General features: G+C 35.7%; 104 protein-coding genes and 4 pseudogenes (1 of these 108 cut by a window edge). 37 read left to right on the forward strand and 71 right to left on the reverse strand.

Annotation, left to right across the window (positions count from 1 at the left end; translation table 11 throughout):
- Positions 1 to 205 precede the first annotated feature (205 nt).
- Entirely contained in the window at positions 206 to 3250 is a 3045-nt protein-coding gene (locus LMD38_RS22450; RefSeq protein ID WP_062821840.1) for an efflux RND transporter permease subunit, read from the forward strand.
- A gap of 42 nt (positions 3251 to 3292) precedes the next feature.
- Here LMD38_RS22450 and LMD38_RS22455 read toward each other — a convergent pair.
- From LMD38_RS22455 to LMD38_RS22475, 5 genes and pseudogenes are all read right to left on the reverse strand, one after another.
- A pseudogene (locus LMD38_RS22455) lies at positions 3293 to 3574 on the reverse strand (AAA family ATPase); the annotation flags it as partial.
- 151 nt (positions 3575 to 3725) lie between these two features.
- Positions 3726 to 3968, reverse strand: a pseudogene (locus LMD38_RS22460) (AAA family ATPase); the annotation flags it as partial.
- 185 nt (positions 3969 to 4153) lie between these two features.
- Complete coding sequence (pstA, locus tag LMD38_RS22465; RefSeq protein ID WP_000994138.1) at positions 4154 to 5074, reverse strand: phosphate ABC transporter permease PstA; 921 nt, start codon at positions 5072 to 5074, stop codon at positions 4154 to 4156.
- A gap of 2 nt (positions 5075 to 5076) precedes the next feature.
- Positions 5077 to 5967 (reverse strand): phosphate ABC transporter permease subunit PstC, encoded by an 891-nt coding sequence (gene pstC, locus LMD38_RS22470; RefSeq protein WP_011040013.1) that lies wholly within the window; start codon positions 5965 to 5967, stop codon positions 5077 to 5079.
- A gap of 70 nt (positions 5968 to 6037) precedes the next feature.
- Positions 6038 to 6937 (reverse strand): phosphate ABC transporter substrate-binding protein PstS, encoded by a 900-nt coding sequence (locus LMD38_RS22475; protein WP_000245119.1) that lies wholly within the window; start codon positions 6935 to 6937, stop codon positions 6038 to 6040.
- 512 nt (positions 6938 to 7449) lie between these two features.
- Here LMD38_RS22475 and LMD38_RS22480 point away from each other — a divergent pair.
- The 3 genes from LMD38_RS22480 to LMD38_RS22490 are packed head-to-tail and all read left to right on the forward strand — an operon-like array spanning position 7450 to position 9804.
- Positions 7450 to 7707, forward strand: a complete 258-nt coding sequence (locus LMD38_RS22480; protein ID WP_000252983.1) for a FeoA family protein — start codon at positions 7450 to 7452, stop codon at positions 7705 to 7707.
- Positions 7704 to 8426, forward strand: a complete 723-nt coding sequence (locus tag LMD38_RS22485) for a FeoB small GTPase domain-containing protein (protein WP_000033861.1) — start codon at positions 7704 to 7706, stop codon at positions 8424 to 8426. The genes LMD38_RS22480 and LMD38_RS22485 overlap by 4 nt, the downstream gene beginning before the upstream one ends.
- Positions 8404 to 9804: a nucleoside recognition domain-containing protein gene (locus LMD38_RS22490; RefSeq protein ID WP_000443586.1), complete on the forward strand. Its 1401-nt coding sequence runs from the start codon at positions 8404 to 8406 to the stop codon at positions 9802 to 9804. Before LMD38_RS22485 ends, LMD38_RS22490 begins: the two co-directional genes overlap by 23 nt.
- Before the next feature lie 62 nt (positions 9805 to 9866).
- Here the strand turns inward: LMD38_RS22490 and LMD38_RS22495 are convergent, their stop codons facing one another.
- The 8 genes from LMD38_RS22495 to LMD38_RS22530 form a co-directional block, all read right to left on the reverse strand.
- Positions 9867 to 10004 (reverse strand): hypothetical protein, encoded by a 138-nt coding sequence (locus tag LMD38_RS22495; RefSeq protein WP_000493992.1) that lies wholly within the window; start codon positions 10002 to 10004, stop codon positions 9867 to 9869.
- Between the two features lie 11 nt (positions 10005 to 10015).
- Positions 10016 to 11182, reverse strand: a complete 1167-nt coding sequence (gene gerLC, locus LMD38_RS22500; RefSeq protein WP_016716486.1) for a spore germination protein GerLC — start codon at positions 11180 to 11182, stop codon at positions 10016 to 10018.
- Entirely contained in the window at positions 11166 to 12290 is a 1125-nt protein-coding gene (gene gerLB / locus LMD38_RS22505) for a spore germination protein GerLB (RefSeq protein WP_061183009.1), read from the reverse strand. The genes gerLC and gerLB overlap by 17 nt, the downstream gene beginning before the upstream one ends.
- Entirely contained in the window at positions 12291 to 13769 is a 1479-nt protein-coding gene (gene gerLA / locus LMD38_RS22510; RefSeq protein WP_016716485.1) for a spore germination protein GerLA, read from the reverse strand.
- A 101-nt stretch (positions 13770 to 13870) separates the two neighbouring features.
- Positions 13871 to 15343 carry a sodium:solute symporter family protein gene (locus LMD38_RS22515; protein ID WP_000125907.1) on the reverse strand — a complete coding sequence of 491 codons (1473 nt, stop codon included), beginning with the start codon at positions 15341 to 15343 and terminating at the stop codon, positions 13871 to 13873.
- Positions 15340 to 15537, reverse strand: coding sequence for a DUF3311 domain-containing protein (locus tag LMD38_RS22520; protein ID WP_014893308.1), 198 nt, complete (start codon positions 15535 to 15537; stop codon positions 15340 to 15342). Before LMD38_RS22520 ends, LMD38_RS22515 begins: the two co-directional genes overlap by 4 nt.
- A gap of 1 nt (position 15538) precedes the next feature.
- Positions 15539 to 16714 (reverse strand): amidohydrolase, encoded by a 1176-nt coding sequence (locus tag LMD38_RS22525; protein WP_046197144.1) that lies wholly within the window; start codon positions 16712 to 16714, stop codon positions 15539 to 15541.
- Positions 16715 to 16845: 131 nt separating this feature from the next.
- On the reverse strand, positions 16846 to 17556 hold the full coding sequence (locus LMD38_RS22530) for a C39 family peptidase (protein ID WP_000734471.1): 711 nt from the start codon (positions 17554 to 17556) through the stop codon (positions 16846 to 16848).
- A 378-nt stretch (positions 17557 to 17934) separates the two neighbouring features.
- On the opposite strand from LMD38_RS22530, the gene LMD38_RS22535 reads away from it, so the two are divergent.
- From LMD38_RS22535 to LMD38_RS22570, 8 genes are all read left to right on the forward strand, one after another.
- Positions 17935 to 19350 (forward strand): amino acid permease, encoded by a 1416-nt coding sequence (locus LMD38_RS22535; protein WP_001076070.1) that lies wholly within the window; start codon positions 17935 to 17937, stop codon positions 19348 to 19350.
- Positions 19351 to 19632: 282 nt separating this feature from the next.
- The gene (locus LMD38_RS22540; RefSeq protein WP_001176167.1) at positions 19633 to 20508 is read left to right on the forward strand and encodes a cytochrome aa3 quinol oxidase subunit II; all 876 of its coding nucleotides are present in this window, start codon (positions 19633 to 19635) and stop codon (positions 20506 to 20508) included.
- Positions 20509 to 20541: 33 nt separating this feature from the next.
- On the forward strand, positions 20542 to 22476 hold the full coding sequence (qoxB, locus tag LMD38_RS22545; RefSeq protein ID WP_000762378.1) for a cytochrome aa3 quinol oxidase subunit I: 1935 nt from the start codon (positions 20542 to 20544) through the stop codon (positions 22474 to 22476).
- A 13-nt stretch (positions 22477 to 22489) separates the two neighbouring features.
- Entirely contained in the window at positions 22490 to 23092 is a 603-nt protein-coding gene (gene qoxC / locus LMD38_RS22550; RefSeq protein WP_000729317.1) for a cytochrome aa3 quinol oxidase subunit III, read from the forward strand.
- Positions 23093 to 23404: a cytochrome aa3 quinol oxidase subunit IV gene (gene qoxD / locus LMD38_RS22555; RefSeq protein ID WP_000531385.1), complete on the forward strand. Its 312-nt coding sequence runs from the start codon at positions 23093 to 23095 to the stop codon at positions 23402 to 23404.
- 221 nt (positions 23405 to 23625) lie between these two features.
- A complete protein-coding gene (locus LMD38_RS22560; protein WP_062821499.1) occupies positions 23626 to 25455 on the forward strand; it encodes a monovalent cation:proton antiporter family protein in 1830 nt (609 codons plus the stop codon).
- A gap of 53 nt (positions 25456 to 25508) precedes the next feature.
- Positions 25509 to 25766 (forward strand): DUF4022 family protein, encoded by a 258-nt coding sequence (locus LMD38_RS22565; protein WP_003296716.1) that lies wholly within the window; start codon positions 25509 to 25511, stop codon positions 25764 to 25766.
- A 14-nt stretch (positions 25767 to 25780) separates the two neighbouring features.
- Positions 25781 to 26218, forward strand: coding sequence for a GNAT family N-acetyltransferase (locus LMD38_RS22570; RefSeq protein ID WP_062821498.1), 438 nt, complete (start codon positions 25781 to 25783; stop codon positions 26216 to 26218).
- Positions 26219 to 26257: 39 nt separating this feature from the next.
- Here LMD38_RS22570 and LMD38_RS22575 read toward each other — a convergent pair whose 3' ends face one another.
- From LMD38_RS22575 to LMD38_RS22585, 3 genes are all read right to left on the reverse strand, one after another.
- Complete coding sequence (locus LMD38_RS22575) at positions 26258 to 26686, reverse strand: hypothetical protein (RefSeq protein WP_062821497.1); 429 nt, start codon at positions 26684 to 26686, stop codon at positions 26258 to 26260.
- Positions 26687 to 26690: 4 nt separating this feature from the next.
- The gene (locus LMD38_RS22580; protein ID WP_000301182.1) at positions 26691 to 26891 is read right to left on the reverse strand and encodes a helix-turn-helix transcriptional regulator; all 201 of its coding nucleotides are present in this window, start codon (positions 26889 to 26891) and stop codon (positions 26691 to 26693) included.
- 137 nt (positions 26892 to 27028) lie between these two features.
- Entirely contained in the window at positions 27029 to 28321 is a 1293-nt protein-coding gene (locus tag LMD38_RS22585; protein ID WP_062821496.1) for an NCS2 family permease, read from the reverse strand.
- Positions 28322 to 28601: 280 nt separating this feature from the next.
- Here LMD38_RS22585 and LMD38_RS22590 point away from each other — a divergent pair, with 280 nt between their 5' ends.
- Both LMD38_RS22590 and LMD38_RS22595 read left to right on the forward strand, forming a co-directional pair.
- Complete coding sequence (locus LMD38_RS22590) at positions 28602 to 29993, forward strand: amino acid permease (protein ID WP_001164906.1); 1392 nt, start codon at positions 28602 to 28604, stop codon at positions 29991 to 29993.
- 181 nt (positions 29994 to 30174) lie between these two features.
- The gene (locus tag LMD38_RS22595; RefSeq protein WP_016716479.1) at positions 30175 to 31722 is read left to right on the forward strand and encodes a DNA-binding protein; all 1548 of its coding nucleotides are present in this window, start codon (positions 30175 to 30177) and stop codon (positions 31720 to 31722) included.
- A 35-nt stretch (positions 31723 to 31757) separates the two neighbouring features.
- Here LMD38_RS22595 and LMD38_RS22600 read toward each other — a convergent pair whose 3' ends face one another.
- Positions 31758 to 33479, reverse strand: a complete 1722-nt coding sequence (locus LMD38_RS22600; RefSeq protein ID WP_016716478.1) for a DUF2339 domain-containing protein — start codon at positions 33477 to 33479, stop codon at positions 31758 to 31760.
- Positions 33480 to 33614: 135 nt separating this feature from the next.
- The gene (gene brnQ1, locus LMD38_RS22605; RefSeq protein WP_016716477.1) at positions 33615 to 34916 is read right to left on the reverse strand and encodes a branched-chain amino acid transport system II carrier protein BrnQ1; all 1302 of its coding nucleotides are present in this window, start codon (positions 34914 to 34916) and stop codon (positions 33615 to 33617) included.
- Positions 34917 to 35168: 252 nt separating this feature from the next.
- Here brnQ1 and LMD38_RS22610 point away from each other — a divergent pair, with 252 nt between their 5' ends.
- Positions 35169 to 36554 (forward strand): peptide MFS transporter, encoded by a 1386-nt coding sequence (locus LMD38_RS22610; RefSeq protein ID WP_000443132.1) that lies wholly within the window; start codon positions 35169 to 35171, stop codon positions 36552 to 36554.
- A 28-nt stretch (positions 36555 to 36582) separates the two neighbouring features.
- On the opposite strand, the gene LMD38_RS22615 is transcribed toward LMD38_RS22610, so the two are convergent.
- From LMD38_RS22615 to LMD38_RS22635, 5 genes are all read right to left on the reverse strand, one after another.
- Entirely contained in the window at positions 36583 to 37662 is a 1080-nt protein-coding gene (locus LMD38_RS22615; RefSeq protein ID WP_016716476.1) for a YHYH domain-containing protein, read from the reverse strand.
- 139 nt (positions 37663 to 37801) lie between these two features.
- Complete coding sequence (locus LMD38_RS22620; RefSeq protein ID WP_001041721.1) at positions 37802 to 38434, reverse strand: class A sortase; 633 nt, start codon at positions 38432 to 38434, stop codon at positions 37802 to 37804.
- 116 nt (positions 38435 to 38550) lie between these two features.
- Positions 38551 to 39024 (reverse strand): hypothetical protein, encoded by a 474-nt coding sequence (locus LMD38_RS22625; protein WP_001080035.1) that lies wholly within the window; start codon positions 39022 to 39024, stop codon positions 38551 to 38553.
- Positions 39017 to 39235, reverse strand: a complete 219-nt coding sequence (locus tag LMD38_RS22630; RefSeq protein ID WP_000154007.1) for a helix-turn-helix transcriptional regulator — start codon at positions 39233 to 39235, stop codon at positions 39017 to 39019. Before LMD38_RS22630 ends, LMD38_RS22625 begins: the two co-directional genes overlap by 8 nt.
- 112 nt (positions 39236 to 39347) lie before the next feature.
- A complete protein-coding gene (locus LMD38_RS22635) occupies positions 39348 to 40622 on the reverse strand; it encodes a 3D domain-containing protein (RefSeq protein ID WP_016716475.1) in 1275 nt (424 codons plus the stop codon).
- A 484-nt stretch (positions 40623 to 41106) separates the two neighbouring features.
- On the opposite strand from LMD38_RS22635, the gene LMD38_RS22640 reads away from it, so the two are divergent.
- Complete coding sequence (locus tag LMD38_RS22640) at positions 41107 to 41787, forward strand: methyl-accepting chemotaxis protein (protein ID WP_372465543.1); 681 nt, start codon at positions 41107 to 41109, stop codon at positions 41785 to 41787.
- Between the two features lie 132 nt (positions 41788 to 41919).
- Positions 41920 to 42732 (forward strand): undecaprenyl-diphosphate phosphatase, encoded by an 813-nt coding sequence (locus LMD38_RS22645; protein ID WP_000434782.1) that lies wholly within the window; start codon positions 41920 to 41922, stop codon positions 42730 to 42732.
- Between the two features lie 58 nt (positions 42733 to 42790).
- Here the strand turns inward: LMD38_RS22645 and LMD38_RS22650 are convergent, their stop codons facing one another.
- A complete protein-coding gene (locus tag LMD38_RS22650; RefSeq protein WP_001268330.1) occupies positions 42791 to 42994 on the reverse strand; it encodes a hypothetical protein in 204 nt (67 codons plus the stop codon).
- A 172-nt stretch (positions 42995 to 43166) separates the two neighbouring features.
- Here LMD38_RS22650 and LMD38_RS22655 point away from each other — a divergent pair, with 172 nt between their 5' ends.
- The gene (locus LMD38_RS22655) at positions 43167 to 44318 is read left to right on the forward strand and encodes a VanZ family protein (protein ID WP_000127966.1); all 1152 of its coding nucleotides are present in this window, start codon (positions 43167 to 43169) and stop codon (positions 44316 to 44318) included.
- A gap of 7 nt (positions 44319 to 44325) precedes the next feature.
- Here the strand turns inward: LMD38_RS22655 and LMD38_RS22660 are convergent, their stop codons facing one another.
- The 6 genes from LMD38_RS22660 to bdhA form a co-directional block, all read right to left on the reverse strand.
- Complete coding sequence (locus LMD38_RS22660) at positions 44326 to 45639, reverse strand: D-arabinono-1,4-lactone oxidase (RefSeq protein WP_000948934.1); 1314 nt, start codon at positions 45637 to 45639, stop codon at positions 44326 to 44328.
- Complete coding sequence (locus LMD38_RS22665; RefSeq protein WP_016716474.1) at positions 45627 to 46799, reverse strand: amino acid deaminase/aldolase; 1173 nt, start codon at positions 46797 to 46799, stop codon at positions 45627 to 45629. Before LMD38_RS22665 ends, LMD38_RS22660 begins: the two co-directional genes overlap by 13 nt.
- Positions 46800 to 46910: 111 nt before the next feature.
- On the reverse strand, positions 46911 to 47927 hold the full coding sequence (gene sph / locus LMD38_RS22670) for a sphingomyelinase C (RefSeq protein WP_155005229.1): 1017 nt from the start codon (positions 47925 to 47927) through the stop codon (positions 46911 to 46913).
- Positions 47928 to 47985: 58 nt separating this feature from the next.
- A complete protein-coding gene (cerA, locus tag LMD38_RS22675; protein WP_000731014.1) occupies positions 47986 to 48837 on the reverse strand; it encodes a phospholipase CerA in 852 nt (283 codons plus the stop codon).
- 253 nt (positions 48838 to 49090) lie between these two features.
- Positions 49091 to 49435 (reverse strand): potassium channel family protein, encoded by a 345-nt coding sequence (locus LMD38_RS22680; RefSeq protein WP_000948234.1) that lies wholly within the window; start codon positions 49433 to 49435, stop codon positions 49091 to 49093.
- Positions 49436 to 49553: 118 nt separating this feature from the next.
- Positions 49554 to 50606, reverse strand: a complete 1053-nt coding sequence (gene bdhA, locus LMD38_RS22685; protein ID WP_000645822.1) for a (R,R)-butanediol dehydrogenase — start codon at positions 50604 to 50606, stop codon at positions 49554 to 49556.
- Between the two features lie 225 nt (positions 50607 to 50831).
- Between bdhA and LMD38_RS22690 the strand changes: the two genes are divergently transcribed.
- A complete protein-coding gene (locus tag LMD38_RS22690) occupies positions 50832 to 52004 on the forward strand; it encodes an MFS transporter (RefSeq protein WP_000873248.1) in 1173 nt (390 codons plus the stop codon).
- A 37-nt stretch (positions 52005 to 52041) separates the two neighbouring features.
- Here the strand turns inward: LMD38_RS22690 and LMD38_RS22695 are convergent, their stop codons facing one another.
- The 6 genes and pseudogenes from LMD38_RS22695 to rbsA (LMD38_RS22720) form a co-directional block, all read right to left on the reverse strand.
- On the reverse strand, positions 52042 to 52383 hold the full coding sequence (locus LMD38_RS22695) for a hypothetical protein (RefSeq protein WP_016716473.1): 342 nt from the start codon (positions 52381 to 52383) through the stop codon (positions 52042 to 52044).
- Between the two features lie 318 nt (positions 52384 to 52701).
- A complete protein-coding gene (gene inhA2, locus LMD38_RS22700) occupies positions 52702 to 55101 on the reverse strand; it encodes a M6 family metalloprotease immune inhibitor InhA2 (protein ID WP_062821492.1) in 2400 nt (799 codons plus the stop codon).
- Between the two features lie 315 nt (positions 55102 to 55416).
- On the reverse strand, positions 55417 to 56064 hold the full coding sequence (gene fsa / locus LMD38_RS22705) for a fructose-6-phosphate aldolase (protein WP_000667661.1): 648 nt from the start codon (positions 56062 to 56064) through the stop codon (positions 55417 to 55419).
- A 34-nt stretch (positions 56065 to 56098) separates the two neighbouring features.
- Positions 56099 to 57025 carry a ribose ABC transporter substrate-binding protein RbsB gene (gene rbsB, locus LMD38_RS22710; RefSeq protein WP_000758975.1) on the reverse strand — a complete coding sequence of 309 codons (927 nt, stop codon included), beginning with the start codon at positions 57023 to 57025 and terminating at the stop codon, positions 56099 to 56101.
- Positions 57026 to 57039: 14 nt separating this feature from the next.
- Positions 57040 to 57975 carry an ABC transporter permease subunit gene (locus LMD38_RS22715; protein ID WP_016716471.1) on the reverse strand — a complete coding sequence of 312 codons (936 nt, stop codon included), beginning with the start codon at positions 57973 to 57975 and terminating at the stop codon, positions 57040 to 57042.
- 2 nt (positions 57976 to 57977) lie between these two features.
- Positions 57978 to 58814 (reverse strand): annotated as a pseudogene (rbsA, locus tag LMD38_RS22720) (ribose ABC transporter ATP-binding protein RbsA); the annotation flags it as partial.
- A gap of 92 nt (positions 58815 to 58906) precedes the next feature.
- Between rbsA (LMD38_RS22720) and LMD38_RS22725 the strand changes: the two are divergent.
- Positions 58907 to 60343 carry an IS4 family transposase gene (locus tag LMD38_RS22725; RefSeq protein WP_001053964.1) on the forward strand — a complete coding sequence of 479 codons (1437 nt, stop codon included), beginning with the start codon at positions 58907 to 58909 and terminating at the stop codon, positions 60341 to 60343.
- A 129-nt stretch (positions 60344 to 60472) separates the two neighbouring features.
- Here the strand turns inward: LMD38_RS22725 and rbsA (LMD38_RS22730) are convergent.
- The 6 genes and pseudogenes from rbsA (LMD38_RS22730) to LMD38_RS22755 form a co-directional block, all read right to left on the reverse strand.
- Positions 60473 to 61129: pseudogene (gene rbsA / locus LMD38_RS22730) on the reverse strand (ribose ABC transporter ATP-binding protein RbsA); the annotation flags it as partial.
- Positions 61130 to 61147: 18 nt separating this feature from the next.
- Positions 61148 to 61543 (reverse strand): D-ribose pyranase, encoded by a 396-nt coding sequence (rbsD, locus tag LMD38_RS22735; RefSeq protein WP_000716156.1) that lies wholly within the window; start codon positions 61541 to 61543, stop codon positions 61148 to 61150.
- Positions 61540 to 62436 (reverse strand): ribokinase, encoded by an 897-nt coding sequence (gene rbsK / locus LMD38_RS22740; protein ID WP_227585417.1) that lies wholly within the window; start codon positions 62434 to 62436, stop codon positions 61540 to 61542. The genes rbsD and rbsK overlap by 4 nt, the downstream gene beginning before the upstream one ends.
- 13 nt (positions 62437 to 62449) lie before the next feature.
- Positions 62450 to 63421: a ribose operon transcriptional repressor RbsR gene (rbsR, locus tag LMD38_RS22745; RefSeq protein WP_062821490.1), complete on the reverse strand. Its 972-nt coding sequence runs from the start codon at positions 63419 to 63421 to the stop codon at positions 62450 to 62452.
- Between the two features lie 137 nt (positions 63422 to 63558).
- Positions 63559 to 65172, reverse strand: a complete 1614-nt coding sequence (locus tag LMD38_RS22750) for an MDR family MFS transporter (RefSeq protein ID WP_061183806.1) — start codon at positions 65170 to 65172, stop codon at positions 63559 to 63561.
- Positions 65173 to 65191: 19 nt separating this feature from the next.
- Positions 65192 to 65650: a MarR family winged helix-turn-helix transcriptional regulator gene (locus LMD38_RS22755; RefSeq protein ID WP_016716466.1), complete on the reverse strand. Its 459-nt coding sequence runs from the start codon at positions 65648 to 65650 to the stop codon at positions 65192 to 65194.
- Positions 65651 to 65922: 272 nt separating this feature from the next.
- On the opposite strand from LMD38_RS22755, the gene glpT reads away from it, so the two are divergent.
- The 6 genes from glpT to opp4A all read left to right on the forward strand — a co-directional run bounded on the left by glpT (position 65923) and on the right by opp4A (position 73191).
- Entirely contained in the window at positions 65923 to 67272 is a 1350-nt protein-coding gene (gene glpT, locus LMD38_RS22760; RefSeq protein WP_016716465.1) for a glycerol-3-phosphate transporter, read from the forward strand.
- Between the two features lie 283 nt (positions 67273 to 67555).
- Complete coding sequence (locus LMD38_RS22765) at positions 67556 to 68575, forward strand: ABC transporter ATP-binding protein (protein ID WP_000795378.1); 1020 nt, start codon at positions 67556 to 67558, stop codon at positions 68573 to 68575.
- Positions 68562 to 69488 (forward strand): ABC transporter ATP-binding protein, encoded by a 927-nt coding sequence (locus LMD38_RS22770; protein ID WP_016716464.1) that lies wholly within the window; start codon positions 68562 to 68564, stop codon positions 69486 to 69488. Before LMD38_RS22765 ends, LMD38_RS22770 begins: the two co-directional genes overlap by 14 nt.
- Before the next feature lie 14 nt (positions 69489 to 69502).
- Positions 69503 to 70471 (forward strand): oligopeptide ABC transporter permease, encoded by a 969-nt coding sequence (gene opp4B, locus LMD38_RS22775; protein WP_000265445.1) that lies wholly within the window; start codon positions 69503 to 69505, stop codon positions 70469 to 70471.
- An 18-nt stretch (positions 70472 to 70489) separates the two neighbouring features.
- Complete coding sequence (locus LMD38_RS22780) at positions 70490 to 71395, forward strand: ABC transporter permease (RefSeq protein WP_000880731.1); 906 nt, start codon at positions 70490 to 70492, stop codon at positions 71393 to 71395.
- A gap of 14 nt (positions 71396 to 71409) precedes the next feature.
- Complete coding sequence (gene opp4A / locus LMD38_RS22785) at positions 71410 to 73191, forward strand: oligopeptide ABC transporter substrate-binding protein (protein WP_062821489.1); 1782 nt, start codon at positions 71410 to 71412, stop codon at positions 73189 to 73191.
- A 104-nt stretch (positions 73192 to 73295) separates the two neighbouring features.
- Here the strand turns inward: opp4A and LMD38_RS22790 are convergent, their stop codons facing one another.
- The 4 genes from LMD38_RS22790 to LMD38_RS22805 all read right to left on the reverse strand — a co-directional run bounded on the left by LMD38_RS22790 (position 73296) and on the right by LMD38_RS22805 (position 76974).
- Positions 73296 to 73421 carry a DUF4027 family protein gene (locus LMD38_RS22790; RefSeq protein ID WP_000738298.1) on the reverse strand — a complete coding sequence of 42 codons (126 nt, stop codon included), beginning with the start codon at positions 73419 to 73421 and terminating at the stop codon, positions 73296 to 73298.
- A gap of 208 nt (positions 73422 to 73629) precedes the next feature.
- Positions 73630 to 74052 (reverse strand): universal stress protein, encoded by a 423-nt coding sequence (locus LMD38_RS22795; RefSeq protein ID WP_000277994.1) that lies wholly within the window; start codon positions 74050 to 74052, stop codon positions 73630 to 73632.
- A gap of 65 nt (positions 74053 to 74117) precedes the next feature.
- Positions 74118 to 75569: a SulP family inorganic anion transporter gene (locus tag LMD38_RS22800; RefSeq protein WP_016716462.1), complete on the reverse strand. Its 1452-nt coding sequence runs from the start codon at positions 75567 to 75569 to the stop codon at positions 74118 to 74120.
- A gap of 157 nt (positions 75570 to 75726) precedes the next feature.
- Positions 75727 to 76974: a cell wall-binding repeat-containing protein gene (locus LMD38_RS22805; protein WP_062821488.1), complete on the reverse strand. Its 1248-nt coding sequence runs from the start codon at positions 76972 to 76974 to the stop codon at positions 75727 to 75729.
- Between the two features lie 173 nt (positions 76975 to 77147).
- Here LMD38_RS22805 and LMD38_RS22810 point away from each other — a divergent pair, with 173 nt between their 5' ends.
- Positions 77148 to 77825: a response regulator transcription factor gene (locus LMD38_RS22810; RefSeq protein WP_228919985.1), complete on the forward strand. Its 678-nt coding sequence runs from the start codon at positions 77148 to 77150 to the stop codon at positions 77823 to 77825.
- An 11-nt stretch (positions 77826 to 77836) separates the two neighbouring features.
- Entirely contained in the window at positions 77837 to 79228 is a 1392-nt protein-coding gene (locus LMD38_RS22815) for a sensor histidine kinase (RefSeq protein WP_062821487.1), read from the forward strand.
- Positions 79229 to 79241: 13 nt separating this feature from the next.
- On the opposite strand, the gene LMD38_RS22820 is transcribed toward LMD38_RS22815, so the two are convergent.
- Complete coding sequence (locus LMD38_RS22820; RefSeq protein ID WP_062821486.1) at positions 79242 to 79763, reverse strand: dihydrofolate reductase family protein; 522 nt, start codon at positions 79761 to 79763, stop codon at positions 79242 to 79244.
- Between the two features lie 105 nt (positions 79764 to 79868).
- Here LMD38_RS22820 and LMD38_RS22825 point away from each other — a divergent pair, with 105 nt between their 5' ends.
- Positions 79869 to 80822, forward strand: a complete 954-nt coding sequence (locus LMD38_RS22825; RefSeq protein WP_016716459.1) for a helix-turn-helix transcriptional regulator — start codon at positions 79869 to 79871, stop codon at positions 80820 to 80822.
- Between the two features lie 29 nt (positions 80823 to 80851).
- On the opposite strand, the gene LMD38_RS22830 is transcribed toward LMD38_RS22825, so the two are convergent.
- From LMD38_RS22830 to LMD38_RS22885, 12 genes are all read right to left on the reverse strand, one after another.
- Positions 80852 to 82270 (reverse strand): DUF4367 domain-containing protein, encoded by a 1419-nt coding sequence (locus LMD38_RS22830; RefSeq protein WP_016716458.1) that lies wholly within the window; start codon positions 82268 to 82270, stop codon positions 80852 to 80854.
- Entirely contained in the window at positions 82236 to 82793 is a 558-nt protein-coding gene (locus tag LMD38_RS22835) for an RNA polymerase sigma factor (protein WP_016716457.1), read from the reverse strand. The genes LMD38_RS22830 and LMD38_RS22835 overlap by 35 nt, the downstream gene beginning before the upstream one ends.
- 159 nt (positions 82794 to 82952) lie before the next feature.
- Positions 82953 to 83387, reverse strand: a complete 435-nt coding sequence (locus LMD38_RS22840; RefSeq protein ID WP_029141050.1) for an HIT family protein — start codon at positions 83385 to 83387, stop codon at positions 82953 to 82955.
- Between the two features lie 62 nt (positions 83388 to 83449).
- The gene (locus LMD38_RS22845; RefSeq protein ID WP_016716455.1) at positions 83450 to 83827 is read right to left on the reverse strand and encodes an OsmC family protein; all 378 of its coding nucleotides are present in this window, start codon (positions 83825 to 83827) and stop codon (positions 83450 to 83452) included.
- Entirely contained in the window at positions 83802 to 85223 is a 1422-nt protein-coding gene (locus LMD38_RS22850; RefSeq protein WP_016716454.1) for an amino acid permease, read from the reverse strand. Before LMD38_RS22850 ends, LMD38_RS22845 begins: the two co-directional genes overlap by 26 nt.
- A gap of 205 nt (positions 85224 to 85428) precedes the next feature.
- A complete protein-coding gene (locus tag LMD38_RS22855; RefSeq protein WP_000345968.1) occupies positions 85429 to 86073 on the reverse strand; it encodes an amino acid ABC transporter permease in 645 nt (214 codons plus the stop codon).
- Positions 86074 to 86730: an amino acid ABC transporter permease gene (locus tag LMD38_RS22860; protein WP_001112660.1), complete on the reverse strand. Its 657-nt coding sequence runs from the start codon at positions 86728 to 86730 to the stop codon at positions 86074 to 86076.
- Positions 86731 to 86800: 70 nt separating this feature from the next.
- Positions 86801 to 87631 (reverse strand): glutamine ABC transporter substrate-binding protein GlnH, encoded by an 831-nt coding sequence (glnH, locus tag LMD38_RS22865; RefSeq protein ID WP_228919986.1) that lies wholly within the window; start codon positions 87629 to 87631, stop codon positions 86801 to 86803.
- A gap of 12 nt (positions 87632 to 87643) precedes the next feature.
- Positions 87644 to 88372, reverse strand: coding sequence for an amino acid ABC transporter ATP-binding protein (locus LMD38_RS22870; protein WP_014893317.1), 729 nt, complete (start codon positions 88370 to 88372; stop codon positions 87644 to 87646).
- A gap of 136 nt (positions 88373 to 88508) precedes the next feature.
- Complete coding sequence (locus LMD38_RS22875) at positions 88509 to 89969, reverse strand: alanine/glycine:cation symporter family protein (RefSeq protein ID WP_000387151.1); 1461 nt, start codon at positions 89967 to 89969, stop codon at positions 88509 to 88511.
- A 156-nt stretch (positions 89970 to 90125) separates the two neighbouring features.
- A complete protein-coding gene (locus LMD38_RS22880; protein ID WP_061183795.1) occupies positions 90126 to 91097 on the reverse strand; it encodes a phosphotransferase enzyme family protein in 972 nt (323 codons plus the stop codon).
- 23 nt (positions 91098 to 91120) lie between these two features.
- Positions 91121 to 91807 (reverse strand): CPBP family intramembrane glutamic endopeptidase, encoded by a 687-nt coding sequence (locus LMD38_RS22885; RefSeq protein ID WP_062821500.1) that lies wholly within the window; start codon positions 91805 to 91807, stop codon positions 91121 to 91123.
- Positions 91808 to 91958: 151 nt separating this feature from the next.
- On the opposite strand from LMD38_RS22885, the gene gerKA reads away from it, so the two are divergent.
- From gerKA to gerKC, 3 genes are read left to right on the forward strand one after another with little or no spacing between them, the layout of a single operon-like run.
- Complete coding sequence (gene gerKA, locus LMD38_RS22890; protein WP_062821483.1) at positions 91959 to 93461, forward strand: spore germination protein GerKA; 1503 nt, start codon at positions 91959 to 91961, stop codon at positions 93459 to 93461.
- Positions 93442 to 94548, forward strand: coding sequence for a GerAB/ArcD/ProY family transporter (locus LMD38_RS22895; protein WP_227585415.1), 1107 nt, complete (start codon positions 93442 to 93444; stop codon positions 94546 to 94548). The genes gerKA and LMD38_RS22895 overlap by 20 nt, the downstream gene beginning before the upstream one ends.
- Positions 94529 to 95653, forward strand: a complete 1125-nt coding sequence (gene gerKC, locus LMD38_RS22900) for a Ger(x)C family spore germination protein (protein ID WP_033678277.1) — start codon at positions 94529 to 94531, stop codon at positions 95651 to 95653. Before LMD38_RS22895 ends, gerKC begins: the two co-directional genes overlap by 20 nt.
- Positions 95654 to 95684: 31 nt before the next feature.
- On the opposite strand, the gene treC is transcribed toward gerKC, so the two are convergent.
- From treC to treR, 3 genes are all read right to left on the reverse strand, one after another.
- The gene (gene treC / locus LMD38_RS22905) at positions 95685 to 97346 is read right to left on the reverse strand and encodes an alpha,alpha-phosphotrehalase (RefSeq protein ID WP_062821481.1); all 1662 of its coding nucleotides are present in this window, start codon (positions 97344 to 97346) and stop codon (positions 95685 to 95687) included.
- Positions 97347 to 97359: 13 nt separating this feature from the next.
- Positions 97360 to 98787 (reverse strand): PTS system trehalose-specific EIIBC component, encoded by a 1428-nt coding sequence (treP, locus tag LMD38_RS22910; RefSeq protein ID WP_000513952.1) that lies wholly within the window; start codon positions 98785 to 98787, stop codon positions 97360 to 97362.
- Positions 98788 to 98927: 140 nt separating this feature from the next.
- Positions 98928 to 99638: a trehalose operon repressor gene (treR, locus tag LMD38_RS22915; protein WP_000987251.1), complete on the reverse strand. Its 711-nt coding sequence runs from the start codon at positions 99636 to 99638 to the stop codon at positions 98928 to 98930.
- Between the two features lie 449 nt (positions 99639 to 100087).
- On the opposite strand from treR, the gene LMD38_RS22920 reads away from it, so the two are divergent.
- Entirely contained in the window at positions 100088 to 101485 is a 1398-nt protein-coding gene (locus LMD38_RS22920; protein WP_000448457.1) for an amino acid permease, read from the forward strand.
- Between the two features lie 25 nt (positions 101486 to 101510).
- Here the strand turns inward: LMD38_RS22920 and LMD38_RS22925 are convergent, their stop codons facing one another.
- From LMD38_RS22925 to LMD38_RS22935, 3 genes are all read right to left on the reverse strand, one after another.
- Positions 101511 to 103217, reverse strand: coding sequence for a putative bifunctional diguanylate cyclase/phosphodiesterase (locus LMD38_RS22925; protein WP_016716448.1), 1707 nt, complete (start codon positions 103215 to 103217; stop codon positions 101511 to 101513).
- Positions 103218 to 103674: 457 nt separating this feature from the next.
- A complete protein-coding gene (locus tag LMD38_RS22930; protein ID WP_153019362.1) occupies positions 103675 to 104022 on the reverse strand; it encodes a cobalt transporter in 348 nt (115 codons plus the stop codon).
- Between the two features lie 9 nt (positions 104023 to 104031).
- Entirely contained in the window at positions 104032 to 104250 is a 219-nt protein-coding gene (locus tag LMD38_RS22935) for a hypothetical protein (protein ID WP_000274348.1), read from the reverse strand.
- Between the two features lie 183 nt (positions 104251 to 104433).
- Here LMD38_RS22935 and LMD38_RS22940 point away from each other — a divergent pair, with 183 nt between their 5' ends.
- From LMD38_RS22940 to LMD38_RS22950, 3 genes are all read left to right on the forward strand, one after another.
- Positions 104434 to 105963 (forward strand): cardiolipin synthase, encoded by a 1530-nt coding sequence (locus LMD38_RS22940; protein ID WP_000743047.1) that lies wholly within the window; start codon positions 104434 to 104436, stop codon positions 105961 to 105963.
- A 127-nt stretch (positions 105964 to 106090) separates the two neighbouring features.
- Complete coding sequence (locus tag LMD38_RS22945) at positions 106091 to 106984, forward strand: ATP-binding protein (protein ID WP_000892969.1); 894 nt, start codon at positions 106091 to 106093, stop codon at positions 106982 to 106984.
- A gap of 3 nt (positions 106985 to 106987) precedes the next feature.
- Positions 106988 to 108868: a vWA domain-containing protein gene (locus tag LMD38_RS22950; protein WP_062821479.1), complete on the forward strand. Its 1881-nt coding sequence runs from the start codon at positions 106988 to 106990 to the stop codon at positions 108866 to 108868.
- Between the two features lie 50 nt (positions 108869 to 108918).
- Here the strand turns inward: LMD38_RS22950 and LMD38_RS22955 are convergent, their stop codons facing one another.
- The 5 genes from LMD38_RS22955 to LMD38_RS22975 all read right to left on the reverse strand — a co-directional run bounded on the left by LMD38_RS22955 (position 108919) and on the right by LMD38_RS22975 (position 113830).
- Complete coding sequence (locus LMD38_RS22955) at positions 108919 to 110388, reverse strand: RNA-guided endonuclease InsQ/TnpB family protein (protein ID WP_062821478.1); 1470 nt, start codon at positions 110386 to 110388, stop codon at positions 108919 to 108921.
- 177 nt (positions 110389 to 110565) lie between these two features.
- Positions 110566 to 110988, reverse strand: coding sequence for an NUDIX hydrolase (locus LMD38_RS22960; RefSeq protein ID WP_001189933.1), 423 nt, complete (start codon positions 110986 to 110988; stop codon positions 110566 to 110568).
- The gene (pyrE, locus tag LMD38_RS22965) at positions 110975 to 111517 is read right to left on the reverse strand and encodes an orotate phosphoribosyltransferase (RefSeq protein ID WP_000417034.1); all 543 of its coding nucleotides are present in this window, start codon (positions 111515 to 111517) and stop codon (positions 110975 to 110977) included. The genes LMD38_RS22960 and pyrE overlap by 14 nt, the downstream gene beginning before the upstream one ends.
- A gap of 112 nt (positions 111518 to 111629) precedes the next feature.
- Positions 111630 to 112595 (reverse strand): L-threonine 3-dehydrogenase, encoded by a 966-nt coding sequence (locus LMD38_RS22970; RefSeq protein WP_016716442.1) that lies wholly within the window; start codon positions 112593 to 112595, stop codon positions 111630 to 111632.
- 44 nt (positions 112596 to 112639) lie between these two features.
- Complete coding sequence (locus LMD38_RS22975; RefSeq protein WP_000095907.1) at positions 112640 to 113830, reverse strand: glycine C-acetyltransferase; 1191 nt, start codon at positions 113828 to 113830, stop codon at positions 112640 to 112642.
- Between the two features lie 213 nt (positions 113831 to 114043).
- Between LMD38_RS22975 and LMD38_RS22980 the strand changes: the two genes are divergently transcribed.
- Complete coding sequence (locus LMD38_RS22980) at positions 114044 to 114775, forward strand: class I SAM-dependent DNA methyltransferase (RefSeq protein ID WP_062821477.1); 732 nt, start codon at positions 114044 to 114046, stop codon at positions 114773 to 114775.
- Between the two features lie 32 nt (positions 114776 to 114807).
- Here LMD38_RS22980 and LMD38_RS22985 read toward each other — a convergent pair whose 3' ends face one another.
- A protein-coding gene (locus LMD38_RS22985; RefSeq protein ID WP_001167956.1) for an ABC transporter ATP-binding protein crosses the window boundary here: on the reverse strand, positions 114808 to 115343 show its 3' portion. The gene runs 286 nt beyond the window's last position; the window shows 536 of its 822 coding nt (coding positions 287-822); its start codon lies off the right edge, out of view; it ends in the stop codon at positions 114808 to 114810.

The raw sequence follows: 115343 nt of genomic DNA on the forward strand, positions 1-115343 counted from the left end.
CAGATAGCCCCACACCCACCGAATTCGAGGTGAGAATTTTATCGTCCGACCAACGGCGGGATAGATAACGAAATTCCAACGAAACATCAACTTAAGATTATTGTTAGAATTTTTTTACATTTAATTAATGAAAAATATCCATTTTTTGTTATATAGTAAGAAAGGACGTACTCAACTACAAATAACCCAATGGAGGAATTACTTTATGGATAGGTTAACGAAGTTTTCATTAAAAAACCGCGCCGCTGTTATCATCATGGTTTTTCTCATTTCCATACTCGGTGTTTATTCCGGCTCTAAATTACCTATGGAATTTTTACCCAGCATCGATAATCCCGCAGTCACCGTTACAACCTTATCTCCAGGACTCGACGCCGAAGCAATGACAAAAGAAGTAACCGCTCCCCTTGAAAAACAATTTCGCAACTTAGAACACATTGACAATATCACCTCTTCTACTCACGAAGGATTATCACGCATCGATATCGCGTATACATCCAAAGCAAATATGAAAGATGCCACACGTGAAGTTGAGAAGGCCCTTACTACAATTAAATTACCTAAAGATGCAACGAAACCGATAGTTAGCCAATTAAATACTTCTATGATTCCACTCGCTCAAATTGCAATCCAAAAGCAAAACGGATTTTCAAAAGCAGATGAAAAACAAATCGAAAAAGAAATCGTACCACAACTCGAAAGCATTGATGGTGTTGCCAACGTTATGTTTTTCGGAAAATCAACTTCTGAATTATCTATTATACTAGATCCAAACCAATTAAAAGATAAAAACGTAACACCGGAACAAATATTAAAAGTTTCACAAGGAAAAGAAACTTCCACTCCAGCTGGAGCTGTTACCGTTAATAAAGAAGAATATAACCTTCGTATCATCGGGGATATAAAAAATGTAGATGACATTAAAAACATCACCGTTGCACCTCAAGTAAAATTGCAAGATGTTGCTCAAATTGAACTTAAACAACACTACGATACAATCTCACATATAAATGGCGAAGAAGGCACTGGATTAATCATCATGAAAGAGCCAAGTAAAAATGCAGTTGCAATTGGAAAAGAAATCGATAAAAAAATTAAAGATATAAGTAAACAATATAAAGATCAATTTTCTATTAAACTTTTAGCGTCAACTCATGAACAAGTTGAAAATGCTGTTACTAGCATGGGAAAAGAAGTAATCCTTGGAGCAATTGCTGCAACTCTAATTATCTTAATCTTTTTACGTAACTTCCGAACGACACTCATTGCTGTTGTCAGTATTCCATTATCTATTTTATTAACACTCTTTTTACTACACCAATCTAACATCACACTTAATACTCTAACACTTGGTGGTTTAGCTGTTGCAGTTGGACGTCTCGTCGATGATAGCATCGTTGTCATTGAGAATATTTTCCGACGTTTACAAAAAGAATCTTTCTCTAAAGATATTATTCTCGATGCAACGAAAGAGGTCGCCGTCGCAATTACTTCTTCTACTTTAACAACGGTCGCTGTTTTTTTACCTATCGGCCTCGTATCAGGAGTAATCGGAAAATTAATGTTGCCTATGGTATTAGCAGTCGTATATTCTATACTATCATCCTTAATCGTTGCACTAACAATTGTTCCACTTATGGCTTTTTTACTACTCAAAAAAACAAAACACAAAAAGCCAAGTTCTTCACCACGATATGTCGCTACATTAAAGTGGGCTCTTTCGCATAAATTCATTATTCTACTTACTTCTTTTTTATTATTCGCAGGATCGATCGCCGCCTATGTATTACTACCGAAAGCGAATATAAAATCTGAAGACGACACAATGTTATCTATTAATATGACTTTTCCGGCTGATTACGCTCCTGAAACACAAAAACAAAAAGCTTTTGATTTCGAAAAGAAGCTACTTTCTAATTCAGATGTAACGGATGTTATTTTACGAATGGGATCTAGCGCAGAAGATGCACAATGGGGGCAAACGACGAAAAATAATCTCGCAAGTATATTGGTAGTCTTTAAAAAAGGTTCTGATATTGATCAGTATATTAAAGAGTTAAAGAAAGAACATAAAACTTTTGAGCCCGCGGAACTTGATTATATAAAAATGAGTTATTCAAGCTCTGGCAGCGGCAATAATTTGCAATTCAACGTAACAGCCACTAACGAAACGAATTTAAAAGAGGCTGCTACTATCGTCGAAACAAAACTAAAAGATATGGATGATCTTTCTAAAGTAAAAACGAATTTAGAAGACTCTAAGAAAGAATGGCAAATCCATGTTGATCAAACAAAGGCCGAACAACTAGGATTAACACCAGAATTAGCAGCTCAACAAGTAGCATTCCTTATGAAGAAATCACCTATTGGTGAAGTTTCAATCAATAACGAAAAAACTACTATTATGATAGAACATAAAAAAGAAAGTATTACTAAACAAGAAGACATTTTAAACACAAACATACTATCACCTATTAATGGACCAATTCCTTTAAAAGACATTGCAACTATTTCAGAAAAGCAACTTCAAACAGAAATTTTCCATAAAGATGGAAAAGAAACGATTCAAATTACCGCAGAAGCTTCAAATGAAGATTTAAGCAAGGTAAGCACTGAAGTGAACAAAGCGATAGCCGACTTAGATTTACCTAGCGGAGCAAAAGTAAATATCGCAGGCGCCACTGAATCTATGCAAGAGAACTTCACAGATTTATTCAAGATTATGGGGATTGCAATCGGGATTGTATATTTAATTATGGTTATTACCTTCGGGCAGGCGCGTGCTCCTTTTGCAATCTTGTTCTCCTTGCCATTAGCTGCTGTCGGCGGTATTTTAGGATTAATCATTTCAGGAACACCAGTTGATGTAAATTCCTTAATCGGTGCATTAATGTTAATCGGGATTGTCGTTACAAACGCTATCGTATTAATAGAAAGAGTACAACAAAACCGGGAACATGGTATGGAAACGAGAGAAGCCTTACTCGAAGCAGGTTCCACTAGACTACGTCCAATTATTATGACAGCTATTACAACAATTGTTGCTATGCTCCCACTCCTATTTAGCCAATCACAAGCAGGAAGTATGGTATCAAAAAGCCTAGCCGTTGTTGTTATCGGTGGTTTGGCAGTCTCAACTGTTCTTACATTAGTAGTCGTTCCAGTTATGTATGAACTATTAGATAAAATCGGGAGAAAAAGACGCTCTCGTAGAAAAATAAGCACTTCTACAGAAACACCTGATATTTAAAAGAAAAGCGTTATCTTCATGAATGAAGATAACGCTTTTTCTCTACCTGCTCATATAATCCATCACTTTTTCCACATACCGCTCTAGCGGTTCACTAGAGTCCACAATAAGATATTCACTATGTAAAGGTCTTTTACTACCATTTAACCACTTTTTAAAAGCTACTTCGGAATCCACTCGACCAACCTGACTGACCATACGCTTACGTGTTTGTAGCCTATTGTTAATCTCTTCCATATCATTAAGATAACATTCGATATATTTATATTTTACACCATGTTTATTAGACAGTTTCATTCCTTTTTCAACCATTCCTTCATATAAAGTGAAACTTTAATCAGTGGGGGTTGTTCATCCCCCACTGATTATTAGTTGAACCAATCGGGCTTTTACGGGCAGTTAATCCCCCACCTAACTTCTTTGCTTTCGCTGAATTTTGAGGTGGGGGTCTTACTGCCCGTTAAATGCGGGATAGACATGGACTATCCAATATCACACTATGCCCTTGGTCTAAATAAGAATCAATCAATGCCCACTCAACATCGTATGATACTCCTCCAACAACCGCTGATTCAATCCCTTTCATTTCCAATGACTGTAACAACGCTGATTTCAAAACGTCATGATCTACAATTACAGCACCTGTTAACTTCGCTATATACTTAGAAACTGTCGATTTTCCCGATCCAGGAAATCCTGACATTTGCAGAAAAAACAAATTAAACCCACTCCCTCATTTTCATCTTCTTATCCTAATATTCGCGAGCAGCAAGACCCCACTAATTAAAGTTTCACTTTATTTATATAACGAATTACAAATTCAACAATCGCTATACCTTTTCCTTCTATATTAAAACGCAAAAAGAACCCCCTACTTATAAGTAGAGAGTTCCCCTTTACAGCTTATGCAGCTTTTACCTTCTTCGTCGTTTTACTTTTTCTTTTCGCTCCTGTAAAACGTTTGTGCAATATAGATGCTACTAATCGTGAAATAACATTGAATAGTAATACCATAATAATTAATACAGCTGCAGATTTTGTCGCAATTAACTTCGCATCTGGGATAATCCCTTCAGAATTTAACTTCCAAATGTGAACCGCTAACGTTTCAGCTGGTCTAAATGGATTTAAAGGATGAGCAGGACTTGAGAAGTCCGCTGCTGAATTTAAAATTGGAGATGTTAAACCCGCTGTGTAAATTAATGCTGCTGCTTCACCAAATATACGACCTGCCGCTAAAATAACACCTGTAATAATTTGCGGTAATGACGACGGGATAATAATACGAGTGATCGTTTGCCACTTTGTTGCACCTAACCCAAGGCTCGCCTCTTTCACATTAGCAGGAACTTCTGAAATCGCATTTTCACAAACACGTGTTAAACCTGGCAAGTTTAAAATCGTTAAAGCAAGGGCACCACCCATTACTGTGTATCCCCATCCTGTCATTGTAACGAACACTAACAAACCGAATAAACCAACAACAATAGAAGGTAAAGATGCCATTGTCTCGATACATAAACGAACAAAGTTTAAAAAACGTCCTTGTTTTGCATACTCTGCTAAATATATTCCAGCGCCTAATCCAAGTGGAATAGATATAATAAGCGTTATAACAAGCATATAGAATGAATTGAATAACTGCGGACCAATCCCACCACCAGCTCTTGTATTGCTTGGTTCTCCAAACAGGAAATTAGGATCCCAAAAACCCCATCCCTTTTGTAAAATCTCAAATACTAAGAACACTAGTAAAGCTACGACTAAAGCCGCAACCGCATAAAAGATACCTGTCCAAACTTTATTTACCGTCCTTGCATTCATTATTATCGCTCACCTCTTTGCCCAATTGCTCGAATAACTAAAATAAACAGGAATGAAATAACAAGTAAAATCATTGCTAAAGTCCATAGCGCATTGTTCCAAGCAGTTCCGTTTAATGTATTTGTCATATCCATTGTCAAAATACCAGTTAACGTTGCTGTCGGACTATATATTCCTTCTGGTAATTTAACCGTATTCCCAATTACCATTTGAACCGCTAACGCTTCACCAAAAGCACGCGCTAAACCTAAAACAACACCTGTTAAGATCCCTTTTTTCGCAGCAGGAACAATTACTCGGCTAATCGCTTGCCATTTCGTTGATCCTAAACCATAAGAAGCTTCTAAATAATCAAATGGAACAGAGCGTATTGCATCAGAAGCGATACTAGCAATAGTAGGTAAAATCATAATACTCAGGACAATAATACCTGCAATTAAACTAAACCCTACTCCCCCAAACGAATCACGTAATAGCGGTACTAAAATTGTAACCCCTAATAATCCGTATACAACCGAAGGAATACCAACTAATAATTCTAAAACAGGCTTCAATACTTTATTTCCAAACTTCGGCGAAATTAAATTCATGAATATAGCAAGAGCTATAGCAATTGGTGCACTAATAATAACCGCACCTAACGAAACCACCGTTGAACCTACAATGAAAATTACAGCCCCGAAAGTTCCCTCATCAGCATTTGGACTCCATTTTGTCGATGTTAACATCTCAGTAAACGAGATACCACTTTGCGTAAAAGATTGAATTCCTTTACCGCAAATAAACGCAATAATAGCTAATGTAACTAAAACAATAAAAATACCACAAAACGTAACAAGTGATCTTCCTATATATTCACTTTTCACGTAATTAATTTGTTTTTTCCCCTTCATCACAGGACAGACCCCACTTCATAAATTGAAATGAACAGGACTGGCCTTGCAGCCAGCCCCATAAATTTTATTACTTATTTAATTTAGACATTGGAATATAACCCATATCTTCTACTTGCTTTTCAAAATCTTTACCTTTTACATAGTCAATGTAAGCTTTTGTTGCTTCTTTCGCTTCACCTTTCGTTACCATGTACTCGTAAGACCAGAATGGATATTTACCAGACGCAATGTTTTCAACTTTTGGTTCAGCACCATCAATTTTCACTGTTTGTAGCGCACCTTTTTTCTCGCCAACCATGTAAGACATTGCTAAATAACTTACTGAACCTGGAGTAGAATTAATCGCTTGCTCTACTGCACCGTTAGAATCTTGTGTAGTACCAGTTCCGTCATTAATTTTCGCATCTTTCATAATTGTTTTTTCAAATGTAGCACGTGTACCAGAAGAAGCTGGACGGTTAATTACGTTGATTTTTTCATCTTTCCCGCCTACCTCTTTCCAGTTTGTTACTTTTCCAGTGAAGATATCTTGTACTTGTTGTACTGTTAAGTTATCAACTTTTACATCTTTATTTACGACAAGTGCGAATGCAATACCCGCCACCTTGTTATCTACTAATTCTTTCGCCTTATCAGCATCTTTTATTTTATCTGCAGATGGAACATCTGAGTTACCAATTTGGACCGCACCAGAAGCTACTTGGTTAATTCCAGTTCCACTACCGCCACCTTGCACCTGAATAGAAACGTTTGAATTTTTCTCCATAAATTTCTTTCCAGCTTCCTCTGCAAGAGGTTGAAGTGCTGTAGAGCCTGCAGCTGCTATCGTACCTGACAATTCTTGTTTTGCATTATCGCTTCCTTTAGCATCTTTACCTGATGTCTCTTCTGCTTTTCCACATCCCACTAATGAACCCGCTACCACTAAAGCTGCTAAAGAAAATTTAATACCCTTTTTCATGACCATGTCTTGTACCCCCATTTGGATTATCACTTTTCACATTTATCTACTTCTTTCGAACACAAATTCATTGTAGGACAATAATATTATGTGAGTGTTAAGCAATTTTTAATTTTAAGTAAATGACGATAATAATCCTTAAAAACTAGGAATCCCAACATTTATAGTTAAAGAACCCAACAAAATCCACACTAATTAAGCTGTAATGTAAATTTACTCTTAACAATGTAAATTAAATGTAAATGTTTTTCGCTCTTTTTCCCTTTTAGTTAAAGTTACATTTACAATTCCGCTGTATTTTGTTACTTTTACACGCCTAATTTATGCACATTACACAGAATTTCAGTAATATTTTTTAGTACAACTAAATAAATTGGAACAATTCTAAAAATAAATGAATATTTTTAAAGTACCAATTGACAGCATCATCCAATGTAGTCTACTATATTACTAACAAAAAGTTTACCTAAGGAAACTTTTTAAACTTAAACTAACAATATAGAGATGAGGTAACTTTTATGGTATCGGCTAATATAAAACCACTTTCCGAATTTAAGACAGGAGAGTTTGTACAAATTGAGAAGATACAATTAGAAGGAACTATGAAACGACGTTTATTAGATTTAGGATTTATCCCTGGGGCAACAATTAAAGTATTACAACGCAGTCCACTTGGAGATCCGGTCGCTTATCAAGTAAGCAACACCACTATTGCACTACGTAAGGAAGAAAGCTCCCTTATTTTCGGGATATTAATAGGAGATGATTTCAGATGAGCAAACATCGCATTGCTTTAGCCGGCAACCCGAATACCGGGAAAAGTACATTATTTAATACTTTAACAGGCTTAAAACAACATACTGGAAACTGGACAGGAAAAACTGTTTTAAAAGCTGAAGGGGAATATGAACATAACGGTAGTAAATATACATTAATAGATTTACCTGGAACTTACTCACTATATTCAAATTCTGCAGATGAAGAAGTAGCAAGGGATTATATTATATTTGAAAAACCAGAAGTAACTGTAGTTGTTGTCGATGCAACTGCTATGGAGCGAAATTTAAATTTAGCACTCCAAGTGATGGAAATGACGAGCAACGTAGTCATTTGTATTAACTTAATTGATGAAGCTGAGAAAAAAGGCATCGTTATTGATGAAAAGAAATTAGCAAAATCACTCGGTGTACCTGTAGTTAAAATTTCCGCTCGTAACCGAGTAGGCATCGGTCATTTACTAAATGTTATTGCCAAAGTAGCAAATAAAAAGCTAATTCCAACACCAATTAAAATTTCTTACAGCGAAAAAATCGAGAATATGATTCAGGAATTAGAACCACAAATTTATAAAGTGTTCGGTGATACGTATCCAGCACGCTGGATTGCGTTACGTATATTAGATGGAGATAAAAATTTCTTAACTACACTTCAAAAACACCATAATGAACCACTTGTAAGGGAGGTCGTAATGAATGGAATCTCACTCAGCCAGTAAAGCTCTTCCATTAGATTATATTATTCAACATGCACAAGCACTATCAAAAGAGGATATACGAGATGATATTGTCGGAGATATTTACCGAACATCTGCAAGCATATGTAAAGAATCTGTTCAATATACAAATACGGATAAATTGTATCGTTCTGAAAAACTAGATAAAATTTTCACATCTCCAATCTGGGGATTCCCAATTATGCTTGGTATTTTATCTATCATTTTTTATCTTACAATTGCAGGGGCTAACGTACCATCTGATATGATTGCTGAGTTCTTCGGATGGGCCGAAGGATATTTAACATCTTGGTTTCAAGCAGCACATGCACCTGAATGGCTACATGGCATTTTAATACTTGGTTTATTCCGTGGTATCGGTGCTGTTATTAGCGTTATGTTACCACCTATGGCCATCTTTTTCCCCATGTTTGCACTGTTAGAAAACTACGGATACTTACCACGAGTTGCGTTTAATATGGACCGCTTATTCAAACGCTCTGGTGCACATGGTAAACAATCTTTAACAATGGCAATGGGCTTTGGTTGTAATGCAGCAGCCATTATGTCAACACGTATTATTGAATCACCACGTGAACGTATGCTTGCAATCTTAACAAACAACTTCGTTCCTTGTAACGGTCGCTGGCCTATGTTAATTTTAATGGCTTCATTATTTATGGCTGCCGGTTATACAGGTAGTATGCAAACATTGGTTACTGCTGGAGTTGTAGTTGGAATGGTTGTAATTGGTATCGTTATGACATTAACCGTTTCTTGGGTACTATCAAAAACAGCTTTAAAAGGCGTTCCAACTCACTACACACTCGAGTTACCACCATACCGTAAGCCAAAGGTTTGGAATACAATTGTGCGTGCAACACTCGATAAATCCGTCTATGTTTTAAAACGAGCTGTTGTTGTAGCTGCTCCTGCGGCTGCATTAACTTGGTTACTTGCTAATATTTTCATCGGTGACACAAGCCTACTTATGTATTTTGTAAACTTCCTAGATCCATTCGCTAAAATGTTAGGACTTGACGGATTTATTCTAGCTGCGTTCATTCTTGGACTACCAGCGAACGAAATTGTTATCCCGATTTTATTAATGTCTTACTTATCAACCGGAGCTTTAACTGAAATAGATGATTTTAATCAAATTAAAAATCTATTCTTAGAAAATGGTTGGACTTGGTTAACGGCGTTAAACACAATGTTGTTCTCACTTCTTCATTTCCCATGTGGAACGACACTGGTTAACATATATAAAGAAACAAAAAGTGCAAAATGGACATTCTTATCGTTTGCAATCCCTACCGTTATCGCTATTGTTGTGACATTCCTCTCTACACAATTGGTACATTGGTTAGGGCTTGTATAAAAACAAAGCATACATAGAAGGTATCCCCCTTCACATATGCTTTGTGCGAAAGAAACCTGAAATTATTCAGGTTTCTTTTTTTGCACATCATTATTCCAAGGCTGCGCTCCATACGTTGTAATTTTTTTATGAATGTAGTATATAGCTCCCGGAAGAACTGCCATTAATATTGTGCAACTAATCCCTAATCCAGTAAACAACCTCCATCACCTTACTTCACTTTCTTTGGTAATGCTGAACCTGAATGTTCAATTGTTGGATCAACGTGAACATTAATTTCAGCATTACTAAAATAATTCTGGCCTCGATCCCAATTCTTACTAATTTTCTTCCACTCTTTATAATTATGCTTCTTATATACCTCTCCTAATTCCAATACATCTACTTTATATTTTTTTTGAACAAGCTGTATAGATTTTTCAATACGCTTCTTCATTTCCTTTGAAATTTCTTTCTTTAAAAGCTTTTCATTCATCACTTGTTTCGGTTCATTAAAATGTAACTCAGCTAATATGCCTTCTGTGGACAAATGAATATCAAACTTCGGTTTTGTAGCATTTTCAGTAGACACTTGGATCTTTCGGCGCAACTTATGAATTTCATATGTAATGAGCTGATTCTTTTTACGAACAGTAAAGAAACCTCCAATTTTTTTACCTATTACATAGTTCATTCCTAATGTTTGCTCTCCACTCAAAGTTCCAACGCACTTATTATCCTTTCCACGAATCAATGCCGCTCCTTCCATTTGTACGCCTTGTTTAGTTAACCCTAAGAGAGGTAATGCAAAACTTCGATCTGCGATCATTTTCCCTTGTACTTCACCAATTCTCGCCGCCTCAATCATTTGAGCGTTTTTCGGAGGATGTTCAGCTAACATATCAATATACTGCGCCGGTAAGTTTTCAGGTTTTGCACTCTGTTTTAAAATAGATTCTGCATTTTTCTTGGAAACGAACAAACGAATATTTCTTCTCATTTCATGATCACGAAAATATACATCTAACGTATTTTGCAAAACATACGGATTTGCTAGTAATTCATCCGAAAAAATAATGACTTGTATATGCGGAAAAAATAATGTTCGACTAATTTTTTTAGCAATTATTCTTATTTGCTCAAAGACGCTATCTGCTTTCGCACTTACGTTAATATAATTTTCACTATCTCCATCGCCCTGTCCACTTTGTTGTGCTAACTTACTGGGAAGTACCATCTGATACGTCCCTTTCATAATCGGATTTGATTTCTTTTTCTTCACAATATCGTAAGCTGCGCCTACTACAAATCCTCTTTCTTCTATTTCTTCTAGTTCAGAGCACCCACTTATAGACCCAGCTAAAACCATAACCATTATAATTTTAAGAAGGTGTTTCATTTCTACCATTCCTTCTTTTTATTTTATATACAATAAAAACTAGCAAAGGCGCTAATACGACAAACCCCATATCTATCCACGCTAAATACGTTCCGTAACTTGATAACGTATTTAAATTACCCGGGAGCATATTCAGCATAAAAATTAGAGGCGCGCTTCCGAAAATAAAAATATGTTTCTTCACTTTCGGAAACATAGCACAAAACAATAGAGATGCGACGTCATAATACATGGCTGTAGTGTTATAAATAGTAATAATCCAAGTCGTAAAAAAAATTGCATCGAACCTTTCTAAAAAGCCTCCACCAATTTCAATTTCTTTCCCTAATTCAATTGTTGGGTATGTCAATCCACGAGTTGTCATATATGTAAAAACACTAATACACGTTACATAAATTAAAATGTATGAGAGCACATTTACTATCACTGCTTTCGCAACTGCCATTGGTGCCTTTTTCGCTGTCTTATCATTCAACAACACAGCATAAAACAGAGCTACCTCAAATCCAATAAATGTGAATATAGAATTTTTAACCCCAACAGCGTATTGACTTACTTCCGTTTGGAAAGCTGGAAACAAATTGTTTATTTCCATTAAATTTATATTTAATAAAGAAAGAAGCACTATTGCAATTAAAACAATAGGTAAGAACATAACATTTAATCGTAACAAAGCTGCTCTCGATCCTGCTATTCCATAGATAACAACCAATAAGAAGAAAAAAGATAGTAGCTGTACTGGTGTCTCACTAAATAAATACGTTTGCGAAATAATTGCAATCATTCTTGATTCATATGCTGTCAAAGCAGCAAACGTTAATACTAAAACCATACTAATCGTGTATGCTACCGGCTTTGTCAAATGCGTACTCGTATATTGAACAAAGTTTTGTTTTGGAAATAAAATAGCCACCCTCGTTACAAACCAGCCTAAAACTGCACATATCAATCCACCCAAAAGCAAAATAATCCAACCATCTGAAAATAAAGTTTGGTTAGCAATATCCCTTGGCATAGATAATGCGCCTATACCAATAATGGTCGATGATACCGCAAACCCAATTTCCCGAGATCCAATTTCTTCATCGCCATACTCAAATGGTTTCAATTATTCTCGCTCCTTTGGACGTACTGTAGAATCTTTTGTTTGTAAATATTCCGGTCTCTCTTTCAACATTGATTTTGGCATGCGAATAAACTCTTCTTTCCAATCTTTATAAAATGCAGGAGCAATTGGAGTCGTATACGGTACACCAACACTTGTTAAATTTGTAATATGAATAGCAAGCGCAATAAGAGCTAGAATGATTCCATACAACCCAAAAGCAGTTGCTGCTAATACAAAGACGAAAAGTAAAATTCGAAACGTAATTGTGATGCTATACACTGGAAGTGAAAATGTAGCAATAGCTGTAACCGCAATAATGATAACTAAAAATGGATTTACAATTCCTGCGTTCACCGCTGCTTCTCCAATTACAAGCCCACCTACAATCCCAATTGTTTGCCCCATCGGTTTCGGCAACCTAATTCCCGCTTCTCGTATTAATTCCATCGTTAATGCCATCATTAACGTTTCTATATAGGCAGGAAACGGAACACCTTCTCTTGCCCCGGCAATCGAATAAGCCAATTTAGAAGGAATAAGTCCTTGGTGATATGAGACAAGCGCTACATACATCGCCGGCATTAAAACTGCAACTATACCAGAACCCATTCGCAAAATTCTTAATAAAGTCCCTATTACCCAACGCTCATAATGATCTTCCACAGATTGAAAAATATCAACAAATACTAGCGGAGCTATAAGGGCAAACGGTGATCCATCCACCAAAATAGCTGCCTTTCCTTTTGCTAATGAGGCCACAATATTATCGGGCCTTTCCGTATTCAAAAACTGCGGAAACGGCGACAAATTATTATCTTGAATTAATTGCTCAATTGTACCCGTCTCAAAAACGACATCTGTCACTATGGATTGAAGACGCCGATCTAGCTCCTTTACAATGTAAGGATTAATAATGTCTTCTATATATACTAAAGTCACTTCTTTTTGGGATCTCTTCCCCATAATATAAGATTGAAATCTCAGCTTTGGGTCACGTAAACTACGGCGAATTAACATTTTATTCACGTTAATATCTTCATTTAATCCAACCCTCGGTCCACGTATTAAATCTTCTGTTACTGGCGGTTCTAAACTTCTTTTTTCCCAAGCTCTACTATTAATCACGATAGCTGTTTGAACATTATCAATTAATATAACTGTATCTCCCGCTAAAATCGCATTTATAATATCCGGAAATGTTGTCTTCTTACCGACTTCCGCAATAGAAATAAAACGATCCAATAAAGTTTGAACGATAGCTGCTTCTTTTTGTACTTCTTCATATTGAAGTGTACGAACTACATATTTATAAACATTATCCTTATCTGTTAACCCACACAGAAAAATAACAGCACAACGTGTAAAACTGCCAGCAAGGGCAACTTCCCTAATTGTTAAATCATTCGGTGAACCTAACTCATCCCTAATTTTTTTCATAACTTCAAATAAGTTACCTTTTAGCTCTAACAAGTCCCCCACCTAACTTCCTTTTCAACAAGTTTTTAGTTAGATTCCGCTAATCGAAGAAAATATATACAAAAAAGAGCTATCTCTTTTCAAAGATAGCTCTAGCATAAGAATTACTTTTCTACTATTATATTGTCTGTCTTTATAGACACATTTTTCGTGAACCCGCTAACGATAAACATCACCATTATATTCATTAACAACGCGACTATACCTACATTTAAATCTTTTATATATTGAGGGAAATTCGGAAACATCGTAGCTATAGTTGAACCCGATAAAGTAATATACGCAACCACTAACAACCCAATCCCCATCCCTGCAATCGCTCCTTGCTTCGTAATAACCTGACGTGGAAACAGACTACATACAAGTGCAGGGAAAAGCTGTGTCACTATACTATATCCCATTAAAAGAAGTGCTCCTATCGTTTCTCCACCTTTAAAAGTAAACAAAACAGCTACAAGCGTTACTACAGGAACAAATAATTTCGCTGTTTTTGCCACCTGTCGATCCGAAGCAGATGGGACCATTGTTCGGTAAATATTTTTCGCTAATAATGTAGAAGCAGCCATGACAAGCATAGAACCTGGAACTAATGCCGTTAAAACTCCGGCACTACCAATAATCCCAATAAACCAAGGATCAAAAGTTTGAAGAGCCAGACGGAATAACGAAAGGTCTACATCCCCTCCCTTTAATCCAGGAACTTGTAAGATAGCTGCAAACCCTGCAAAGAACACGAAAAGTAAAACTAAAGAATACAGTGGCATAATGGCCGCATTTTTACGAAATACTTTTTCATTTTTTGCAGAGAAAGCAGAGGCGAATGTATGGGGCCACATATAGAAACCGAGAGCTGTTAATACAATAGTAGAAACAAACCAAGAAATGCTCATTCCTTCATCAGGTAAAGATAAAAATCCTGGTTTTGCTGCCTCTACGGCTTCAAACATCGGCTGAAATCCTCCGTAATAATGGTGCGGTAAATATATACCTAAAAACATAACGATAAATAGGATCATAATATCCTTCAAAGCGGCCGTCCAAGCAGAGCCGTGTATACCTGAAACCATTACATATATCGTTATAACAATTGCGCCAATCCACACTGCTATAACTGGCGATACCCTTCCATAAGACGCTTCCGAAACAATAATTCCTAATCCTTTTAACTGTAAAACAAGGTATGGGATAATCGAAATAACCCCAATGATAGAAACGATAAGGCCAAGTGCCTGACTCTTATATTTCTTCACAAAAAAATCTGGCTGTGAAACTAGATTATGCTCTTTTGCATACTTCCAAACTGGTGGTAATAAAAAATAAGATAAAATATAAGCTAACGCACCATAACCTAAAATATAAAAAGTAGGTGCTCCTTTACTATACGCCCATCCACTCCCACCTAAAAATGTGAATGTCGTATAAATTTCACCTGCCATAAGAAGAAAAACAAAAATAGTACCAAATCCTCTTCCTCCAACTGACCATTGCTCTAAATTCATATCTTTTCCGTGTTGTGCCCGAATTCCTAAAAATAGTGCGAGAAACAAAAATAAAATAATGATAAGTAATGCGGTCATTTTACATCCCCCTTATTAGCAGGATCAAATACGTACACAATCCCCATACAAAAAGATGTAATAAGCACTGATAATAATACCCAAAATAATAAAAATGGCATCCCTAATATGTAAGGAGTAACTGAATTAGCAAATACGGGTCCAACAACTAAACAAAAAACTGGAATAAGCGCTAATACGTGTATTTTCTTCATCTCATTCTCCTTTACTTATGAAATTCATAATCGATGATACAAAGACTTGCACACCAATCGGTAATGCATCTTCATCAATCGTAAAACGAGGGTGATGATGAGGATATATAATTCCTTTCTCTTTATTTCCTGCACCGATAAAAAAGAATGTACCTGGTGCTTTTTGTAAAAACGCTGAAAAATCTTCCCCAGCCATCGTCGGCTGTAAACGAGTAACTCGTTCCCTTCCATAAAGCTGTAATGCTGTTTGCTCAATAATCTCTGTAACTTCATAATCATTTACGACTGGACGATATCCATATTCATACGAAAACGTATATTTCGCTCCGTAAGCTTCCGTCACATGCTTTACAATCTGTTCAATTCTTTTCTCTGTTTCTTCTCGCAACTCATGTCTTAAACTCCGCACTGTCCCTTCAATCTCCGCTTGTTCTGGAATCACATTATGAGTTGTCCCAGCGTGAAATTGCGTAACAGATACTACAAGAGAATCTAACGGATTCGTGAGGCGAGATACAATTTGCTGAAGTTGCGAAACCACTTGTGTACCGATTGCAATACTATCAACTGTTTCATGAGGGATTCCAGCATGTCCACCTTTTCCTTCTATTATAATTTTAAAAACATCTGGAGCAGCCATTGCGGGACCATAAATTACACCTACTTTTCCAACCTCTAACGATGCCCAAAGGTGAGCACCAATAATATAATCGACCCCTTCCATTACACCCGCTGCAACCATTTCCTCTGCACCACCAGGAAAATTTTCTTCAGCATGTTGGAATAGAAAACGAATCTCCCCTTTAATCTTCTCTCTTGCTTCTACTAACTTATGTACAACTCCAAGTAATATCGCTATATGTCCATCATGGCCACATGCATGCATTACACCCGGATATGTAGAAATAAAGTCAAACTCATTTTCTTCATGAATAGGAAGAGCATCCATGTCAGCTCGAACCGCAACTATTTTACCAGGCTGCTTTCCAATCAACCTTGCCATTACACTATATTTAGTAGGTCTTGATACTTCTAAACATGGAATTTCCCGAAGTATATCGAATACAAACTGCGATGTTTTCTCTTCTTGAAAAGATAACTCTGGATACTTATGAAAATGCCTTCTCCACTCAACCAACTGATCCTTTGACAAAACAAGTTCTTTTGCAACATCCATTTCTCTTCTCCCCTTCTTCACCAAGTTAAATGTTATTATAACGTGAATTATTAACTTTTAAAAGAATATTCTGAATTTTCTATTATGGTTACTTAAAAATAAAAAGCCATCAAAAGATGGCTTTTTCATTATTATAAAATAGTAATTGCTTGTTTCCCCATTTGCTCCCACGCTTTCTCAAACTCTGCTCGTGGAACAGCGAAACGTGGATTATTTTTTAGTGGATCATTTACATATACAAAGTTTTGATCGTATCCAACTACTACTACACTATGCTCAAAATATGTAATTTTCACTTCACCAGAACTTGTATTCCATGTTTCAAAACTACTTTCAGCTAGCGGCTGAAACGTTGTATTAATAATAACCCATACTGGAGAACCAGAACTAATTACCTTATATAGATCTTTCACGTCTCTATCTGTTAAATTAATTACTTTTTCAGAAACATATTTTTCTGCTAAATTAAAGATTGGTTTATTGTATACACCATATCCTGGTTCAGCTTTCGTATAAATATTTCCAACAAACCCCTCATAAGGATTTCCGCGCAAACCATTTTGTTCAAATGGAACTCGATGAATTTCACTAGCAAGTTGCATCTTATCTACTTGTACACCTTTATATTGTAGCAACATAGCTAAGCTTGTCACTTCACATCCACGAGGTAATTCTGGTAACTGCTTTATAAACGGAACATTTTCAATCATAGCCGCTTCTTTCATTTCAGATAGAAAATCTAAGCGTAGCACTTGTGCCTTTTGTATAATCTTATCTTTCCCTATAAAAAACGCTGCAGCAAATATAATTCCAAAAACAAAAAGATATTTTAACTTTTTCATTTTAAACAAAACTCCATTAATTATTATTTTACAGACATACCTCTTACCATTGTACCTTTCTTCTTACTAGTTTGCTAGAAAGATTCTGTGAATTATTGTTCACAACTACATCGTTATAAAATTCTAATTATTTTTAATAAAAAGAAAAAACAATATACTTTTCTGAATTTTTTTGCTAAAATCGAAATAATTAACATAGTGAAGATATCACCTTGTTAATAAAAACATTCTTAGGGTATTTAGTCATAGTTCGTTTTTTACATACTCCATTCATTTCATAGTAAATAAACCGAGTATGTGTCATATCCCCCACTAATGATTAAAGACTCAGAATGAAAACCAGTTAACACATATAAAAAATAACGGGGTGAGGGGCATATGAATCAACAAGTAGAACAAACAGATTTAAAACGTACAATGAAAAGTAGACACCTATTTATGATTGCACTTGGTGGTGTTATCGGAACTGGCCTATTTATGGGATCTGGTCAAATCGTCCATAACGCCGGCCCTGGTGGTGCTATTCTTGCATTTTTAGTCGGTGGATTTGTTATGTATTTAACGATGTTATGTCTTGGTGAATTATCTGTTGCTATGCCAGAAGCAGGTTCATTCCAAAGCTATGCAAGCAAATTTATTTCACCTGGTTTTGGTTTTGTTGTCGGTTGGATGTATTGGTTAAATTGGGCTGTTACAGTTGGAGTAGAGTTAACAACTGTAAGTATTTTAATGAAACGCTGGTTTCCAGATGTTTCTTCGTGGATTTGGTGTGTTACATTTGCAGCAGCACTCTTTCTTGTAAACGCTCTATCAGCAAAAGCATATGCAGAAGCAGAATTTTGGTTCGCTAGTGTAAAAGTCGCAACCATCGTTATTTTCATCGTACTCGGTGGTGCAGTTATGTTCGGTCTACTAGACTTTAACGGAAAACCAGCTCCAATGCTTCACAATTTCACTGAAAATGGCGGATTATTTCCGAATGGTGCATTGGCTGTTCTTCTTACGATGATTACAGTGAATTATTCTTTCCAAGGAACAGAATTAATCGGAATCGCTTCAGGAGAAAGTGAGAATCCTGAAAAAACAATTCCAAAAGCAATCAAAAATACCATTTGGCGAACGCTATTCTTCTTCGTCCTAGCCATATCAGTTGTTGTAGGTTTACTCCCGTGGCAAGAGGCTAATCTAGTCGAAAGTCCATTTGTACTTGTATTTGATGTAGCTGGTATTCCATATGCAGCAGACATTATGAACTTTGTTATTATTACAGCTGTATTATCCGTAGCCAATTCTGGTCTATACGCAAATTCACGTATGCTTTGGGCAATGGCAAAACAAGGAATGGCAAGTCCAGCATTTACGAAGTTAACGAAAAAAGGCGTACCATTAAACGCATTGATTTTCAGTCTAATCTTTGCAAGTCTATCCCTATTAACAAGTATATTTGCAGCAGATACTGTCTTTTTAGTTTTAACATCTATCGCAGCAATGGCTGCCGTTGTCGTTTGGATGTCAATTGCGGCTTCACAGTTTTTCTTCCGTAGAAACTTCGTGAAAAACGGTGGTGACATCAATGATTTAAAATATCGCACACCACTTTATCCGCTCGTTCCAATCGTAGCATTCTCACTCAATTTCATTACATTTGTAAGTTTAGCTTTCATTCCAGATCAGAGAATCGCTCTTTATTGCGGTATTCCATTTATGGTTATTTGTTACATTTTATATCAAGTGAAATATAAAAAAATTGTCACATTTGAACAACAAATAAGTCTAAAAAAAGAAGTAAACTAAATATACAAAATATTCAGCTATCTCTCTTATCATAAGATAGCTTTTTTCTATTTCTTGGGTATCCTGGTATAACTTTATTTATCTTAAAATTTTCACAATCGCATTTTTCTCTGGAAAATAGTTTACAATGTAATCAAGTTACAAATGATATTCACCTTAAAAAGTGTGCATTTGTGTCTATTTTTTAACAATATCTCAAAAACTATTGCCTTCTATAAATTAATAGGTTTATATTGTTTTATTGGCATAGTTTCAATCCAAGGAGAAAGGAGATTTTCAATCGTGCAACTAAAGAAAGCGTTTTGGAAGTTGGCTTCGCTTCTTCCGTTATCATTACTTCTGTTCCTCGGTGGCTGTGATAAAAAACTCGCAGTATTAAATCCGCAAGGACCTGTTGCAAAAGCACAGTATGATTTAATTGTTTGGTCATTCTTGCTTATGTCATTAATTATCGCAATTGTATTCATCTTGTTTACAGTCATCTTGATTCGTTATCGTGAAAAACCAGAGAATATGGACTATGAGCCACCTGAACAACACGGTAACACATTATTAGAAATCATTTGGACGCTTGTTCCTGTTATTATCGTTATCGCATTATCGATTCCAACAGTAAAAGCAACTTATGCTTCGGAAGAGGTTCCGAAAGAGTCCAAACATATTAAACCAGTGGAGATTTATGTTACATCTGCAAACTGGAAATGGTTATTCAGTTACCCAGAGGAAAAAATTGAAACCGTTAACTATTTAAACATCCCAGCTGGTGTACCAATTCAATTCAAACTGACTTCTGTCGGCCCAATGAATGCTTTCTGGGTACCAGAACTTGGTGGTATGAAGTACACAATGGATGGCATGATTATGGACCTTTATTTACAAGCTGATAAGCCAGGTTCTTACCTAGGACGTAGCGCGAACTTCTCTGGTGAAGGATTTACTCACATGGAGTTCGAAGTTGAAGCAAAAACTAAAGAGAAATATGACAAGTGGGTTAAAGAAGTACAACAAACTGCTCCTAAACTAACAGAAGATAAGTACAACGAAATTGTTAAACCTGGTGTAGTTGGTCGTATGACATTCTCTAGCCATCACTTAAGTTATGTAGATCCAAAATCACTTGAATATTGTGATTACAACTACTACAAAAACAAAAAATAATAGCTATAATTCCAACAGATTGGAGTGAACAAAGTGAAGCTTGATGAATTTTTTGTCACAGGTGACCCGATTATTTACGGTGCAGACGCTTCTATCGTTCTTGTGACATTAGCAATCATTTTCGTACTAACAAAGTATAAAAAATGGAAATGGCTTTGGGACGAATGGTTAACAACTGTTGACCATAAAAAAATTGGGGCCATGTATATTATCTCTGCGGTTATTATGTTATTCCGTGGTGGTATGGACGGTTTAATGATCCGTGCACAGTTAACATTCCCAGAAACAACTTATTTAAACGCTGAACACTATAACGGAATCTTCACAACACACGGTACAGTTATGATTCTTTTCATGGCGATGCCATTCGTTATGGGATTAATGAACCTTGTAGTACCATTACAAATTGGTGCTCGTGACGTTGCATATCCGTTCTTAAATGCTTTAAGTTTCTGGTTATTCTTTGTCGGAGCAATGTTATTCAACATCGCTTTCGTAATTGGTGGTTCTCCAGACGCTGGGTGGACTTCTTACTTCCCAATGGCAGGTACAGAGTTTACTTCTGGTGTAGGAAATAACTACTACGCAATTGCATTACAGATTTCAGGTCTCGGTACGTTAATGACAGGTATTAACTTCCTTGTTACTATCTTAAAAATGCGTACACCTGGTATGACTTTAATGAGAATGCCAATGTTTACTTGGTCAATCTTAATTACAACAATTATCATTATTTTCGCTTTCCCAGTATTAACAGTTGCTCTTGCATTAATGACATTTGACCGTCTATTCGATGCTCACTTCTTTACGATGGCGAGCGGCGGTATGCCAATGTTATGGGCCAACCTATTCTGGGTATGGGGTCACCCTGAAGTATATATCGTTATTTTACCGGCATTCGGTATTTTCTCTGAAATCATTAGTACATTCTCACGTAAGCGTCTATTCGGTTACAGTGCGATGGTATACTCAATGGTTGCAATTTCTTTACTAAGTTTCGTCGTATGGCTTCACCACTTCTTCACGATGGGTGCAGGTCCAGCGGTTAACTCATTCTTCTCGATTTCGACAATGGCGATTTCGATTCCAACCGGGGTTAAGATCTTTAACTGGTTGTTTACACTGTATAAAGGACGTATTCGTTTTACAGTTCCAATGCTTTGGTCATTGGCATTTATTCCAAACTTCGTAGTCGGTGGGGTTACAGGGGTTATGCTTGGTATGGCAGCAGCTGATTATCAGTACCATAACAGCTACTTCCTAATCGCTCACTTCCACTACGTATTAATCGCAGGTACAGTATTCGCTATGCTTGCTGGATTCACATTCTGGTATCCAAAAATGACTGGTCATATGTTAAATGAACGCCTAGGTAAATGGACATTCTGGATCTTTATGAGCGGATTCAACATCTGTTTCTTCCCAATGTACTTCTTAGGTTTAGACGGTATGACTCGTCGTATGTACACTTACTCTGAAAGCCTTGGATGGGGATGGCTAAACCAAATCGCATCTGTCGGTGCAGTAATGATGGGTATTGGTTTCGTACTTCTTTGTTACAACGTAATTTGGAGTGCTCGTCACGGAGAACGTGACACAACTGGAGATCCATGGGATGGCCGTACACTTGAATGGGCAACTCAATCTCCTGTACAACATTACAACTTCGCAAAACTTCCTGAAATCAAAGAAGCTGATGCTTTCTGGTACATGAAGAAACGCGGAGAAACAGTTACACCAGCAGCAGAAGATATTAAACCAATTCACATGCCAAGTAACTCTGGCGTGCCTATTATTGCGTCTGGATTCTTCGGTCTTGCAGGTTTCGCATTAGTATTTAGCTGGTTCTGGCTTGCAGCAATCGGCGGCATTGGTATTTTAGCTTGCTTAATCTATCGTTCATTCGATTACGATGAAGGTTACTATATTAGTGTTGATGAAATTAAAAAATCAGAACATGTAGCATGAGAGGTGAAATGATATGGCGGCTTTAGATAAAAGCTTACCCTTGGAATATCAATCCGAACAAAGCAGATTGAATATCCTAGGATTCTGGATTTTTCTTGGGGCTGAAATTATGCTGTTCGCAACACTTTTCGCCTCTTATCTAGTACTTGCTGGTCGTACGGCAGATGGCCCAACACCAGCACAACTGTTTGAACTTAAAACGCTTTTAATTCAAACATTACTACTTTTAACAAGTAGTTTCACATGTGGTATCGTGATTCACGAAATGCGTAAGCACAACCAAAAAGCAATGCTTGGATGGTTCGTCCTTACATTACTTTTAGGTGCAGGCTTCCTATTCTTCGAAATTGAAGAGTTCATTATGTATATTGGTGAAGGCGCAACAATTCAAACAAGTGCTTTCCTATCTGGATTCTTCGTTCTTCTTGGAACACACGGAGCCCACGTAACAGGCGGTATCATTTGGGCAATTTGTGTTATTATCCAAATTTTAAAACGAGGTTTAACACCAGTTACAGCTCGTAAAGTATTCATTATCAGCTTATACTGGCATTTCCTTGATCTAGTTTGGGTCTTTATTTACACACTAGTTTACTTGAACGGGATGGTGGCGTAAATGGGTCAAAATAACAACCAAGCAAACGGGCATGCGCATAGCGGATTCCCTTGGTCACACGTTTTCGGATTTATTTTATCGCTTGCACTAACGTTTCTAGCTTTATACGTGGCACTTTACACAACCCTGCCACTATCAACGATCTTAACTACCATTATCATAATGGCTGTTGCGCAAGCGTTGTTACAATTAATTATGTTCATGCATTTAAAAGAAGGAGAAGGAAGGGTTCAAATTCTTACTATGATCTACAGTTTCTTCGTTGCAACTGCAACAGTTGGTTTAACTGTATGGATCTTCTTCTCAATGTAATGTACATGAAAAGGACTGCTGAGATTGCTCAGCAGTCCTTTTTTTATTCCCTCCCCTATTACATCCACATTACGGAATTAACAACAGAATCATGAAAAATATACTTATTATGACAAATGTTAAGAAAACTCTTTCTTTATGAAATCGAATCCATATGCGTTGCTTTTCTACCTATTATATGGCTAAATAGGTACTATATTTATTTGAAGGGAGAGAACGCAATGGAACATCACACTTCTGTTCTATCACTTATGGTTGTCGTTGCAATCGCGTTTTTCGTTCCCCTTTTGTTACAACGCTTTAAATTAAAAGCACTTCCTGTCGTTGTTGCAGAAATCATCGCAGGAATCTTTGTAGGTAAAAGTGGGTTTAATATTATTGAGCCAGATATGTGGCTTCAAGTCTTATCGACACTAGGATTTATCTTTCTTATGTTTTTAAGCGGTTTAGAAATTGATTTTTCTATCTTTAAACAAAAAGGGAAAAAGAACACAACAAACGAACCAAACACATTCCAAGCAGCAAGCATTATCTTCTTCTTTATTTTCATCTTATCTTATGCCCTATCACTACTATTCGTATGGCTAGGATTTGTAGATAATGCAATGTTTATGACTTTAATCATTTCAACAATCTCTTTAGGTGTTGTCGTACCAACATTAAAAGAGAATAACTTAGGAAAAACAGCAATTGGGCAAATCATTTTATTAGTCGCTGTTATTGCGGATTTAGTTACAATGATTTTACTCGCTGTATTCGTCGGATTAAATTCCGAGAGCGGCCAAAGCATGTGGCTCCTTCTTCTTCTATTCGGCGCTGGTATTGTTATTTACTTCGTTGCAAAACGTTTTAAAAACATTCCATACTTGGATAGCTTAAAAGCTGGAAGTGTACAAATTGATACACGAGCTGTTTTTGCACTCATCTTAATATTAGTTGGGTTATCTGAATCCGTTGGAGCTGAAAATATTTTAGGTGCCTTCTTAGCAGGTGTACTCGTATCATTATTATCACCAAATGAAGATATGGTTGAAAAACTGGATTCTATCGGATACGGTTTCTTCATTCCTATTTTCTTCGTAATGGTTGGTGTAAATTTAGAGGTTTGGTCTATTTTTAAAGAGCCTTCTAGTATGCTCATGATTCCAATTCTAATTGTAGGACTCTTTATCTCAAAACTGTTACCATCCCTCGTTTTACGAAAATGGTATCCACGTAATATCGTACTGGGGAGTGCCATCTTATTAACATCAACACTTTCTTTAGTTATTGCAGCTGCACAAATTGGTGAAAAGTTAGGGATCATCAGTCCAAGTTTATCTGCTTCCCTTATTTTAAGCGCAGTTATTACTTGTATTTTTGCGCCTATATTATTTAAAAAGATGTTCCCAAAAGTGGAAACACCAAAACCAAAAGTTTCTATTATTGGTGCGAGCAGAATTACCCTTCCGTTATCACTTGATTTAAAACGAGAAGATTATGACGTAACACTATATATGATGCGTCAAAACAAAATAAATGATCAGGAAGCGAAATCACATGACTTCCCTATCGTGAAATTAGATGACATCACAATTGCATCGTTAACTGAACAAACAGCCTTTCATGCAGACCGAGTTGTTGTTGCAACAAGTGATGATGAGCAAAACTTATTATTAGCAGAACACGCAAAAGAACTAGGTGTTGAACATGTTATTGCAAGTGTAGAAGATCCACTTCTACAAGAAAAAGCAACGCAAGAACATATCGCTGTCTTCTCAACAATTAACTCTACACGTATTCTATTACGTGCGCTAATTGATAAGCCGAGTCTCGTTCGCTTAATTACAACAGCAAACGAAACAGTCCGTGAAGTTGAACTACGGAGCAATAAATATAATGGTGTTGCACTTCGTCGCCTTCCGTTTTTAGGTGATGTACTAGTCATTCAAATTTATCGTGGGAATAAAGCATTAATCCCACATGGTGATACAAGACTACAACACGGTGATACATTACTTGTAACAGGCTCAAAAGAACATATCGATACACTAAAAAGCATATTAGAATAGAAAAATGCCCCTCACATAATTGAGGGGCATTTTTTTCCATTTCATATGGTAAAATGTTACTATCACATATTATGAGGATGGATTACATTATGTCTATTATAACTTTAGCTCTCTTATTATTAGCCGAAATACTCGTGGCCATTATTCTCATCGGTGTTAGCATTGAAATTTGTAGTTACGGATGGAAAAAGTCGAATGGAATAAAATACTCTTGCCTCTTACTTTCACTCCTTCTCGGAACCGCTAGCATACTCGGACTTTTCGCCGCACCTGCCTATTTCTTTATACAATTAACAGAAAAAGCGTTATAAGAAAGGATGTTACTATGCTTACCGTGAAAAATATTGATGGATCTGAAACTTACGTATTACGTCAAAAAATTTTGCGCCCGAGTCAAACATTAGCAGATTGTAAATACCCTTCCGACTATGAAACAGACAGCTTTCACCTAGGGGCATTTATAAATGATAAACTAATTAGTATCGCTTCCTTCTCAAAAGAAATATATCCTGACCTACCTACAGGTATTCATTATCGTCTACGAGGAATGGCCACATTACCTGAATTTCGAAACAACCACGCTGGAAGCTCCTTAATTCAGAAAGCAGAACAAATCTTACAAGAGCGTCAAGCAAATATATTATGGTGTAATGGCCGAATTACTGTGTCTGACTATTACAAGCGCTTAGGCTTCCAAGAACATGGTGAAATCTTTGAAATTGAACCAATTGGCCTTCATAAAGTACTGTATAAAAGAATATAAAAAAAGCTTTCCGCAATACGGGAAAGCTTTTCTTATATTTCAATCTTCACTTTTTATTTTTTTCATATATATGTATATAAACAGACTAGGAACTAAAAAACAAACTAACATAATAAGTCCTGTCAAACTGATTTCCTTTATCGAAATATCTAGCGTTACAACGATACAAATAGCTAAAATACCAATAACAATACCTACAGGAATGAATAATAGCTTCATAAGATAACTGCGTGATACTCCGCCCGTATGCTCATACACTTCCACTGAATTTTTCAAGTTTAAAAAATTAATAACTACTATCCCGACCATAAATACCATTAATAAATCCGAAACACTTTCATATCCTGCATCTTGCAAAACGTAGCGATAAAAAACAATACCTAGTATGACAATATTTTGTAAGATGAAAACGAGTCTAATATGTTTTAGCCCCTCAATCATTAAGCGTTCATCTTTCACGATTCTCATCCCCTCACTCCTTTTCCTCCCAAAATAAATCATTCAAAGTTTTATCTACTGCATAACAAATTTTCAAACATAAATCTAAAGATGGGTTGTATTTCCCCTTCTCAATTAAACTAATCGTTTGCCTTGTAACGCCTACTTTTTCTGCTAATTGTTGCTGTGTTAAATCTAACTGAACACGCGCGACTTTTATTTTACTTACAGCCATTCATGTTCCCCCTCCATCTGTATTGTAACATATATATTCCATTAAGTAATTTATATTTTGCGTGACTGATTATAGTTTCACTTTATTATACACAAAAAAGGGGCCTCTCATAAGAAGTCCCCTCTCCTATATCTATATTATAAGAATAAATGACATCCAAATAAAATTGTAAATAAGTAGAGTAGCGGATGTACTTCCATCCCTTTCCCCTTCACAATTTTTAAGACTGGATACACTAGAAATCCAATTGCAATTCCATTCGCAATACTAGACGTTAACGGAATACCAACGAAAATTAAAAATGCTGGTAACGCATCATCAAATTCATTCCAATTAATATCACGAAGACTTTGCGCCATTAAACTACCTACAATAATTAATGAAGGAGCTGTAATAGCGGCTACGCTTGATAAAGAAGCAATAACAGGGCTGAAGAATGCCGTTATAATCGTTAGGCCGACTACTACAATACCTGTTAATCCCGTTTTACCACCTGCAGCAATACCAGCTGACGATTCAATCGTCGCTGCTGTTGGGCTTGTCCCAAAGATAGAGCCTGTAGTACCGCCAATTGCATCCGCAATAAATGCTTTACCAAAACGTTTCTCTGTATTATCTGTAATTAAACCTGCTTGTTTAATTAAACCGAGTAATGCTCCTGTTGTATCAAATAACAGTACAAGTAAAAATGAAAATACAACGCCATATAATCCGTATTCAATTACATCTGAAAAGGCGTTGATTGGATTTGAAACGATAATCCCCTCTGGTAAATGAGGCATCGCAACAATTTTATCCGTAAACTTCAGCTGTCCTGTAAAGAAGGCGATAATTCCTGTCACAATCATACTAATAAATAATGCACCGCTCACACGCAATGTCATTAATACCGCCGCTAAAATCAAACCAACTAAAGTTAAAATAACGGCTGGAGAATGGAAATCACCAATCGTAACTAAGTTAGATGGATGATCAACGATAATTCCAGATAGACGTAATCCAATGAAAGCAATAAATAACCCAATTCCACCTGCAATTGCATGTTTTAAACTATCAGGAATTGCGACAATAAGCTTTTGCCTAAATGAAGTGAAAGATAATAAAAGAAAAATGATACCTGTTACAAATACTGCTGAAAACGCAATGACATATGTAATCCCCTCTGCCTGTTGAACGACAGAATAAGCAAAATACGCATTCATTCCCATAGCTGGAGCAATAACAATTGGATAGTTAGCTAAAAACGCCATACATAGCGTCCCTACAACAGTCGCAATAATCGTTGCCGTAAAAGCTTGATCAAATGGTACACCTGCATCAGATAATATTTTCGGATTGATGACAAGAATATACGCAAATGTAAAAAAAGTTGTGATGCCAGCTAAAAGCTCTTGCTTCACAGAAGTGTTATATTTTTGTAATTGAAACATGGTTATGTACCCTTCCTACATCTGAATTATTATCACACATTCTTTTCTTACTAGTATGTAAGAAAATATAATACTTAATCTTAACAATCAATAAAAAGAAGAGTCAATATATTCGCTAATAGTTCGAATTTTAAGTTTAAGTCTGACAAGCGCAGATGTAGTACAGTTAATAATGATTATTTTTGTAGCATAACAGATGGAAATGTTTTATAATTTGAAATAGTTAAATATTTAGTAAGCACATTCAAATATCGTTCACTCTACAAGGGGGATTCTTCTTATGCAGCACACAAACAAATCTGGAACTTTAAACCGCGGTTTAAAAGAACGACATATTACTTTAATGTCACTCGGTTCAGCTATTGGCGTTGGACTATTTTTAGGATCTGCTTCTGCTATTAAACTAGCTGGCCCTTCTATTTTACTAGGCTATATGATTGCTGGACTCGTTATTTTTTTCATTATGCGAGCACTCGGAGAAATGGCAATTGAACAACCTGTTGCTGGCTCTTTTAGTAAATATGCATATGATTATCTTGGACCACTAGCTGGCTATATTACTGGTTGGAACTACTGGTTCTTATGGGTTGTTACTTGCATGGCTGAAATTACGGCTGCTGGCATTTACATGCAGTACTGGTTCCCAGATATTCCGCGCTGGACTTGGGCTTTACTCGCTCTATTATTAATGAGTGCTTTCAACTTTTTATCTGTAAAAGTATTTGGAGAACTTGAATTTTGGTTTGCTCTCATTAAAATTGTCACAATTATCTGTATGATAGTAGTTGGGGCTGGTATTATTTTATTTGGCTTCGGAAACGGTGGTATCGCTACTGGCATTTCAAACCTTTGGTCACATGGTGGCTGGTTCCCAAATGGTTTTTCTGGGTTACTCCTCTCCATGCAAATGGTGCTATTCGCTTATTTAGGCGTTGAATTAATCGGCGTTACAGCGGGTGAAGCGCAAAACCCGAAAAAAACACTCGCAAAAGCAATCGATAACGTATTTTGGAGAATATTACTGTTCTACGTTGGGGCTCTATTCGTTATGATGGCAATTTATCCATGGAACGAACTTGGTGAGAAAGGAAGTCCATTTGTATTAACATTCCAGCAAATCGGTATCGCAAAAGCAGCAGGAATTATTAACTTTGTCGTATTAACAGCAGCTCTTTCTTCTTGTAATGGTGGTTTATTTAGTACAGGCCGCATGCTGTATACATTAGCTCAGCAGAAAAAAGCTCCTGAAAGATTCGGTCGTTTAAATAAAAATGGCATTCCAAGTCAAGGAATTGTAGCAACAGCAATCGTTTTACTCGTTGGTGTTATATTAAACTATCTTGTGCCCGCAAAAGTATTTACATGGCTCACTAGTATTTCAACTTTCGGGGCAATTTGGACTTGGGGTATTATATTAGTCGCTCAAATTAAGTTCCGTAAAAGTTTGCCGACGCAAAACAAACAAAAGTTATCGTATAAAATGCCTTTATACCCATTAAGTTCATATTTCTCACTTGCTTTCCTTGCACTCGTATTATGTATAATGGCGTATTCAGAAGATACAAGGATTGCATTAATTGTTGGACCAATTTGGCTTATCGGTTTAGCTGTCGTGTATTACATGAAAGGTTTTCATAAAATTGATGAAACACCTAATTCAAAAATTAGTTAAGCAAAACATCCCTTCCTTATTACTTGGAAGGGATGTTTTTAAATCTCTATAAATATTTCTCAACAAATTTCACGGTATTTTTACAAATTTTTAATATTTTTTATGTTTTCCGTCTTTATTTTTACAGAAAAATAAATTACATTATTAAAGCACATATATTTATTATTAGGGGGATTCTTCTATGAAGAATAAAAAATGGATTACATTTTCTTTAGCAACAGCAATTACACTAAGTATAGGGACTTCGTTCATACCGTCTACTTATGCAGAAAGCTCTGTAGACCCAGCTCCTGAAATTGCTGCAAAAGTTGTAAATCAAAACAATGGGAAAAAAGTATTATTCGATAATACACACGGTCAAACTGCCGGGACTGCTGACTGGGTTATTGATGGTGGCTTTTCTGATTTCGGAAACGGCATTGCCCAAAACGGCTATCATGTAAAAGAACTTCGTAAATCAACACCGATTACATACGAAGATTTAAAAGACTACAATGTGTTTATCGTTCCAGAAGCAAATATTCCTTACAAAAAATCTGAACAAGATGCTATGTTACAATACGTGAAAAATGGCGGTAGTATCTTCTTCATTGCCGATCATTATAATGCAGATCGTAATAAAAATCGTTGGGACTCTTCTGAAGTATTTAACGGATATAGACGCGGTGCTTGGGATAATCCAGCAAAAGGAATGTCTAACGAAGAAGCCAATTCACAAGCTATGCAAGGAGTAGAAAGCTCTGATTGGCTATCTGACAACTTCGGTATTCGCTTCCGCTATAATGCAATCGGTGATGTTTCCGCTAAAAATATTGTATCACCTGAACAATCATTCGGAATTACAGAAGGGGTTTCATCTGTAGCAATGCATGCTGGTTCTACTTTAGCAATTACAAATCCAAAACTAGCAAAAGGACTTGTTTATCTTCCAGAGAATCCGTCAAAATGGAATAACGCTGTCGATAGCGGTGTATATAACGGCGGTGGTGTTGCAGAAGGTCCTTATGCTGCGATCGCAAAAGTAGGACTTGGAAAAGCTGCCTTTATTGGAGACTCTTCTCCTGTTGAAGATGCTACGCCAAAATACGTTCGTGAAGACTCTGGTCAAACAAAGAAAACTTACGATGGATATAAAGAAGAAAACGATGCTATCTTACTAGAAAATATCGTAAATTGGCTATCGAATAAAGAAACATTTACAAGTTTAGATCAAGTAAATGGTTTACAACTTGATTTACCTACCACTTTACAAACATTTGAACAACCAAGCTTATCAACTGAGCCACAACCTGAACCTTGGAGTGCGCCAAATGCAGGTTATCAATGGTTTAATACAAATACTTTTAAACCTGGTTCATATGGCTATAACGGTGCAGTAACAGCAAATGACTACGTAGTTACACACCCTAGCACTCTACCAAACAATGAAGTGTTCCAAATCAAAATTCAAGTAAATAACTTATTACCAAATACAACATACACTAATTACTCTTTAGGTATATTCACTACTGGTGGTACACAAGTAGCAAAAGTTCAAAATACAAACGGCACTTGGCCATCTACTTTCGGATATAGTAGTGCATTTTCTTTCACAACAAACAGCTTAGGTTCTGCTGAAAAAATTGTGAACGTACAAATCGATCCAAATACGACTGGACAAGCAACACTTCGTTTACGCCAAAATACAACAGCGAAATATAATGAAGCTGTAACGATTAATAAGAAATAATGAAAAAGGCAATCCAGATATGGATTGCCTTCTTCTCACTTCTCTTCTTTTGAGAAAAACATTCTTGAAATAACGATACCTATACTACCTACTATTAAAAATAACACTGCCCTAATCATCATTGAAACTTCTGGTAAGTCTAGAAGAAATAGCTTTCCTATCGTTACGACTAACACGACTAAGCCTGCATACAATATTTCATTCATATTTTTATTCCGTCCAAACCAAACTGCAAATAATGCATATACCATCCATAATAACGATACAGATATGCTTATTATGCTTCCATCTGTGGACAAAACTTCACCGATTCTAGTAATTGTAATAAATACAATCACCATAAACCAATAGAGTGCTATAGAATACACATACTTGCCAAAGCTTGCTAATACTTCTTTTGCTTGTCTCATGCAATAATAGAACGTTCCTATTAAAATAAGATGAGCAACAAAGCCTGCCGAAATAAATTGATCAAACGGGCTAAAAATAGTCTGTATCATTCCAATTGCGTAAACCGTCGCACTAACATACAATTTTATCTGTTGTTTTCCTTTAATAGAAGTAAACATACCAAGGAAACCTTGTAATAATAGTACAATCGCTGCATTCACTAAACTATACTCATATAAAATCGCTAAACTAAATGCTCCCATTGCGAAACCAAATAAAAGATTTGTAAATGTAGAATGTCTATTCTTCCTATATTCAAACACAAACATAATAGCGTGCACGAGTGCACTTATCATTAATCCCCATGTTGTAAATTCAGGTATTTTTGAAATGGCTAATATAAAGAAGACTGCATTCGCACTAAATATCGCCAAGCGTGGCTCTACTATAAAACTTCTCTCCGTAAACATATGCCAAAATAATAGTAAGTGAATTAAACCATAAACTACTGTTAACTGGACTTGCAAATCCTCTACTAACATTGACATAACAGCAAAGAAGACAAAAAGAACAATAGCAGCAACAACATAAGAAATCATATATAAATACTGATAACGATTTTTCAACGCATACCATAATAAGCTGAGCGTTAGTATCATCTCATATCCAAAGAAAATATACGGATTAGGAGTTGTACTATTTAATAAGAACGGCACGAAGAAAGCTCCTACCGCTACGAATATAGTAAGATATTCCGATTGATATCTCTTCGCTATATAAATACCTAAAATGACCCATGCGATATTACATAGAAACGCGACACTCGCCGGAATAAATCCATATAAATAATGTGCCGCAAATGTCGTTAAAACTATACCCGTAATACTTCCTCCTGCTAGTACTAACCCTAACGCTTGCCGCTCGCGTTTAATTTGAATATCCCCTATATAATAAAAACCGATTGATAGGAAAATACCAAACACAATTCGTATTGCTGGTGTTAATAATCCCGCATCTACCCCTGCTTTAAATAACCAAATTACTCCAAGCAACATAATACCGACAAATATGCGTGGTAACCACGTTTGGCAAAACTTAATAATATTAAATGGTTCCGGCTTAAAAGCAGATATATCCACTTGTTTTACCTCACGTTCTTGCACAGGCTCTTTTATTGTAGCTACTTCTACTTTTTGTTTTTCCTCCATCACCGTTTCAATATATTCTTTCTTTTCCTTACTAACATGTTGCTGAGCATTTTCTACTTCTATTTCTCTTTGTTTTGCTTTCAATTCAAAAAGTGCTTCTTGAATCGTTTCAATTGCCGTTTCGAGTGCTTCTATTTTCTTATTCAAATCCTCCTTCATACGCTCCCCCCTCATCATCCGTTCAAAACCTATATATTACCAATTACTTCTATCATACTCTTAGTCTATTCATTTTCAATACTATTTTTCCCAAAAAAGAAAGGTGTTTTCCGAAATCGGAAAACACCTTTTTACTCATTTCTTCTTATTTAAAACACTACTCACGATAACACCAATACAAGCACCTATAATAGCTGGAATGATCCACCCAACACCTTCTATATAAAACGGAATGTATTTCAATACTGATGTCCACTGATTCATCATCACATTTTTATTGAAAATATCGATCGCACTAAATACTGCTACAATCACAATTGTAACTGGATATATGCATACATACTTTCCAATATACTTATGGAATAGCCCTAAAATAATAAGCGTCAATGCAACTGGATAAATAAATCCAAGAATTGGTACTGATACTTTTAAAATTTGTGTTAATCCTAAATTAGCTAAAATCATACTAACAAAACTTAAGATAAATGCCCACACTTTATACGCTACTTTTGGAAATGCACTTGCGAAAAATTGACTACAAGATGTAACAAGTCCGATTGAAACACATAAGCACGCAATCGTAAAAATAAGTCCTAATAAAACGACTCCGCCTTGTCCAAATAATGTAGTCATCACTTGTGCTAACACTTGCGCGCCATTATCAAATATCCCCAATGACCCACTCATTGAACCGACATATCCAAGTATGACATAAATAATAGATAGTAATAGTCCTGCACCAATTCCAGCAATACTCATATATTTCGCTAAACCTTTATCATCTTCAATACCTTTTGCACGAAGAGCATTTGCAATCACAATCCCAAAAATTAAAGCTGCTAATGCATCCATCGTTAAATATCCATCTAAAAACCCTTGGAACATAGGCGCTTGTCCATAATTTCCAGCAGCCTCTTTCACACTACCTACTGATGTAAACATGCTTTTTATAAAGATAAGAGCAATCATACCTAATAATAACGGTGTTAAAACTTTTCCGAACAACCCCATTAATTTAGACGGGGATAAACTTAACCAGTACACAATACTAAAGAAAATAACTGTGTAACATAATAAGATTACGCTACCTGCTTCCGGGAATAACTGACCCGGTCCCATCTCAAAAGCGAGACTTCCTGCACGCGGAATGCCAAGGCCTGGTCCAATAAATACATACACGATACATGGAAAAATAATGGCGAATGAAGAATGAACTCTACCCGCTAGCGTTTGAAAACTTCCTGCTTTCGCAATCGCAATAACTCCCAATATAGGAAGACCTGTTGCTGATATAATAAACCCTACTAATGAAATCCACACATGTTCTCCTGCTTCATACCCAAGGAAAGGTGGGAATATAAGATTCCCCGCTCCAAAGAACATCGAGAATAACATAAGACTAATAAGTAAAATTTCTTTTTTCTGTAACAATTTCATTTCTTTCTCCTTCTTTAATTTCATCTTTTATGAAATCAATTTCACATATAAAAAAGTGCAATAAACCGCTTCTTTACAAAGAAAACATAGTCCATAGTCTAACATAAAAGAAACACTCATTCTATAGCTATATCCCTTTTCCAATTTCTTCTGAAAAATCAACCTTTATTGACTTATAATAGTTAATAAGGTAAAATATTAAATGTACAAAATTATTAACTTTGTTTTTGTTTGTGTCAGGAGGAAAATAACATGGAATCAGCGATACAACTAGAAAAAGAACAACAAAGAAAAAAGAAACATCCTCCAGGTTTATACTTACTCTTCTTTACAGAAATGTGGGAAAGATTTAGTTACTATGGATTACGAGGATTATTAACATTATATTTAACGACAGCTTTAGTAAGCGGTGGTCTTGGGTTTAGTCCCGCATGGGCACTCTCTATTTACGGATTTTACACTGGAGCCTGTTATTTCACACCAATGATTGGTGGATACTTAACAGACCGTTTTCTAGGTAGACGAAAAGCGATTACAATTGGTGGTATAACAATGGCAATCGGTAACCTTACACTATTTGCCTTACAAAACCAAGTCGGCCTATACCTCGGATTAGCGCTTATTATTATTGGTAACGGATTCTTCAAACCGAACATCTCTACACTGGTTGGGGAATTATATGAAGAGAACGATCCAAAACGTGATAGTGCATTTACCATTTTCTATATGGGTATTAACGTCGGATCATTTTTAGCTCCACTCGTTTGCGGATTTTTATCAGAAAATTTATTCAAAACAACGGTTGATGGCGTTGTACATTACGGATTCCGTTACGGATTCTTAGCCGCTTCAATCGGAATGATCATTGGACAAATTTTATTTACAACACTATCCAATCGCTTCCTTGGTGATATTGGTAAAAAACCAACTCGCGATTTACAAACAACAGATGGACAACCATCAGTAGGAGATACACCGTTAACAAAAAAAGAAAAACAACGTACTGCAGTTATCGTCATTTTAACATGCTTCGTTGTCTTCTTCTGGGCTGGCTTTGAACAAGCTGGTAGCTCATTAACATTATATACAAACAAATTTGTAGACCGCTCTGTGTTCGGATGGGAAATTCCAACATCTTGGTTCCAATCGGTCAATCCATTATTTATTATTTTACTTGCTCCAGTCATTTCAGCATTATGGGCAAAACTTGCAACTCGCAAGCGTGGGGATTTAAAAATCCCAACTAAAATGGGACTTGGTATGATCTTGCTCGGTATCGGTTATATCATTCTCGTTATTGCTACATTAAAAACAGGTAGTGATGAACATAACATTACAGAAAAAGCAAACTTACTATTTATCGTCTTTACGTATCTTTTCCATACGTTAGGTGAGCTATTCTTATCACCTGTTGGACTATCAATGGTTAGTGCACTTGCCCCAGTAAAACTTGCTTCTTTATTAATGGGAGTATGGTTAGCAAGCTCAGGAATCGCTAACATTTTAGGTGGACAACTTGCAAGCTTCACAACTTCACTTGGATATGCTGAAGTATTTACAGTTATTGGTGCTGTAGCAATTGTATTAGGTTGTGTTTTATTACTAATTTCTAAGAAGTTAGTGAAATGGATGGATTAAAAAAAGATGAGGGATTTCCCTCATCTTTTTATGCATTCTTACCTTTTTCTATCGCTTGTTCGTATAACTCTTTATGCTCTTTATATTCACTTGGTACAAAGTTCTTGTAGAAGAATGCAAGCCAACTGTCTCCTTTTTTATATCCTTCTTCTCTAATTTCCGCTGCTTTTTCATTTGATTTAAATCCTTCAATGAACCATTTCTTTAACGATTCATTCTTTTCATACTTAGCAGGAACTTTCAAATCATAGTTTTCAAATGCATACTTATAGCCAGCCTTTTCTACTGCTTTTTTTGTAGACTTATAACCCTTTTCATACGCTGTTTCATACGCCTTCACGTACACATCTTTCTCTCTATTTCCAGGGTTCTTTCCAGCTAGTTCCTTACCTGCCTTTTCCCCTAGTTCAGCTTGCTCTTTTTCAATTTTTTCTGTTCTTTCTTTATTCCCTACTTGGAAACCTTCTGCAAAGTTTGGCTTAAACTCTGGAGCAATTTGACTATCTTCCATCGTCTCTTGTGCTAAACCTTGCTCTTTTCCTTTTTCAAAATGCGTTTTCTTCTGCTCTTCTAAAGACCAAGATGCAGCATAAGCAGTTTTGAATGCTTCTTTATATGTATCTGATTTCCCAGCTAAATGTGATTCCACATCATTTTTCCCTGCTTTAAAATCAGTCTCTCCACTTTTTTGTCCCTCAAGCTGCCCTTTTTCCATATCAGCTTGACGCTGTGCTTCCTCTCGTTTACGTGCCTCTTCTGCTTTTCTTTGCTCTTCAGCTACACGTTGTCTCTCTTCCTCTGCCTTTCTTTGTTCCTCCGCTACACGCTGTCTCTCTTCTTCAACTTTACGCTGCGCTTCCGCTTGTCTTTCAGCTTCTACAGCACCATTATTATTTTGACTAGGAGCTGGACTTGTTGCACCACTACTAGAAGCTGGTTTATTGTGATAATGATATTCCCCGTACTGCAATCCCCATTTTTCACAATTTGTACGACACGTATGTCCCCCATTAGCATCTGTACGTCCTGGATGCGCATAGGCTGAAATTGGAGCTACCAATAACGCTACACTTGTTGTTAAAAGAAGTTTCTTCACCTGTTGTTTCACTCTTGTTCCTCCCAAAATCTTGAATTCTAACTTTATTATACATAAATAGAAAAATACTTAAATACCAACAAAAATATTCTATTATTTCTCAACATTAGTAAAAAAGAAGGTCAACTCTTTAGAGAGTTGACCTTCTTTTTTATTTCTTCGCCTTCGTTCCCACTAAATCACCAGCAACAACGTAACGCTTAGAATTATCCTTAACAGATACACATGTAATAAGCGTGATTTCATCTTTCCCATGATCTTCAACAACTTCCCACTTATCAGGAGTTACTTCAGATACACCTGTAACCGCATATTCATATTCATTTTCATTATCATATAAATAAATTTTATCGCCTTTTTTTAGAGAAGCTATATCACTAAATAAAACACCCTTTTTAGACATGTTATGTCCTGCTAATGCATAATTCCCTTTTCCCATCACTTGATTTTCTTTTACTGTTGCTGCACCTGATAATAGGTTTTTCTCAGTAGAAGACTTTAAAACAGGAAGTTCTAATGAAACACTTGGAATCGAAATACGACCAATTACTTGTTTCTTATCTAAAGATGCGTTCGCTACTTCTGCCAAATCTGGTTGATTAATTTTCGAAGCATCTACAAATTCCGTCTCATGTTTTTCATAGTCCATCTTTTGGACAGCCTGTACATTTTCAGTCTGCTTCTTTTCAGCTTGATATCCATCATAAAATGGCTTGCCGATTAATACACCACCTACAACAAATAGGAGGATTGCTACTATACTATAAATTCTTTGCTTATTCATATACAATTCCTTTCCGTTACAAAATCTTACTCTATATAAAATGATAAGATAATATTGCTATATGTACAAGTGTAAGCTGAAAAGAAACCTTCTTGCATTGGCAAGAAGGTTTCTTTTTAAGCTAATTTATTTCTGTATAGAGATATGTGGAATACTGTCATTTGAATTAAATAAATCAAATACACAACATATAAAGGGTATGCCGAAATATATAAATTTGCTACAGGTGTAAATATTAATAATCCTAGTGCACAAGGTAATACAAACCATAATGATACAAATGTTGTACGGCATGCTTTATCTGTAATATCCTTCTCCCGTTCATCCTCTTGGGGAAATAATAAAGGATATAATCGCAATGATGATTTGTTATATTTCTTTTTATGCAATCTTTTAAAATACGCTAATATGATAGCTACAATAAATATTAATACAACAGGTGTCAAACTCATTGTTATTTTAGATGGTAAACTTTCATTTTTAATAATATCAGCAAACTGTATATAAAAATCATAAAACTCTACGAATGCCCAGCATGCCAATACACTGTAAAATAAATTTATAATATACGAAGCAACAATTCTATTCATCTTCTTCCCCCTCCTTATTTAAAACAAACACATCTTCCATCTTTAACTGAAATACATCGCAAATCATAAGCGCTAATAATAATGAAGGAACATAATCCCCTTTTTCAATTGCCGCGATTGTTTGTCTCGTCACTCCAACCTTTTCTGCTAATACACTTTGCGAAAAATTAAACCGAGCTCTTAATTCCTTCACTCTATTTAAAATGGTCAAATTTACCACCTCTCACCACCATTGTATGCTATCCTTAACAAAATGTAAACTCAACTTAACATTATTTTTACAAAAAAATCCAACTTTACATATTGTAAAGTTGGATTACGCATTAGTTTAAAATTGTAACTTTAACATTTTTTCTGCCCCAATTACTAGATGAAGCTTTATCAGGCATTAAAACATCAATTTTGTGACCTTTAATCGCGCCACCAGTGTCTGCGGCAATTGCAATTCCATAGCCTTCAACATTTACAGTAGATCCTAATGGAATAACAGATGGATCCACCGCAATTAATTTCATTCCTGGATTTGCAGTTAAATTATAAGGTTTACCACCTGGTCCCCATGCAGAATATACTTGTTGACCTGGTCCATAGCCATTTTCACCTGGATCTGCTGTATAAGCTGTAGCATGTACATAAAATTCTTTTCCACCAGCAGCTGGTTTAGGTGGTTGTACAGGTTCTACCTTCGAATTATTATTAGCAACAGGTTCCGCTGGTTTACTAGCTTTTTCCTGCTTTTGCTTTTCAGCAATTTCCGCTTGCGCTTTCGCTAAAGCTTCTTGCTCAGCCTTTGCAGCTGCTTCTGCTTTCGCACGCTCTTCCGCTGCAATTCTTGCTGCTTCTTGCTCACGAGCAATTGTTTCTTGTACTGCTTTCATGTTTGATTCGATTTTAGCTTTTTCTTCTGCAGCTAAATTAAGTTGGCTTGCAACCTGATTATATTTAGCTTGAACTGTTTGTAAGTTAGCTTGACGTTTTTTCAAGTTATCTTGCAGTTCAGCTTGTGCTTTTGCTAATTTTTGTTTGTCTACTACTAAAGATGCTTCTTTCTCGTCAATTGTTTTCTTATCTTCTTCAATTTGACGAAGATCTTGTTCTTGTAGACGTAGAATTTCTTTATCAGCTTCTAGAATAGTAGAAACTGCGTTCATACGTTGTAAGAAGTCTGCAAAGTTCTTTGACTCTACTACAACTTCTACTACTAAACTTGTATTTGAACTGTTTTGAACAGAAACCATACGTTTTCTCATAATATCCTTACGAGCAAGGACTTTATCCTCTAAAACGACAATTTCGTTCTTTTTTTGTTCAATCTGCTTATGTGTTTCATCGATTTTACGTTGAATAGCAGCTTGATCCTCTTTATTTTTTGCAATTGTATTATTTAAATTATGTAGTTCGTTTTCGATACCTTGAATTTCTTTACTAACAGCTTGCTTCTCTTGCTCTTTCTTTTGCATTTCTGCATCGTTTTGCTGCAATTGCTGTTGCATGTTGTTAAGTTTCTCGTCGTTTGACTCTGCTTTAACAGCGACTGTACTAGATAGACCGATAATGCCTGCTAATACTAGACTACTGATTCGCTTAAAATAGTTCATAATCCGACTCCCTTCTTATACAGTTATACATGATTTATTTTACAGTTTGTTTACAATACCATTAAATACAGTTTATTTTTCATGACGAAAAAAAGGGAATTATGCATAAAATGTAATAGATTCTTAAATATTTAACAATTCCTATATTTAAAAATTATAAAAGATGCTAAAATCCAAATATAGAGAAAATATAACTTCTAAAGGCGGTTGAAATAAATCTATGTTTACTCAAAAGAAATCACTCCAACATAAAATTGATCAATTAGAAAGTCGTATACAAGAACTAGAAGCAGAATTAAAACAAAAGGATATTGAACAACAAGAGACTATTTCTTCTATCCACGATCGTGTACAAAGCGTTGTTCAAGAGCATAAACTTGTAAATAATCAACACCATACACTTCAAAATTTAGTTCAACAATTAAGCTCATGTTTCGAAAATGTTTCAACACGCACTACACATTCCAATGAATTGAATAACGAAATGCTACAAAAAGAACAAAGCTTAATTCAATCTATTGAAGAAATTATTGATTGTTCTAACGAAGGAAAAGAATCTGTTCATCGTTTACTTATTGTAATTAATAAATTAGGTGAACAATCCCAGCGCACGTCTAATAGTATGAATCATTTAAGTGAACGCTCAAAAGAAATTGAGCAAATTGTAGAAGTCATCCAAAACATTGCAGCACAAACAAATTTACTTGCTTTAAATGCAAGTATTGAAGCTGCTCGTGCTGGAGAGCACGGTAAAGGATTCGCTGTCGTTGCCAATGAAGTAAGAAAACTAGCAGAAAGTACCGCTGAAAGTACAAAAAACATCGGCAACTTAACGAAAAAAATTCAAGAAGAAATTGAAAAAGCATACGATAATACAAAAGATAATTTGCATTTAGTCGATGAAGGTGTAGAAATGAGTGCCGATACAAACGCTAGAATCGAAAATATTTTAATTATGATTCAAACGTTACAAAACGGTGCTACAAATGTTATTAAAGCTATTGAAAACCAAAAGACTTGTAATGATGATATATTACGAGAATTCGCTAATACACAACAAATGTTCCAAAAGTTAAATACTACCATTATGAATCACATTCATGATGCTGAGAAAGTCGATGTTCAATTAACAAAAAGTCTTGAAGAAACAGTAGTTTCTCATTAATAGTAAAAATCCCTTATACTGTTATAAGGGATTTTTATTATATTTCGAATATTTATTTCTTCTCAATATTGAGCCGTATCTTTGTTATAATGGACAAGTTGTTTCTTTCGACTATTAAACAAGGAGGTTATTATGGAACAATTTTACTACATTTTAAAATATTTAATTCTTGGTCTGTTCCAAGGACTAACAGAACCGATTCCGATTTCTTCAAGCGGTCACCTCGTTTTGGCACAGCATTTGCTAGGACTAAAAATAGAGGGGTTTAGCTTTGAACTACTTGTTAATTCAGCTTCATTATTAGCTGTATTACTTATTTATAGAAATGATTTAATTCGTCTAACAAAGAATGGTCTATCTTATATATTTACAAGAGCAGAAGATGCAAAATCAGATTTCTTCTTTATTATTTACCTTGTTATTGCGACCATTCCAGCAGGTGTTATTGGTGTTTTATTTAAAGATTACATCGATCAGTACTTAAAAGGTGTGAAAATGGTTGGGATTTCCCTTCTTATTACCGCTGTCGGACTTTGGATTATTAGAAACTTGCGTGGACGTAAAAATGATGGCGATCTTTCTATGAAAGACGCAATTATCGTCGGATTAGCACAAGCTTGCGCACTAATTCCTGGAATAAGCCGATCAGGTGCAACAATCGTAGCTGCGATGTTACTTGGTATGAAGCAAGAAACGGCTCTTCGTTTCTCATTCTTACTATATATCCCTGTTAGCTTAGGTGGTTTATTACTAAGTATTACAGACATTGCAAAAGATCCAAATCTAGATACACTATTCGTACCATATATCGTTGCATTTATCGCAACATTTATCATGACGTATATTTCATTAAAATGGTTTATGAACATTATGGCAAAAGGAAATTTAAAATATTTCTCTTTCTATTGCATTATCGTAGGTGTACTTACTCTTATTTTCTTATAAGGTGAAACTTACAAATCAAAAAGCGAGTCATTCTATTACACTAGAACGACTCGTTTTTTTATGCATATACTTTCTTTTCTTGACAATACAAACGAATAACATGTTTATTTTGTTGAAATACATCATGCGTTAGGCGGATAATAATAAAATTTCGTTTTATTTGATCATCATGAACAAAAATCTGTTCTCCCTCTTGAAAACGCCATGCACTTTCAAAAGTTGTAATATGATCCCCACTTACAGAAAAAAGCTCATATCGCATATTTTGTACCCTCTCTCAACTTATAATAATCATAATATCATTATATTAAATTTAGTATAACTTAATTCCATTGAAATTTGTAATTTTTTCTATTTCGAAATATTTTAATTTTGTTTTAAGGTTCTTTTAACGTTATAATGATAAACGAATTTTCATTGAAAGGAGCTTCATTTTGACTGCATATATATTTCCAATAAAAACAGCATTTATTTTATTTCCTATTTTAGCAATGTTCCTCTTAATACCTTTTTTAATATTTAACTACCGAAAGTACGGTTATTTAAATAAATGGCGTTCATTTATTTTGTACTCATTATTACTTTACTTATTAAATGCCTATTTTCTTGTGATTTTGCCGTTACCACAAACATATGATACTTGTAGCCTACAACCGGCTAATACGCAGCACATGCAACTATCACCATTTTATTTCATACAAGAAATTAGTAATCATACTTCGGCAATTTTAACGAAACCAGCTACTTATTTCTACCTATTAAAAGAATCTGCGTTTTTACAAGTAGCATTTAACGTTCTATTAACCGTTCCATTCGGTATTTACTTACGTTATTATTTCCGACGTAGTTTCTTACAAACAATTTGTATTTCTTTTTGTCTTTCACTCTTTTTCGAGCTAACACAAGTGACTGGACTATACGGTATATACAATTGTGCGTACCGCTTATTTGATATAGACGATCTGTTTTTAAATACATTAGGCGGCGTAATCGGCTTTATCATTGCACCAATATTTACGTACTTCCTTCCGAAAGCAAACGAATTAGATAGTCATATTAATTTGGAAACGAAACCAGTCGGATTTGTTCGTCGCCTTATCGCGATGCAAATTGATTGGATTTTCTTATCCATCGTTGTACCTGTCATTAAAAACAAAGGAAATTCTTTCTTTATTTCTAATATTCAATCTTACACGAACATATACGAACTCATTTTCATAACGTGTTCGATCTTTATTTACTTTATTATCATTCCATACTTTACGAATGGAAAGACAATTGGTAAAGCGTTGCTTCGTATTTACGTGAAAGGAAAATCAGATCGTATTACGTTGAAGGAACTATTCATCCGTTATGGTATATTCTATTTCGTTTTAGGTGGAATCAATTATATTCTTTCTAGTAGCTCTATCTTAAATCTTAAAGAACCTTTAGTATTAGTAGTTATATTATTATTCCAACTCGTAATTAACGGTCTATTTATTATTCATGTTTTATTACATGTATTTAGTCGTGATAAGTTACTATTTTACGAGCGAATTAGTCAAACAAAAAATGCGATCGTACTAAAAAAAGCTGACAAGTAATACTTTGTCAGCTTTTTTTCATAATCGTAAATAACTTTTCTGTGTAAGGGTTTGAAAACATTTCTGCTTCATCTAATAATTTCCTCACCTTTAGAAACGAATGCAATTCTGGATATATATTTTGTAATTTTTCATACGTTAACGTATGCATTTTCCCCCAATGCGGGCGTCCTTCATATTTTAGAAAAATTTTCTCCACCTCACCAAAATAAGCAGCATACTTCATACCTTTATACATATGAACAGCTATATACGCAGAATCTCTTCCATACGCTGGACTGAGCCATATGTCATCCTTTTTCACATAACGGCATTCAATTGGGAAGTGTACTTTATACTTTTTCTTTTCAATAAGGTTTGAAATTTCTTCTACAACGACCTGCATATACTTTGAAGGAACACTATACTCCATTTCATAAAATGGAACCGCACGCGATGTAGCAAATACTTCATAACTCGGACCAATTATTTTTGTATTCGGTACAGCTTTAGCCGATAATCGACTTACTCCTTTACTTATAGAAGGAAACCATTTACATCCTTTAGATAACAAAGAGAACATCTTATTTTCAAGTAACTCTACCTTTAGTTTATGCCATTTCAAATCACTTTTTTTACCCGTTGTTTCGTTTGTAATTTTCACTTGCACTTCATCTGAATAAGGAAAAACGAAAAATTCAAAATGGCGATTCTTCTTATATTCTTCTAGCTTGTTCATTACAGTAGATAAGGACTGTTTTTCACTTTTATAAACGAGTGAATAAGCTGGAATAACCTTCAATTTTATTTTTACAATGATACCTAACATTCCAAGAGACAACTGAAAAGCTCTCCAATATTGTACATTCTCCGTTTGTGAACAAACTATACTCTCACCTGTAGATAAAACTGCGGTAATCTCTATAACTTGTGTTGATAAACTTCCAAAGGTAATCCCCGTGCCATGAGTCCCTGTACTAATCGCTCCTGCAATAGATTGCGAATCAATATCCCCTAAATTTTCTTGCGCATAACCTTTTTCCTCAAGTAACTTCCCTAGCTCATGTAACTTTGTTCCTGCCCATACTTCGGCAACCATCTTCTCCGCATCAACATTCACAATACCCTTCAATTCATCTAAAGAGACTAAAATTTCTTCCGTCTGCACAAGAGGGGTAAACGAGTGTCCTGAACCGACAACGCGAATTTTCTTCCCTTCTTTTCGTGCAAGCTCTACAACTTCTACTACATCTTGTATACTTTCTGGATACATCGTATAATGCGGTGTTCCTTCTACATTCCCTGTCCAATTTCTCCATTTTTGTCCCTTTATAGAAAGCATTGGCCATCCCCCCGATATGTTGAATACTCCCCAACAATCTCTCCCTCTTTCACACGATATAAAAACGGAAACCGCTCACATAATTCTCCAGCTTTACTATGGCGAAACAAGATAGAATCTCCTATCTCTACTCGTTCCTCACCGTTATAAAAAATCGGTGTTTGTACCTCACCAGCACCTTCTAAAGCTAATAGTTTGGCACCATTTGGCCTCCAAATCTCAGGTTCTTTATCCTTCCCAATTGCGCCTGAGGCAATATATCCACCACCTAGACAAGTATAAATTGTTGGAGCTGGTTTACGCACAACTGGCAAAGCAAATCCGACAGCTGGCTGAAGTTGTACTTCTTTATAATAATCAAACAGCTTCGGGGCATAGAAAGCAGAACCTATTGTAATCTCTGAAACTGAATGATCTTGCTCAGTTGTTTTTATACTTCCTGTGCCTCCTCCATTTACAAACCTTAGTTCAATACCTAGATTTTGTATTTCTTTTACGATATGTCCTCTTCTTGCTTTAACTTCTAACACTGATTTCTTCTTTAAATATGAAATCACTTTACTTTTTACTCGTTGATTCGGTATGTGATCTCCTACCCCAGCAATTTGGGCTTCATATCCCATTACACCATCTAGTATTAAAAATGATGATTCTTTCAACCTTTTTACTATTTTCAAAGCTCCTTGCACATCTCTTACCGGTGATCTTTTGACCCCAAAATGAAAATTAAAAAAACGACTACTCATATCAATATCTAAGCAAACACGAAAACATCCTTTAGACTTCTCAGCAATTTTTTCTAAATAAACAATATGATCTTCACAATCCACCATACAAGTTATAATGAGCCCTTGCTTTGTTAGCAAACTTATTTCATGTAACGCTCGATCATCATAAGCAGGATATCCGAGCAATAAATCATTGAATCCTTGTTCAATTAAAAACAAAACTTCCCTAGGTGAAAAACACATAATACCTTGAAAACGATCATTTGCAGCTAAAATCTTTTGCATAACCGGAACAGAACGTAACGATTTACTCGCTATACGAATCTTCTTATTTCCACTTAATTCTATAATCAATTGAATATTTCTATCTAAAGCTACTTCATCCAAAAATGCACAAGGTAATGGAACTTCTTTAAAAATTCCTCGATCCACACTTTTTCTCTCCTCTTCTCTATATGTCTTATACATATTGGAAAGAAAGTTGGAATCTCCTCTACAAAATAAAAAAAGTTTCTTCCTATTTAAGAAGAAACTTTTTTAGGACTACTTCATAGAAATAGTTGCTGCTACTGGATAATGATCAGAATAATCATCATACGTATATTTTTTGAGCCATGATGTAACAGTCCACTGTGGAGATTTTGGTTGTAATATTTTATTCTCTATAAATGATGGATTCGCATGGTCCTTACTTGCAATAATATAATCTAAATACTCGGCAGGACTATCAGGGAAATTATATTTTGCAATACTGTTTGTCGTTGCATCCCAAGTTGCTGTATGTCCCGTATAAGATGGAATTGACGCATGCAATGTTTTAAACATGGATGCGTACTCTGAGTCACTATTGTTCTCTGCATTTATTTTATTCACGTTCATATCACCACCAAATAGAACGTACTCGTCATTTGGTATATTCTTATTTTCAATAAAATCTTGAATTTCTTTTAGCTGGTTTGTACGTACAGATGCAGGTGAAGTTTTTCCACACATACTATCTTCAGCCTGCAAGTGTGTCCCAATCACATGAACGAAACGATCATTTTTCTTAATTTTCGTGTATACAAACCCTTTATTTGATAAATTATCTGGTCCGCATCCTTTTGCAAATACATATTGAATCTTTTCAACGATCGGCCATTTACTCACGATTGCAACGCCTCCATCTTCAGGCGTTGAAGATGAATAGCTACCTAACGTTTTATCCCATTCATTTCCATTACTACGACCTAATACTGCTGTTTGATTTGGATATTCTTTCTTCAAATTCCCTAACAAACGATCTGATGCGCTATTATCGAACACTTCATTTAATATAACTACATCCTGATTCTTAATATAATCTGCCGCCCCAATTAAATCGGCACGCTGACTTTGTCCCCAGTTCGGATATAAGTTAGTTGATAGCATATACACGTTGTGCGTCATCACTTTCAAAGTGTTGTTTTGATCTGTAGACGTATCTGCTTGCACTGAAGAACCTCCGTATAAAACTCCTAAACCAATCCCAAAGCTAAGTACACCTTTTAGCAATTTACCTTTCACGTTCCATACCTCCATTTGTATAGTAATAAAAAGGTCAAATACTCTATTGTGAGATTTGACCTTTTTTAAATACTTAACGATCTCCGTACGTATCAAACCAAAGCTGAATGTATCCAGCAGTAACACGTTGTGCATCCATTAATCGCTTACCTGTCATTGGCGTAACTTCAGCGCGCCATTTATCTGCATATTCTTGTGACACAGCTGCTTTTACGAACCAATCTTTCGTATTATCATTTACAATTCCAGAGTAATCTTGTTTCGCTACTACTGCCGCTCCATGAATCCACTCTTCTGGATTTGTACCTTTCCAGTTCCAATATCCATTTCCATCCGTTACTTTATAATTATCTTTTATCGTATCTACAAAGTTTTCATATTTAGAATGGAATCCTTGTGGATATGAAAGATTTGTAAAGTTTGCCGCATGCATCGGTTGGTTTACATCTCCTAAATAATGAAGAGATAATCCTAAATAGAAGAAAGCTTGTTTCATATCTTTATTTTTGTATGATTCACCAGCTAATTTAAAATATTTAGCGCCAGTTTCTTTTGCCTGCTTTGCAAATGGAATATATGTTTTTCCATTGTCTGGATCATAGAAATGTGAAGCAAATGTGCTATTATCATAATAAGGATTTTCATAGTCAGCAGCATAAATACCGTTCTCTAACTCCGTACGCCATTCATTTAATTGTGCAACTCGATCTTGTTTTACAAGTGTTGTATTGCGAGACATAATATCAATCGCACGATTTACAATCCATAAATGAGAATTTACACCTTCTTTATGTTTATCTTCAGCAGACCAGCGGTGAACTATTTTTATTTTACTTCCCCCATCATTTTCATGAGCAAATGCAACGCTTTGTAAAGGAGCTACTACTGTAATAGCTGCTGCTAAAGCAAGTACTTTCTTTTTCATCTGAAATCCTCCATTTTATAATCGAATTATTGTAAACTTTTTGTTAGGATCCTATGATGTCGTCCGGTTAACCTATGACTAGAATATCCCACCTTTCATGAAATTTCTATCACTAAATTAAAATATGTAAATGTTCATATCATTATAACTTTATACATAGTGAATATAATGAATGAATGCACTTTCATTTTAATAAACTATTATTAAGGCTTATCTAAACTAATGTAAAAAAAGAGTAAAGCATACACATGCTTTACTCTTTTTTTCTATTCGATAATATACTTGGCAGTTGGACATTAACTGCCAACTTATGTATAAATCCAAACACTAATCCAATTCCAATAAATATGTATAAGATTGTAAATATCTTTCCAAAATCAGTTTGCGGACTAAAATTCGCATCACCGACAGTCGTCAACGTGACCACACTAAAATATAAAGCGTCAAGAGGACGTAATCCTTCAACTGTACTATAAAAAATCGTACCAGACGTTAATGTTAAAAATGTTAATACGAATAATACTTGAAATTCTTTATCTTTCCACGCTCGTAAACAAGCTTTTAGCATCCGTTTCAATGTCAACATAAATGAAAGCATTAGACTTCCCCTTCCAAACAAAATACCTGTAGTTACAGGAAAGTCTATCACCTTTCTGTACAGAAAAAAAGTAGCCCTCTTCTATTTCTAGAAAAGAGCTACTTTTTACTATTCTATATTATTTAGGTGAAACAAGAATTTTCACTTGTGTTTTATCTTTTACAAGTGCTTCAAATCCTTCTTCAACAACTTGATCTACTGTGATTTTTTTCGTAATTAATTTCTCTGCTTGAATTTGGCCAGAGCTAATTAATTTAATAACAGCCGGGAAGATATGACGGTATCCTAAAATACCAACCACTTCTTTTTCTTTTAATACTAAGTTATTCGGAGTAATTGTTGCGTCTTTTTCCCATACACTAACAATTACAGTTTGTCCTTCGAAACTTGTACTTTCAATCGCTTGACGAAGTACTACTTCAACACCTGTTACTTCAAAGCTCACATTTACACCTAAACCATTTGTTAAGTTACGAATTTCTGCTAATACATCTTGAGTAGCTGGATTTAATACGTAATCCGCACCTGCTAATTTTGCTAACTCTTGACGTTCTTTAGAAAGCTCGACTGCAATAACAGGAGTTGCTCCTGCTGCTTTAGCTGCTTGGATAACAAGAAGTCCAATTGGACCACAACCAAATACTGCTACAGCTTCCCCTTCTTTTAATTTACTTTGACGTACTGCATGAACTGCTACAGCTGCTGGTTCTACAAGTGCACCTTGTTCATACGTCATTTCATCTGGAATATGGTGAACCATATCTTCTGGTACTACTGTATATTCAGAGAAACCGCCGCCTTCTCCGCCAAGACCGTGGAAAACAAGTTGTTCACAAACATTGTAATGTCCATGTTTACAAGCTTCACATTTACCACAAGAATAAATTGGTTCTACAACGACGCGGTCTCCCACTTTATGAGATGTAACGCCTTCACCGATTTCAACTACCTCACCGCTAAACTCATGACCTAAAATAACCGGTGCTTTTACATGTGTTAATGGATGCTCTTCTGTTGGAATAAAAATAGGTCCTGCTAAATATTCATGCAGGTCTGTCCCACAGATACCACACCATTTAACTTTAATCTTAACTGCTCCTGGTTTTACAGTTGGTTCTGGTACTTCTTCTACTCTTACATCACGTTGATTATGCCAAAGTAATGCTTTCATTTTATACATCCCTCTCTATGTATATACTTAACCTGGTGAAGTTTACAAATCTATTATAATACTTCTATCCATATATTTCAAAAAAACAATCTCATTTCCACTAAATTTTAACAAATAACGTTCAATATTTTGTCACTTTGTACTTTTTTCCACATCTGTTAACTCAATTTCATTGCGGTTGAAATTAGCATTATGCCATAATAGCATAGGAGAGGTGAATATCGCTTGAAATATTTTATTTACTTTATTGTTATCGTAGCGTTTCTAGATACATTTTCACAATTACCTATTATGAGTACGTTCGCTCAAAGTCTTGGAGGATCCCCTCTTATTATTGGGCTAGTTGTCGGCATGTATTCATTTGCTAATATGATTGGTAATATTATTGCTGGCGCTGCTGTCGATAAATTTGGTGCAAAAAAAATACTTTATATAAGCATGGGACTCACGAGTTTCATAGTCTTGTTATACACCGTTGTTCAAAGTGGTGAACAACTATTAGTTGTTCGCTTTATGCATGGGTTTAGTGACGGATTTTTAATTCCTGCTGCCTTTACGTTTTTATCAAAACAAACAAATTCAGCAAGACAAGGTAAGGCAATGGCCCTATCTGGTGCTGCTGTTGGAACAGCGGCAATTGTAGGACCTGCCTTCAGCGGGATTATGAAAGCAACTGCTGGTATAGAGTGGGTGTTCATTACCATTTCTATTTTAATGGTTCTTGGTACAATCGTATCTCTCTTCTTCTTACCAAATAACGTATCAAGAAAAGATACTTCAAGAACACAAATGATGAATAAAGAAGATATGTTTGAACTATTGAAAGCAGAACCGTTATTACAGGCATATATTGGTGCTTTCACACTCATGTTTTCACAAGGAATTGTCACTTATATGTTACCAGTGAAAGTTGAGGCATTAGCGCTTAAAGCATCTACAACAGGCATGATGTTAAGTGTATTCGGTATTACCGCTATCCTCTTCTTCTTACTACCAACAAATCGTATTTACGATCGATTTAATCGTTCAAAACTAATGTTAATTGGTATTGCAGTAATGGCATTAGCATTATCTTTACTTGGATTATTTGCAACAAAAGGCATGCTCTTTATCGTTATGATGATTTATGGCATTGGATTCGCTATCCTTTTCCCATCGATAAATGCATTACTTGTTGAAAATACGACAGATGATAAACGCGGAAAAGCATTTGGATTGTTTTATGCTTTCTTCTCATTAGGAGTTGTTGCTGGATCCTTTACAGTTGGAGCAATCGGGGCATCCCCTAGCGCCAGCTTCGTTATTGGAACTGCATTCTTATTAACATTTGCCGGAATGATTTATGTCAGAAGCAAAGTAAAAGGCCGAGACAAAGTAAAAAAGACAATGATAGGATAATTCCATCATTGTCTTTTTTTAAATGATAAACTTCTATTCAACTTTTAACTTTCAATAAGCCATATTTAATAAACAATATGGCATTATATTTTTCATAGAGATAATACAATGGATAACAAAATAAAAAGAAAATAAGTACAGTTGGGACATCGTCTATAATAGAAAAATATTTTACTAGCAATTCCTTAATACTCTCTCCAATTATAATAAACAGTGGAATGATACAAATTGCCGCTAATATTAAGCATGGTGTGATCCTCATTTCTTTTAGCCCCACCTTACAGTGTGGACACTTGAATGAAAAAGGATGCGGGAGCTCCATAATATGTTGTGCAGTAATATTCCCTTCACACTGTGGACATTCAATTCCTTCTTTCATTTAACTCACTCCTTTCTATTCATAAAAAAGAGCACTATCCAATAGCGCTCTTTTATTGCCGAATATATTACTTTTGTGTGTAGCTAAGTAACAATGTAAATAAATTGAATGGTAAAGGCAATACTACATTTCTTCTTTTACAAAAAAAGTGTATCAATACCAACGATACTTCGACAATTTCCTCGGAAATATTTCCTTTCCCTACATAATTTGATACACTACATATAAACAGACACTTGTATTACATAAGCTAAAATAATAACTTACTGTACAAATTCAAAAGCACATTCCTCATATGAAGAATGTGCTTTTCTGTTATTAACGTTTAATCCAAACAGCGCCTGCTGATTTATCCTCTGCCTGTCCAACAACTTGGAATTTAAGTCCAAGATTCGGAACTTTTCTTCCTGCGTCTGCAATTTGTTTATTACTATATACTTTTGAATCATCAAAAGTTGTAACACCTTGTAATCCAGAATAGTTAAACTGTCCACGTGTTAATGAATTTACACTCCATGCTGGTGTTTGATCAAATGAAAATGCTGCGTCTGCAATTTGCATACCTGTATTACCGTAAGTTTGTTTTCCGTTTAAATTGCCAACAAGTGCCTCTGGATGCGAATCTACAACACCAAGGAAGCCTTCACCTGGATGCTCCCCAACCCAGTTATCTTTAAAGCTATCATCTGCGTACCAAACGACAAGACCTGTATTATACACTGGACCTTTTCCTGCTTTTAATCCATTATCTGATCCTGCATAGTTTCTCCACTCTAAGTAGTAATAATGAGCTTTTTTCTCTGTTCCATCAGAAACAACGAATCCATTTAACTGCATGTTAGGTGTTCCTTCTGCATCATCAGAAAATACTACTTGTCCATCAACAGTTACATTTACATTATCCATCGCGAAACCTTTATATGTTACAGCTGGATCTGTAATATAATCGAATTGCAGTTTCACTTTTTTTCCTTTAAATTGACTTAAATCATATGATTTATCTATCCATTTCCCATCTGTTGTATCTTTATCTCCTTGGACTACTTTTTCTCCAAGTCTATCAATTAATGTTTTCGTTCCATCTTCTGTTACTGCATGTACTTCGACAAAATCGCACTCTGCTTCTAACTCATAATTTGCTTTATAATCGAATTTTGCATTTGTTCCTTTTGTTAAATCAAAGAATGGTGTTTCTAGTGTTGTATGCATATCATCTCCTCTTGTACTGTAATATGCATGCTTTCCAAACTCCGGCTTAATCGTTTCGACACTTTTACCTGGTAAGTTAACACGTACAACGCCTGGACGATTTGATTTTGTAACACTTTGATCGATATATGTAGGAACTCCTACACCACGCTTAATGTTATCGTAATCTACTTCCAAAATTTTTGCCCAGTTGCCACCCATATTCTTTTGTAAGAAATCTTTATTTTGTGGTGAGAAACTAGTTGGCTCTGTTCCTGCAATTTTCCCTGTCCAACTTCCCCCACTCATGAGTGACCAAGCTTCGACAGGTGAACCAGTTCCAGTATATTTCGTATCGTATTCATCTGGTAAGCCAAGATCATGTCCAAATTCATGCGCAAATACACCTACCGCTCCATCTTCTGGTTCAATTGTGTAATCATGCGCTGCTACTTTGCCACCAAAGTAATCTACCTTTGATTTTGTCCCTTCAATTGCTACTGGATCTATTGCTAATTTTGAACGATGTGACCAAATGGCATCATCGCCTAATTTACCACCACCAGCTTCTTGACCAACACCTGCATGGATTACCATTAAATGATCAATTACACCGTCAGGCTCATTTTGATTCCCATCACCATTTGTATCATATCTATCAAACTGATCAAATTGAGATAAATCTAACCCTTTCTCAGCAGCTGCATGTAAAGCTTCTTTCACTAAATCACGTGCGCCTTTTGGTCCTTTATTATCGTGACCACTACTACCATCAGCACCGTAGTCAGATGCTTTTCCTGGAACAGTTAGCCACTCCGTTACATATCCATCTGTCGTATAACTACCACCAGACTGCTCTTCGTAATATTGTTTAAATGTTTTTACTTTCGAACCATCAAATAACGTGTATGGTTCATTACCAAATAACATCTTTTGATAATGCTCTCTACTAAAGTCATTCGAATACATATACCCTGGCGTTTGATCAATATTATTATGTTTATAATCACTAAATTCAACGAGTAATACTAATACCTTATCTGTTCGAACAGATCCCTTATACGGCGCTTGTTTTGCTTTAGATGTTGGCACTTGCCCATTCAATTGTTTTTTATTTGGTTCAGGCTTTTGCTCAGGGCTAACATTTTTTTCAGGTTTCTTTACTTTCTCCTTTTCTTCCATTTTTTTCTCTTTTACTTTTTTCACGAAATCAGATGCCTCTTTAGCAGTATCGGCTGGGAAAATTTCTTTATTTGCCTGATCCCCTTGTTTCTTTTCAATATATTTCTCTACAGCTTTTTTCGTCTCTTCCTTAGAAGATGCTGGATTAATTGTTCCTCTTTCTTTCAACGCTTCCGCTAAACGATCTTCTTGAATTAAGTTGTAATCAATTGGTGTTGTAGATACATTTTCTTTCTCTTTTGCTGGCGTTTCTGCGTATGCTAATGGAGCACTCATGACAGATGTACATCCGATAATTGCCGCAATTGCTAATGACGATAACACTTTAAATGGCGCTGTTCTTCTCATTCTATTTCTCTCCTTTTATAAAACTTAAAATTCAGATAAATAAGTGCATTTAAATCAAGTGCTCTACTTTCTTCCCTCCCTATATAAAAAGGCATAATTCTATAAACGTTAAGCTTTCTGTTATAGAATCATGCCCTCCAGTTTTCTGGTCAGAACTTCTACCGTTTTATGTCGAAATATGAAACATAAAAAGTGATTTGATATATATTAAATAGCTTATATAAAAAATTTAAAAGACAATATGCAAAATTGCATGAAAATTCTTTTAAATAAAAAAGAATCCTAGTCAATTAAACTAGGATTCTTGATTTTCTATTATTTCTCTTGTGTTTTTTCCCAATCAGCTAAGAATTTCTCAATTCCTTGATCTGTTAATGGGTGCTTCACTAATGAAGCAATTACGTTTGCTGGGATTGTTGCAATATGTGCACCATTTAATGCTGCGTCAGTTACGTGAACACTGTGACGTACAGATGCTGCGATAATTTCTGTTTCGATACCGTGAATTGCAAAGATTTCTGCGATTTGGCGAATTAAGTCCATACCGTTATGACCGATATCATCTAAGCGACCTAAGAATGGTGAAACGTATGTTGCACCAGCACGAGCTGCAAGTAATGCTTGAACTGCTGAGAACACTAATGTAACGTTTGTACGAATTCCTAAGTCAGAGAACGCTTTTACTGCTTTTAAACCTTCTGTTGTCATTGGAACTTTTACAACAACGTTTGGAGCAATTTTCGCTAACTCTTTTCCTTCTTCGATCATTTTATCTGCTTCTAAACTAATTACTTCTGCACTTACAGGTCCTTCTACGACGTTGCAAATTTCACGAATGCGCTCGTGGAAATCTACGCCTTCTTTTGCTACAAGTGATGGATTTGTCGTTACTCCAGCTAATACGCCTAATGCATTTGCCTCTTTAATTTCGTTAATGTTTGCTGTATCAATAAAGAATTTCATTTGTTATTCTTCCTTCCTAATTTTCATTTTATATTTATTTATTTTTCTTAATAAGCTCTAATTCAATCGGAATAGATTTGTCCACTTTTTTACCTTGTGTGATCTCTTTTGCTGTTTGCATCGCCTTCTCTCCGATTAATTCCGGTTTTTGAGCAACTGTTGCAGCCATACGCCCATCGTTAACCGCTTTTACAGCATCTTCTGTTGCATCAAATCCAACAACGACTACATCTGTTTTCCCAGCAGACTTCAATGCTTCAAGTGCACCTAATGCCATCTCGTCGTTATGCGCAAACACGGCTTTAATATCACCATTTGCTTGCAAAATGTTTTCCATAACAGATAATCCTTTTGCTCTATCAAAATCAGCCGCTTGTTTAGCAACTACTTTTAAAGACTTATCGGCTACGTTATGGAATCCTTTCCCACGTTCACGAGCAGCAGAGGATCCAGGGATTCCTTCTAACTCAGCAACGTTTGCTCCTTCGCCGACCAATTCACGAATGTAATCACTAGCCATTTGACCACCTTCGATGTTATTAGATGCAATGTGAGAAACAACCTTACCTGAATTTGCAACGCGGTCTACTGTAATAACAGGAACGTTCGCTGCATTTGCCGCACTTACTGCTGAAGCAACAGCATCTGAATCGGTTGGATTAATAACAACTACATCGACACCTTTTTGAATTAAATCTTCAACATCGTTCGTTTGCTTTGCTGCATCATTTTGCGCATCAACAGCAATCAATTCAATGCCGCTATCTTTCGCTTTCTTTTCTGCACCCTTTTTCAAAGTTACAAAAAATGGATTGTTTAAAGTTGAAACAGAGAATCCAACTTTAATAGTTTTATTTCGACCTTTATCGCTAGAATCCTTTGCCCATTCTGGCGGTTCCATTGAACAACCAGCAGTAATGACCATAATACATGCAACGAGTATAAGTAACCATTTCTTCATGAACTGTCCCTCCATTATGCTTCTTTTCGGCGATCAATTAATACAGCTAGTAAGATTACAAGTCCTTTTACAACTTGTTGGAAGAAAGAAGATACACCTAATAAATTTAAACCGTTATTTAGTACTCCGATAATAAGTACACCGATGAATGTACCAACGATCCATCCTCTTCCCCCAGAAAGACTTGTTCCACCTAATACAACTGCTGCAATTGCATCTAATTCGTAAGAAGTACCTGCAGTCGGCTGTGCAGAATCTAATCGTGATGTTAAGACAATACCTGCAAGCGCTGCCAAAATTCCGGAAAGACCATAAATCATTACTTTAATTCTCGTAACATTAATACCTGATAGTGCTGCTGCTTCTTCATTTCCACCAATTGCAAATGTACGGCGACCAAATGTCGTTTTCTTCAAAATGAAGTACAGTACTGCAAAAGCGATCATCATTGTAACAGCTGGTACCGGAATACCGAGAAAATAACCGCGACCAAACATTTGGAACATTAAATGATTACCAAGTCCAGTGATCGGACGTCCGTCCATATAAACAAGCGTCAACCCGCGAAAAATAGTCATTGTTGCTAAAGTCGCAATAAATGGAGCTACTTTTCCCTTCGCTATGATGATACCGTTTACAATTCCCATTACAAGACCAGCTAATAATCCAACTGCCATCGCAAGGAACGGGTCCATGCCACTTGCCATCATTCCAGCAACAAGTGCACTTGATAATGCTAAAATAGAACCTACCGATAAGTCAATACCCCCTGTTAAAATTACAAAGGTCATTCCGAATGCAATAAGCGCATTAATCGATACTTGACGCAGTATATTAAATAAATTTGGAATTTCAATAAACGCTGGATTTAAAGCCGTAATTACTACAATAATTAGCGCTAGTCCAATTAAAGACCCAAGTTGTTGTAATACATTCCCCTTCTTAGCCATCCTTACTCTCCCCCTGTAGCTAGTGCCATAATAGACTCTTGTGATGCCTCATCTTTCTCTAAAATGCCGCCGACTTTTCCTTCATGAATAACAAGAACGCGATCACTCATCCCTAAAACTTCTGGAAGCTCAGATGATACCATAATAACGGCATCTCCTTGCTCAGTAAGCTTATTCATAATAGAGTAAATTTCTTTTTTTGCTCCAACATCAACACCCCTTGTTGGCTCATCTAAAATGAGTAACTGCGGGTGGATACCTAGCCATTTCGCAATAACAACTTTTTGCTGATTTCCACCAGAAAGAGATTTCACCGCTTGTTCTCCACTAGATGCTTTCACATTAAGAAGTTTCATCATGTCCGCTGTAAACTGTTGTTCTAGTTCGTTGCTTAGAACACTTCCCTTTGAAAGACTTTCTAAATTTGGTAAAGCTAAATTTTCTCGAATTGAGAAATCTAGCACTAACCCTTCAGATTTTCTATCCTCTGTAATGAATGCGATTCTTTGTCTAATCGCATCTATCGGACTATCAATCTTTACTTCTTGCCCATTTATAAAAATTTGGCCAGAATCTAAAGGTTCGTATCCAAATATCGCTTTCATAATATCTGTACGGCCAGCTCCCATCAAGCCAGCTACACCAAGGATTTCACCTTTTCTCACTTGAAACGAAACATTTTCAAACTTCCCTTTTTTCGTTCCATTACGGATTTCAAAAATAACATCGCCAACTTGACTATTCCGTTCTGGGTAACGTTCACCAATGCTGCGCCCCACCATCATACTCACTACTTCATCAAACGATGTTTCCGGAATGGATCTCTTTCCGACGTATTCCCATGCCCATCAACTTAAGAATTTTCACTACCCCCAAGTGACAAAAAACGTTATTCTTTCTAAAAAGCTAGCTAGAAAGGGTGACATTTTTTATGAATCTTTCGATTCAAGATGAATTACAACTATTTTCTGAAGAACTGTATCGTCATTTAACCCCTTCTCTTTTGGAAGAACTCGCAAAAGAATTAGGTTTTGTAAAAAGAAAACGAAAGTTTTCTGGAAATGAATTAGCTACCATATGTATTTGGGTAAGTCAACGTACAGCGAGTGACTCGCTTGTTCGACTATGCAGTCAATTACATGCGGCTACAGGCACTCTTATGAGTCCAGAAGGACTCAATAAACGCTTTGATAAAAAAGCGGTTGAATTTTTGAAATATATTTTTTCGGCATTATGGAAAAGTAAAATCTGTGAAACATCGGCCATTTCAAGCGCGGCGCTCACGTATTTTCAACGAATTCGTATTTTAGATGCGACGATTTTCCAAGTACCAAAACATTTAGCCCATGTATATCCTGGATCAGGTGGTTGTGCACAAACAGCGGGTATCAAGATTCAATTAGAATATGACTTACATAGCGGACAGTTTCTAAACTTTCAGATAGGTCCAGGAAAAAATAATGATAAGACCTTTGGAACAGAATGCTTAGACACATTACGTCCAAGCGATTTATGTATCCGTGATTTAGGTTATTTTTCATTAGAAGACTTAGATCAAATGGATCAACGAGGTGCTTATTATATATCCAGATTAAAATTAAACCATACCGTGTATGTAAAAAATCCGTTTCCAGAATACTTTCGAAACGGAACCGTAAAAAAGCAATCACAGTATATCCAAGTTGATTTAGAACATATTATGAACAATTTAAAACCCGGTCAAACATACGAAATAAAAGAAGCTTACATTGGAAAGAATCAAAAACTATTCACACGTGTAATTATCTATCGTTTAACAGACAAACAGATACAGGAACGTAGAAAAAAACAAAGTTACACTGAAAGTAAAAAGGGTATTACATTTTCAGAAAAGAGTAAACGATTAACGGGTATCAACATATATGTCTCAAATACGCCTGAAGGAGTTGTTCCGATGGAACAAATACATGACTTTTACTCCCTTCGCTGGCAAATAGAAATTATTTTTAAAACGTGGAAATCCTTATTTCAAATTCATCATTGGCAAACTATCAAAAAAGAGCGATTAGAATGTCATGTGTATGGAAGACTTATTGCCATCTTTATCTGTTCTTCTACGATGTTTAAGATGCGTAAACTTCTTTTGCAAAAGAACAAAAGAGAATTAAGTGAATATAAAGCCATTGGGATGATTCAAGATCATGTATCGCTGTTATATCAAGCGATACAGAGAAACACCCAAAATCTAACAAAGATTTTAATCCGTTTGTTCGACCTCCTACAGAAGAATGGACGGAAATCTCATCGATATGAGAAGAAAACTATCTTTGATATTATGGGTGTTGTCTATGAGTATAATGGGTTTGGAAAACAAAAGAAAGCTGCATAATTTTTAAAATGAAACTCGTTAGAGTTTATTTGGTGTGTGTACTTTTCAATACCAAAAGTACATTACGTGTTTTTTAGTTTGTTTGAACGAAAGTTCATTTTGTTTTCGTTCTTAAGTTGATGGGCATGCGACGTATTCCCCATCACGTAAAATCGTAATGGTATCACATATTGAAAAAATTTCTTCCATTCGGTGTGAGATATACACGAACGAAACGCCTTCTTTACGTAATTTATTAATGACAGTAAACAACGTTTCAATTTCACGATCTGTTAATGCCGCTGTAGGCTCATCCATAATAATAACGCTCGCGTTTGTCATTAATGCTTTCGCAATTTCGATAATTTGCTGTTGTCCAACCGATAACTCTCCTGCCAACATAGCGCCTTTTACATGTAACCCTAGTTCCGCTAGTTGCTGCTGCGCAATCGCATTCATTTGACGTGTACGCAAAATCCCTGTCTTTCCATACATTAACTCTTTACCGAGAAACATATTTTCAGCTACTGTTAAATTCGATAATATGTTCAATTCTTGATGTATAAATGCAATACCGTACTCTTCAGCTTCTTTCGCATTTTTAAAGGTGTGCTCTTGCCCATCAATCGTGATTGTTCCACCATCTTTTTTGTATACACCTGTTAAAATCTTCATGAGCGTTGATTTACCCGCTCCATTTTCCCCCATCAATGCATGGACTTCTCCTGTTTCAATCATAAATTGTGCATTCTTCAAAACAGGATTGCCATTGAACGCCTTTGAAATATTTTTCATTTCAATACGCATTCCCATCACTTCCCTTTATTAAAAAATCACGCCTGCATGTAAAATTACATTGGCATAAGGCGTAGCCTCGCCTGTACGAATAATAGCTTTCGCTTTTTTCGTATGCTCTTTAAATTGTTCATGAGATACATATTCAAGCGCTGGCTCTACTAATTTCAGCTCAATCTCTTTATTTATTTCCGCATTATTGTTAATAACCTCTTCTGCTAACGTCACTTTTTCAATTGCCATATCATCCGCTACCACTTGCAATACATCTAAAAAGCTAGGTTTTCCAATTTCAACAGCTAAATCAATTCTTTTTACTCCGTCAGGAATTGGTAAACCGCAATCAGCAATTACAATCGTATCCGTATGCCCAAGTGAAGCAAGGATTGATGCAATCTCACTGTTTAATACGCCGTGCTTTTTCATCCGACAATCACCTGCACTTCACGTACTTTATCTCTCGTTGGCATACCGCCTTGCGCCCCAAGTTTCGTTACAGAAAGACCACCAGCAATATTCGCAAAACGAATTGCTTTTTGAAGTGTTTCTCCTTCAGAAAGCGCAACTGCTAATGCACCATTAAATGTATCACCAGCTCCAGTCGTATCTACTACATCAACAGCAATGCTAGGAACATGTACAATCTCCGTACCATTATGGAAACGTACACCGTTAGAACCTTCTGTCATCAATAGTTTGTTTGGATATTTAGCCAGTAACTCTTCAATTGGTGATGTGAAATCATCTAATACAATGCGGCACTCATGTTCATTTGGCGTAATATAAGTTGCCTTTTCTAAAATATCTTCTGATAACACTTGTGCTGGCGCTGGGTTTAACATAACCGGGATTTTGTGTTCCTCACAAATAGCCAATACATATTTTACTGTTTCAAGTGGAATCTCTAGTTGAAGCACAACCATATCTGCTTTTGTAAGAAGATCTTTTGAACGATTTACAACCGACTCATTGACAAGAGCATTCGCTCCTTGCAAGACAACAATACTGTTATCCTCTTCTGCTAAAACGATATGAGCAATTCCTGTCGCCGTATCTGTAACCGGTACCACATAGTCGATAAAAACGCGTTCGTTCTCTAAATTTTTTCTAACTACCGTTCCATAATTATCGTCTCCTACCGCTCCAACCATCGCTACATTTGCGCCTAATCTCGCTGCAGCAACCGCCTGGTTAGCTCCTTTCCCTCCTGGAATTGTATGAAATGCTTCACCAATTACTGTTTCCCCTGCTTTCGGACGTTTTTTTGAAACGGCCACTAAGTCCATTGAAATACTACCTACTACTGCAATATTTGGCATCTATTTCATCTCCTTACTTCGTTGTATTTCGTTCTATAATTTCAATCGGTAAACGATAATGTTTCTCTTCTAATACGTTTCCTTCCATCTGATCTAACAGTAGTTCTGTTGCAATTTTCCCCATTTCGTAAATTGGCTGTGCAACAGTTGTAATAGATGGATACATCATCTCTGTTAAAGAAACTCCATCGAATCCGATAATTTGTAAATCATCCGGAATAGAAATCCCCTTTTGAAGCGCAGCCTTGACGATACCTATTGCAATTAAATCATTCCCAGCAACAATACCATCAATATGCGGATATTCTTCTAATAGTTCCACTGCTACACGCTCACTATTAGCTGGATCAAATGTACTCTCTGCAATCATATAAGAAAGATTATTTTGTGTAATAACGTCTACAAAGCCTTCAAAACGTTCATTCGCTGTGCTTACGTCACGCGGTCCACGAATATGCGCAATATGTTTACAGCCTTTATCTATTAATAGCTTTGTCGCTGCCTGACTTCCCGCATAGTTATCTGCATACACAGCAGGTATACGCTCATTAAACATACGGTCAATTGCAACGACTGGTACTGACAAATTCATGTAATTAACACTATTTTGTGGATTTGTTGCTACAATAAATCCGTCCACATTATTTTGCCTAAGTACATCAATATATTGCTTTTCTTTCTCTAAATTTTCATCAGAGTTACAAAGTACAACCGTATATCCCTGCTTATGAGCTACATCTTCTACGGCACGTGCAACTTCTGGAAAGAATGGATTCACGATATTTGGAACAACTAAGCCAATTAAACGAGATTTCTTATTATATAGTGAGCGTGCTACTGTACTAGGTTTATAATCTAGCATCTCAATCGCTCGTTCTACTTTCTTTAATGTATCTTCATGAACATATCCATTTTTATTTAACACTCTGGAAACGGTCGCAACAGATACTCCCGCTAATTTCGCAACGTCTTTAATCGTACTCATTCTTTTCCCTCTCCATTTCATGTAACCGTTTACAGAAAATAATATAACGTATTTCTAGAAATACGTCAATCATTTCTCACGAAAAGGCTTTTAAGGTTATACTCAAAAAAGCACCGCCATAAGGCGATGCTTTTTCATTACGAATATGATACAGTTTGTTCTTTTTCTTCTGTAGCTGGCTCTTTAGCATCTTTTTTACGATCTGACAGTTTAATCTTCTGTAAGAAAATTGTAAAGATAGCGCCTACTACGATAAATACTAATCCTGTTAAGAATACAGTATGAAGTGAGTCTACTAAAGAGTTTTTCAAAATCGGTACAATGCTGTTAGCGAACGCTTCTGGCATTTGTTTTAATGCCTCTGGACTAAATAACATTGAATATAAACCTTGTGGATCTGTATGAATCATATCTTTAAATTTCGTTACCATTTGTCCCGCTTCTTTCGGGAATGTATCTAATACAGGTACTAAATTCTTTGTTAATGTTGTACCTGAAGTGTTATTCATGATTGATCCTAAAATTGTAATACCAAATGTTCCGCCGATTTGACGGAAGAACTGACTTGATGATGTTACGACACCAAGATCTTTTTTCGGGAAGCTTTCTTGTAACGCTAATGTTAATGTCGGCATTACAAGACCCATTCCTAAACCGATAACCATCATATAAGAAGTAGCAGTCAATTTAGTTGTGTGCATATCCATCGTTGTTAATAACCAGAATCCTCCAGCCATTATAAGCATTCCTGTAATAATTTGTGGTTTTACACCAACTTTTAATACAAGTTGCCCGCCAATAATACTCATCACAATCATTGTAATCATCATTGGCGTCATAATTGTTCCTGATTCAGCAGCACTTACTCCTACAATTCCTTGCATGAAGAATGGTACGAACATAATCGCACCGAACATTCCAATACTCATAAAAAATCCAATCGCATTTAGTAATGTAAATGTACGATTTTTAAAGAAATGCATCGGTAAAATTGGTTCTTCCGCTTTCGTTTCAACGATAACAAAGCTAACGATACCAATTAAAGCTAATGCAAATAACCCGATAATTTGCCAAGAATCCCATGCGTAATCTTTTCCACCAAACGTTAATGCAAGTAATAAACTGACAACACCGAGAATCATCGTAAAGATTCCAGCGATATCAATTTTAATTGGTCCTGTTTGTTTATGTGATTTTAATCCCATTGCAATAAAGATTGTTGCTAAAATACCAACTGGCAAGTTAATGTAGAATACCCATCTCCAGTTCACTGCATCTACAATCCAACCACCCACTTGTGGTCCAATTACAGAAGCAAGACCGTATAACGCACCAAAAATACCTTGCCATTTCGCACGTTCTTTTCCCGTGAACATATCTCCGATAATAATCATAGCCATTGGCATCATAATACCGCCACCAAGACCTTGAATACCACGGAAAATAATTAATTCTGTCATACCATTTGCCATACCACATAATGCTGAGCCAACCATAAAGATAACTAGCCCTGTTATATATACGTTACGACGTCCAAGTAAATCCGCTAATTTACCTGCAATTGGTACAACTGTTGTTGATGTTAACATATAAGCTGTTGTTAACCACGTCATTAAGCTTAATCCGCCTAGTTCACCAACGATACGTGGCATTGCTGTACCAACGATTGTTCCATCTAAGGCAGCAAATAGCATCGCAATTACTAAACCGACTAACAACAACTTTCTATTTATATTTTCTTGTTGCTCCATGTAATCTCCTCAATTCCTCTTAGTTTTTCTCTTTTTCCTCTTGTGTCCCGCAAATAATAGTTTCTAACTTCTCAAAAAGGCGTAACAAATCTTCTCTTTCTTGCAACTCTAAATGTGAGAAATATTTTGCAATGTGCTCATTACGAGCAGTCATCGCCTCTTCTACCCTAGCTTTCCCCTTTTTTGTTAACTCAATGACGACAACACGACGGTCATCTTTATCGTGATAACGCTCGACAAGCTCTTGGTCAATTAAGCGATCGATCATCACTGTAATTGCACTAGGCTTTACATACATTTTTTTTGCTAATTTTGTCGCCCTTGAAGCTCCATAATGATCTAAAATCTTTAAAATATAAAACTGCGGTGGTGTAAGTCCTGTTGCTTGCATTTGTTCTAATAACTCTGTCTGCATTTTCTTTCCAATCGAAAAAGCAAGAGCTTGAATTTTATCGATATGCGTCATATCATTTGGCATGTTATCCACCTCTTATTTAAGCACCAAAATATTTAATGTATTTAAATATTAATACCGCGAACAAAATCCGTCAACACTTTTTATTTATAAAAACGTTTACATTTTTGTCACAAAGTTGTATAATTTTCGTCGAAGTTAATATTGACAGTCACGGAGAATCGGAGTACACGGCTATGAATCATAAAAAAGGAAACTTTTTTATATTTCATGGCCTTTTTATATTCTCTCTGACTTACAACACTTCGAATTAAATTGGGGAGGATTTTCATTTTATGTTTTTCACACAATTCTTTAAACCTGCGCCCCACGTGGAACGCTTACCAGCTGATCGCGTTGATAGTGAATACCGTAAATTACGTTTACAAGTATTTTTAGGTATCTTCATCGGCTATGCAGGTTATTACTTTGTTCGAAAAAACTTTTCACTAGCAATGCCATACTTAATTGAACAAGGCTTTAGTAAAGGGGAGCTTGGGGTTATCCTTTCAGCAGTTTCTATCGCTTACGGATTAAGTAAATTTCTTATGGGTATCGTATCCGATCGTTGTAATCCTCGCTACTTTTTAGCAGCTGGGCTATTTTTATCAGGTATCATTAATATTGTTTTCGGCTCATTTTCTTTCATTACAACGAGCATTATACTTATGTTTGTACTTCAGTTTTTAAATGGATGGGTACAAGGGATGGGATGGCCTCCTTGTGGTCGTACAATGGTTCACTGGTTCTCTATTAGTGAACGTGGTACAAAAATGTCTATTTGGAACGTCGCTCATAATGTCGGTGGCGCACTTATGCCTTCCCTTGTAACATTAGGGTTATATTTCTTTGCAAATGATTGGAAAAGTATTTTTTACTTCCCAGGTATTCTTTCAATTTTAGTTGGTATTTATGTATTAATTACGATGAGAGATACACCTCAATCTTGTGGATTACCTTCTATTGAAGAACATACTGGAGAATATCCACCAGATGAAAAAGTACAAGATCGCGAACGCGAACTTTCGGTAAAAGAAATTTTATTTACATACGTACTAAACAATAAATTTTTATGGTACATCGCGATTGCGAACGTTTTCGTATATTTCGTACGTTACGGTGTTGTAGACTGGGCTCCTACTTATTTAGTAGAAGAAAAAAGCTTTACTCATAGTAGTTCACGTACAGCTTACGCTCTATATGAATGGGCTGGTATTCCAGGTACACTTCTTTGCGGCTGGATGAGTGATAAACTATTCAAAGGACGCCGCGCACCTGCTGGTATTTTATTTATGGTTGGTGTATTTATCGCCGTTCTTGTTTACTGGCTAAACCCTCCTGGTAATCCAATGGTTGATAGTATCGCACTTGTCGCAATTGGATTTTTAATTTACGGACCGGTTATGTTAATTGGTCTACACGCTCTTGACTTAGCACCAAAGAAAGCTGCTGGAACTGCAGCGGGCTTAACTGGCTTCTTCGGTTACTTAGGCGGAGCAGCTTTCGCTAGTGCTGCTATGGGCTTTATCGTCGATGCATTTGGGTGGGATGGCGGATTCATCTTATTACTTGCATCTTGTGTACTTGCAATGTTCTTCCTTGCTCTTACTTTAAATACAGGGTCAATAAAACAAAAGCAAGCTTAAGCACTAATATTATTCTTACCAAAAAAAGAGAGACTGTTCTTTACAGAACATCTCTCTTTTTTCTACATATAATACTTTTTTCTTACAAAAGATTTATTTCCCTCTCTTATACATGTTAGCGTTTTCAAAACACTCCAACTACTTATATACATGCATCCAATCTCTATATAAAAAGATTTTTGAATATTTTCTCAACTTTCTCTTGTCAAACATTGTCAATTTATATTAAAATAACAACAACATACAAAATATTTAGTCTTTTCAGAAAGATGGAGGGATAGCCATGAAGAATCCACTTCTTCGCATTGAGAACTTACAGACTTCCTTTCGCATACAAGATCAATATCATGCAGCAGTAGATGATGTTTCGTTAACTGTCCATGAAAATGAAATTGTCGCGATAGTTGGTGAATCTGGTTGCGGAAAAAGTGCACTTGCCCTTTCCATTATGCGACTGCATAATGAAGCAAATACAAAATTACAAGGGCAGCTTAACTATAGAGATAAGGATTTACTAACGATGTCAGCCGCAGAGATGAATAAAGTACGCGGATCAAATATCGGTATGATTTTCCAAGAACCTCTTACAGCACTCGATCCTCTTATGACAGTTGGAAAACAAATTGAAGAAAACTTAGACTACCACACAAGCCTTTCAAAAGTTGAGAAGAAAGAACGCACCTTAGAACTACTTCATCAAGTTGGTATTCCAAAACCAGAACTTACATATAAACAATACCCACACGAATTATCTGGCGGAATGAGACAAAGAATTGTTATCGCAATTGCAATTGCTTGTAACCCAGCACTTATTATTGCAGATGAGCCAACAACGGCTCTTGATGTAACCATCCAAGCACAAATTTTAGACTTACTAAAATCTATTCAAGAACAAACGAAAATGGGCATCATTTTAATTACTCATGATTTAAGTGTTGTCGCAGAAACAGCCGATCGTATCGTCGTTATGTACGCTGGACAAGTTGTAGAAACAGGAAAAGTTGAAGAGATTTTTAATAACCCTCTTCACCCATATACTCGTTCTCTATTAAACTCCATTCCATCTGCATATGCTGAAAAGGAAAAATTACATGTTATTCAAGGCGTTGTACCGACATTAGCTAAGTTACCTCGTACAGGCTGTCGATTCCAGGCACGAATTCCGTGGATTAGACCTGATCAACATGAAGAAAATCCCGTTTTACATGAAGTAAAACCAGACCATTGGGTACGTTGCACTTGCTACAAGCATTTTAACTTCCAAGATAAGAAAGGAGATGACGTAACTCATGGCACTGCTTAAAGTAGAAGATTTAAAAGTACACTTTCCAATTAAAGGTGGTGTTTTCGGTCGTACCTTAGATTACGTTCGTGCTGTTGATGGCGTAAGCTTCGAACTACAACCTGGCGAAACTTACGGAATCGTTGGGGAATCTGGGAGCGGTAAATCAACAACTGGAAAAGCAATTATGCACTTAACGAAAGCGACAGGCGGTAGCATTCATTTTAATAATAGAGATTTAACAAAATTAAGTCGCTCAGAACTAAGGGAACAACGAAAAGATATTCAGATGATTTTTCAAGATCCTTATTCATCCTTAAACCCGAAGAAACGTGTTATGGATATTATCGCTGAACCACTTCGAAATTTTGAGAAACTCTCACCTGATGAAGAGCGTAGAGCTGTTCAAGATTATCTTGATAAAGTTGGTCTAAATCCTGAGTCTATTTATAAATACCCACATGAATTTTCCGGTGGACAAAGACAGCGGATTGGTATTGCACGCGCACTTACACTAAAACCGAAGCTTATTATCGCAGATGAACCTGTATCTGCACTGGATGTTTCTGTACAAGCGCAAGTTTTAAACTTCTTACAAGATTTGCAATCCGAACTCGGACTAACATACTTATTTATTAGTCATGATTTAGGTGTAATTCGCCATATGTGTGACCGTATAGGTGTTATGTATCGCGGACGCATTGTGGAAGAAGCAACTAGTGCTGAAATTTATAATAACCCACAGCACATCTATACGAAGCGCCTAATATCAGCTATTCCTGATATTAGGCCAGAACACCGCGAACAACAGCGTAAATTGCGTCGTGAAGTAAGCGCTGAGTACGAAAAATCATACGAAAATTATTTCAATGAAAATGGACGTGCTTACGATTTAAAACCAATCTCGCCAACTCACCGGGTGGCATTACCATAAGGGAGTGATAAAACATGTGGAAATTTATATTACGCCGGATTTTAGTTATGATACCGCAATTATTCGTATTAAGTGTACTCGTCTTTACACTTGCTAAAGCAATGCCAGGTGATGCATTAAGTGGCGCTGAACTAGCAAACCCAAAAGCCGATCCAAAAGTAATTGAAGAACAACGTGAGAAACTTGGGTTAAATGATCCTATTCCCACACAATATGTAAGGTGGATTTCAAATGCCGTACAAGGGGATTTCGGTATTTCTTACGCACATAAAATACAAGTAACAGATATTATTGGGGAACGCCTTGGTAATACAGTGCTGTTAGCTCTTCTAATTCTTATTCTTACTTATTTAATCGCCATTCCACTTGGCGTTATAAGTGGGCGTTGGAATGATACGTGGGCTGATCGACTCATTACACTCTATAACTTTTTAGGATTTGGTACACCCCTATTTATTTTCGGATTAGTAATGTTATTCTTATTCGGCTTTTTATACCCGATCTTCCCTACAAGTGGTAGCGTTGATCCACAAGTGGCAGCCGGATCATTTGATTATTATTTAAGTAAATTAAATCATATGATTTTACCAGCTTTATCTGGGGCATTAATTGGCACTGTAGGAACTGTACAATATTTACGAAGTGAAATTATTGATACGAAACATAAAGATTTTGTACGCACAGTAAAAGCAAAAGGTGTACCAGAATCTAAAGTATATTCCAGACATATTTTACGAAATTCATTTTTACCAATTGCAGCATTTTTAGGATATGAAATTACAGGTTTAGTTGGTGGCTCTATTATTCTAGAAAATATTTTCGGCTACCCAGGAATTGGACAACTATTTTTCCAATCTATTACTCAACGTGATTTCAGTGTCGTAACTGCTCTTGTATTATTTACTGGATTCGCAACGCTACTCGGGACTCTTCTTTCCGATATTATTCTAAGCATCGTTGATCCACGTATTCGTATTGATTAATGGAGGTGAAGAAACGTTATGTTAGCAAATCCTGAAAAACAAACTGAGGTCATTCATTACGAAAAGAGCCCTTCTGGTTTCTCCATTATGTGGCGAGAATTTCGTAAAGATAAACTAGCAATGTTTTCCCTATTCTTTTTAGCTTTAATATTAATAGCCGTTTACGCAACTTCATTTATTATGAAACAAGAAGATATCGTTCGAGTTGATCTGTTCGCCATTTATGATCCTCCTTCAGCTGAACATTGGCTAGGAACTGATTATGGTGGCCGTGATATTTTCGGACAATTAATTATTGGTACACGTAATTCCTTTACAGTTGGTTTAGCCATTACTCTTTTATCAACCCTTATCGGTCTTACTATGGGACTAATTGCTGGCTATTTTGGAGGAGTTGTTGATAACATCATCATGCGTTTTATCGACTTTATGATGATTTTACCATTCTTAATGATTGTTATCGTATTTATCTCACTTGTTCCAACTTTCAATATTACTACATTTATTCTCATAATGACGGCTTTCTTATGGGTCGGAAAAGCAAGGCTTATACGCTCTAAAGTATTAACTGAGAAAGAACTTGATTACGTATCTGCATCAAAAACTTTAGGAACACCAAATTGGAAGATTATCTTTCAGCAAATATTACCTAATTTGAGCTCTATTATTATCGTAAATATTACATTAAATCTTGCTGGTAACATCGGGATTGAATCTAGTTTGACTTACTTAGGTTTTGGTCTACCAGAAAGTACACCGAGTCTTGGTACACTTGTAAGTTATGCAACAAACCCAGATGTATTGCAAGAAAAATGGTGGATTTGGTTACCCGCATCAATCATGATTTTAGTGTTGATGCTGTGTATAAATTTTATTGGTCAAGCGTTAAAACGTGCGGCTGATGCGAGACAAAGAAAAGGATAAGGGGTGGAGAAGTTATGAACAAACCAAAACTGTACAAAGTATTAAGTACACTTGCTGCTTCAACATTATTACTATCTGCATGTGGGGGTGCTGATAGCGGTAGCAAAAAAGCAAATACGAAAAAAGTAGAAACAAATAAATTTAGTGCTGCTGTAAAAAATGATAGCAAAGAGATTAAAGACGGATCATTAACATATGGACTCGTTTCAAATTCACCTTTCGCTGGTGTTTTAAGTAGAGTATTGTATGAAGTTGCTCCAGATTCAGAAATTATGGATTTCTTTGATGAACAATTATTAGCTACAGATAAAAACTGGGAAATTACAAATGATGGTGCTGCAACTTATACAATTTCTGAAGATAAAAAAACAATTACAATTAAGATTAAAGATAATGTAAAATGGCACGATGGTAACCCTGTAACAGCTGAGGATTTAGAATATTCTTACTTGATTATTGGGAATAGCAAATATACAGGTATTCGTTACGATACACAAATGCAAATGATTGAAGGTATGGAAGAATATCACGCTGGAAAAGCTGACAAAATTTCTGGTATTAAAGTAGTCGATCCAAAAACAATTTCCATTACTTATAAAGAAGTAAACCCTTCACTGAAAACTGGTATTTGGACATATCCTACACCTAAAAAATATTTAGGTGATGTACCAATTGAAAAACTGGCTGAATCTGATAAGATCCGTCAAAATCCAATTGGATTCGGACCATTTAAAGTGAAGAAAATCGTCCCTGGTGAATCAGTTGAGTATGAGCGCTTCGATGATTATTGGGGTGGCAAACCTAAACTAAAAAATGTAACATTAAAAGTTGTAAATCCATCTATTGTTAGTGCATCTCTGAAAAAAGGTGATATTGATATTGCAGCAATTACTGCTGATCAATATCCGAACGTAAGTAAATTAAAAAATACACAACTAATTGGTAAAACTGATCTTGCTTATACTTATATCGGATTTAAGTTCGGACATATGGACAAAGCAAAGAATGAAGCTGTAATGGATAACGATAAGTTCAAAGACGTTCGTTTACGTCAAGCGATGGCTTATGCAATTGATAGAGAAAAATTAGGAGAAAAAGTATATCACGGACTTCGTGTTCCAGCTAACTCTCCAATTCCACCATCTATGCCAAAGTACCATAATAACAATGTTGGCGCATATAACTTAGATGTAGATAAAGCGAAAAAACTATTAGATGAAGCTGGCTATAAAGATAAAAATGGTGATGGATTCCGTGAAGATCCAAAAGGTAATGAATTTAAAATTAACTTCCTAGCTAGTAACGGCAGTGAAACAAGTGAACCACTTGCAAAATTCTATATTCAATCTTGGAAAGATATCGGCTTAAAAGTAGAACTTGTTGATGGACGCTTACATGAATTTAATGCTATGCGTGAAATGATTAAAAAAGATGATCCAAAGGTTGATATTTTCTCTGGTGCCTGGAACACTGGTTCTGACCCTGATCTTTCTGGTCTATGGGGTAAAAATGCTGGATTTAACTATCAACGCTGGGTAAATGATGAAAATACTAAATTATTAGACGCTGGATTATCAGAAAAAGCTACTGATGAAAAATATCGTAAAGAAGTATATGATAAATGGCAAAAATTAATTCATGACGAAGCACCGATGATTCCAATTCATTACACATTCGATTTAACAGGTGTTAATAAGCGCGTAAAAAATTATGATGTCAACACTGAAGTGAATCAAATAACTTCACATTGGAAAGACGTTACTGTAACAAGTGAGAAGCCAGAAGTAGAAAAATAATCATAAAAATAGCTCCCAGCATCCACATACATGCCAGGAGCTATTTTTTATTTACAATCCTTCTCTTACTATTTATAACAACCAATTCCTTCCCTACTCTAAAATTAAAAGATTTGATGAATTATCTTTATTACAACAGCTAACGTAACAGATGCAGCAAATCCTCCTAAACAAATAAGACCGACACCTTGGCTATATGATAAATTTTGAAGTGCTTTCATCTTTTTCATCCTCCCTATCTCCCCTTCGATATGTTTATTTTACCAATGGAATAAATTTCATAACATCGATTTTTCTGACAACAAACTTACAAATTTGTAAGTTAATATTTTCTAAAACTTATGTATCTATTATGTCCACACTCTCGCCTTTTATACGTCAAAAAAGACCTCGAATTATATCAAGGTCTTGCTTACACTACAAAATATCTCACTCAATTTATTTGATAATCATCACCGGACATTTCACACGCTTTGCTATTTTATGACTGACACTACCAAGCACCATCTCTTGCAGTGTATTTAATCCTCTACTCCCAGCAATAACAAGATCTATATCTCCTGTATTTACATATTGAACAATCGTATCTCCTGGATCGCCATGTAATATCGTAATTTTATAAGAAATGTTCTCTTTCTTTAATAAACCTTCAATCTCTTTTAATTTATCTTTTCGACTAGCCGTTATTGTTTCTAAATCTGTTTGACCTTGTATAATATCTGATTTTGCTGTTCTATTATCTACTACGTACACAACTTCAACATTTGCTTCTTCGCTACATTTCGCAATATATGTTGCATGTTCCGCTGCTCGAAGTGCATGTTCAGAACCGTCACATGCTAATATAATTTGTTTATACATATGCTGAATCCCCTTTTCGTTATCCTACTCGTATTATATAATAAAGCCCCCTAAAAAGGAGGCTTCTAACTAGCAATTCTTTTATTATAAGTAGCTAAATTAGTAACAAGTTTTGCACTACGTTCATTTAATCCCGTTATACTTACTTTCACGCCACTTTGTTCATACTTCATGATAACTTTATCAATTGATGCCACTGCTGAATCATCCCATATGTGTGCGTGAGAAAAATTTAACTCAATTTCTTTTACATCTTCCTCAAATGAAAAATTATTGATAAAATCTGCCGTAGATGCAAAGAAAAGTTGACCATGAATTTCGTATATTTTCTTATTTTCAATATATAAATGTTTCACGTGAATCTTTGCCATATTGAATGCAAATAAAACCGCACTAATTACTGTTCCGATAATTACACCTAATGCTAAATTATGTGTAATTAAGACCACCACAACTGTTACAATCATAACAAATGCATTTCCTTTTGGCACTTTATGAATCGTTGTTACAGAGTTCCAATCAAATGTTCCAATTGAAACCATAATCATAACTGCAACTAAAGCTGCCATCGGAATATGAACGACATAATCACCTAAAACAAATAGTAATATGATTAAAAATCCGCCCGCTACAAACGTCGATAATCGCCCGCGTCCACCTGATTTAATATTAATAACAGATTGTCCAATCATTGCACATCCTGCCATTCCTCCGAAGAAACCAGCAACAATGTTTGCAATCCCTTGTCCACGTGCTTCCTTATGCTTATTACTTTCCGTATGCGTCATATCATCTAAAACTGAAGCTGTTAATAATGACTCTAGTAAACCAATAATTGCAAGCATAACTGCGTACGGTAAAATAATCCCTAATGTCTCAAGTGTAAAAGGCACGTCAGGCATGCTAAAGAACGGTAATTCTTTCGGCAGACTTCCCATATCCCCTACTGTTTTCAACTGTAATCCACTCATAATTGCAATACTTGTTACAACAATAATGGAAATAAGTGTAGACGGAACAGCCGTCGTAATACGTGGAAATACATATATAATGACAAGTCCTAATGCGACAAGTGCATACATTTGCCAAGTTGCATTTTTAAAATGCGGCAATTGTGCTGTAAAAACTAAAATTCCAAGTGAATTTAAAAAACCACTCATAACAGATTTAGGTACAAACTTCATAAATGAGCTCAGTTTGAACACACCAAAAATAATTTGGACAATCCCCGTTAATATTGTTGTAGCAAATAAGTATTGCAAACCGTGATCCTTAACGAGCGTTACCATTAATAATGCCATTGCACCTGTTGCAGCTGAAATCATCCCAGTTCTTCCGCCAACAAATGAAATGGTAACTGCGATACAAAAAGCTGCGTATAACCCAACGGTCGGATCTACGCCTGCAATAACAGAGAAAGCAATTGCTTCAGGAATTAATGCTAAAGCAACAACTATTCCTGATAACACGTCCCCTTTTACATTGGAAAACCAGTCATTTTTTATCGTCTGAAACAAAATACCACTCCTCTACTCTTTTACCATTTAATTTTCTCCATAAGAAAATCTAACCCGAATGCACGAGGGCTATTATATAACGAGTAGAGAGAGTTTTGCTATGTAAAAGTTTCCTACAGAAAAAGACGCTACCTCAGTAGCGCCTTTGCTCCCTTTATTAATGTCCACCGTGACCTTGACCACTTTCTTGCACAATCTCTAATCTCTCATCTAATATTCCTTGTGTTTCAAATGAAATATCACTCGTACTCCCTAATAAGAAGCCGTGGTTATACGGACCAAGTGTTGGATCATCTTTAAACTTCGGTTGAATAGTAGCAAGGAAATCATACACTGGTTGTGAAGCTTTTCCTTCCTCTAATAAGATAACGGGGGCATGTTTACCCATATGTGAAAATGGTGCTCCTGCAACTGCTAAGTCTGGTGTTTTGCTTGAAACAAATGATACACCGTGACCTGGTTTTGTGAACCCCCATCCAAATTTTGTTTTTTCATCTTTAAACTTTGCAAATGCAATAGAATTTTCTACTGGAGTCTCTCCACTAATACGCGTTACTTTCCCGTATTTGCTTAACTCTTTTTCTACTTCTTTTGAAATGATTTTTTCTGGTCCTAGTACATATATATTTGCTTTATCTTTTCGCATCTTTAATGCCTCTATCGTCGCTTCTGGCACTTTATTCTTTTCTGTATAAAGTAATGGTTCTGGCATATGAGAAATCCAGTTTACAGCTGGTGTTGTATATAAACGCCCTTCTTCTTCAGACGAACCGATAATAACACTATTCGGATAACTACCTGTTATATCCGCATACTCTTTATCAACATCTTTAGCAAAGATAGCTGGATCCGTTTCCTTTATTTGCTTTACTTTATAATCTTTTAATTGCTCCAGTGCGGCTGCCCCTATATCCCCCATCACCATAATTTGTGTTCCATCTTTCGTTCCGAGCGGATTTAGCCGTTTTATTTCTTTTAACGTCATCTCGGGTACCTTTTCTTTTTCTATAAATAAAATCGGTCCGTTATTCGGATGATGAATAAGGTCTGCACTTGCAATACCTAATTGCCACTCGTTTACTGGTACTAAAATAACAGCGCCTGGCTGATTCTCTTTATGTGTTGCTGGCCATATCGTCTGCGAAGTTAATACTGCCATTTGAAGAGGATCATTTGTGTTTAATCTCGTTACATTTTTTAAACTTGTCGTTAATAAATCATTTGATGCACCTTGATTCATTTCTTTCGGTGCAGTTACCTCCTGATTCATTTTCATTTCCTTCTGCTCTGTTTTCTTCTCTTCTTTCGATTCATGATTTTTATGATCCGTGTTCGTTTGTCCACATGCAGCAAGACCAACTGCTGTAACTATTGTTATCCCAAAGATTCGGGTCATCTTTTTCACTATACCGCCTCCGTATAAATCGTTTTCGAGCCAATATCATTACCTAAAATGGAATTTCAACTTTACAATAACAAGCAATTCTGAAGAAATTATGCAGACGCATTACAATCTGCACCATTTCTTCATGATTTTGCATTACAATTTAAGTAAAAATTATATATGGAGGGCTCTCTATGATTGATATACTGCTCGTAGACGATGAACCGCGAATGCTTGAATTATTAACGCTTTATCTTACTCCCATTGGATATAACTGCATATGTGCACAATCCGGAGAAGAAGCGATTTCACATATAGAAAATCAAAACTTTAAATTTATTTTACTCGATATTATGATGCCAAAGATGGACGGATGGGAAACGTGCAAAAAAATCCGCTCATTTAGTAACGTTCCTATCATTATGGTAACAGCTCGTGATCAAACTGTAGATCTCGTCCGAGGATTAAAAATCGGAGCGGATGATTACGTAACGAAACCTTTCCATGAGGAGGAACTTTTCGCAAGAATTGAAGCTGTTTTAAGGCGCACAAATGAACATAAACAAATCCAATATCACGGGATTATATGTGATGAAGCGAAGCACTCCGTTTCTGTCCATAATGAAGAACTTTTTCTTACTCCAATCGAATTCTCTTTACTCGGATTATTTTTACGTCATGTGAACTACGTATTAAGCCGAGATCAGCTCATTGAACGAATTTGGGGATTAAATACAAATACAGAAGATAGAACAGTCGATTCACATATTCGTAATTTGCGTGATAAATTAAGAAAAGTAAATTTCCCTATTGATAATCATTTAAAAACTGTGTACGGAGTCGGATATCGATGGGTTGATACTTTAGATTAAGGAGCAAAACGATGAAGCGAATTTCTATTCAGCTCGGATTTTATTTTTTAATTGTTACACTTTTAATCGAAAGTGTTCTATTTGTCTTGCTTTATTATAGCCTTGTCAACAATAGAGTAAATGAAGAAATGACAGCTTTATTAAAGCGCGGAAATAGTCACAGAGATGTCCTTGAAAAGTATTTTGATAAGCAAACAATTTCCCATGTTGCGCTAATGGAATCCGAGGCCGAAACGACTGTTGTTATTACAAATGCAAATAAGGATGTACTAGCTAAATCCAACGAAATAAATACTACTATAAAAAGACATATTGAAAAGATGCAAACACGGACAGATCATGAAGGCGCAATTATAGAGAATCATTGGAAAACATCTAATTATATATGTACAGTTAGTCCCATTGTAATAGATGGAAAACATGAAGGCTATGTGTACATGTTTCTTGGGACAGAATCCATTGAAAAGATGGTGAATGGGCTAACAAGACAATTCATTATTGCTGGGATCATTACTTTTCTATTAACAGCCATCACCATCTTTCTATTATCACGGTTGTTAACAAAACCATTGTTACACATGAAACATGCCACTGAAAAAATGAGTAAAGGCGATTTATCCGTTTCATTAACAACTACTCGAAATGATGAAATTGGTGAACTAGCCTCATCAATTCAAACACTTGCTAATGATTTACATTATATGAAAACAGAGCGAAGTGAATTTCTAGCAAGTGTTGCTCATGAATTACGAACACCTTTGACATACGTAAGAGGTTACGCTGACATTGCTTTAAAAGAAACCACATCTTCCAAGCAACGTTTACGATATTTATCTATTATAAAAGATGAATCTGATTACATTACAAACTTAGTTCAAGATTTGTTTTCCCTTGCACAAATGGAACAACATAACTTTTCTATTCAAGTAAAGGAAGTATATTTACACACCTTCCTGACTCGCATAGCTGAAAAAGTAAATGCCATATATAAAGAAAAACACATTAGAGTTTCTTTCTCTTGTCCTCCTACACTGCTAGTGAACTTAGATGAACAACGCTTCGAACAAGTTGTGGTGAACATTTTAAATAACGCTTATAGACATTCAAAAGAGTATTCTCTCATCCACATTTCTGTTACTGAAGAACATAAAAGTATTTCCATTACAATTGAAGATGAAGGTGAAGGTATTCCGCTTGAAGACCTCCCTCACATTTTCGACCGCTTTTATCGAGTTGATAAAGCGAGATCACGAGCTACAGGCGGAACTGGTTTAGGATTATCTATCGTGAAAGAAATTGTAGAATTACACGGTGGAACTATTACTGTAACGAGCGAAGTCGATCACGGATCTTGCTTTATCATTTCATTACCATCTGTAAAGAAACACGACTACCACCAGTAGTCGTGTTTCTTTATCATTTTACTTTATAATATAAATTTACAAATTGCCCAAAACGTTTCGTATCCGTTAAAGTTAAATGAATTTCGGGATTCTTATCTTGAAATAACGGAACTCCCGAGCCTAATATATGCGGTGTAATCGTAACAACATATTCATCAATTAAATTATTCTTAAAGAATTCTCTTAGTAGACTTCCTCCACCAACCATCCATATTTTAGATCCTTCTTGCTCTTTCAACCTTTTTGTAAACTCCACTACATCTTCACTTACAAACTCCACGTATTCATTTGAACCTTTTTCTGAGTTAGAGAAAACATAACATTTTTTATCTACATACGGGAATGTTTCCATATGCTCTACTACATAATCGTACGTTCTTTTTCCCATGATTATCGTATCAATTGTTTCATACATTTCTGTATAACCGTTATCTCCCTCTCCTTCTGTTTCCATTAACCACTGTAAATCATCATCTTCTTTGGCAATATATCCATCTAAGCTCGCCGCAATAAATAAAACAATTTCACGTGACATCTCTTTCCCTCCTTGCATCTCATCTTGATAACATATGATGTAAACAATATACTAACAATAAAACATGACAATTTATGTCATGTTAAAAAGAAAAAGGTGATACATTTGTCAAAAGCTAAACGCTTATTAGATATTCTTATATTTGCTTCTGCAAAAAAGACATTTACAGCGCAAGAAATAGCTGATGAATTTAATATTTCCGTTCGTACGGTTCATAGATACATTTTAGATTTGAGTGATATGGGGTTGCCCATTTACGCAGAACAAGGTCGTAACGGCGGCTATAAAGTATTAACAAATAGAGTCATTCCCCCTATTTTATTTACGGAAGAAGAAGCAGTCTCCATCTTTTTTGCATTTCAATCTTTAAGCTACTACCGAGACTTACCTTTTAATACAGAAATCAATTCCGTTACACACAAACTGTACAGCTCTCTACAACATGATGCGAAAGCGAAAGTTGATAAAATACGCTCTTATATTGCTTTCTGGAATCCGAAGAGAACAATTGATACACCTCTTTTAAATGAAGTGTTAACCGCGGCTATTGAAAATAAAGATTTACACTTTCAATACGAATCTAAATCGGGGATAAAAACAAAACATGTTCATCCTATCGGTGTATATGCTCATGACGGGCTATGGTACTTACCATCCTACGACTTCAGTAGAAAAAAAGTATTACTGTATCGCGTTGATCGTATTCTTTCTATATTATCAACAGAAGAAAGTGAAAGTACGTTCATGAATTTAGAAGAATGGTTTAACTCTAGCTCTAACGTCATAAACATTCCTACCCAGTTACATGTTTTATTAACGACAGAAGGTGTGCGCCAATGTAAAAGCGTGCCTTACCTTGAAGAATTCGTTGTAGTAAATGAGGACGGGACCGGATATATACATTCAACAATTGATAAAGGTGAAATTAATTTTATTACCCCTTTATTTTATAGGCTTGGAAAAGATGCACAAGTGTTAGAACCGATAGAATTGATAGATGGTTTACGTATACGTGCGAAAGAAATTTTACATATGTATGGAGACGAAAAAAGCTGCTAAATATAAGCAGCTTTTTAGTCTCTTTGTTACTATTGACGAATATCAATCCACCAACGATATTCCGCATTCATATTTTCAGTGCCACCATTCCCTCTGTAATGGAAAGCATCTAAAAAGATTGAATTTAGTTTATCCTCATCTACAAAATAACCTAAATTAACTTTTACTGTTTCTCCTGGTCGGATACTACCAATATTGTAGAAGCTTTTTCCATCTCCATGAGGCTCTAAATAATCAACTTCGCCTGTCATAATATTTTTTTCTGCGATTCCATCTTTCCCAGCATACTTCCATGCATTTCCTTTACCTTGAAGCACTTGTATGGATGGATGCATATAAATTTCTTCTGTCTTCTGTTTACCTATATTTTTAACTGTTGTTGTCAGATAAACGAATTTAGGGTGAACTAATTTTGATTCTACTAATTGATCAATCGAATCTTTACCATTTCCAATTTTATATTTATCCCTTCTATATGGTATCAATTGTCCTGCTTGATCCAAAGCTTGATTCTCGCTTAGTCTTCCTAATCCCATTTCATTAAAGTTTTCTTGCTTAAAATCTTTAATTGAATCAAAAACTTCAACTTTTTCTATCACATATTCAATTTGGCTGTTATCCATAGATATTGTTACTGGAACCTTTTGCCCTATATGAAATAGTCGTTTGCTATCTTTTTTCAAAGGAATTACCTTAGTTGTTTTACCTTCTTGGCTAAAATACTTTTTATCATAATCGCTTATATATGATGACTTTTCTCTTGACGTGGGCTCAAGTGAAATGCTCCCTAGCACATCTATCATTTGTTCTTCGTTTATATCATTTCCAATATAACTTTGTAACATAATTCCTTCTTCCTCAAAATAGAGAAAAATTACTCTATTAAACATTAAATCTTTATTACCATTTTCTCTATGGACAATTACTGCCTTCTTACCATTTATCTCTTTTTCTTCATAACTTTTCGAGTACAGAGTTGGAAAATCTGAATTCCCTCCTACTCTCCAAAGAACGAATGAAAACCCACCCATTGCGTCATTATCTTTAAATGAATATTTCATAGCAGAGTCATCAATTGCTTCCATATTTTCTGGCAATTTACCAACCTTCAACTTATACCACTTATCACTCTTTTTCGAATCCTTATTTGTTAAGGAAACATTTACTTCGTAATTTTGTTTTTGAACAATCATATTATAGACTTTCACTGCACCAAAAACGGTTGTCGGCATGCCAATCAATAAGCAAGCAGCAGCGATTAACATACGATGTCTTTTACGCTTTTTCTGCGGTTGTCCATCTTTCAGCTTCATTTCTTCCATAAACAATTTCTTTTTGCGCGTATATGTATGTGAAAATTCATGTTGTTCTTCGAGTTTATCAAAATCATCTAAAGCAATCTTTTCAGCAAGTTCATATATTTCTTTGGAGTTCTTTGAATTCGTCATGTTGTATACCTCCTATAATAGTTTGGACTCGTTTTCGAGCGCGTTCAAACTGCTTGCGGACATTGACCTCCGTTATCCCCATAACACTTGAAATTTCTTGATACGTTAAGTTATAGAAGACTTTGTACTTAAACACCTGTCTATTAGATTCATTTAACTCTTTTAGCAATGCATCAATTTGAACCTCAGACATTTTACGTTTTTCCCACTCTTCAATATTTTCATCTACTGCCTCTACTGATTCTCTTTCATATTCTTCTAAAAATGTTTCATGTCGTTTATTTTTCCGGTAACTATCAATCGCCTTGTTTTTCGCGACCCTCAATATGTAACGTTTAAGCTCTTCAGTGCTCAAGCTATGGAGCTTTGCCAGGTTCTTATAAAGAGTAATAAACGTCTCTTGAACCGCATCTTCAGCCTGTTGAATATTATTTAAAATAGAATACGCTACATAATAAATCTTTTGTTCATACAACTCATATAGCTCTTCCATCTTTTCATAATCGTTGTTTGTAACCTTCATATAATTCCTCCTCTCACTCTATATAACGAATGAGCCCCATACTTTGTGACACTGCAAAATCTTTTTATAGATAAAATTTAATAATAGAATAAACAAAAGCCCAATTTCTCTATTTTAACTGAGAAATTGGGCTTTTTAATATTAGAATTTTCCTGACCGCTACGCCTTTTCAATAAGCAGCATATGCTCTATCGCTTCTTTTAACAAATGCTTAGTCTCTTCAAAATTATGATTGTGCTTTTCTCCCGATTGTACCGTATAAAATTCAGCAAACGAGCGCTCTTTATATCTTGGTACGACATGCATATGGTAATGTGTTAACTCGTTAAATACTCCACCATTTTGACAAACTGTAACTCCATCTGGTTTATATAATGCCTTAATCGCTTTTGCAATAAGCTTAGAAGCATCCATAATGGATTTTGCTACAACATCATCTAATTCATCTACTTCTACAACATGCTGTTTTGGCACAATTAAAGTATGTCCTGGATAGAAAGGTGCATGATCTAAAAAGCATGTTACATAGTCATCTTCATATATTTTATATATAATTTCTTCTTCGTTGGCTAATTTACACCCTAAACATTCCATCATATTTCCCCCTTTATTAAAAACATAAAAACGTGAGAGCCGTATTCTCACGTTTTTATGTTTTATTTTACTAGTTCAATTGTTTCCGTAACCTTTATACTATCTTTTACAGATTGAACAATCGTGCAATTTTTCACTGCCAGTTGCAGTGCCTTATCCAACTGCTCTTCTGTAATGTTTTGTGCTTTAATTTTATAGTGCAAATGAACACTTTCAACTGGTTTTGATAATGCTTCACTTCTACCAATTTCCGTTTCAATTGTAAACGTATCGTATGTAATACGTTTCTTTTCTAAAATTGTTCGAAAGACAATTGCACTACATCCTGCGATTGAAGAAATGAGTAATTGTAACGGTGAATACCCGTTTTCTTTTCCAATCGCTAATTGACCATACGATAAATCTGCCTCAATATCATCTTGTTTGATGGTTAGTTTCATTTGTTGTCTCCACCTTCATCGGTTTCTGCCGTTTCTTATTTATATAATAATATATGTAGCAGAAAATGATAAATGGAATACCACAATATAACGCCATTCTTTGTTCTGGAATAAACGCTAAACTAATAACAACGATACTATTTGTAATTAAAGCTAAAATAGGAACGATTGGATATAACGGTGTTTTATATTTTAAGTCCTCTAACTTTCCTCCGCCTTTTATATACTGACTTCTAAAGCGCAGTTGCGACAGGGCAATAATAATCCAACTTGATACAGCTGATAAACCAGCTATAGATAATAAGTACATGTATACTGTATCTTCTGCAAGGAAACTTGTTAATAAAGATAAAGCAGCTACAGCAATTGTTACAACTAGTGCTGTAATTGGAATACCACGCTTATTTACTTTCTGGAAAGACTTTGGTGCCATTCCTTCATTTGCAAGTGACCATAGTATACGAGTTGCCGCATATAATCCTGAATTCGCTACAGATAGTAACGCAGTAATAATAACGAAGTTCATAATATCAGCTGCATATGGAATACCGATTTTATCAAATACAACTACGAACGGACTTTCAATTACGCCAGCTTCTTTCCAAGAAATTAATCCTACTAAAATCGTCATTGTTAAAATGAAGAATAACATAATGCGCCATACTGTATTACGGATTGCACGTGGAATTGTTTTTTCTGGATTTTCACTTTCTCCCGCTGCAATTCCGATTAACTCTGTTCCTTGGAACGAGAAATTAACTGTAATCATTGTAAGTAATACGGCAGCTAGTCCATTCGGGAATAATCCACCATCGCTTACAAAGTTAGAGAAAAGAGGTGCTGCTTCTTTTCCGTCATATGATATAAATCCTAATAATGCACTACCACCAAGAACAACAAATGCAAGAATTGTAATTACTTTAATACTAGAAAACCAAAATTCTAATTCAGCATAACTTTTCGCCGAAATTGCGTTTGAAGCATATAAAATAACACCGAATACAAGGCACCATACCCAAACATCAACATTCGGAAACCATCTTTTCATCATTAAACCAATTGAAGTTAATTCTAGGCCTACTGTTACTGCCCAGCCAAGCCAATATAGCCAGCCGATCATAAAGCCCGTTCCTGGTCCAATAAACTTCGTCGCATACTTTTGGAAAGAACCTGAAACTGGCATTGCTACCGTTAACTCTCCAAGGCATAGCATTGTTAAATACATAATAAATCCGCCTACTAAATATGAAAGGATGGCTCCCCCTGGTCCAGCCTGATTAATGGTGTAACCTGAACCTAAGAAAAAACCAGTTCCGATTACACCACCTAGTGCGATCATAAATAAATGTCTACTCTTCATCGTACGATGTAATTTCTCATTCGTTTGTTGCTGCATCTAAATCCTCCCCCTACCAATACCCCTATATCTTGTTAAAATTTTCTGATAATAAAAATATACACGAAAGCGATTACATTTTCTATATAAAATTAAAACTTTTCTGATAAAATAATATAAAAAATCGAATTATTGCAAGATTTAGATTCTATTTAGAGGAAAATAAGGAGAAACAAGGAAAAAACTCTTACATATATTGTAAGAGTCAACGGAGTTCTAACCTTCTCGATAAAATTGATAAACTATAATTTACGATAAAATACATACAAGCTACTACTATAAACGTTGGAATCATATAATTTACATTTTGTCCGCTAATAATTTGAGCATTATGAATAAGCTCTGGCAGTGATATAACGACTGCTAGCGCTGTATCTTTCAGCAATGAAATAAACTGACTGACAAGCGGCGGAACCATTCTTCTTAATGCTTGTGGTAAAATAATATGCCAAAGCGCTTGAACATACGTTAATCCTGAAGATCTTGCGGCCTCAATCTGTCCTTTTTCAATCGATAATAGACCACTTCGAACAATTTCAGATATCATTGCTGCTTCAAATATTGTTAACGCAACAATTGTAGCTGTTATAATTTCTAATTTCAATCCTGCTTCTGGAAGTGCAAAATACGTGAAAAATATAATTAAAAGTAGTGGTAAGTTTCGAATGACTTCAACAATAATCCCCAATATTTGTGAGACGACAGGTATTTTCATGTAGCGCAATATTCCTATTACACTACCAATAATAAAGCTAAGTACAATCGCTACGAGCGCTACCTCTAACGTTATAAGTAGTCCTTTTAATAAAAACAGAATATGATCTCCTGTAATTGCTCCCTTAAAATCCATTTACACCGCCTCCTTTGCTAAGCGTTTTTCTAAATAACGCACTAACATACTGAGCGGAATTGTTAATATTAAATAAAACATCCCGACAAATATATAAACGTCGAACGTAACAAACGTCTTCGTTGAAATTAAATCTCCTTGATACATTAAATCCATACCAGCGATAATTCCGAGTATGGAAGAGTTTTTTACTAAATTGAGAAATTGATTTCCTAGAGGAGGGATTACGATTTTCATCGCTTGGGGTAAAACGACATGGTACATCGCTTGCGTGTAAGTCAATCCTGAAGAACGTGCTGCCTCCATTTGGCCTTTCGCGACTGATAAAATACCAGCGCGAATGACTTCCGCAATAAACGCTGCCGTATATACGGTAAGCGTAACTGTTCCTGCTACAAAACCATTTAAAGTAATTCCTATTACAGGTAAAGCGAAATAGAATATAAATGCAATTAATACGAGCGGAATATTTCTTACAAATTCTACAATAGCAGCTCCCAACCAGTTTAAAATGCGAATCGGTGCAATACGCATTACCGCTAATATTATGCCTAAAATAAAACTGCCTATTAATGCGATTACACTAGACATCACTGTATATTTAAATCCTTCTAAATACATATCAATGTTATTCGTTAATATAGAAAAATCAGGCACATATTCTCCCCTCTTTCTTTACAAGAAGAGGATGAGTACTCTCATCCTCTCGCTTTTACTATTTATCACTTTACTTCTCTGGTTTTTGCCCAATCCATTTCTCATATAATTTGTCATACTCTCCACTTGCTTTCATGTCTTTAATTAAGCTATTAATCTCTTTCGTTAAATCATCTGCACCTTTTTGCACTGCAATTCCGTACGGCTCATCCGTAAAAATTTTCCCGACAACTTCATAATTTGAATCTTGTTTTGCCATGCCGTAAAGAATTGCATTATCTGTCGTTAAAACATCACCTTTTCCTGCTTTTAACGCTGTAAATGCCTCACTATAATTTTCAAATTCTAATACAGTCGCTTCTGGTGATTTTTGGCGAATGTTATTTGTCGATGTTGAACCTTTTACTGCTAACATTTTTACGCCCTTTTTCACATCATCAATACTTTTAATATTGCTCCCTTTTTTCACGAGTAACGATTGCCCTGCTTTAAAATATACATCTGAAAAATCGACTTCTTTTTTACGTTCTTCTGTAATTGTCATTGTTGCAATAATCGCATCAATGTCACCGTTTTTCAGTAGTGGAATACGCGTTTTAGATGTTACCTCTTTCAACTCTAGTTTCTTTTCATCCCCAAGAATCTTTTTCGCAAGCGCCTTTGCAACATCAACATCAAATCCTTCTACCTGCCCTGTCGAAGGATTTTTCAATCCAAATAAGTTCGTATCATTCTTCACCCCAACTACTAACTTCCCGCGCTTCTTAATTTGCTCAACGGCTCCGCCTTGCTTCGTATTGGTTTCTTTCGCGTCATCTTTTTTACTTCCGCATCCAGCAACGACAAGTACGAATAGACATGAAAATACGATTAACGTAAACAACTTTTTCATTTTAAGCATAAAACTCCTCCTTTAATGGTTTAACACTCGGCTTAAAAATAGACGCGCTCTTTCTTGTTCAGGGCTCGCAAAAAATTGCGCCGGTGTTGTATCCTCAATGATTTTGCCATCATCCATAAATAAAATCCGATCGGCTACCTCCCGTGCGAATCCCATCTCATGCGTGACAACAACCATCGTCATCCCTTCTTTAGCTAGCGTTTTCATAACATCAAGTACTTCCCCGATCATCTCCGGATCAAGAGCAGACGTAGGCTCATCGAATAGCATAATTTCCGGCTGCATCGCAAGCCCTCTAGCAATTGCCACCCGTTGCTGTTGTCCTCCAGATAATTGATGTGGATACACGTTAGCCTTCTCTGGAATTCCTACTTTCTCTAAATAAAACATCGCTGTTTGTTCTGCTTCCTCTTTTGAAATTTTATTTACTTTAATAGGTGCTAATGTAATATTTTGAAGAACTGTTTTATGTGGATATAAATAAAAATGTTGAAAGACCATTCCGATATTTCGGCGTAATTCATTCATATCTGTTTTCGCATTGTGTACCTCCGTATTTTGTACGATTAACTCTCCATCTGTAATTGACTCTAACTGGTTTATACACCGAAGTAATGTACTTTTTCCTGATCCTGAAGGCCCAACAACTACTACCACTTCACCTTTTTTCACTTGCACATTAATATCTTTTAAAACTTGAAAGGTACCATAATATTTATTTACGTTACGAAACTCTATCAACATACTCACCCCTTCTCCTAACAAAGCATGTACATTCTTTTTATATTCAAAAATAGGCAAAAAAATAACTTCCAGCCTCATTTTGTCCATAAAAAAAGCAAAGGAATTTCCCCTTTGCTTTTTCATTTCTATTCCATTACGATACTTCTTCTTTCTTATCTTTTCCATATTCATGCTCCCAGAAATCAGCATTTTTAATTCCTAATGGCCCTGGATCGAATACTGGATCTTTTCCTTCTTTTTTCTGCTTTTCATAATCCTTTAATGCAACTAATGCAGGTTTTTGTAATAGTAAAATCGCAATGATATTTACCCATGCCATAATTCCTACACCGATATCGCCTAAAGCCCAAGCCGTTGCTGCTGTTTTGATACAACCGTAGAATACAGCTCCTAAAAATACAAACTTTAGTACCATAGACAGCCAAGGGCGGTCTTTATCACGATTTAAGTACGCGATATTCGTTTCTGCAATGTAGTAATACGCCATAATTGTTGTAAATGCAAAGAATAGTAATGAGATTGCAACGAAACCGTTTCCAAATCCAGGGAAAACAGATTCTACCGCTGCCTGTGTATATCCCGGCCCTGGCTGAGCACCATTTAATTTATTTACGATAAAGTTTTTTCCGCTTGCATCAAATACGTTATACATGCCTGTAATAATCATCATAAACGCTGTTGCTGAACAAACAAATAATGTATCAATGTAAACGGAAAATGCTTGCACTAAACCTTGCTTAGCTGGATGTGATACTTCAGCTGCTGCCGCTGCATGTGGCCCTGTTCCTTGCCCTGCTTCATTAGAATAAATACCACGTTTTACTCCCCAAGAAATTGCTAAACCGATAATACCACCAAATGCTGCTTCTAATGCAAAAGCGCTTCTTATAATTAACATAAATGCTTCTGGCAATTTTTCAATATTCATAGCGACAATAACACAAGCTACTAAAATATACCCAACAGCCATAAACGGTACGACAACTTGCGCTACGTTAACAATTCGTTTTACTCCACCGAAGATGATAAGAGCTAATACAACAACTAATAAAGCCCCTGATAGAGTAGTATTAATTCCAAAAGCTGTCTCTAAACTTACAGCAATACTATTTGCTTGCACACCCGGTAATAAAAGCCCCGTTGCAAGAATTGTCGCTGCAACAAATACTAGAGCATACCATTTCACACCTAAACCTTTTTCAATGTAATAAGCAGGTCCACCGCGAAACTGTCCCTGATGCTTTGTCTTATAGATTTGTGCTAATGTAGATTCTACATAAGCTGATCCTGCTCCTAAAAAGGCTACTGCCCACATCCAAAATACAGCTCCTGGTCCGCCGAAGGCAACCGCCGTTGCTACCCCAGCTATATTCCCTGTTCCAACGCGTCCAGATAACGAAAGTGCTAACGCTTGGAATGAAGAAACACCCGCCTCTGATTTTTCTCCTTTAAATGTCAGCTTCACCATTTCTCCTACATGCCTTACTTGTAAAAACCTCGTTCGAATTGAAAAATATAAACCTGCTCCTAAACATAAATAAACAAGTGCTGGACTCCAAACAATATTATTTAACCAATTTACGAAAGCTTCCAATATTCCCCCTCCTTTTATCAAGAATATTCAGAATATATAAAAATTATAAATGTATACCGAATCTATGACAATATTATTTTAATAAAATAAACATATTTTTGTATAAAAAAACAAAGTATATATTTGTTTTATATACTTTGTTTTGAACAGAATGTATTATATATTCACAATTGCTTCTTTTTTTATAATTCTTTCGTATAGCTCTTCTGATAATTTCAAGAAGTTATCAGGCATATCTTTCCCTTTAAACTTCTTTTGAATCGTGCCATATAAACCTATATCGCGTAAACGTAAAAATAACGGCAATGATTCATACCAACTATCCGCTAGCTTATGTTCATATTCGTATCCTTTTCTTAACACTTGTAATTGTTTACGAGCAAAATCGGTCTTCTCTTCCGCTGTCCACGGTGTAAATAGAACAGAGTAATAAAGAACCATCGCTAAATCGTGTATAAAGTAATTATAAGCCGCATCATCAAAATCAAAGATTGTTAGCTCTTTACCATCATAATGAAAATTACCTGGATGAATATCACCGTGCATAAGGCCGAACGTTTCTCTTTCAATTGGAAGAGCCTTTATCTCAGCCATTAATACCGCAGCGATTTTTTTCACTTGATCATCTTCTAATTCATTAACAACCCCACTCTCATCTTCTTCCCACGTATCACGATGATCCGTTTTAGGATAGTTCATTGTTAGACGATGCAGTTGTCCAATCGCTTTTCCCCATGCTTCAAAGAGAGGCTCGCCCCAATAAGGCGATTCTTCTCCTTTTACTTGCTCCCCTTTTGCATATGTAAATAAGGAAGCGAAAAAGAAAGTCCCATCCTCTGCTCCGATTTCTTCTACAAGATTTTGAGACGTTGAGTAAAGAGGTCCCGCTACCTTTGCCCCGTTTCCCGCAACATATCGTAAAAAATCTAGTTCAGCCTCTACCTCTTGTTTAGATCGATGCGAAGAATGCGTTAAACGTAATACATAGTCCTCATCATTATCACCCTTCGCCTTAAAAATATAATTCTCAAAATCTCCAAGCGGCTTCTCTTCCACTGTTACATGAAATGCCTTTGCTGCTCTTGCTAAAATTTCTTTTGTAAAAACTCGTTCTACTGCTATTTCCATATGTATCCCTCCTATATATCTTCTTAATTCGACACAAATGTGAGAAGTACTGCTATGAAATTGAATAATGCGTGGACAATCATAGCCGATAAAATAGAATTTGTTTTCTCATATAACCAAGCAAATACTACTCCACTTAAAAAGTTTACTGGTAATGTGTTATATGTTGGAATATGAACAACAGTAAATATTATGGAACTTATAAGTATACCGCCCCACATACCATACCTATCACGAAAAAATGTATAAAAAACACCTCGATATAAAATTTCTTCATAAATCGGTGATATAATCGCTGCTCCAATTACCGCGATACAAAACGAATATATTGATTTATCCTTTTGGACCGTCTCCGTTTTACTATTTTCAAAAGAAATCCCCATTTTCTCCATTATCACTAATACAGCAATACTAACTACAATTAAGGCAATCAATGCTATAACTGTCCAGAAAAAATCTTTCCATGAAAGCTTTCGAATTCCAATATCTTTCCAAGACAGTTGATATCTTTTTATACAAAAAAGATAAACTACAGTAGTAAATATCACTGCCATTATAAATCCCATTAATACTCCAGCATATAATGAGTTCCCTATTATTTTTAAAGCATATTCATAAAAAAGAGCTTCAACTGTTACTGGGACAATAAGAAATACGAAAACTAATAAATATAAAATTTCTTTCCATCCCCACATACTTTTCAAAATCATATACTCCATCCCTCCACTCCGTGTTTCTTTAAGTATAGAAGGTGACGTAACGTAACTTTCAAGTTTATTTTTTTCAAATAACCCAAGCATAAATTTCTCACAAAAAGCAAAAATTAACAGGAGTAACTTTATTCTAATAGAGGTGGAAATTATGACTGAACAGGAAAATTCAAAACAAGATAATAGTAAAAAGTATATGTTTCCATCACTTTCAGAAAACATTAATTATATCGAAAATAAGTTCTGTCATTCAGACGATATAAAAAAATTAGATCTCCCTTTTCAAAACGGAAAAGGAACAATCCTATATATCGAATCTTTAGCAGACCCAAATCTAATTCATCAATTAGCCCTTGAGCCTTTATTGACGCGGTCAGATTTAGCTTTAGATAAAGCTTTTTCTACATTAAATATGAAAAAGGAAACGAATTTAAATTATGGCGTGCAGCTCTTATTACAAGGCAAATCATTATATTTTCATGAACAAGTCGACAGTTTTTGTATTTTCGAAACAGCTTTATCTTTAAAGAGAGATATAGCAGAGCCTGATAATGAAGGGATTGTACGTGGACCACATACTGGTTTTGTAGAGGATCTAGCAACTAATTTAACCTCTATTCGTAAACTCATTAAGAGTCCAAATTTAGTTGTTAAGTATTTTACAATCGGTGAAGAAATGCACACGAAAGTGGCAATTGCTTATATGCAAAATATAGCGAATGACGATTTAGTTACAGAAGTGAAAAGAAGATTAGAAACGATTAAGACAGATGCACTTATGCCTCCAGGATATATACAAGAATTTATAGAGGATACGTCTTTCTCACCATTTCCGCAGCAATTAAATACAGAGCGTCCAGATAGGACCGCTGCAAATTTAATGGAAGGACGAGTTGCTATTTTATCTGATGGAGATCCAACAGCGCTTATCGTTCCTGTTACGTTATTTGCCTTCTATCAATCACCAGACGATTATAATAACCGCTGGATTGTCGGTTCTTTCGTCCGAATGATTCGCTTAGTGAGTTTTTTGATTGCTTTTCTCTTACCAGCTATATATATCGCAACCGTAGCCTTTCATCCTGATGTACTGCCGCTTGAACTTGTGTATACAATTAAAGCTTCATTAGAGAAAGTACCGCTCCCTCCTATTTTTGAAGCTCTCTTAATGGAGCTAATTTTCGAATTATTACGGGAAGCTGGTATTCGCTTGCCGAGCCGAGTTGGACAAACAATCGGTATTGTAGGCGGTTTAGTAATTGGGGATGCAATTGTAAAAGCTGGACTCGTTTCTTACACAATGATTATCGTTGTAGCTTTAACTGCAATCTCATCTTTTCTCGTTCCATCAAACGATATGAGTTCAGCAGTTCGAATTCTTCGTTTTCCATTAATGCTCCTTGCTGCCCTATTCGGATACGTAGGAATATCATTCGGTCTCATTATAACTTTCGTTCACCTATGTCAGCTTCATTCTTTTCATACACCATATCTTTCTCCTGTTGCACCAATGCGGATTAAAGATATGAAAGATTCTTTTGTAAGACTACCAATTTGGTCATTTTGGGAACGACCACATGATCCAAAACCGAAAAAAATGCAGCGCCAACATGTAACGAGAGAGGATGAGGACGGTGACAAACACGCAAAGTAAAATTTCGCTAGTTCAATTTACCTTTTTCGTTATTCAGTGCCAAATCGGAGTAGGCATACTTTCTCTACCGAACCGCCTTCACCCGATTGCTAAAGGCGGTGGGTGGATTTCTGCACTCATCGCTGGGCTTGCGATTCAGCTTATTATTTTACTTATGTGGCTTTTCTTAAAACGATTTCCTGATGCAGATATGTATGAAAGTGTTTGTATGCTATTTGGGAATAAGTTTGGAAAACTATTAGGTTTTGCTTATGTTTTTTATTTTACCCTTATTGGTATGACGGTTATGTTGAATGCTTGTAATGTCATTAAAGTGTGGATATTACAAGCAACTCCTTGGTATGCCATTCTCATACTATTTACAATAGCTTGTTGTCATGTAGCCTATAACACATTTAAAGTTATCGTAAGATTTTACGTCATGGCCTCTATTCTCATTTTACCAATGGCTCTTTTAATCGCCTTAGGACTCACGCGAGCTGATTTTTCTTATATTTTTCCGATTACAGAGGCTGGATGGTGGAATATTATTCAAGCATCTAAAGAAACAATTACAGCTATGTATGGTTTTGAAATTTTTCTTATCGCTTTCCCCAAAGTAAACGGGAGTTCTGTAGCAAAACTAAAGGCCATTTCTATCGCTAATGGATTTGTAACTCTTTTTTATACTTTTACTGTTTGGATTTGTTTTATCGTATTTAGTCCAAAACAAATTGAGCTTATTCCAGAACCAGTTGCTTACTTACTACGCTCCTTGCATATCGGGATCATAGACCGAACTGATTTACTATTCATACCAATATGGATGATAACAGTTGTGGCTTCTATTGCTAGTTATTATTGTGCCGCTTCAATCGGCATTGGACATATATTCAATCTTGCTAACCATAAAAAGGCTGTTCCAATCGTTGGTATTATTGCTTTTAGTGTAGCCTTATTTATCGATACACCAGAGGAATTAAAAGTAATTTCAACTTTCACTGATAAGTTCACCTATATTTTCATCGTTGTCCTCCCTCTTTTATTTCTACTTTATTCAGTAATAAGAAATAAGAAAGGAGAACAATATGTTCAAAAAAAGAGTTAAATTACTTTTTATATTATGTACGAGTTCCCTCCTTTCTGGCTGTTGGGATCAAGAACCATTAAGAGAAGCAAGGTTAGCTTATAGTATTGGATCTGATATTACGGAAGAGAATAAACTCCAGCAAACAATTGAGCTCGTAAAAAGTTCAAGCGGAGAGCAATCTTCATTCGAAAATGAAATACATTCAGCAACGGGGCATAACATAAGGGATACAAGCGATGCTCTAAAAAAAAATGTGACTGGAAATATTCGCTATTTCAAATATGGTGTTCAATTACTAGGAACCAAAATTTTAAAAAAAGGGATACTACCCTATTTAGATGTCAGTTTTCGGGACCCAACAAACCCAACTGCTTTAGTAAAACTTATTGCAGTAGATGGTGAAACATCCGAAATACTGAAAAAAAAGAATGTCGGAAATTTGTTAATTGGAGATTTTCTAAAGAAAAAAGTGAAAAGCTTAGAAGATATGAGTGTATTTCCAAAAGAAACTTTAGAAACAGCTGCTACAAAAATGTTAGATCCCGGTAAAGACTTTACCCTCCCTTCTATAAAAATAAAAGGAAAAGAAGTAATTACAAACGGATTAGCTTTATTTAACAATGATAAATTGACCGGGCATTTACCTTTAAAACAATCTGTTTTATTCGTATTATTAACTGGAAAAATGGGAACAAGTGCCCGTATAACCCAAAAACTTACTAGCGATGAATCCGAGAAGACATCTGACTATTTAACAATGGAAGTGAGCAATCGGAAATTAAAACGAGACTTAAAAATAACAACAGATAAAAAAGGAAATGTGTATGCTCACATTAAGCTTCAATTAAAAGTTATAGCTCTTGAAGCTCCGAGAGATAATCTTTACAAAATGGATGAAAGAAAAAAACTAAATAAGGAACTATCCAAACAGCTCACGAAAGAAGCGAAAAAAATAACGAAAAAGTTACAAAAGGCAAATTGTGATGCTTTCGGAATTGGTAGACATCTTATCGCTTATCATCCTGACCTATGGAAGAAAAAAAATTGGAATAAAGATTATGCAAAAGTAAAATTTAAGCCTGAGGTAGAAGTAAGCATTTTGTATAGTGGTGTCTTAAAATAAAAAGTTGTATGCCACGCAGGCATACAACTTTTTATTTCGTATATCGATATACAATTGATTCATATGGTCTTAAGTCAAGGTTTGTAATATCCTTGCTGGAATCTTTATGATTCGACAGTAATACTTCTTGTTTCATTCCATCCAATTGAACGTGCGCTGGTACAGAGTACGTTATTTCCTCTCCATAGAAGTTATTGATAACAAGTAGCACTTCACTTTCTGTAGTACGAGTATATGCCCAAATTTTAGGATCATTTTCATCCAAAATAGCATATTCTCCTTCTGTAATTACATCATACGTTTTTCGAAGTTCGATTAACTTTTTATAATGATAAAATACAGACTCTTTATCTTCTAGTGCCTTCTCTACATTTATTTCTTTATAGTTTTCAGCCACTGAAATCCAAGGTGTACTTGTTGTAAAACCACTGTTCATCTCTTCATTCCACTGCATTGGAGTACGGGAGTTGTCACGAGATTTTTGTTTTAAAATCCCGATAATCTCTTCTTTTGATAATCCTTCTTCCAGCTTTATATCGTATATATTTAACGATTCTACATCGCGATATTGCTCAATAGACTCGAATTTAGGATTCGTCATACCGATTTCTTCACCTTGATAAATGTAAGGTGTGCCCTGCAACATATGCATAGCTGTCGCTAACATTTTCGCAGATTCATTTCGGTACTCCTTATCATCACCAAAGCGTGACACAATACGAGGCTGGTCATGATTACACCAGAATAACGCATTCCATCCCCCGCCCTTTTGCATTTCAATTTGCCAATTAGACATAATCTCTTTTAATTTAATAAAATCAAAATCAGCCTTCGTCCACTTATCACCATTCGGATAATCAACTTTTAAATGATGGAAACTAAACGTCATACTTAATTCATTACGCTCAGGGTTTGAATATTTAATACAATTATCAATTGTCGTAGATGACATTTCTCCAACTGTAATTACATCTTTCCCTTCAAAAACATTTCGGTTCATTTCTTGTAAATATTCATGCACACGTGGGCCATCTGTATAATATTTACGGCCATCGCTTGTCGCTGTACTTCCGTCATCATTTAAGAATTGTTGATCTTTTGAAATTAAATTAATAACATCTAATCGGAATCCAGTTACCCCTTTATCAAGCCAAAAGCGCATCATATCATATACTTCTTCACGAAGTTTTTCATTTTCCCAGTTTAAATCCGCTTGTGTCTCATCAAATAGATGTAAATAATATTGCTCTGTCTTCTCATCATATTTCCAAGCAGATCCACCAAACTTAGATTGCCAATTATTTTTTTCATCACGCCAAATGTAATAATTTCGATATGGACTATTTTTATCTTCCTTCGCTTCCTTAAACCACTTATGCTCCGTCGAACTATGATTTACAACGATATCAAGCATAATTTCAATATTACGTGCTTTCGCCTCTTCTAAAAGCTCTTCAAACTCTTCCATCGTTCCGTAAGATGGATCAATACGGTAGTAATCACTTACATCGTATCCATTATCATTTTGTGGTGATTGGTATATCGGTGTTAACCAAATATAATCTACTCCGAGTTCTTTTAAATAATCTAGTTTCTCTGTAACCCCTTTTATATCACCGGTTTCTTTATTGTAATAGCTATTAAAGCTCTTCGGATAAATTTGATAAACTACACTTTTATGCCAATCCTTCATGTTTAACTTCCTCCTACTTCTGTTTTACTCGCTTTGCAAATAACCACGTTAACGTAAATGGGATTACAACTGCGATAATCATTCCGACAATAAACATGGGAATCGATTTCGGAATGATAGAAATAAATGCTGGTAATCCGCCAATTCCGATAGCCGGTGCTAATACACCATTTAACGTAATAAATATTGCTGCCACAGCCGATCCTATAATTGCTGCATAGAACGGGAATTTATTTCGTAAGTTTACACCAAACATAGCTGGCTCTGTGATACCGAAATATGCCGAGATTGCTGATGTAGATGCCATACTTTTATCATTTTGATTTTTAGAAATCCAGAACATCGCAAGTGCCGCACTACCTTGCGCAATGTTAGAAAGAGCAATCATTGGCCAAATGAATGTACCCCCGTGTTGTGCAATTAATTGTAAGTCGATAGCAATAAACATATGATGCATACCTGTAATTACAAGCGGTGCATATAATGCTCCAAACAATACTGCTCCAACTACTGGTACTGTTTCATATACACCTACTAATCCAGCTGTTAATAAATCTCCAATATGACGTGTAACTGGACCAATAATCCCTAATGCTAACACACCTGTTACGACAATCGTTGTAATTGGTACAACTAACAATTGAATTGCATTTGGTACATGTTTCTTTAAGAAGATTTCCACTTTACTTAATACAAATGCTGCTACTAAAACCGGCAAGATTTGACCTTGATACCCTACTTTTTCAATTTGAAATAATCCTAAAATATCGAAGTACTCAATCTTTTGTCCATCTAAACCAGTTGCTGCTTTTCCGTAATCCCACGCGTTTAATAATGCTGGATGCACAAGCATTAATCCCATAACAATTCCTAATATCGGACTACCACCAAAACGCTTCGTTGCTGACCAACCGACAAGTGCTGGTAAGAATACGAAAGCTGTATTCGCCATCATATTAATTAAATCCCAAAGCCCACTTAAGTTTGGATACACATCTAATAAATTTTTACCTTCAAAAAATAAGTCCTTCGCCCCTAATAGGTTGTTAATTCCCATTAGTAAACCAGCTGTTACGATTGCTGGTAATATCGGCATAAATACATCTGAAAATACTTTTACAAACTTTTGAGCTGGATTTAGCTTTTGGTTTCCAGAATCTTTTACATCAGCTACTGTCGCTTCCTTCATACCTGCAAGCGTTATCAATTCAGCATATACTCGATCAACATCTCCTGGACCGATTACAATTTGAAATACCCCAGCGTTATGAAACGCTCCCTTCACTAATGAAACAGACTGCAATTTATCGTTATCTATTTTACTTTCATCCTTTAAAGCGATACGGAGTCTCGTTACACAGTGCGCAGCTTGTTCAATATTGTCTTTCCCGCCAATATACTGCAACACTTCCTCTGCTGTTTTACGATAGTCTTTCCCCATATTCCCGTCCCTCTTTTCTTTTTTTGATACCGTTTACAATTACATATTAACTCGTATATATAAGTTAGTCAACACTCGTATATACGAGTTTGTCGTTTTTTTATAAAAAAAGAGCTGAAACGTTATTACGTTCCATCTCCTTATTTTCTCCGCGCCACATCCGAAAAATGAAAAATATCTAAGCGGTGGCGGGATTCTGTATATTCGAACTGACTTCCATCATACAAATGCGTAAAGTTTTTCACGACAACAACATAGTCTGTTCCATTTAAATCTAAATACTTTCTATCGTCCTCTGTACATGGTTGCACTTCAATTACTCTCTGTGAGTAACTAATATGAAGACCTAGTTCTTTCTCAATATATTTATAAATGGATTGCGCTGCAATTTCACTCGTTAATCCAGGAATATATTCCGATACAAAATGATTAATATCCAAAATTACTTTTTCTCCATCAATATTTCGTACGCGTTTAATATGATCTATGTCTGTTTTCTCTTTCACATTTAATAGCTTTGCAACCTCTTTTGTCGCTTTTACTTTCTCCATTTCCACGACTTCTGTAATACAATGGCGTCCTAAACGTTCATTTTCTTCTTGGAAACTTACAATACCACCAAAGTTAAATTCAATGTTTTTTCGCTTTAAAACAAAAACACCTTTTCCGTGTATTTTTTGAACATATCCACGTTCTTGTAATAAATCTACAGCTTTTCTTACAGTACCGCGGCTCGCTTCATATTGCTTCATTAATTCAGTTTCTGATGGGATTTTGCATCCCTCTTTTAATTGCCTATTATCAATAGAATTACTGATTTCTGTATAAATTTGTTCATACTTACTCATCATCTACAATAGCCCCTTGTCACCTTCTAGTTCTATATGTATTATACCATGCTACACTCTTCTGCCAATCTCTCACTTATTTTCCAGTATAGGAAAAATAAAGGTAAATATTTAATCTCTAAAACGTATTTTTATAAAAATTTTTATATTTTTCTTTTCATTCAAAAAAACATGTAGTATACTAACTTCAAAATCAGAGGAGAAAGGGAGCAAAGAACTATGCTTACTTATACAACAATTGTAGTTACATTTGCACAAAAACATCATCATCATACGTAACCCTTGAAACCTAGCGGAAAAATTACGCGTAGGTACAAGGGTTATTCCCGTTGTACCTACGTTAGGCGAAGAGCCATGTAGGTATTTTTTATCTACATGGCTCTTTTTTTATTGCCAAAAAGCTAGTAAAAAATGATGTTTAAGCAAATCTTACTACAAAGGAGTTAACAAAAATGGAAACGAAAAAATGGGGATTATGGGTTTTAACAGCTTTTGTTATCGGGAATATGGTTGGCGGTGGCGTATTTATGCTCCCAGCGAATTTAGCACAAGTATCAGGTCCAATGGGTTCTACACTTGCATGGAGTATTACAGGACTTGGCGTATTTATGATTGCACTCGTATTTGGAAATTTAGCAATCCGAAAACCAGAATTAAAAGCGGGGCCACAAAGCTATGCCCAAGCGATGTTCCCTTCAAAAAAAGCGGGTAAAGTTGCAGGCTATAGTATGGCATGGGGATATTGGGCTGCGAACTGGGCTGCAACAGCATCTGTTATTATTTCCTTTGCTGGATATTTATCAACATTCTTTCCAGTTTTACAAAGTAAGCAAATTCTCTTTTCAACGAACGGATTTTCACTAGAACTTGGAAAAGGATTAACGTTCCTCGTATGCAGCCTTATGTTATGGGGAATTCAATATATTCTTTCTCAAAATATTGATCGTGCTGGAAATATGAATCTTCTTGCTACTATTGCAAAAATTATTGGATTTACAATGTTTATTGTAATCACATTATTCATTTTCAATGCCTCTAATTTCGGAGATGGGCAAACATTTATGAATGAAGCAGGACAATCCATTTCTTTAGGTGGACAAATCAATTCAGCTGCTATTGCAACACTTTGGGCGTTCATCGGTATTGAATCGGCTGTCATGCTTTCTAATCGTGCAAAATCTCAGCGCGATGTAAAAAAAGCTACGATTTTCGGATTAATTATCGCTCTTCTTATTTACATGTCAATTACTCTACTTACAATGGGCGCTCTCCCGCAAGATGCTTTAAAAGAGTCTCAAAAACCATTAGTAGACGCATTAAATTTAGCAATTGGCAATAAAGGTGCCTATATCATGGCTCTACTTGCACTTGTATCTTTATTTGGATCTACAGTGGGCTGGATTGTTGTTAGTTCAGAAGTACCTTATCAGGCTGCAAAGAACGGACTTTTCCCTAAGCTTTTCGCGAAAACGAATAAAAAGGGTAGTCCTTCAAAATCATTATTGATTACAAATGTAATGACGCAGATTTTCTTGTTCTCAACGATTTCTGGTACCGTATCAGAAGCTTATAATTTCGCTATCGTTGTAGCAACATTAGCTTATTTAATTCCATACCTTGTTTCTACGCTGTACCAATTCAAATTAGTTATTACAGGAGAAACGTATGATATAATGCCTGGCTCTCGAATAAAGGACGGCATCATTACTACATTAGCATTCATATATTCTATTTGGGTTATCAAAACGGGAACTGCTGATTTAAAAACGTTCTTCTTAGGAATCGGATTGTTCGTATTAGGTCTGATTCTCTATCCAATACTAATGAAAAACTCACAAAAAATGAATTAAAAAAGAGAAGCTACGCTTCTCTTTTTTATATGAAATCTGTAGTTAACTTTTCTTTTAACTCTCCTACAGATAAAGGTTTCGCATAATAAAATCCTTGCACATAATCACAACCCATAGATTGTAATAAACTTTCTTGCTCTACTGTCTCTACCCCTTCAGCAACTACTGCTAAATGTAAGCTATGGGCAATTTCAATAACAGATTTTACAATCGTTCGCTCTGGCTGTGCATGATCATAATGAAATTCACGAATAAAATTACGATCAATTTTTACTATATCCAGCGGTAGTTGTTTTAAATAATATAAGGAAGAATAACCCGTTCCGAAATCATCTAAAGCAATTAAAATACCCATATTTCTTAATTCTTGTAATGTAGCAATAATATAATCAAAATGACGAACAGCAATGCTTTCCGTTATTTCTAAAATTAAACGATTCGGTGGAAATCCAGTTCTCTTTAAAATGCTACGTACAGATAAAATAAAACGCTTTTGCATTAATTGTTGTATGGATAAATTCACAGATAACTTTAGTCCTTCTTCGTACTCTGGCAATGTTTTAAACAAGCGACATGACTTTTCTAATACCCAGTCTCCTAATTTTATAATAAGTCCAGATTCTTCAGCTACTGGGATAAATTCGTCTGGCGAAATCGGTCCTTCTTCTGTTGAACAACGTGCTAAAGCTTCAATACCAGTATATTTCTTCGTTTTCAAATCAATAATAGGCTGCAACGCCACCTCTAACTCTTCATCACGAATTGCCTTTTGCAAAGCAAATTCAATTTTCATTCTACGATTTATTTTCGCACGTAACTCATCTGTAAAGAAGCACGCTGCATTTCTTCCCTGTTCTTTCGCACTATACATAGCTAAATCTGAATTCTTCAATAGAGTTTCTACATCTTGTCCATCTTGCGGATATGAGCACAGTCCTAGACTAGCTGAAATGTATACTTCATGACCTTCAAGTATAAATGGCGCCTGAAAGCATGACAACACAGATGTCGCTAGCTGCCTCATCTCATCTTGTGTATGATTTTTTGTTAACAACACAAATTCGTCGCCACCCAGCCTAGCCAGAACATCTTTCTCTCCTAGCACATAATGCAACCGTGAAGCAACTTCGCTTAAAAGTAAATCTCCTATCATATGACCTAGCGTATCGTTTACTAATTTAAAACGATCCAAATCAAAATAAATCATACCAAACTCTCTTTTATCTGCAATTAATTCGTTAACAGTCGTTATTAATTGTAGACGGTTCGGTAAACTCGTTAAAGCATCATGATACGCAAGCTCCCTATAACGACTTTCGCTTAACCGTAACCTCTGTTCTGCTTCTTTCCTACTACTAATATCATTTCGGATCGCAATAAATTGATAGGGCTCTCCTTTTTCATTTAAAAATGGAACAATTGTTGTTTTAACCCAATAATATGTACCATCTTTTGCTTGATTTCGAATCTCACCTCTCCATACTTTTCCGCTCAAAATACGCTTCCATAGCATTTGAAAAAATGTTTTCGGGTGATGTCCTGAATTTAAAATACGATGATCTTTCCCTATTAACTCTTCTCGTGTATATTTGGAGATTTCACAAAACTTATCATTTACATATGTAATAAGACCCTTTCGGTCTGTAATCGCAACAATTGAAGACTCATCTAATGCTAACTTTAAATCTCGCAATGAAGATTCATATAATGCATGACCTCTTTGTTCTAGCATGCGCATCTCTCCTTGCTTCCTATCTGACTAAAACACAACTTGTTTCTTTTCATAGAAATAGAGATATTTCATTTCCTAATAATCGCCCTTTACATACATCATGTTTTGAAATATGCCGATTAAAATAACATAATATTATTTGTAATAAAAAGCAATATAATACCGTTTCAATTATACGTAGTAGTTTCTTATAGCTAACTCTATACAACTCTTCAGGAACATATATAAAGTGAAACTTTAATTAGTGGGGGGTGTTGATCTCCGCCTAACTTCTTTGCTTCCGCTGAATTTTGAGGTGGGGGTCTTACTGCCCGTTAATGCGTGATAAATTAAAATTATTATATATGTTTTTTGAATTATAATAACAAAATATTAACATATTTTCACCTTAATTTTGGAAGTATTTTATAAATAAATACCGTATTAAATAAAAAAAGAGGATAGCCTCTTTTTTTATTTAATACGGATATGGTGTTGGATATGAAACTGGATATGGCGCTGGATATGGCGCTGGATAAGTTACTGGGTACGGTGCTGGATAGTATCCTCCACCTGCTGCACCCGTTAATGCACCTGCTGTAAGCCCACCTAACACACCTCCAGCAAAACTTCCAGGGAAAAATCCACCGCCCCATGAGCCTCCACCCCAGCCCCATCCACCTCCGTGATGATGATGGTGGTAATCATGGTGATTGTGCCCTCCATGGTGGTGATGTCCCCCATTATGATGATGACCTCCATGATTATGACGATAATACAATCCGTTATTTTCTATATAATTCATGTTTTCCCTCTCCTTTTTCATGTTCTCATCTTAATAGGTATTGTATGAATAATACGGATCTTGTTGGTAACCTGTATAATAAGAATAATCCGAGTAATACGGATAACCATATCCACCATAACCAAACCCAGGGCTGAGTAAAGCACCTGCTACAAAACCTGGGAAGAACCCCCCACCAAAAAATGGTGAATGTCCAAAACCACCATGAAAACCACCGTGACCAAATCCTCCAATTGGACGCCCATACATTTTATTCACCCTCCTTTTCTCTTTAAAAACGTAACAATACACTGTATGTAGGACAAATGCGGAAAGTATGGGGAAATACCTACATTTTGTAAAAAACAGAAAACAATTTATAATAAAAATGTCACATTACATCCGCTATTTAGGAAGTCTATATTGAAGAAAGATTAGAGGAATTATATAGAAATGAAGAAACCTATTGTCCAATTACTATTAATATTTACAATTGTATCTATCGTTCTTTTCCTATTAAATACATCGTATATTTCGTTATATACATTTGTCGGCGTTCTCTGGTCCATCACAATTGTAGGAATTTCATTCGTTATTTTTATCGAAAATAGGTCTCCTCAAAGTACTTTAGCGTGGTTTTTAGTATTAGCACTTCTTCCCGTTGTAGGTGTACTTTTATACTCTATTTTCGGGCGTAGCCGTTGGAGAAGAAAAAAGCATCTCCATCGTTCAGAAGAACAAAGAAAATTATTCCGTGAAATATTAGAAGGAAGACGACTAGAGTTATCACTCAAAGTCCCATTAAGTGAACGCTCTACCCATTTAACAGAAGTTGTACAAAAATTTGGAGGCGGGCCTGCCGCAGATAGAACAACTACAAAACTTTTAACAAACGGAGATCAAACATTTTCAGAAATTTTGCAAGCTATCGAGCAAGCAAAACATCACATACATATTCAATACTATATTTATAAATCTGATGAGATTGGTACAAAAGTCCGGGATGCTTTAATAAACAAAGCAAAAGCTGGTGTTATTGTACGCTTCCTTTATGATGGATTAGGAAGTAATACGTTAAGAAGACGCTTTTTAAAACCTATGAAAGAAGCTGGGATTGAAATTGTTGAATTTGACCCTATTTTTTCAGCTTGGTTACTTGAAACAGTTAATTATCGTAACCACCGTAAAATCGTCATTGTCGATGGAGAAATTGGTTTTACTGGAGGACTTAATGTCGGTGATGAATATCTTGGCCGTTCAAAAAAGTTTCCCGTTTGGCGTGATAGTCATTTAAAAATCGAAGGAAAAGCGTTATATAAATTACAAGCAATTTTTCTAGAGGACTGGCTCTATGCATCTAGTGGTTTGAAAACCTATTCCTGGGATCAATTTATGAATAGACAATACTTCCCGGGTAAAGAAGTTTCAAGTGCAGAAGGTGCTGTGCAAATTGTAGCAAGCGGGCCAAGCTCAGATGATAAGAGCATTCGTAATACGTTATTAGCTATTATGGGCTCTGCAAAAAAATCTATTTGGATTGCTACACCATATTTTATTCCAGATCAAGAAACTTTAACATTATTACGTTTAAGTGCAATATCTGGCATAGATGTACGCATTTTATATCCTGGTAAAAGTGATAGTATTATTAGTGATCAAGCATCCCAATCCTACTTCACTCCACTTTTAAAAGCTGGCGCCTCCATCTATAGTTATAAAGATGGCTTTATGCATGCAAAACTTGTACTTGTTGATGATAAAATTGCAACAATCGGAACAGCAAATATGGATGTACGAAGCTTTGAATTGAATTACGAAATTATTAGCGTACTGTATGAATCAAAAACTGTTCATGATATTAAACGTGATTTTGAAGAAGACTTTAAGCATTCCACTGAAATTAAATGGAACGCTTTCCAAAAAAGAAGTATCAAAAAACGAATATTAGAGTCTTTTATGAGGCTCATTTCTCCTTTACTATAAGCAATCAATGTACAATTGATTGCTTTTTCTTTTATATTTGTCCCCTCCCCTTTTCTTTGCATACCATATTAAAACAAGTTATCATAAGATGTATTACTTTATGAAAATAATGTTAGGTGGGAAATACATGTTAGAACAATTTCATATACATGCTGATTTAAAACAACAGCTCTCTACAATTCACGAAAAGAATAAGCAAGAAGCTGGTGAAAATGCACATTTAATCGGTACAAAAATATATAAAGCATCTGATAATAGCATTATCGAAGATGCTATTACAGCACTTCTTCTTGGAAAAAACATTCTATTAAAAGGACCAACTGGTAGTGGTAAAACAGTACTAGCTGAAACGCTTTCTTCTTTATTCCAAAAACCAATGCATAGCATTAACTGTTCTGTCGACCTAGATGTAGAAGGTATTTTAGGATACAACACACTACAAACGAAAGATGGCGCATCTGAAGTTGCTTTCGTTAACGGTCCTCTTATGAAAGCGATGAAGAACGGTCATTTCCTATATATTGATGAAATCAATATGGCAAAACCTGAAACGTTACCACTTCTTCACGGTGCATTAGATTACCGTAAAATGATTACAAACCCGTTTACACAAGAAGTTGTATACGGTGATGACGAATATCGCGTAATCGCTGCCATTAATGAAGGTTACGTTGGTACAAGTGAACTAAACGAAGCGTTAAAAAACCGTTTCGTTATTATTGAAGTTCCTTACATTCAAGGTGATACATTAAAAGAATTATTATTAGCAGAATCAAAATTAAACGATGTTACAACAATTGAAAAGTTCGTTGCATTTGCAAGCGATCTTATGCCTTTAGCTCGTGACGGCCGCGTAAGTGAAGAAGCAGCAAGTATTCGTGGCATTATCGATGCATGTGATTTAGGTGTATATATTCCTGTTATGCGTGCAATTGAACGTAGTATTATCGCAAAATTAAACGATGAAACAGAACAAATGACTGTCCGTGAATTAGCAGAAAGTTATTTCTTTGAGGGATAATTCATGAGACAAATTTTTAGTGACAAAAAAATTGATGCGTCGCTGTTTCTACAAATGGAAAACTTAATGTATGCCCTTCTCAAAGAAGATGATGCCTACCTTGAGTATGGCTATAAAGCATACTACGACGAAATTGAAAAAAAGGTTGTCATTAGTCACTTTTGGGATGATCGAAAAGAAGAGGATACAGTAATCGGATTAAAAAGCGAAGTGTTTTTAAAAGCACTTGGTAATAAACATTACTCGGACATGACTTTAATTCGTTCTTATGCGATTGAATTACAAGAATCACCCTTAAAAAAGTTTTTAACACAATTATTTGTTCTATTAGAAGATTTACGTGTTGAGGAAATCGTAAAAAACTTACGCCCTGGCACAAAGCATGTTTTTAAAAGAAGAAAAGAAATGTATCGCAATTACTTTAGCTCACAAAATGAAATCAATCGCGTTCGTAACTATCACGGTGATCGTCTATTTTGTCTATGCTATCTTTCATTAACGAGCGATAAATATGAAATGTTTAATAATGAATATTTCGAGCAAATTGAAGCTATTCTGCATGAAACATTCCAAGCTCGTAATACGGAAGATATTATGTATATCGTTGAGAAAATTCGCTATCGTTTAGAGGAGCTTCTTGAAAGTGATATGCTTAACAACTATTTCGGACATGCTCCGCTCTACTTATCTGTTATTGCAGATGAAAAAGACAGCCGTCCCGAAAAATTAGCAAATGATGATACACAAATCGTTGATGATGAGAATAAAAATAAAATGAATGAAAGCTTCTCTACATGGCACCGTGAAAATAAAAACAATGAAAATGAGAACTTTTTACGTTTTGAATTAGAAAGCGGAACAAAAACAAATATGATGGGTGATACTGCTCGCGAATCAGAAGATGGTGACCAAGCGCTTGGCTCTGTACAAGGTACTTCTCAAAAAAGTACACAATCCAACTTTGATGGTGCTGATACAGAGGAAGCAAGAGCCTCTCACGCTTCTAGTCAAAATGATAGTGCATACGGTAAGTATAACACTGGCGCTTCTCATACATTTAAAGAAGCACGCAAACCAAATCCTGACGAGAAAAAGGATTACCAAGCTATTAAATCAGTCGTTAATAAAGATGTAAAAGAATTAAAGAAAATTATCGAAAAAACGATTGAAAATAAAACGAATGCAAATAGTGATAAATATTACGGAAGACTTCGTAAGAAATTCCTTCGTATTTATACTGAAAAGCAGCCTCGCATGTTTTATAAAAAAGGGCAAGAATCACAAGAGCTCGACGTTGCATTCCAACTACTAGTGGACTGCTCTGGTTCTATGTATAACAAAATGGAAGAAACGAAAAAGAGTGTGGTCCTATTCCATGAAGCGTTGAAATCTTTAAAAATCCCGCACGCTATTAGCGGATTTTGGGAAGATGCTTCTAGTGCTAAACCTGAAGATAAACCGAACGTTATCCATGAAGTTGTAACGTATAAAAACTCAACGTTACCAAACGTTGGTCCCGAAATTATGCAGCTTCGCGAAGAAGAAGATAATCGCGACGGATATATTATTCGTATCGTTTCAGAAAAGCTTGCAAAAAGACCAGAAAAGCATAAATTCTTACTTGTCTTCACAGACGGTGAGCCTTCTGCTCTAGACTATCAACAAGACGGTATTTTAGATACGCACGAAGCTGTCAAACTTGCTCGCAAAAGCGGCATGGAAGTAATCGGTATTTTCATCGAAGAAGGCGAAGCGAAAGAAGCAACTTATCAATTAATGAAGAACATTTATAACCATCACTTCTTAGTTGCAAATCACGCTGAAGATTTACGTCTGAAGATTAAACCACTATTGAAAAAGTTATTACTGAAGACGATTGAATGAACACTCCCCCACTTAGCAAAGCTTGAAGTGGGGGTTTCTAACGTTTCGACCTAACGGACGATTAACGTCAGGGGAGTTAACACATTAGCGAGCTGTTTCACGCCTAACCCCTCTATCCCATTTGTCCATGCATTTGGGATTACTTTTCGTAAAATGTTAGCCGCAGCATTTACATCTGCATGAATTAAAGTTTTATTTGCTGAACGATATATGCCGCGCTTTATTCGTTTTCCTGAAAAAGTTGTATTTTGGTCATTTTCTCCATACATTGGAATGAAGTCGTTATCCAGAAAACTTGCTTTCGATGTATATGATTCTTCAGTTACAACAACTTGAATGCCTACAGTATTTGCTTTGTATGTAATTATTTGAATCAGTAAATTATGCGGGATATGACAAAACGATTGGTTATTTCTTTTTCCCATATTCGTTTCTTGTTTCCAACTTTTGTTTTGGCCAATAACGATTTTACAAACTTCTTCTTCTTGAGCTAGTTTTACGATGTGGTGACTAACTTTATGGAAGACGTCTTTTATTTTCAAGTAACGTTTTTGATGAAGTTTTTCTATCCTTTTAGAAGTAAAAGGTCCTTCATTCGTTTGTTTTCCATTTCTAAGAATGCTTGTAAAATGACCCTTCATTTTGTTGTAATATTGATTTATGCTTTTGACATGTTTGCCCTTAACAAGGACAGGTTTCATACCTGTGTTTGTTACGATGGTTGCAAGGTTATCAATACCTAAATCAATACTCATATAACGAGCATTCTCTTCCATAATTTGTTGTTCAGAAGGAACATCAATTACCAATTCCACTACATATTCATTGTATTTTGGAATCACACGAACTTGTTTCAGTTTACCTTCAGTGAAACCTAGTTTCCCAATATTTAATTGCAATTTCGTCTTTGGAAACTTTAAAAATCTACCGTTTTTAATGATGCAATCTTGGTTTGTATACAGAATCTCTTTTTCAGAAGAACGAATATACTTTGGAATCCTAGGCATTCCAGCATATTTGTTTGGATTCTTTTTATAGTCTTTTAAACTAGCAAAAAAAGATTTCCAATTTTGGAACAAACCTTTCATGATGGACTGGCTACATTGCGTAGGCAAAGCTCGATAATCCTTTTGAATCATAGCCTTAAATAGTGCATCTAGAAAGTTGTAATCTACATAAGGCTTTTCAAAATTAGGTTCTGAAAACAAATTACATGTAATCTCTTTCTGTTCTTCTTTAGGCTTTAATTTCTCTTTTTCCAATTTCTTCTGATAGGCAAGAAGTTGTGTGTCATTCATCTTACCAATATTTTTATGAATATGATCCAGAACTTCTTTTTGCAAAGGCTGCAACTCTTTTTCTTGTGTTAATCCAGTGTACACCTGGCGTATATAAAAGTTTGTAGTGTTGTACATATTCTTAGCGTTATGACAACATTCTTGAAAATAAGAATACATACGATGCCCTTTTTTAATCCAAATTTGAAGAGTTTTATAGTTTGATGGATTTTCCTTTGCCATTTTATTCACCTCCTTGTTAAGGATATTATAGCAAAAAAGGAACATACATTCCCTTTTTCTTGAAAATAAAATATTTCTTTCGATTCACCTCACCACCTTCACTTACGTTTAGAGGTGGGAGTCCTCTCGAAAGGCATGATAGAAAAACAGGAGCGTTTTCCTGTTTTTTTCTTTCAATCACTTTGTTTCTGGCTGAAACTTGTATGGAATGGCTACTTCTAATAATGCCTCAAATCCACCATCGTAGAATGGGAATCGTTCATTTGCAATTGCTCTGTCCACCCACTCTATTGCAGAAATTTCTTCTTCATCTTCTGCAATAAGTTCACCTGTTACTACATTTGCTCGGAATGTAAATAATAGTGCATGATTCCCTGATTCTTCAAAGAATTTTTCATTGATCGCAACAAGTCCACCTGTCATAGCCGTTAAACCTGTCTCTTCTCTTACTTCCCTTACTAGAGCTTCCTCTAACGTTTCACCCTTTTCAACAGCCCCACCCGGCAATGACCAAATATTTTGTTCTACATTATGTACCATTAATATTTTATCTGTTTCTTCGTCATGTATTAGTGCATATACGACATCAACTCTTTGCATGTTGCTTTTCTCCTTCAATTAACTCATCCATTGTAAATAAGGAATGTAGCTGTAAACCATCTTCTAATAAGTTTTCTTTTCCCTCTTTCGTTCGTTCAATCACGCCTAGAACATGGTGGACTTTCGCACCTAATCCTCTTAAATCTTTCGTGCTTAATAATATTTGACCACCTGTCGTAATAACATCTTCAACAACACAAACATTTTTCCCAGCAATATCAACGCCTTCTGCTAACTTGCATGTACCGTACTTCTTCGCTTCTTTTCTTACAAATACAACTGGTATACCTGTTTGTAAAGATAATGCTGTTGCTACTGGAATTCCTCCCATCTCTAAACCTGCGAGCACTTCTGTCTCAGGAGGAATGAGCTCTTTCAATTGTTTAGCAATTTCTACTAGCAGTACTGGATTAGATTCAAATAAGTACTTATCAAAGTATTGATTTGATACTTGTCCTGATCGAAGTTTAAATGTTCCCGTTAAACGTGACGTATTGTAAATTTCCTTTGCTAACTCCCATTTCTCCATTCCCTGTCTCCCCTTTACACACAAATTAACTCATTCTATCACACTTGTAATTATTTGTATATTCCTAAAATACAAACAAAAAAGGTCAATTCCTAAGAATCGACCCTTCCTATTAATTCATCACTAACTCAGCTGCGAGCTTTTTTTTTAACTTAGCAAGCATGTCCGTTGTCATTTTGTCTAAATCGTATTCTGCTTTAAAGCCCCACTCTTTCATTGCTGCTGTTGCATCAATAGAGTTTGGCCAACTATCAGCGATTGTTTGACGAGCAGGATCTACAGCGTAATCCATCGTAAACGCCGGGATGTGTTTACGAATTGATGCTGCGATTTGCTCCGGCTCAAAGCTCATTGCTGTAATATTGAACGCGTTTCTATGCACAAGTTTACTTGGATCAGCTTCCATTAATGAAATGATCGCTTGTAAAGCATCTGGCATGTACATCATATCCATGTATGTTCCTTCTGCAATGTATGAGGTGTATGTGCCTTTTTTAATCGCCTCATAATAAATTTCAACTGCATAATCAGTTGTTCCCCCTCCTGGAGGAGCTACATAAGAAATTAAACCTGGGAAACGTACACCGCGCGTATCAACGCCAAATTTTTGATGATAATAATCACATAGTAATTCTCCTGCTACTTTGTTTACCCCATACATCGTAGTAGGACGCTGAATTGTATCTTGTGGCGTATTATCTTTCGGCGTTGATGGACCAAATGCACCGATAGAACTTGGCGTGAAGAATTTACAGTTTAATTCACGAGCTGCTTCTAATGCATTTACAAGTCCGCCCATATTCAAATTCCATGCAAATAATGGATTTTTTTCTGCTGTTGCTGAAAGTAAAGCTGCTAAATGAATAATTGTATCTACTTCATTACGCTTTGCGATATCATGTAGTTTTTGTCCATCTGTTACATCTAACGTTTCAAATGGACCAGATGTTACTACTTCACTATCTGTTTCACGAATATCTGTTGCAATAACATTTGATGCGCCGTATACATCACGAAGTTTCATTACTAGTTCAGAACCAATTTGCCCTAAAGAACCGGTTACTAGAATTTTTTTCATTTTCCCCACTCCTCATTTGCAAGCTATTCAAAAGATGTCTTTACTTAAATGATGCCCATTTCTTTCCCTACTTTTTCATACTTACGAATTGCCTCATCCAACATTTCTTTCGTATGAGCTGCTGTTGGCATATTACGAACGCGTCCTGTTCCTTTAGGTACAGTTGGGAACACGATAGATTTTGCATATACGCCCTCTTCATTTAGACGTTTACTAAATTCTTGTGTTAATACTTCGTCACCAATAATACAAGGTGTAATTGGCGTTTCACTTTCCCCGATGTTAAAGCCAAGTTCTTTTAACCCTTGTTTTAAATAGCGACCATTTTCCCATAAACGATCATGCAACTCTGTGCTTTCCATTAAGATTTCAATGGATCTCATGCAAGCTGCTGCATCAGCTGGTGTTAATGCTGTAGAGAATAAGAATGGACGTGAACGAACTTTTAACCAGTCAATTAAGTTTTGTTTTCCTGCTACATATCCACCAATTACCCCAATTGCTTTTGACAATGTACCAATTTGGAAATCAACTTTATCAGATAGACCGAAGTGCTTTACAGTTCCTGCACCTTTTCCAAGTACACCTGAACCGTGTGCATCATCTACGTATGTCATTAAATCTAATTCTTCCGCAATCTCAACAATTTCTGGTAGTTTTGCAACATCTCCATCCATTGAGAAGACACCGTCTGTAATGACCATTAATTTATTGTAAAGACCTGATTCTTTCGCCGCGATTGCTTTTTGGCGTAAATCTTCCATATCAGAATGTTTATAAACGATAATTTTTGCTTTTGATAGACGACTACCATCGATAATGGAAGCATGGTTTAATTCGTCTGAAAGAATCGCATCATTTTTATCCATAACAGCTGAAATCGCTGCCATATTACAGTTAAATCCTGATTGATAAGCAATCGCTGCTTCTGTATGTTTAAACTTTGCAATTGTTTCTTCTAATTTAATATGCAAATCTAAAGTACCGTTAATTGTACGAACAGCTCCTGCTCCAACCCCGTACTTATGAATTGCACCAATTGCTGCTTCTTGCAAACGGCTATCTGTTGCTAATCCAAGATAGTTGTTTGAAGATAAGTTAATATATTCTTTTCCACCAATTGTAATGATTGGTCCATTTGAACTTTCAAGCGGATCAATTACGTTATAAAGCCCCTTTGATTTTAAATCCTCTAAATTTTCTTCTAAAAATTTTGCAAGTGTTTTACTAGACATCGTGAAGCCTCCCATCGTTCATGTAAGCGAATTATTGTCTTAATAGTTCTAATAATCCCTCTACTAGCTTAACACGTTTTCAGAATTTATTATAGAAAAATAGTTTAAAGTAACCGCTTACAATTCTAGATTATATACGATTCATTACAAGAAATCTATCATTTACTTTTCATATTTGGTAGAATAAAAAAAATATGTAAGGGGGCTTCAATCATGGCATTTACTGAATCTGATGTATATAATAACGAAGCATTTTTTGAACAATATATGAAGCGAAGATATCGAGAAAATAGCCCAAATGAGTCACTTGAAAAACCAGCCTTCTTTCAACTCATTAGTAATGTTAAAGGAAAGCGAATTCTCGATTTAGGCTGCGGTGATGCTAAGTTCGGTGAGGAGTTATTAGAAAAAGGCTGCCACTCTTACACTGGTATTGAAGGCTCCGAACTTATGTATGAAAAAGCTAAAAAACAACTAGAAAACAAAAATGGCGCCGTTCATTTTTTAAACCTCAAAGACTACACATACCCTCCTTCTACTTTTGATTTAGTAACATCTAGACTCGCCTTACATTATATCGAACATCTTCCTATCATTTTTCAAAATGTGTACGAAACTTTAAAGACAAATGGAACCTTTACTTTTAGCGTTCAACACCCTATTATTACCTCTTCATTTGAAAGCTTGCAAACGAGCGGAAAAAGAACGAGTTGGCTCGTCGATGATTACTTTAAACTAGGCAAACGGGTTGAACCTTGGATTGATCAAGAAGTTATTAAATATCATCGTACAACGGAAGAATATTTTACACTATTACAACAAGCTGGATTTACAATTACGAATTTAAAAGAAGCTACACCAGATCAAACTTATTTTCAAAACGCGGAAGAATATGAACGTCGTTTACGTATCCCCCTCTTCCTCTTATTCTCTTGCCGAAAATAAAAAAGACGATGACCCTCTCATCGTCTTTTTCATTATCTCATTGCCTGAGCAACCTCTTTACGTACACGTCTTCCTTTTCCATGTGGGATACAAAGTGGCGTCCCAAATAATGGATCTGTACTGATTTGACATTCCATTCGGAATACATCACGTACTAGCTTCTCATCTACTACTTCTTCTGGCTTACCTTGTGCATATATTTGTTTATCTTGAATGGCTACAATATTGTCTGCATAACGGCAGGCTAAATTTAAATCGTGTAGTACCATAACAATTGTTCTTTGTTCTTTTTCATTTAATTCGAATAATAAATCTAGCACTTCAATTTGGTGAGTCATATCTAAATAGGTAGTAGGCTCATCCAATAAAATAATATCTGTATCTTGTGCAAGCGTCATTGCAATCCAAGCACGTTGTCGTTGTCCACCTGAAAGAGCATGCACATCACGCTCAGCAAATTCTGTCATCCCTGTTGCTGCAAGTGCCTTCTGTACCATTTCTTCGTCTTTTTCTGACCACTGTTTCAGCCATGTTTGATATGGATAACGCCCTTGTTTTACAAGTTGCA

Source organism: Bacillus pacificus, assembly GCF_020861345.1.
In the GTDB taxonomy this organism is placed as follows: Bacteria; Bacillota; Bacilli; order Bacillales; family Bacillaceae_G; genus Bacillus_A; species Bacillus_A pacificus.

Bases quoted from the DNA above. Each gene is read 5' to 3' on its own strand.
- LMD38_RS22450 (WP_062821840.1), top strand. From the start codon at position 206: ATGGATAGGTTAACGAAGTTTTCATTAAAAAACCGCGCCGCTGTTATC.
- pstA (WP_000994138.1), bottom strand. From the start codon at position 5,074: ATGAATGCAAGGACGGTAAATAAAGTTTGGACAGGTATCTTTTATGCG.
- pstC (WP_011040013.1), bottom strand. From the start codon at position 5,967: ATGAAGGGGAAAAAACAAATTAATTACGTGAAAAGTGAATATATAGGA.
- LMD38_RS22475 (WP_000245119.1), bottom strand. From the start codon at position 6,937: ATGGTCATGAAAAAGGGTATTAAATTTTCTTTAGCAGCTTTAGTGGTA.
- LMD38_RS22480 (WP_000252983.1), top strand. From the start codon at position 7,450: ATGGTATCGGCTAATATAAAACCACTTTCCGAATTTAAGACAGGAGAG.
- LMD38_RS22485 (WP_000033861.1), top strand. From the start codon at position 7,704: ATGAGCAAACATCGCATTGCTTTAGCCGGCAACCCGAATACCGGGAAA.
- LMD38_RS22490 (WP_000443586.1), top strand. From the start codon at position 8,404: ATGGAATCTCACTCAGCCAGTAAAGCTCTTCCATTAGATTATATTATT.
- gerLC (WP_016716486.1), bottom strand. From the start codon at position 11,182: ATGAAACACCTTCTTAAAATTATAATGGTTATGGTTTTAGCTGGGTCT.
- LMD38_RS22515 (WP_000125907.1), bottom strand. From the start codon at position 15,343: ATGACCGCATTACTTATCATTATTTTATTTTTGTTTCTCGCACTATTT.
- LMD38_RS22520 (WP_014893308.1), bottom strand. From the start codon at position 15,537: ATGAAGAAAATACACGTATTAGCGCTTATTCCAGTTTTTTGTTTAGTT.
- LMD38_RS22525 (WP_046197144.1), bottom strand. From the start codon at position 16,714: ATGGATGTTGCAAAAGAACTTGTTTTGTCAAAGGATCAGTTGGTTGAG.
- LMD38_RS22530 (WP_000734471.1), bottom strand. From the start codon at position 17,556: ATGAAAAAGTTAAAATATCTTTTTGTTTTTGGAATTATATTTGCTGCA.
- LMD38_RS22535 (WP_001076070.1), top strand. From the start codon at position 17,935: ATGAATCAACAAGTAGAACAAACAGATTTAAAACGTACAATGAAAAGT.
- qoxC (WP_000729317.1), top strand. From the start codon at position 22,490: ATGGCGGCTTTAGATAAAAGCTTACCCTTGGAATATCAATCCGAACAA.
- qoxD (WP_000531385.1), top strand. From the start codon at position 23,093: ATGGGTCAAAATAACAACCAAGCAAACGGGCATGCGCATAGCGGATTC.
- LMD38_RS22560 (WP_062821499.1), top strand. From the start codon at position 23,626: ATGGAACATCACACTTCTGTTCTATCACTTATGGTTGTCGTTGCAATC.
- LMD38_RS22565 (WP_003296716.1), top strand. From the start codon at position 25,509: ATGTTACTATCACATATTATGAGGATGGATTACATTATGTCTATTATA.
- LMD38_RS22570 (WP_062821498.1), top strand. From the start codon at position 25,781: ATGCTTACCGTGAAAAATATTGATGGATCTGAAACTTACGTATTACGT.
- LMD38_RS22575 (WP_062821497.1), bottom strand. From the start codon at position 26,686: ATGAGAATCGTGAAAGATGAACGCTTAATGATTGAGGGGCTAAAACAT.
- LMD38_RS22580 (WP_000301182.1), bottom strand. From the start codon at position 26,891: ATGGCTGTAAGTAAAATAAAAGTCGCGCGTGTTCAGTTAGATTTAACA.
- LMD38_RS22585 (WP_062821496.1), bottom strand. From the start codon at position 28,321: ATGTTTCAATTACAAAAATATAACACTTCTGTGAAGCAAGAGCTTTTA.
- LMD38_RS22590 (WP_001164906.1), top strand. From the start codon at position 28,602: ATGCAGCACACAAACAAATCTGGAACTTTAAACCGCGGTTTAAAAGAA.
- LMD38_RS22595 (WP_016716479.1), top strand. From the start codon at position 30,175: ATGAAGAATAAAAAATGGATTACATTTTCTTTAGCAACAGCAATTACA.
- LMD38_RS22600 (WP_016716478.1), bottom strand. From the start codon at position 33,479: ATGAAGGAGGATTTGAATAAGAAAATAGAAGCACTCGAAACGGCAATT.
- brnQ1 (WP_016716477.1), bottom strand. From the start codon at position 34,916: ATGAAATTGTTACAGAAAAAAGAAATTTTACTTATTAGTCTTATGTTA.
- LMD38_RS22610 (WP_000443132.1), top strand. From the start codon at position 35,169: ATGGAATCAGCGATACAACTAGAAAAAGAACAACAAAGAAAAAAGAAA.
- LMD38_RS22620 (WP_001041721.1), bottom strand. From the start codon at position 38,434: ATGAATAAGCAAAGAATTTATAGTATAGTAGCAATCCTCCTATTTGTT.
- LMD38_RS22625 (WP_001080035.1), bottom strand. From the start codon at position 39,024: ATGAATAGAATTGTTGCTTCGTATATTATAAATTTATTTTACAGTGTA.
- LMD38_RS22635 (WP_016716475.1), bottom strand. From the start codon at position 40,622: ATGAACTATTTTAAGCGAATCAGTAGTCTAGTATTAGCAGGCATTATC.
- LMD38_RS22640 (WP_372465543.1), top strand. From the start codon at position 41,107: ATGCTACAAAAAGAACAAAGCTTAATTCAATCTATTGAAGAAATTATT.
- LMD38_RS22645 (WP_000434782.1), top strand. From the start codon at position 41,920: ATGGAACAATTTTACTACATTTTAAAATATTTAATTCTTGGTCTGTTC.
- LMD38_RS22650 (WP_001268330.1), bottom strand. From the start codon at position 42,994: ATGCGATATGAGCTTTTTTCTGTAAGTGGGGATCATATTACAACTTTT.
- LMD38_RS22660 (WP_000948934.1), bottom strand. From the start codon at position 45,639: ATGCTTTCTATAAAGGGACAAAAATGGAGAAATTGGACAGGGAATGTA.
- sph (WP_155005229.1), bottom strand. From the start codon at position 47,927: ATGGAGGTATGGAACGTGAAAGGTAAATTGCTAAAAGGTGTACTTAGC.
- cerA (WP_000731014.1), bottom strand. From the start codon at position 48,837: ATGAAAAAGAAAGTACTTGCTTTAGCAGCAGCTATTACAGTAGTAGCT.
- LMD38_RS22680 (WP_000948234.1), bottom strand. From the start codon at position 49,435: ATGCTTTCATTTATGTTGACATTGAAACGGATGCTAAAAGCTTGTTTA.
- bdhA (WP_000645822.1), bottom strand. From the start codon at position 50,606: ATGAAAGCATTACTTTGGCATAATCAACGTGATGTAAGAGTAGAAGAA.
- LMD38_RS22695 (WP_016716473.1), bottom strand. From the start codon at position 52,383: ATGAAAGAAGGAATTGAATGTCCACAGTGTGAAGGGAATATTACTGCA.
- inhA2 (WP_062821492.1), bottom strand. From the start codon at position 55,101: ATGAGAAGAACAGCGCCATTTAAAGTGTTATCGTCATTAGCAATTGCG.
- fsa (WP_000667661.1), bottom strand. From the start codon at position 56,064: ATGAAATTCTTTATTGATACAGCAAACATTAACGAAATTAAAGAGGCA.
- rbsB (WP_000758975.1), bottom strand. From the start codon at position 57,025: ATGAAGAAATGGTTACTTATACTCGTTGCATGTATTATGGTCATTACT.
- LMD38_RS22715 (WP_016716471.1), bottom strand. From the start codon at position 57,975: ATGGCTAAGAAGGGGAATGTATTACAACAACTTGGGTCTTTAATTGGA.
- LMD38_RS22725 (WP_001053964.1), top strand. From the start codon at position 58,907: ATGAATCTTTCGATTCAAGATGAATTACAACTATTTTCTGAAGAACTG.
- rbsD (WP_000716156.1), bottom strand. From the start codon at position 61,543: ATGAAAAAGCACGGCGTATTAAACAGTGAGATTGCATCAATCCTTGCT.
- rbsK (WP_227585417.1), bottom strand. From the start codon at position 62,436: ATGCCAAATATTGCAGTAGTAGGTAGTATTTCAATGGACTTAGTGGCC.
- rbsR (WP_062821490.1), bottom strand. From the start codon at position 63,421: ATGAGTACGATTAAAGACGTTGCGAAATTAGCGGGAGTATCTGTTGCG.
- LMD38_RS22750 (WP_061183806.1), bottom strand. From the start codon at position 65,172: ATGGAGCAACAAGAAAATATAAATAGAAAGTTGTTGTTAGTCGGTTTA.
- LMD38_RS22755 (WP_016716466.1), bottom strand. From the start codon at position 65,650: ATGCCAAATGATATGACGCATATCGATAAAATTCAAGCTCTTGCTTTT.
- glpT (WP_016716465.1), top strand. From the start codon at position 65,923: ATGTTTTTCACACAATTCTTTAAACCTGCGCCCCACGTGGAACGCTTA.
- LMD38_RS22765 (WP_000795378.1), top strand. From the start codon at position 67,556: ATGAAGAATCCACTTCTTCGCATTGAGAACTTACAGACTTCCTTTCGC.
- LMD38_RS22770 (WP_016716464.1), top strand. From the start codon at position 68,562: ATGGCACTGCTTAAAGTAGAAGATTTAAAAGTACACTTTCCAATTAAA.
- opp4B (WP_000265445.1), top strand. From the start codon at position 69,503: ATGTGGAAATTTATATTACGCCGGATTTTAGTTATGATACCGCAATTA.
- LMD38_RS22780 (WP_000880731.1), top strand. From the start codon at position 70,490: ATGTTAGCAAATCCTGAAAAACAAACTGAGGTCATTCATTACGAAAAG.
- opp4A (WP_062821489.1), top strand. From the start codon at position 71,410: ATGAACAAACCAAAACTGTACAAAGTATTAAGTACACTTGCTGCTTCA.
- LMD38_RS22790 (WP_000738298.1), bottom strand. From the start codon at position 73,421: ATGAAAAAGATGAAAGCACTTCAAAATTTATCATATAGCCAAGGTGTC.
- LMD38_RS22795 (WP_000277994.1), bottom strand. From the start codon at position 74,052: ATGTATAAACAAATTATATTAGCATGTGACGGTTCTGAACATGCACTT.
- LMD38_RS22810 (WP_228919985.1), top strand. From the start codon at position 77,148: ATGATTGATATACTGCTCGTAGACGATGAACCGCGAATGCTTGAATTA.
- LMD38_RS22815 (WP_062821487.1), top strand. From the start codon at position 77,837: ATGAAGCGAATTTCTATTCAGCTCGGATTTTATTTTTTAATTGTTACA.
- LMD38_RS22820 (WP_062821486.1), bottom strand. From the start codon at position 79,763: ATGTCACGTGAAATTGTTTTATTTATTGCGGCGAGCTTAGATGGATAT.
- LMD38_RS22830 (WP_016716458.1), bottom strand. From the start codon at position 82,270: ATGACGAATTCAAAGAACTCCAAAGAAATATATGAACTTGCTGAAAAG.
- LMD38_RS22835 (WP_016716457.1), bottom strand. From the start codon at position 82,793: ATGAAGGTTACAAACAACGATTATGAAAAGATGGAAGAGCTATATGAG.
- LMD38_RS22840 (WP_029141050.1), bottom strand. From the start codon at position 83,387: ATGGAATGTTTAGGGTGTAAATTAGCCAACGAAGAAGAAATTATATAT.
- LMD38_RS22845 (WP_016716455.1), bottom strand. From the start codon at position 83,827: ATGAAACTAACCATCAAACAAGATGATATTGAGGCAGATTTATCGTAT.
- LMD38_RS22850 (WP_016716454.1), bottom strand. From the start codon at position 85,223: ATGCAGCAACAAACGAATGAGAAATTACATCGTACGATGAAGAGTAGA.
- LMD38_RS22855 (WP_000345968.1), bottom strand. From the start codon at position 86,073: ATGGATTTTAAGGGAGCAATTACAGGAGATCATATTCTGTTTTTATTA.
- glnH (WP_228919986.1), bottom strand. From the start codon at position 87,631: ATGCTTAAAATGAAAAAGTTGTTTACGTTAATCGTATTTTCATGTCTA.
- LMD38_RS22880 (WP_061183795.1), bottom strand. From the start codon at position 91,097: ATGGAAATAGCAGTAGAACGAGTTTTTACAAAAGAAATTTTAGCAAGA.
- LMD38_RS22885 (WP_062821500.1), bottom strand. From the start codon at position 91,807: ATGATTTTGAAAAGTATGTGGGGATGGAAAGAAATTTTATATTTATTA.
- gerKA (WP_062821483.1), top strand. From the start codon at position 91,959: ATGACTGAACAGGAAAATTCAAAACAAGATAATAGTAAAAAGTATATG.
- gerKC (WP_033678277.1), top strand. From the start codon at position 94,529: ATGTTCAAAAAAAGAGTTAAATTACTTTTTATATTATGTACGAGTTCC.
- treC (WP_062821481.1), bottom strand. From the start codon at position 97,346: ATGAAGGATTGGCATAAAAGTGTAGTTTATCAAATTTATCCGAAGAGC.
- treP (WP_000513952.1), bottom strand. From the start codon at position 98,787: ATGGGGAAAGACTATCGTAAAACAGCAGAGGAAGTGTTGCAGTATATT.
- treR (WP_000987251.1), bottom strand. From the start codon at position 99,638: ATGATGAGTAAGTATGAACAAATTTATACAGAAATCAGTAATTCTATT.
- LMD38_RS22920 (WP_000448457.1), top strand. From the start codon at position 100,088: ATGGAAACGAAAAAATGGGGATTATGGGTTTTAACAGCTTTTGTTATC.
- LMD38_RS22925 (WP_016716448.1), bottom strand. From the start codon at position 103,217: ATGCTAGAACAAAGAGGTCATGCATTATATGAATCTTCATTGCGAGAT.
- LMD38_RS22930 (WP_153019362.1), bottom strand. From the start codon at position 104,022: ATGAAAAAGGAGAGGGAAAACATGAATTATATAGAAAATAACGGATTG.
- LMD38_RS22935 (WP_000274348.1), bottom strand. From the start codon at position 104,250: ATGTATGGGCGTCCAATTGGAGGATTTGGTCACGGTGGTTTTCATGGT.
- LMD38_RS22940 (WP_000743047.1), top strand. From the start codon at position 104,434: ATGAAGAAACCTATTGTCCAATTACTATTAATATTTACAATTGTATCT.
- LMD38_RS22945 (WP_000892969.1), top strand. From the start codon at position 106,091: ATGTTAGAACAATTTCATATACATGCTGATTTAAAACAACAGCTCTCT.
- LMD38_RS22950 (WP_062821479.1), top strand. From the start codon at position 106,988: ATGAGACAAATTTTTAGTGACAAAAAAATTGATGCGTCGCTGTTTCTA.
- LMD38_RS22955 (WP_062821478.1), bottom strand. From the start codon at position 110,388: ATGGCAAAGGAAAATCCATCAAACTATAAAACTCTTCAAATTTGGATT.
- LMD38_RS22960 (WP_001189933.1), bottom strand. From the start codon at position 110,988: ATGCAAAGAGTTGATGTCGTATATGCACTAATACATGACGAAGAAACA.
- pyrE (WP_000417034.1), bottom strand. From the start codon at position 111,517: ATGGAGAAATGGGAGTTAGCAAAGGAAATTTACAATACGTCACGTTTA.
- LMD38_RS22970 (WP_016716442.1), bottom strand. From the start codon at position 112,595: ATGAAAAAAATTCTAGTAACCGGTTCTTTAGGGCAAATTGGTTCTGAA.
- LMD38_RS22975 (WP_000095907.1), bottom strand. From the start codon at position 113,830: ATGTCTAGTAAAACACTTGCAAAATTTTTAGAAGAAAATTTAGAGGAT.
- LMD38_RS22980 (WP_062821477.1), top strand. From the start codon at position 114,044: ATGGCATTTACTGAATCTGATGTATATAATAACGAAGCATTTTTTGAA.